The organism is Actinomadura fulvescens, from assembly GCF_039533225.1.
GTDB classification, from domain to species: Bacteria; Actinomycetota; Actinomycetes; order Streptosporangiales; family Streptosporangiaceae; genus Spirillospora; species Spirillospora fulvescens.
Window position 1 is genome coordinate 791873 of record NZ_BAAATD010000001.1, and the last position, 112801, is coordinate 904673.

Sequence of the window (112801 nt, forward strand, 5' to 3'; positions counted from 1 at the left end):
CTTGAGGAAACGGGTGGCGGTGGCCAGGCCGTCGGCGACGCCGGTCTGGTACGAGCCGAACGGCAGGTCCGCGACGACCATGGCGCGCTTGGAGCCGCGGACCACGGCGGCGGTCAGCGGGATCAGGTCGTCCACGGTGACGGGGATCGTCGAGTCGTAGCCGTACACCACCATCGCGGCGGAGTCGCCCACGAGCAGCACGGGAATCCCGGCCTCGTCGAAGACCCGGGCGGTGAGGGCGTCGTACGCGGTGAGCATCGGCCACTTCTCGCGCCGCTCCTTGGCGGCGGCGATGTCGCGTACGGTGACCCGTCGGTTGCTCTTGCCGCCGTACAGGGCGGTCGGCTGAGCCAGGGGTGCAGAAGAAGACACGCTGAACCTCCAGTCTCGAGGCGCCACGGTGGCGTACCCGGACGGAACCGATGATCCCACTGTCCCAACGATTCGGGAACCCTCCCGAATTCCCCGATAATATCGAAACGATACGGTTGCGTATCGCTAAGACCGGGAGTACTTTGATTCGAAACGCATCCGTATCGCTGGATCTTCCCGAAAGATCCGAGGGAGTGCAGTGGATCAAGAAAACATCCAGCGGCGCCGCTGGGCCGTCCTGGGCGTGCTGACGTTCAGCCTGCTCGTCGTCGTGCTCGACAACACGATCCTCAACGTGGCGCTCAAGACCATCGCCGATCCGGACCAGGGGCTCGGGGCGACGCAGAGCCAGCTCGAATGGTCGATCAACTCCTACACGCTGGTCTTCGCGGGGCTGCTGTTCACGTTCGGCGTCATCGGTGACCGGCTCGGCCGCAAGCGCGTCCTCATGGGCGGCATGGTCGTCTTCGCCCTCGCCTCGCTGGCGTCGGCGTACGCGCAGACGCCCGAGCAGCTGATCTGGGCCCGCGCCCTGATGGGCCTCGGCGGCGCCGCGATCATGCCGCAGACGCTGTCGATCATCACCAACGTCTTCGAGCCGCACGAGCGCGGCCGCGCGATCGGCATCTGGGCCGGCGCGGTCGGCCTGGCCGTGGCCATCGGCCCGGTCACCGGCGGCCTGCTGCTCGCCCACTTCTGGTGGGGCTCGGTGTTCCTCATCAACGTGCCGGTCGTGGTGGTCGGCCTGCTGCTGATGGCGTTCCTCGTGCCCGAGTCGCGCAACCCGCTGCCCGGCGGCCTCGACCCCGTCGGCGTGCTGCTGTCGATCATCGGTCTGGTGGCCGTCTCGTACGGCATCATCCAGGGCGGCGAGCGCGGCGAGTGGCTGACGCCCCCCGTGCTCGGCCCGATCGTGCTCGGCCTGGCCGTGCTCGGGCTGTTCGTCTGGCACGAGGCGCGTACCGAGCACCCGGCGTTCGACGTGCGGCTCTTCCGCGACCCGCGCCTGTCCGCCGCGGTCGCGTCCATCGCGCTGTGCTTCTTCGCCGCCGCCGGGGTGTTCTTCTTCACCAACTTCTACATGCAGTCGGTGCGCGGGCTGAGCCCGCTGCAGTCGGGCCTGATGGTGCTGCCGTTCGCGGCCGCGCAGCTGATCTTCTCGCCGCGCAGCTCGACCATGGTGCGCCGGTTCGGCGCCAAGGCGGTCTGCACCACCGGCCTCCTCATGGTCGCCGCGGCCCTGGCCGGCTACCAGTTCGTGGACGAGACCAGCCCGCTGTGGGTGCTCGGCGTGATCTTCTTCGTGCAGGGCGCGGGCATGGCCAACGTGATGCCGCCCGCGACCGAGTCGGTCATGTCGGCGCTGCCGAAGGAGAAGGCCGGAGCCGGATCGGCCATCAACAACACCGCCCGGCAGGTCGCGGTCGCCCTCGGCGTCGCCGTGCTCGGCTCGGTCGTCGCCTCGGTCTACCGCCAGGACCTGTCCGAACGCCTCGCGACGCTGCCGCCGGACGCGCGCGAGGTCGCGGGCGAGTCCGTCGAAGGCGCGGGCCACGTCGGCGCCGGAATGGGCGCCGCCGGCCAGGGCCTCATAGACTCGGCGCACCACGCGTTCATGCACGGTATGCATGTCGCCGCCGTCGCCGCGGCCGTGATCGCCTTCGCCGGCGCGATGGTCGTGCTCAAGTGGATGCCGGGTCGCGGCGCCGCGCTCACCCCCGAGGCAGGGCAGACTGGTGACGTGGAGCTCCAGGAGCGGGAGACCGCCGGAGTATGACCCGGCCAAGCGAGGCCGTCCGTTGAGAAGGGCGGCCCGCCGGGGCGTAGCGGGAGGCTGTAGTGGCAGGGACTGAGACCGTGCGGCAGCGCCCGGGGGCCGGCAGGCCGCCCGGGCGGCCGCGCAGCGAGCGCGCCGAGAAGGCGATCCTGGAGGCGACGCTCGACCTGCTCGCCGCGGAGTCCGGCGTGGCCGGCGTCTCCATCGAGGCGGTGGCCGCCCGGGCCGGCGTCGGCAAGACCACGATCTACCGGCGCTGGCCCAACAAGGAGGCGCTGATCGTGGACGCGCTGGCGTCGGCGAAGGGCACGATGCCCACGCCGTCCGGCGACTCCGCGCGCGACGACCTGCTGGCGATCGCCCTCGCCATGCATGGCGAGCGGCACCGCAAGCACGCCAAGTGCTTCTGGAACGTGGTCGGCAGCGCGGAGAAGCACCCGGAGCTGTACGCCCGCTACCGGCAGGACGTGATCGAGCCGCGCCGCGACGTCATCCGCGCGGTGCTGCGGCGCGGCGTCGGGACCGGCGAGCTGCGCGCCGACCTGGACGTCGAGGTCGCGCTCGCGATGCTCGTCGGCTCGCTCAGCCTCAAGACGCCGAAGGACGAGCTGCCCGAGGGGTTCCCCGAGGCCGTCGTGGAGACCCTCCTGGCGGGAATCGCCACCTCCGGTGCCTGAACCCGGTACCTTCCCATAGCGGCGAGACCGAAAGCGGACGCAGGTCGGCGCCTATTTCGCCGCGGTAAGCGTGATCTTCTCCCCGACATCCCCTGTAATGCTCCATACTGGCGCTGGGGAGTGGTAGGAGGACCGGCAGTCTGGAGCGCCTCAGGTGAGATCCGTGATTGCGCGGCATAGCGATGCGGCCGCCACCGATTCGGCGTCGCGGACGCTCGTGCTCGGCATCGACGGTGCACAGGGCATCGTGCAGTGCGGGCCGAACGCCGAAGCCGTGCTCGGCCGTCCACCGGCCGATCTGATCGGGCGGTCCGCGGCCGACCTGGTCGACGACGAGTCCAAGAGCGAGCTCGAGGGCCTGCTGGAGGCCATCACCGCGGGTCAGGAACGCCGGGCCGTGCTGATCGTCCGGCGCGGCGACGGCACCACGACCGAGTCGGTGGTGACCGCGCAGCCGCTGGTCGGCGGCGTGGCGCCCGGTTCGGCGGCGGGCCTGCTGTACGTCCGCGTGGCGCTGCCGCTGAGCGAGCGCTACCAGGACCCGGCCCTGATGCGGCGCGCCCTCATGGACGATCCGCTGGCGCGGTTCGGCGCCTCCCTCGACCTCGACCAGACCGCCAAGGGCCTGGTCGACGTCATCGTCCCGCACTTCTGCACGACCGCGTCGGTCCTCATCCTGGAGAGCCTGGTCGCCGCCGACGAGGTGCACAGCGAGTCCGGCTCGGCGGTGCTGCGGCGCATCGCGGTGACCTCCGACGACGGCAACCCCGCGTGGACCGCGACATTCCCCGTCGGCGAGGTGCTCATCTTCCCCGAGGGCACCCCCTACCGCGAGGTGCTCGACACCGCCCGGCCCGTCCACCTGCCGCACGTGGACGTCCAGCTCGCGGGCGACATCGCCGGCAAGTGGCGCCGCGGGCCGGTGGGCCGGCTCCTCACCGGCGTCTCCATGGTCCTGCTGCCCCTGATCGCGCGTGACACGCTGCTCGGCTTCATCGCCTGCACCCGGGTGCCGGGGTTCCGCAGGTTCGACGCCTACGACGTCGAGATCGGCATGGAGTTCGCGTCGCGTGCCGCCATCGTCATCGACAACGCCCGGCTGTTCAGCCGTGAGCGCGCGACCGCGCTCACGCTCCAGCGCAGCCTGCTGCCCAACCGGCTGTCCGCGCCGTCCTCGGTCGAGGTCCGGCACCGTTACCTGCCCGGCAGCAAGCTGGTCGAGGTCGGCGGCGACTGGTACGAGTCGATCGCGCTGCCCGGCGCCCGCGTCGCGCTCATCGTCGGCGACGTCGCCGGGCACGGCGTGCGCGCCGCCGTCACGATGGGTCGGCTGCGCACCGCGCTGCACACCCTCGCCAACCTCGAACTGCCGCCCGCCGACGCGCTGCACGTCATGCACGAGCTGATGATCGAGCTGGGCGAGCAGGAGCCGCACTTCGCCACCTGCGTCTACGCGGTGTACGACGCCACCACGGGCACGATCGAGGTCGCCTCGGCCGGGCACCTGCCGCCCCTGCTCGTCGCCCCCGGCAGCCCGGGCGACTTCCTGGAGGTCCCGCCCGCCCCGCCGCTCGGCGTCGCGGGCGGCGCGACGATCGAGAGCCGCGAGTTCACCGTCGAGGACGGCAGCGTCTTCGTCATCTACACCGACGGACTGGTCGAAAACCGCGGCACCGACATCGACGACGGGCTGGCCCGGCTCAAGGGCATCTTCGGTCCCGAGAGCACCGGCCTGCCGATGGAGCACCTGGCCAAGGCGACGCTCGACGGCGTCTACGCCGACCACCACCGCGACGACATCGCGGTGCTGATCGCGCGGCTGCACCGCCTCCCCGACGATCGCTGCGCCAGCTGGAGCCTGCCCGCCGACCCGGCGGCCGTGCGCCGCGCCCGGGGCCTGGTGCGCAGCAAGCTGGACGAGTGGGAGCTCGGCGATCTGTCCTACACGACCGAGCTGCTCGCCTCAGAGCTCGTGACCAACGCACTGCGTTACGCGCCGGGCGGCCCGATCGAGCTGCGGCTGCTGCTGGAGCGCACGGTCGTGTGCGAGGTGTTGGACCGCTCCGCCGCCCTGCCGCGGCTGCGGCACGCCACCGACGACGAGGAGAACGGCCGCGGCCTGCTGGTCGTCAGCCAGCTCGCCCACCGCTGGGGCACCCGGCGCACCGCCGCGGGCAAGGTCGTCTGGTGCGAGCAGATCGTCCCGGGCGTCGACCCCGACCCCTCCGAGCCCGTCCCCGCCTGGCCCGGTGAAAACCACCACCGCGAGTAGGCGGGGGGAGGCTACTCGGCCGAGGGCTCGCGCCACCGGTTGGTGATGGGGACGCGGCGGTCGCGGCCGAAGTTCTTGGCGGTGATCTTCGGACCGGGCGGGTACTGGCGGCGCTTGTACTCGGCCAGGTCGACGAGCCGGATGACGCGTTCGACCAGCGCGGGGTCGTGGCCCGCCGCCACGAGGGCGTCGCGGCCGAGGTCGCGCTCGACGTAGTCGACCAGCAGCGGGTCGAGGACGTCGTACGGCGGCAGCGAGTCGCGGTCCTTCTGGCCCGGACGGAGCTCGGCGGACGGTTCCTTCCCGATGATGACCTCGGGGATCGGCTCCTCCGCGAACGGGTGCAGGAACGGCAGATCAGAGCCCACCTGCGCGTTGCGCCAGCGGGCCAGCGCCCACACCATCGTCTTGGTCAGGTCCTTGATCGGGCCGAAGCCGCCCGCGGAGTCGCCGTAAAGGGTCGAGTAGCCGGTGGCCAGCTCGCTCTTGTTGCCGCCGGTCAGTACCAGGTGGCCGTACTCGTTCGACAGGCCCATCCAGACGTTGGCGCGGATGCGGGCCTGGAGGTTCTCGGCGGCCAGGCCGGTGAGGTCGAGCTGCTCCTCGAACGCCTCGACCATGCCCGCGATCGGCACCACGCGCGAGTGCAGCCCCTGCCGCTTGACCAGGTCCTCGGCGTCGGTGACCGAGCCCTCGGAGGAGTAGCGGCTCGGCAGCAGCACCGCGTGCACGTTGCCCGGGCCGATGGCGTCCGCGGCGATGGTGGCGACCAGGGCCGAGTCGATGCCGCCGGACAGGCCGAGGATGCCCGAGCGGAAGCCGTTCTTGCGGACGTAGTCGCCGGTGCCGAGCACCAGCGCCGCGTACACCTCGCCGAGGTCGTCGAGCGGCTCGGACACCGACTGCGGCTCGACGGGATAGGCGGGCAGCGGCTCGGCGGACAGGACGTGGCGCTCGATCGTGATCGTGGTGCCGTCCAGCGCGTCCACCGGCACCTTGCCGGGGGCCTGCGCGGGACCGGCGGCGGGCAGCGCCAGGTCGGCGACCAGGAGGTGCTCGGTGAACTGCGGCGCGCGTGCCAGCAGGGTGCCGTCCGGGCCGACGATGATGGAGTCGCCGTCGAAGACCAGTTCGTCCTGACCGCCGACCATGTTGACGTAGGCCAGCGCGCAGCCGGCCTCCCGGGCGCGCCGCGCGCACAGTTCGAGCCGGACGTCGTCCTTGTCGCGCTCGTACGGGGAGGCGTTGACGGCCAGCAGCAGCCCGGCGCCGGCGGTCTCGGTGACGCTGACCGGGCCGCCGTCCTGCCAGAGGTCCTCGCACACCACGGTCGCGACGTCCACGCCGTGCAGCCGGACCACGGGGAGGCGGTCGCCGCGCACGAAGACGCGGTACTCGTCGAAGACGCCGTAGTTGGGCAGGTGGTGCTTGGCCGACCGGACCAGGACCTCGCCCTCGTGCAGCCACGCGGCGGCGTCGAGCGGCGACCCGGCGGGCTGCCCGGCGCGCACCAGGCTGACCGGACGGCGATCGAGGTAGCCGGTGACGACCGGAACGTTCCCGAGCCCTTCGTCGGCCAGCCGGCGCGCGGTGCGTTCCAGCGCGCGCAGCGAGCCCTCGACGAAGGACGTGCGCAGTGCGAGGTCCTCCACCGGGTAGCCGGTCAGCATCATCTCGGGGAAGGCGACCAGGTGCGCGCCCGCGTCGGCGGCGCGCCGGGTCCATTCCACGATGGCATCGGCGTTGCCGTCGAGGTCGCCGACCGTCGAGTTCACCTGCGCGAGCGCGATCCGTAGCTGTGCCACGTCCACCAGCCTAAGCCGCCGTCGTCGATGATCCTAAGAGAGGTCTCGCCACTGTGACGAAAATCCGCGCGTCAAGTCCCGGCGAGCAGGGCCTGCGCGCGGCGCCGGCGGATCGCGGGCCCGAGACCGAGCTGGGCCACGGCGGACGCGACACCGAGCCCGAGACAGGTCAGCCACAACGCCGGCGCGCCGATCCCGAGCAGCTGGGTGCCGCCGAGCGGCGCCAGCAGGAACCCGCCCGACCACGCCATCCCGTACAGGCCGCTGTAGCGTCCGCGCAGATGGACGGGGGCGAGGTCGGCGACGACCGCCTGCAGCACCGACGCTGCGATGATCTCGCCCAGCGTCCACACGAGGACCGTGCCGATATAGCTCCAGAGCGACGAGGCCACCGCGGTCAGCCCGTAGCCGATCCCGACGAGCGCGAACCCGGCGGCGAGCACCCTGCTGTGGTCGCGGCGGCTCAGCCACGCGGCCACGAGCGGCTGCACAATAATGATCATGACCCCGTTGGCGGCGATCGCGATCCCGTACGCCTGCGGCCCGAGGCCGTCCTCCTTCATGGCCAGCGCCATCGTGGTCATGCCCTGGAGGAGCACGAACGTGTAGGCGATCCCGATCACCACGTACACGACCATGACCCGGTCGCGGAGCACGTCGAGGAAGCCGCCCTCGGTGCGGTCGGCGCGGGCGCGCCGGGGCCGCGAGTCCGGCACGGCCCGCCACACCAGCAGGCCGAAGCCGGCGCAGGTGATCGCGTCGATCCAGAACAGCCACAGGAAACCGCGCTGGGCCAGCGTGCCGCCGAGGATGGTCGCGACCGCCCACCCCAGGTTGATCGCCCAGAACAGCAGCGCGAACGCGCGCGGCCGTTCGGCGGGGGAGATGATGTCGGCGACCATCGCCTGGGACGCGGGCCGGTAGAGGTCCAGCACGAGCCCGAGGACGAGCACCGCCGCGACGATGGACACGATGCCCTGCGCGTAGCCGAGCGCGAGCATGGCCACCCCAGTGAGGACGGTGCCGAGCGTCAGGGTGATCTTGCGCCCGATGCGGTCGGTGAGGATGCCGCCGACCAGCTGGCTGACCAGCGACCCGGCGCCGAGCACCGCCATCACCAGACCCGCCTGGCCCAGCGACAGGCCGCGTGTGGTGGTCAGGTACAGCCCGAGGAACGGCTCGACCATCGTGCCGAGCCGGTTGAGCAGGGTGCCCGACCAGAGGATCCAGAACGTGCGGGGGAAACCCCCGATCCGGTCGTGCAGGAACGTGGGCAGCCTGCCCGGGCGGGAGCCGGAGCCGGGGGGTGCGGCGACGGCGGCGGGCTCTTCCAGTGCGGTCACATGATCGATCGTCGGGGTGGCGGCACGTTCACGAAAATCATTTAGCCTGGGCTAAATGATCGAGTTCGTCTTCCGCGCGGACGACGTGGCCCGGGTACGGTTCGCGTTCTCGCCGCTCTGGGAACTGGTGCACGGGCTGCGGGTGCTCGCCGACCCGTCGCGGCGCGCCCTGCATCTGCCGTGGCTGCGTGCGATACGGCCGCGGCTGCGCGGGCTCGACGTCGAACTCCTGCGCGGCGTCGTCTCCCCGGACGGTTACATCCCCGACTTCCTCACCCCGCCGCCCGAGACGCCGCTGCCGGACTTCGCGGCCGAGCTGGAGATCGTCCGGGCCACGCCGCCCGACGTCGTCGCCGGGGAACTCCGCTGGACCGAACACGGCGGCAGCGCCGGACCGGCGCGGCTGGCGATGGCGGCCGAGCCCGCCCGCTCCCTGGAGAGACTGTGCGAGCAGCTCGAACGGTTCTGGAGCGCCGCCGTCGAGCCGTACTGGGAGGGCATCCGGGACCTGCTGGAGGGCGACGTGCTGCGGCGGACCCGGGCTCTGGCGGCGAACGGCGCGGAGGGCGTCTTCGCCGACCTCGACCCCGCCGTCCGCTGGCACGGCGGCACGCTCTTCATCGACCGCCGGTGGGACTACCGGGGCGAGCTGGCCGGGCGCGGGCTGCTGCTGGTGCCCAGCGTCTTCGTCTGGCCGCGGGTCTCGGTGATGGCGCCGCCGTACCAGCCCATGCTCAGCTACCCGCCGTACGGCGTGGCGACCCTCTGGGAGTCGAGCCCGGCCGCGCCACCGGACGCCCTCGCCGCCCTGATCGGGCGGCGCCGCGCCGAACTGCTCATCGCGCTCGTCTCCCCGGCCTCGACCACCGAACTCTCCCGGCGCCTGAACGTGACGCCTGGAGCGGTGAGCCAGCACCTCGGCGTCCTCCGGGCGTGCGGGCTGGTCATCGGGCACCGCCTCGGACGCCGCGTTCTCTACACGCGTACTAGAGCAGGGGACGCCCTCGCCGAGTCGCCGTCAGCGCAGTGACGCGAACGCGTCGAGACGACGTCGGCGCTGGCCCAGCATCAGCGAGCCGACGTCCGCGCCGCCGGACTGGTTGTAGCGGCCCGATTCGGCGAGCCAGTCCAGATGGGCCCGGGGCGCGTCCATGAGGGTGCGGACGACCTGGGCCACGGCTCCGCGCTCCTCCTGCGGGATCCGCAACATGTCGAGCGCGTCGCCCATCGACCGGGCGGCCGACTGCACGTCCACCATGCGCTCGGCGATGTGCTCCTGTATCCACCCGGCGGCCCGTGCCGGGGCGAAGGCGTGGGCCGCCTCCAGCACCGTGATCTGGTTGTGCACGTCGCCGCGCGCCGCCTCCTTGGCGTACGAGGCGATGTCGTTGCACCACGCCAGCACGTCGGCGGTGGCCTCGATCAAGGTCGTCCAGGCCGGGGTGTAGAGCAGGCGGGGCGGCAGCTCCACGCCCAGCACCGGCTCGATCAGGTCGTACAGGAACGGCCCGGCGGCACGCCGCCGGAGGCTCGGATAGGTCTCCGGCCCGGGAGTGCCTCCCACCCGCCGGCCGACCGCCTCGTCCGCGCACCCGGTCCGGTGCTCCTCCATGTGCAGCAGGAACCGGCGGCGCCAGTCACGGCTCATGCCCGAGGTGGTGGCCTGCCACAGTTCCACGACCGTGGCCTCCAGCGGCCGGGCGCCCGGCCTGGCGTGGCCGCGGCGCATCGCCTTCAGCAGGTCGTCGTACAGCGAGTGGACGGCGGTGGCGCTGGAGCCCACCGGGGTGTCGTCGAACGTGTCGTCCACCGCGAAGGTCCAGGTCAGCCAGCGGGCGAACAGCTCCACCCGGTCCAGCTCCCCGGCCGGGAAGATCCGCGCCGCCAGCCGTTCGAACCGGCCGCGGCCCAGCGGCGAGGTGTCCGGATCGCCGAGCACCAGGCCACGGCTGCGCGCCCAGGCCGCCACCCGTTCGCCCAGCGGCCAGGCGTGCGGATGCATGACCGAGGGGGCGGCCAGAGCGGCGACCCGGTCGGTCAGCGAGAGCAGCAGGAAAGTGTCCACGACCGGACCCACGCTAATGATCGTCCCGGCCGCCTCTCGCGGAACGCCACGTCAAGACAGGGAAAATCGCGGTAAGGGCTCAGGATCGGGGTTGCTGCTGTGATCTGGTGTGGCAGAGTGCGGGGTGGCGGTATGTGCGGCTTCGTACCCGGCTGCGAAACGATCTCGGGCGTGTAACGTCGCGGAAACAGCGCCGAGGCATACTGCGAAGCAACCGGACCTGTCGGCACCTGCGGAAACTTCGTGTGACTGCGTCCGGTAGGGGCATACGTCGGTAGTGGCACGGCGATCGGTAGGGAGAAGGCTTTGGACCGTCAGCAGGAGTTCGTGCTCCGCACGCTGGAGGAGCGCGACATCCGCTTCATCCGGCTGTGGTTCACCGACGTGCTCGGGTTCCTGAAGTCCGTCGCGGTCGCGCCCGCCGAGCTCGAAGGTGCCTTCGCCGAGGGCATCGGCTTCGACGGGTCGGCGATCGAGGGCTTCGCCCGGGTCTACGAGGCGGACATGATCGCCAAGCCTGATCCGTCCACGTTCCAGGTGCTGCCGTGGCGGTCCGAGGGCCCCGGGGTGGCCCGGATCTTCTGCGACATCCTCATGCCCGACGGCACGCCGAGCTTCGCCGACCCGCGCTACGTGCTCAAGCGGGCGCTGGCCCGGGCGGCCGACCTCGGGTTCACCTTCTACACCCATCCCGAGGTGGAGTTCTTCCTGCTCAAGGACCGGCCGGAGGACGGGCGCGAGCCGGTCCCGGTCGACTCGGGCGGCTACTTCGACCACACCCCGCACAGCGCCGCGCACGACTTCCGGCGCAACGCGATCATGATGCTGGAGGCCATGGGGATCTCGGTGGAGTTCAGCCACCACGAGGGCGCCCCGGGCCAGCAGGAGATCGACCTGCGGTACGCCGACGCGCTCACCACCGCCGACAACATCATGACGTTCCGGCTGGTCATGAAGGAGGTGGCGCTGGAGCAGGGCGTGTTCGCCTCGTTCATGCCCAAGCCCTTCACCGACCATCCGGGCTCGGGCATGCACACCCACATGTCGCTGTTCGAGGGCGACCGCAACGCCTTCTACGAGCCGGGCGCCGAGTTCCAGCTCTCCAAGGTCGGCCGCGCGTTCATCGCCGGAGTCCTCCGCCACTCCGCCGAGATCACCGCCGTGTGCAACCAGTGGGTCAACTCCTACAAGCGCCTGTGGGGCAGCGTCGGCTCCACCGCCGGCGCGGGCGGCGAGGCCCCCTCCTACATCTGCTGGGGCCACAACAACCGGTCCGCCCTGGTGCGCGTCCCCATGTACAAGCCGCAGAAGGGCCACGCGACCCGCATCGAGTTCCGCTCCCTCGACACCGCCGCCAACCCCTACCTGGCGTTCGCGGCGATCCTCGGCGCCGGCCTCAAGGGCATCGAGGAGGGCTACGAGCTGCCGCAGGGCGCCGAGGACGACGTCTGGGCCCTGACGGCCGCCGAACGCCGCGCCCTCGGCATCGAGCCGCTCCCGCAGAGCCTGGACGAGGCGATCCACGCCATGGAGCGCAGCGAGCTGATGGCCGACGTCCTGGGCGAGCACGTCTTCGACTTCTTCCTGCGCAACAAGCGCCAGGAGTGGGAGGACTACCGCCGCCAGGTAACCGCCTACGAACGCCAGCGCCTCATCGCGGTCCTGTAAACGCCCAAAGCGGTCCCGCCCGATCGGATCGGGCGGGACCGCCTCATGTCAGGACGACTCGCGTCCACTGTCGCGTCAGGGCAGCAGCCTGCCGCCGAGCTGAGCGTTGCGGCCGCCGATCCCGAGGTTGGGCGGGCCGAAGTGCGTCAGCCCCTTGACCGTGATGCCGGTACGGGACCCGCGGAAGAGGTAGAGCCAGCCTTCGGGCGTGTTCTCACCGGGGGCGCCGACCGTCAGGTCGGCCTTGCCGTCGCGGTTCGCGTCGAAGGCCGACAGGCCGTTCCCGAACCCGTCGTGCTGCTCGGAGGCACCCGGCACGCCCGCCGTGTTCTGCGTGATCCACTTCGCGCCCCTGGTGGTGAGGCCGGACTTGGCCCCGTTCAGGATCGTCACGGAGCCGCCGAGTGTCGCTCCGTTGTCGCCGGTGGCGACGTCGGCCTTCCGGTCGCCGTTGAAGTCGCCGACCGCCAAGCTGTAGCCGAAGTCGCCGGTCCAGTGGTTCTTGCCGGGGACGCCCCGCGTGTCCCGGTTCAGAGTCTGGACCCTGCCGAGGCCGGTCTTGGTGCCGTAGTGGACGGCGAGGCCGGCCTTCTTCTTGTTCTTGGAGTATTTGAGGGCGACGAGGTCCGCCTTGCCGTCACCGTTGACGTCGCCCGTGGCGAGGTCATGAGCGTCCCAGCCCCGGCCGAGGATCTTCACGGCCCCGAGGCCCTTCCGGGAGCCGAGCCGTACCTGCAACTCGCCGTTGTAAGGGCCGTCCTTGTAGTGCCCGGCCGTCACCAGGCCCAGGTCGTGGTAGCCGTCTCCGTTGAAGTCCGCCGAGGCGAGCGTCTGGCTGGTGGCCGGGTGCCGCGGGATCTTCAACGTCGTACGGACACCCGGGACCGCCCGGGCGCCGACGTTGGCGAAGACCAGCTGACCGTCGTGCAGGCGGGCGTTGTTGTAGCGCACCGCGGCGACGAGGTCCGGGCTCTTGTTGCGGTCGAAGTCACCGACGGCGAGGTCCACGACACCGTAGTCGTTCGTCGCCAGGGTGACGGTACGGTCCGACAGGCCGCGCGGCCCACCGTAGATGATCACGACCGACGCGATCACGGCGCCCTGGGTGGGCGATGCCGGATCGGGGTCCTGGCTCGAAACGGCGAGGTCGGCGTAGCCGTCGCGGTCGAAGTCGGCGCTGGCGGTCGTCCAGCCCCAGTACCCTTCCTTCCGCACCGAGCCGGGGATTCCGGGGGAGTCCTGCGTCAGGACCTGGCGGGCCGACGGGCGCGGGCCCGCCGGGCCCCCGTAGACGACGGTGAGGAAGCCCGCTTTCTCCTTTCCGTCCCCGGTGCCCCAGGAGCTGCCCGCCACCAGGTCGATGTGACCGTCACCGTTGAAGTCGGACCGCTTGGCGGGCTTGACGAGCGGCGCGGCGGCCGCGGGCGCGGCCACGGCACCGAGACCGCCGAGCGCCACGCTGATCGCGGCCGCGGCGCTGAACGCGGTCAGGGATCTCTTCTTCATGTATCTCCTCGTCGCGCGGGGCAGGTCTTGTGTCAGGGCGGAGTCCGGAGCCGAGCCCGGATGCCGCCGCTGCGGCGCTGAACGCGCTGACGGCGGTAGGGAACCGTTCGGCAAGGGAGCTCCCCCGGGAGGCTGGGTCTTCCGTTAGGGGACGCGCCAAGATCGTTCGTGGTTTACCGAAGCTGCCAGGCTTCACTGACATGGACAGGGCGTCGGGCGTAGACGGAATCGAGATCTTTCGTGTGCGTGCTTCACCCTCCGCCGCGGGGTCGTCCGATTACGGTGGAGTCGTGCAGCAGCCGTGGACACCTGACCGTCGTCCTTCGCTGGCCGGTCGCCTGGCCAGGCTCGGCTTCACCGACGCGGGGCTCGCGGCGCGGCGGCTGATCGAGGAGGATCCGGACGGCGTCCTCGGCGACGGGCTGCTGGACGCGCTCGGCGCCACCGCCGACCCCGATCTCGCGCTGACAGGCGTCCTGCGGCTGCTCGCCGCGGCGGGCGCTGACGGCGCCGACCTGCGAGCCGTCCTGCACAAGGACCCGGCGACCCGGGAACGGCTGTTCACGGTGCTGGGGGTGAGCGCCGCCCTTGGTGATCACCTGGCCCGGCATCCCGCGGACTGGCAGGTGCTGGCCGGGGATGGAGCGCTCCAAACCCCGCCGCCCGCGGCCGTACGGGCCGCTCTGCTGCGCGCGGTGGGCGCCGACCCGGCCGGGCCCGGCCCGGTCGCGAGCGGCTCCGGACCCGAGACGCTGGCGGCGCTGCGCGTCGCGTACCGGCGGCATCTGCTCCAGCTCGCCGGCCGCGACCTCATCGGCGCGGCGGACGTCGCCCAGGTGGCGGCCGAGCTCGCCGACCTCGCGGCCGCCGCCCTGGAGGCGGGGCTGGCGGTGGCGCGGGCGGCGGTGCCGGAGCACGAGGCGTGCCGGCTGGCGGTCATCGGCATGGGCAAGTGCGGCGGCCGGGAGCTCAACTACGTCAGCGACGTCGATGTGATCTTTGTGGCGGAGGCGCGGGAGGGCCACCCGGAGGAGGCCGGCCTGCGTACCGCCACCCGGCTGGCGTCGGCGCTCATGCGCGCGTGCTCGGCCAGCACCGAGGAGGGCGCCCTGTGGGAGGTCGACGCGGCGCTGCGGCCGGAGGGGAAGGCGGGCCCGCTGGTACGGACGGTCGCCAGCCACCGGGCGTACTACGAGCGCTGGGCCAAGACCTGGGAGTTCCAGGCGCTCCTCAAGGCGCGGCCGGTCGCGGGCGACGCCGAGCTCGGCCGGCGCTACCTGGAGACGATCACGCCCATCGTCTGGGGGGCGGTGGGCCGCGACGGTGCCCGCGGGGCCGGAGAGGACTTCGTCGCGGACGTCCAGGCGATGCGGCGCCGCGTCGAGGCTCACCTGAGCGAACGGGGCGAGGACGCCGAACGCCAGCTGAAGCTCGGCCCCGGCGGGCTGCGCGACGTCGAGTTCGCCGTACAACTGCTGCAGCTCGTGCACGGGCGCGCGGACGCGACGCTGCGCGGCGCCGGCACGCTGGAGGCGCTGGCGGCGCTGTCGCACGGCGGCTACGTCGGACGTGACGACGCGGCCGCGCTGACCTCGGCCTACCGGTTCCTGCGGCGGGTCGAGCACCTGATCCAGCTCCACCGGCTGCGCCGTACCCATCTGGTGCCGGGCGATCCGGTCGACCTGCGCCGGCTGGGCCGCGCGCTCGGCCTGCGCACCGAGCCGGTGGGGGAGTTCACCGCGCTGTGGCGGCGGCACGCCCGCGAGGTACGCCGCATCCACGAGAAGCTGTTCTACCGGCCGCTGCTGCTGGCGGTCGCCCGGCTGCCCGGGGAGGAGTCCCGACTCACGCCCGAGGCCGCCCGCACCCGGCTGGAGGCGCTCGGGTTCAACGACCCGGCGGGCGCGCTCCGGCACATCGAGGCCCTCACGTCCGGGGTGTCGCGCCGCGCCGCCATCCAGCGCACGCTGCTGCCGGTGATGCTCGGATGGTTCGCCGACGCCCCCGATCCCGACGCGGGGCTTCTGGGGTTCCGGCAGGTGAGCGACGCACTCGGCACGACGCCGTGGTACCTGCGGCTGCTGCGGGACGAGGTGACCGTCGCCGAACGCATGGCCCGCGTCCTGGCGTCCAGCCGGTACGCCACCGACCTGCTGCTGCGTGCGCCGGAAGCGGTCGCGATGCTCGCCAGCGAAGCCGACCTCACGGCGCGGCCGTACGCGACGTTGCGCGCGGAGGCGATGGCGGCGGTGCGCCGTAGAGCCGAAGGCGATAGAAGTAGGCAGGGTGCCGAAGGCGATAAAGGTAAACACGGTGCCGAAGGCGATAGAAGTAAGCACGGTGGTGATGGGGGGCCGGACGGGGGCAGTGCCGAGGCGGCGGTCGCGGTGGTGCGCGGGCTGCGGCGCCGGGAGCTGTTCCGGGTGGCGGTCGCCGACCTGCTCGGCCTCGCCGACGTCCGCACGGTGGGCGAGGCGCTCACCGACATCGCGACCGTGACGATCGAGGCCGCGCTGCAGGCCGCCATCAACAAGATCGAGATCGAGCGGCGCGGGCCGTTGCCGACGCGGATGGCGGTCGTGGCGATGGGCCGGTTCGGTGGTCACGAACTCGGTTACGGCAGCGACGCCGACGTGATGTTCGTCCACGACCCGCTGCCGGACGCCGACGAACGTGACGCGAGCCGCGCCGCCCACGCGGTCGCCGAGGAGTTGCGCAGGCTCCTGGCCCTGCCCGCTCCCGACCCGGCGCTGCAGATCGATCCGAACCTGCGGCCAGAGGGGCGGCAGGGGCCGCTCGTGCGCACGCTCGCCTCGTACGCCGCGTACTACGCCCGCTGGTCGGAGCCCTGGGAGAGCCAGGCGCTGCTCCGTGCCGACCCGATCATCGGTGACCCGGGCCTGTGCGAACGTTTCCGTGCGCTCATCGATCCCGTGCGGTGGCCGGAGGACGGGATCAGCGACGACACCGTCCGCGAGATCCGGCGGTTGAAGGCCAGGATGGAGTCCGAGCGCCTGCCCCGCGGCATCGACCGCCGCCAGCACATCAAGCTCGGACCCGGCGGCCTGTCGGACGTGGAGTGGGTGGCCCAGCTCCTTCAGCTCCGGCACGCCCATGACGTGCCCGCCCTGCGGACGACCCGTACGCTCGCCACCCTGGACGCCGCGGTCGAGGCCGGCCTGCTCGACGCCGACGACGCGCGGGTGCTGTCGGAGGCGTGGCGGCTGGCGACCCGGTTCCGCGGTGTGATCATGCTGGTGCGCGGCCGGGCCTCCGACCTGCTCCCGACCGACCACCACCGCGAGCGCAGCGCGGTCACCCGCGTGCTCGGCTATCCCGGCACCGGGGATCTCATCGAGGACTACCGCCGCCACGCGCGCCGGGCCCGTGCCGTGGTGGAACGGGTGTTCTACGGCGCCGGCTAGACGAGGGGATTGCCGCGGCTCAGGAACGCGAGCGTAGTGGCCCGGAAGGCGCCGCGGCTGAGGGCGTAACCGAGGGCGAGGGCGACGACGCCGCCCACGGCGTCGAGGAGGTAGTGGTTGGCGGTTCCCATGATGACCACCATGGTCAGCGCGGGGTAGGCCACGGCGAGCGTCACCACCCAGCGCCGCCGGGCGATGGCGATGATCGCGGCGGCGGACCACAGTGCCCAGGCCATGTGCATCGACGGCATGGCGGCGTACTGGTTGGAGACCGCCGCGGTCGGCCCGGAGTCATAGATGCCCCACGTACCGAAGCTGATCACGGTGTCGGTGAAGCCCGGCAACATCCGCGGCGGGGCCAGCGGGAACAACCAGAACCCGGCCAGGCCGACGAGCGTGGTGGCGAAGAGCAGCGACCGGTACACCGGGTAGCGGCCCGGATGTCGTACGTACAGCCACACCATCACGCCGATCGTCACGACGAAGTGCATCGTGGAGTAGAAGTAGTTCGACGGGATCGCGATCCAGGTGTGCGCGGCGAAGAGCCGGTTGAGCGCGTACTCGACGTCCAGGTTGGCGGCGTACTCGAGGTCGAGGATCAGCCGGGCGCGGTGCGCGGCCATCGCGTGGTCGGTCGGCACGAGGTTGCGGACCACCTCGTACGCGCCATAGCAGATCAGCAGGAGCAGGAGCTCTGTTCGCAGCCGAGGACGGACCGCCGTCGCCCCAGAGCCGTTCGCGGGGCCTGGGCCGTTCGCGGGGCCGGGGTCGAAGCGGCGGCCGATGTCGGGACCGCCGGCCGGTCTGGCCATGATCCCAGCATGTCAAACGCCGGTCTCGCGCGCACCCCGGCCCCCGCCCGAATCGGCCGCGGCGGCGCCCGGCCGTGCCCGCAGCCTCTGTACCAGCAGAGACGTCGTCCGGTCTCGCATGGCGAGAACCGGTGCCGGGCACCGGTGGTAGAGGAGCCACGACACCGCCATCGCCCCGCCGATCAGGGCGATCCCGGCCACCGCGTCCAGGATGTAGTGGTTCGCGGTGGAAAGGATCACGAACACGGTGGTGGCCGGGTAGATCACGCCGAGCACCTTGGCCCATCGCCGCGCGGTCAGCCGCATCAGCAGGAAGCCGCACCACATCGCCCAGCCCGCGTGCATCGACGGCATCGCCGCGTACTGGTTGGTGAGGGTGCCCGAGGCGTCACTCGCGTACAGGCCCAGCGAGTGCAGCGCGGTGACCGGGTCGACGAACCCCTCGTCATGCAGGAAGCGCGGCGGCGCCAACGGGTAGAGCCAGAAGCCCAGCAACGCCACGCCCGTGGCGATCATGATCCCGGTGCGCGCCCAGCGGTAGTCCTCGGGTCTGCGGCGGTACAGCCACACCACGACCGCCAGCGTCACGCCGAAATGGGCGGTGGCGTAGAAGATGTTGGCGGTACGGGCGAGCCATGGCACCTGGAGCAGCATCTGGTTGAGGCCGAGCTCGACGTCGATCCCCAGGAACCGCTCCGTGGCGAGGATCTGGTCGGCGTTCGCGAACGCCGGCCCCGTCCCGTCCTGAACCAGCACGATGCGCGTCAGCGTATAGCCGGTGTAGAACAGCGCGATCAGCAGCAGCTCGCGCCACACCGGCGGCACGGAGATCCGCCTGACCCCCGGCACGCGGACGACCCGCCGCGCGGGGGCGGGGCGGGCCTCTCCGGTCTGGCCTCGAGGAGCGGGTGGGGCGATTTGGGCCATGCTCCCTATCTTTGCGGTGCGGCCACCTATTTGAGATCACCGCGACGAATGGTCTTCATCTCAGCCTTGAGTAGTACGACCCTGATGCGCCCTCCGGACCTTTGGGGGAGGGAGCGCCGGGGCCGGGGCCTTGATCAGGAGTCAGCATAGGAGGACGCGCGCAGGTCGGCACCGTTCACCGGCTGAGAGGGGGAGGGGACGAACGGGGTGGAGGTTATCGATACCCGACATGAGGGTCGTAAGCCTTACCCCCATGGCCGCTTTCGGCCTGGTGAACGCGGGGTGCACGCGGGGTGCACGCGCGGCCCACGAGGCACGCGGTACGGGCGGCACGCGCGGCTGGGCCGGCGTCAGGTGGAGACGATCTGCTCGACCTTCATCGGCTCCTTGAGGGCGTTGCCGACCGTGCAGTAACTGTCGTGGACGCGCTTGGCGACCTTGGCGAGAACCTCGGCCGCCTTGTCGTCGCCCTCGGGAAGCTCCACCTCGTAGCTGATGGTGATGGTGCCGAGCCGGCTCGTGGCCACCTTGTCGGCGGAGACGGTCGCCGCGAGCCTGACCATCCGGTGGCCGCGCTGGGCCGTCAGCGGTTCCACGGTGACGATCTCGCAGCCGCCCAGCGCCGCCAGCAGCAGTTCGACCGGCGTGAACGCGCCCTCGACATCGCTGGAGTCACCGATGGCGACGCGCGCTCCGCGGTCGTTGGTGGCCTGGTAGCCGTCGTCGGTCCGCTCCACCTTCACCGTGGCCATGGGACCCCCTTCAATCGTTGCGATGACGCCTGCGCTGACGCCCGTCGAAACACGAACGCCGCCCTGGATCTTCCCAGAGCCGGCGGGTCCTGGCGCCTCCGGGCCGGCCACGGCTCCGGCCACGTTCGGTGACCGGCGTGCGTTATCGCACGTCAGCCTGCCCTGTCCCGCTCGTCATATCGGTCCTGGTCGACGTCGGAGACAATCGAAGGGCCCGGTGCGTGAAGGCTCGTCGGACGGAGAGCGGATCGACATCTCCCCCCGCCGGACGCTGCGTAAGCAGGCCGTACCGCTCACTCCGTTTCCCCCTGGGCGGCACGTCCCGTCCACGTCCGGCGGGGGGTCCCGCACATTTCCGGAGCGGTGGAGGCGCCCGTCAGGCGGGGCGGGACGTTTCGAGGCGCAGCTGTTCCTCTTCGACGATCTGGCGGGCGAGTGCCTGTTCGGAGATGTCGACGGCCTCGGGGGAGGCTTCGGCGATGTCACTGCGGCGGGCGTAGGCGTCGAAGAGGGCGCTCTTGCCCTGCAGCAGGTCGAGCATGCGCTGGTCGACGCTGTCGGTGCTGAGGATCCGGTGCACCTGAACGGGGCGCACCTGGCCCATCCGGTGCGCCCGCGCGACCGCCTGGCTCTCCAGAGTCGGCTTGACCTGCGGCTCGCAGATGATGACGACCGAGGCGGCCTGGAGGTTGAGGCCGGTGCCGCCCGCCTGGATCTGGCTCAGCAGCACGGCGTGGCCCGGCTCGGCGGTGAACGCGTCGACCATGGCCTGACGACCGGCGGGCGGGACGGAACCGGAGATGGGGCCGTGCGCGCGTTCGCCGAGAGCGGCGTCGACGGTGGCGAGCACGTCGCGGAAGAACGAGAAGACGACGACCTTCAGCTCGTTGGCGGCGGCCTCCTCGACCAGTTCGACCACGCGCCTGAGCTTGGCCGACCTGCGCGGGACCGCGTACGCCGCGTTGCGCATGGCCATGAAGTTGCCGGAGGCGACGGCCCGGCGGTAGGCGGCGGCGTCGGCGGAGCTGAACTCCTCCCACTCGTCGACGTGCACGACGTCGGGCAACTCGACCAGCACGTCGTGCTGGTTACGGCGCAGGTAGGCGGGGGCGACGGCGGCACGGAACGCGCGCGGGCCCATCGCCGCGTCGCTGCGCCGGATGTCGGGGACCAGCGCGGGCTGCAGGTGGGCGACCAGGTTGCGGAACTCCTCGACGCGGTTTTCCATCGGGGTGCCGCTGAGGAAGAGCACCCGTTGGGTACGCGCGCACCAGGCGGCGACGGCCCGGGAACGGCGGGTGTCGGGATTCTTGACGAAGTGCGCCTCGTCCACGACCAGCATGCCGATCCGGACACCGTCCGGGACCCGCAGGGTGTGCAGCACGTCCAGGGTCGTCACCGCGATGCCGCCGTCGCGGACCCAGTCGGCGAGCGCGTCGGCGCGGTCAGGGCCGTGCACGGGGTGCGCGAGCAGGGCGCTGCGCGCGTCGATCTCGCGCAGCCAGTTGATGAGCACGCTGGCCGGGCACGCCACCAGGAAATGCGTCGCCTCCGTGACCGACAGATGCGCGATCGCCGCGATGGCCTGCACGGTCTTACCGAGGCCCATCTCGTCACCGAGGAGGACGCGCCGCTGCGCCAGCGCGAAGCGGGCACCGAACGACTGGTAGCCGCGGAGCGAGACGCGCAGGTGCCGCTCGTCCAGCGGCTGCTCCTTGACCCGTCTCGTGATGTCGTCCGGCAGGAAGCCCTCGCCCGGATCGCGCTCGGAATCGAGGGCGGCCAGCTCGGCGAGCAGGGCGTAGTAGTCGGACGCGCGCAGCTCGAAGTCGATCCACGCCTCGTCGGACGACACCCTCGGCCGCAGCAGATCGACCGAGGCCTGCGCCAGCAGCCCCGGTGTGCCCCGGGCGCGCTCCTCGCGGAGCAGCTCGGCGAGAGCGGCCAGCGCGTCCATCGCCTGCTCACGGCGGTGGCGTGTCGAGAACAGCCGCCGCCACCAGTTCACCGCCGGCGCCGCCATGTTGATCAGCGGTGACAGCCGTTCGTCCACCTCGACCGCGGCCTCGGCCGCCCGCGGCACGTCCGGCCCGGCGTCCACCAGCAGGTGCAGCGCCACGACCAGCGCGGTGGTCTCGGCGTCGGCCCGGTCGAGCCCGATGCGGATGCTCGCGACGCGTTCGGCCGCCTCGGCGATCTGACCGGCCGCGGCGTGGATCTGGTTGGCGGTCTGCGGCCCGATGCCGGGCAGGCATTGCAGCTCGTACGGGGTGGTGTCGAGGACCTGCAGCACCGTCTCGATCTCGGCCCGTTCCAGCGCGGGCAGCCGCAACCGTCCATCGGTCACGTCCTTGAGCCGCGCCACCGGCATCGAGGCCAGCTGCTCGCGCGCCGCGCGCCGCCGCAACGGCCCGAGCGCGTCCTGCACCGCCGCCTTGGCCCGCCGATGGTCGACGGTCAGGGCCCACGCCGCGTGCCGCAGGTCGTGCGCGCTCCGCAGGAGCTTCTTGGGCTCCTCAGGCAACCGCCGCCTGAGCAACTCCTGCGTCATCGTGCCCGCCACCTCCGTCCGGAGCACATGATGCCACCGGAGTACGACACCCTGCGCCCCTCGGACGGCAGAACGCCCCGTCGCGGGACGGGGCGTTCCACGAGCCGTTCGGACGGCCTAGATGTCGTAGTAGAGCTCGAACTCGTGCGGGTGCGGACGGAGCCGGATCGGGTCGATCTCGAACTCGCGCTTCATGGAGATCCACGTCTCGATGAGGTCGGGCGTGAACACGCCGCCTTCGAGCAGGTAGTCGTGGTCGGTCTCCAGCGCCGCGAGGACCGCCTCCAGCGAGCCGGGCACCGTCGGGATGGCGCGGGCCTCCTCGGGCGGGAGCTCGTAGAGGTCCTTGTCCACCGGCTCGGCGGGCTCGATCTTGTTCTTGATGCCGTCCAGACCTGCCATCAGCATCGCCGAGAAGGCCAGGTAGGGGTTGCAGGACGGGTCCGGCACCCGGAACTCCACGCGCTTGGCCTTGGGGTTGGAGCCCGTGATCGGGATGCGGATGCACGCCGAGCGGTTGCGCTGCGAGTAGACCAGGTTGACCGGGGCCTCGAAGCCCGGGACCAGCCGGTGGTAGGAGTTGACCGTCGGGTTGGTGAACGCCAGCAGCGACGGCGCGTGCTTGAGCAGCCCGCCGATGTAGTAACGCGCGTTGTCCGACAGTCCCGCGTAGCCGACCTCGTCGTAGAACAGCGGCGAGCCGTCCTTCCACAACGACTGGTGGCAGTGCATGCCCGAGCCGTTGTCGCCGAAGATGGGCTTCGGCATGAACGTGACGGTCTTGCCGGCGGCGCGCGCGACGTTCTTGACGATGTACTTGTAGAGCAGCAGGTTGTCGGCCGTCTTCAGCAGCGTGTCGAAGCGGAAGTCGATCTCGGCCTGGCCGGCGGTGCCGACCTCGTGGTGCTGCATCTCCACGTGGATGCCGGCTTCGAGCAGCTGCGACACCATCTCCGACCGCAGGTCGGTGTAGTGGTCCATCGGCGGTACGGGGAAGTAGCCGCCCTTGTAGGGGGGCTTGGCGCCGAGGTTGCCGCCCGGCTCCTCGCGCCCGGTGTTCCAGGCGCCCTCGACCGAGTCGAGGAAGTAGTAGCCGGTGTTCTCCTTGGTCTCGAACCGCACGTCGTCGAAGATGTAGAACTCGGCCTCGGGGCCGAAGTAGCACGTGTCGGCGATGTTGGTGCCGCGCAGGTAGTCCTGGGCCTTCTTGGCGACGTTGCGCGGGTCGCGGCTGTAGGGCTCGCCGGTCAGCGGGTCGTGCACGAAGAAGTTGAGGTTCAGCGTCTTGTGCTGGCGGAACGGGTCGACCACCGCCGTGCTCGGGTCCGGGAGCAGGAGCATGTCCGACTCGTGGATCTCCTGGAACCCGCGGACCGACGAGCCGTCGAACATGAGCCCCTCGGTGAAGACGCTCTCGCCGAAGCTCTCCACGGGGAACGTGAAGTGCTGCATCTTCCCGGGGAGGTCCACGAACCGACAGTCGACGAATCGCACACCTTCGTTCCTGATGAAGCTCAGGACCTCATCGGCGCTGCTGAACATCCAGCCTCCTTGGGGCGCTTTTGGCTTACGGAAGGCTATGGGCGTGCCGTTTCCCGGCGGTGTCCCATATGTTTCGCCTGTGTTACGCATCACATTGTGAAGGAGGTCGCGGCCCGGCGGGACGCAAGCCACGCCCCGAGTCCGAGTTGTCTTCGGCACCGGATAGCGTATGGCCATGAGCAGCGCCAAGGGCACCCGGTGGACGCAGACCTGGCTGGGCGGCGCCCGCGCGGCGGGAGCCGATCTCGGCTATCCGGGCGAACGCCTCGGATTCCCCGAAAAGGGCAGCGGCTCGGCCGCGAGCTACGGACGCCGGATCCTCGCCATCCTGCTCGACCTGCTGGTCGCCGCCCTCATCGGAGCGTTCCTCGCCAAGACCCTCGACTGGTCCCCGGGCACGCGTTCCCTGGCCAACACCGGGATCTTCGCCCTCCAGGCCTGGCTGCTCACCGCCACCCTGGGCATGACCATCGGCAAGCGCCTCACCGGCATCCGCGTCGTCCGCCTCGACGGCAGGCCCGTCGGCCCGGTCTGGTCCCTGGCCCGCACGTTCCTCCTCGTCCTGATCATCCCCGCCATGATCTGGGACCGCGACTACCGCGGCCTGCACGACCGCGCAGCCAACACCGCCGTCATCAACACCTGACATACAAAGGAGGAGCATGCCCTGGAACGGGCAGCTCCTCCTGGACGATCGATCGTGCTCAGCGCATCTTGGGCTTGGGCCCCTTCGGCATGCGAGAGCCCTTGGGCATGGGGCCCTTGGGCATCTGCATGGCGCGGGGGAGGGCCTGGAGGCGGTCGTTCAGCTCCGAGACCTGCGCCTTGGTGAGGTTGCGCGGCAGCTTCATCAGGTGGCGCTGGAGCTTGTCGACCGGGATCTGCCCCTCCTCGTCACCCACCTGGATGTCGTAGATGGGGACCTGCTGGGCGGCCCGGGAGATGCGCCTCTTCTCGGCGCCGAGGAGCTGGCCCACACGGTTGCCCGGCCCCTCCGACACCAGCACCACGCCGGGACGGCCCACCGCGCGGTGCACCATGTCGAGGTTGCGGTTGCCGCTGACGGCCTCGGTGATCGTCCAGCCGCCGCGCATGTTCTTGAGGATCGCGGCGGCGGCGCCGGGCTGGCCGGCGATCACCTTGTACTGGGCACGCTGCGCCATCTGACCGAAGACGATCATGCCGACGGCCACCGCGGCCAGGAGCCCGAGCGGAATGAAGAACCACAGCTGCCCGATGAGCCATCCGACGAGGATGACCAGGACCAGCGTGCCGATCGCGGAGGCGAAGACGATCGGGAGGGCCTTCGGGTCCGCCTGGCGGAGCACCTGGGCCACCATGCGGATCTGCTTGAGGCGGCCCGGACGCTCCTGGGCCCCGTCCGTGGCGTTTTTCGACATGGCCACAAGGATAGTCGTGTCGTACCCCTGTACAGACACCCCGACCCCGCACGCGAACGCGCTACCTGAGCCTAGGGCGAGCCGAAGGCGATGCCCTAGGCGAAGATCGCGAAGCGATGTCGCGTTCGCCGCTTCGGCGATTCGGTCCGAGCCGCTAGGCGAGGCCCGAGGTCGCGGGGGCCATCAAACACTGCGCGCCTCGATGGCTTGCTTGTAGAGGCGGCCGGCGCGGTAGCTGGAGCGGACCAGCGGGCCGGACATGACGCCGGCGAAGCCGATCTCCTCGGCCTCGGCGGCGAGCTCGACGAACTCCTCGGGCTTGACCCAGCGTTCGACCGGGTGGTGCCGGGGCGACGGGCGCAGGTACTGAGTGATCGTCACCAGCTCGGTGCCCGCGCCGTGCAGGTCGCGCAGGGCCTCGGAGACCTCCTCGCGGGTCTCGCCCATGCCGAGGATGAGGTTGGACTTGGTGACCAGCCCGGCGGCGCGGGCCCGGGTGATGACGTCGAGGGAACGCTCGTAGCGGAAGCCGGGACGGATCCGCTTGAAGATCCGCGGCACGGTCTCGACGTTGTGGGCCAGCACCTCGGGGCGGGAGCCGAAGACCTCGGCGAGGAGGTCCGGCTCGGCGTTGAAGTCGGGGATCAGCAGCTCGACGCCGCAGCCGGGGATCGCGGCGTGGATCTGGCGCACGGTCTCGGCGTACAGCCAGGCGCCGCCGTCCTCAAGGTCGTCACGCGCGACGCCGGTCACCGTGGCGTACCTGAGGCCCATCTGGGCGACCGACTCGGCGACGCGGCGCGGCTCGTCCCGGTCGAACTCGGCGGGCTTGCCGGTGTCGATCTGGCAGAAGTCGCAGCGGCGGGTGCACTGGTCGCCGCCGATGAGGAACGTGGCCTCGCGGTCTTCCCAGCACTCGTAGATGTTGGGGCAGCCGGCCTCCTGGCAGACGGTGTGCAGGCCCTCGGACTTCACCAGCCTGGTGAGCTCCCGGTATTGCGGCCCCATCTTCAGCCGGGTCTTGATCCAGTCGGGCTTGCGCTCGATGGGGGTCTCGGCGTTGCGGGCTTCAATGCGCAGGAGCTTGCGCCCCTCAGGTGTCACCGTCGTCACCCCCTCAGATTACGCGCCGGGCGAGCTTCTCGGCACACCAGGCCGGGTAGAGATCGTCCGGGGGGACGATCATGTTGATCAGCACGATGAACGATCTGCCGGGATACGAGGTCACCGAGGTGGTGGGCGAGGTCTTCGGGCTGACCGTGCGCAGCCGCCATCTCGGCTCACAGATCGGCGCCGGGCTCAAGGCGATGCTCGGCGGCGAGCTCAAGGGCATGACCAAGATGCTGGAGGAGACCCGGGTCGAGGCGCAGACCCGCCTGGTCGAGGCGGCCCGCGACCTCGGCGCGGACGCCGTTCTGGCGATGCGCTTCGACGCCAACGATCTCGGCGACATGGGCCAGGAGATGTGCGCCTACGGCACCGCCGTGAAGGTCCGGAAGCTGCCGTGAGGGCAAGGGCAAGGAAGATCATGAGGCCGGACATAGGCCGATTCCCGCGTTTCCACCCTCGGTAGCAGTTGATCTCTCTAGGGTGACTCCCTGTCGTCATGTCGTACGCAGGAGGAACCACCGTGGGCCTGGCAATGTCGTACCTCAGGGTGCCGCCGACGATGGAGGGGGAGCCGGACCCGGGCCGGATCGCCCGCCTGGTCTTCGGCACGCCCGACTGGCGGCGCCGCCAGCCCGCCGAGCAGCTGCTCGACCTGGGCGGCCACTGGCAGGCGCTGCACTACCTGATCACGGGCGACCCGTGGGACGGGCGCCAGCCGGAGGCCGACGTCGTGTGCGGCGGGCGGCTGCTGACCGAGGACGGCGCGGCCGAACTCGGCCTCGACGTCATCTTCCTGGCTCCCGACCGGGTACGGCCCGCCGCCGACCACCTGGCGGGCACCCCGTTCGACCAGATCGCCGCGCGCTACGACCCGGCCGCGATGGCCGCCGCCGAGGTGCAGGACGCCGCGGGCCTGGACGGCAAGTCCCGCGACCGCGTGCTCAGGCCCGCCTACGAGCGCCTCACGGAGTTCTTCGCCAAGGCCGCCGCCGACCGCCAGGCCGTCTTCAAGGTCATGACCCACTCGTGACCCGCCCGTCCCACTGACCGGCCCCAAATCACCACCCGGGCCGGCGCTCAGCGCTGCCCAAAAACCACCTACCGGCTTTGCTGTGACGTCGGGGTCAGACGGCCAGTTGGGCGGTGGTTCGGTGAAGGGGGGCGGTGGCGCCCAGGAGGTCGGTGAGGTGGCGTTCGACCAGGGGGGTGACCTCGGCGGCGGTGACGCGGCGGCCCAGTTCCTTCGACAGGGACGTGGAGCCGGCGTCGCTGATGCCGCAGGGGATGATCCGGTCGAACCATGACATGTCACAGTCGCAGTTGATCTGGAAGCCGTGCATCGTCACGCCGCGGCGGACGCGCAGGCCGATCGAGCCGAGCTTGCGGTCGGGGCTGCCGGGCACCCAGAGGCCGCTGCGGTCCTCGATGAACGTGGTCTCCAGGCCGAACTCCGCGCAGACGGCCATCATCATGTGTTCGAGCAGCCGGACGAACGCGACGCCGCCTCGGGAGTCGGGCAGCTTGACGATCGGGTAGCCGGTGAGCTGTCCCGGTCCGTGCCAGGTGATCTTCCCGCCGCGGTCGACCTCGATCACCGGTGCGCCCGGGTCGCCGACGGGCCGGTCCAGGGGGCCGGTGCGCTTGCCCGCCGTGTAGACGGGTTCGTGCTCCAGCAGCAGGACGGTGTCGGGGATCTCGTCGTCGATCCGTCGTTCCTGGGTGCGTCGTTGCAGGTCCCAGGCCTTCTCGTACGGGACCGCGGCGGTGCCGAAGCCCACGTGGACGAAGACCAGCTCCCGCGAGGTGGGGGGCGCGTCGTCGAGTACGTCCGTTTCGTTCACGTGGTTCAGCTTATGTCCCTCACATCGCGGCGAGCAGCCTCGGCTCGATCTTGCTCTCCTTGGCCGTGCCGCCGTCGGGCTCGACCCGGTAGGCGCCGGCGTCCCTGGAGTAGGAGACGGCTTGGACGAACTCGGTGCCCACGTAGTGCAGCGCCACCGTCTCGTCCGCGGCGTACCCGCCCGGCAGGGTGCCCTCGCCGATCAGCTGCTGGAGCAGCGGGCGGCGCTGAGGGTCGCTGTCGTAGTGGACGCCGCAGGAGTAGGGCAGGAAGCCGAGCCCGTCGGTCAGGGGCCGCAGCTGGGGCCCGTAGGAGTCGGTGTTGCCGCCGACGTGCCAGCACAGTGCCCCGGCGCTCTGGCCCGACAGCACCACGCCCTCGTTCCACGCCTCACGCATGAACTCGTCCACGCCGTGCAGCCGCCACAGCGCCAAGAGGTTGGCCACGCTGCCACCGAACACGTAGACGAGGTCCTGGCTCAGCAGGTGGGACCGGATGTCCTGCAGGTTGGGCATCGGGAACAGCGCCACGTGGCTGACCTCGGCGTCCAGCTGGGACAACGCGGCGTAGCCCTTGGCGATGTATTCGGCGCCGTCGCCCAGCGCCGTGGCCAGGAAGCAGATCCGTGGCCGGTCCTCCCCGGTCAGGTCGAGGGCGTAGCGCAGCAGCGGGCCGGGAGTCGTCCCGTACCGGCCGTCCGGCAGGAAGGACCCCCCGCCGATCGCGACGATGTGCGGCTGCCCTTCGGTGCTCATGGTCTCGCCTCCGGCTCGGCATTTCGTCTGAGAGTCACCGTACGTTCTCGCATCCGGACCGAACGTGACTTTGATGTTTCTTGGGGATTTTCTTCACCCGATCGCCGCCCGGACCGCCGCGTCCACGTCCGTGTGGGCGAAGGAGAACCCGGACGCCTCCAGCCGCCGGGGGAGCACGCGCTGGCTGATCAGCGGGCCCTCGTCCGCCAGCCCGCGCAGCGCCAGCCGCAGCGCGAACCTGGGCACGGTGAGCACCGCCGGCCGCCCGAGAGCCTGCCCGACGGCCCGCGTGTACGCCGCGTTCGTCACCGGCCGGGGCGCGGTCAGGTTGACCGGACCGGCCAGCTCACCGCCGAGCAGATGGCGAAGCGCGGCGAGCTGGTCGGTGAGCGAGATCCAGCTGACCCACTGCCGCCCATTGCCCAGCTTGCCGCCCAGCCCGAGCTTGAAGAGCGGCAGCGTCTTGCCGAGCATGCCGCCTTCCCGGGCCAGGACGACGCCCGTCCGCGCGTGTACGACCCGTACGCCCGCGTCGGCGGCCGGACCGGCGGCGGCCTCCCAGTCGCGGACCAGTTCGGCCAGGAACCCGCCGCCCATCGACGACTCCTCGTCGACCTCCCGGCCGCCGGTGTCGCCGTAGTATCCGATCGCCGATCCGGACACCAGCACCTTCGGCCTGTCGCTCATCCCCGCGATCGCCTCGGCCAGGACGCGGGTGCCGCGCACCCGGCTGTCCCGGATCTTCTGCTTGTACGCGCTGGTCCAAGGCCGATCGGCGACTCCGGCCCCGGCCAGGTGCACCACGGCGTCACACCCCTCCAGGGCGCTGGTGTCGACCGTGCCGTGCGGGTCCCAGCGGGCCTCGTCCTGCTTCGCGGGCTCCCGCCGTACGAGCCGCACGACGTCATGCCCGTCCCTGCGCAAGTCCTCGACCAGCGCCCCGCCGATGAGTCCGCTTGCCCCGGTGATGGCGACCTTCATGCCGACCACCCTAAAGCCCGCACATGAACGCCAAGACCCCGCCGCTCCCAAGGAACGGCGGGGACTCAACGCACCTTCAGCGAAGATCGCGAAGCGATGTCGCGTTCGTCGGCCGCGAAGGCTAGAGGCCCAACTCCGCTTCGAAGTTGCCCTCTTCGAGGCGGTGCTTGATCGTGCTGAGGAAGCGGGCGGCGTCGGCGCCGTCGATCAGGCGGTGGTCGTAGGTCAGGGCCAGGTAGACCATGGACCGGACGGCGATGACCTCGCCCAGGTCGGGGTCGTCGATGACGGCGGGGCGCTTGACGACGGCGCCGGTGCCGAGCATGCCGACCTGCGGCTGGTTGAGGATCGGGGTGTCGAACAGCGCGCCCCGGCTGCCGGTGTTGGTCAGCGTGAACGTGCCGCCGGCCAGCTCGTCCGGACTGACCTTGTTGGTGCGGGTGCGCTCGGCCACGTCGGCGATCCGCTGGGCGAGGCCGCCCAGGTTCAGCTGGCCGGCGTTGTGGATGACCGGGACCATCAGGCCGCGCTCGGGCACGTCCACCGCGATGCCGAGGTTCTCGACGTCGTGGTAGGTGACCTCGCTGGTCTCGCTGTTGATGACGGCGTTGACCTTCGGGTGGGTCTTGAGGGCCTCGATCGTCGCCAGCGCGAAGAACGGCAGGAACGACAGCTTGACGCCCTCGCGGGCCTGGAAGTCGGCCTTGGCGCGGTCGCGCAGCCGCGCGATCTTGGTGATGTCCACCTCGACCACGGTGGTGAGCTGCGCGGAGACCTGCAGCGAGTCGACCATGCGGCGGGCGATGGTCTGCCGGATGCGCGACATCTTCTCGGTCTTGCCGCGCAGCGCGGCGGCCTCGGCCGTCGGGGCGGCCGGAGCCGGTGCGGCGACGGGCGGCGGTGCGGGCGCGGCGGGCGCCTGCGCCGGGGCGGCCGGAGCCTGCGGCGCCGGGGCCTGCGCGGCCTGCGCGGCGCGGGCGGCCTCCAGCTCCTCCTGCTTGCGGATGCGGCCGCCGACGCCGGTGCCGTTGACCCGGGAGAGGTCGACGTTGTGCTCGGAGGCGAGCTTGCGCACCAGCGGCGTCACGTACGGGCCGTCACCGGACGGGCCCTCGGAGGCCGGGGCCGGCTGCGGCGTGGGCTGCTGCGCGGGCGGCTGCTGGGCCGGCTGCTGCGCGGGCGGTGCCTGCGGGGGCTGGGCGGCGGGCGGCGGCCACGCGGCGGGCGGCGGTGCCTGCTGGGCGGGGGCCTGCTGCGCCGGGGCCTGCGGCGCGGGTGCCTGCTGCGCCGGGGCCTCCTGGGCGGGCGCCTGCTCCTGGGCCGGGGCGGACTCGGCCTGCTGGGGTTCGGACGACGGGGCCGGGGCGTCGCCCTGGTCCCCGATGACCGCCAGTTCGGCGCCGACCTCGACGGTCTCGTCCTCGGCGACGGTGATGCTGGTCAGAATGCCCGACGCAGGAGAAGGGATCTCGGTGTCGACCTTGTCGGTCGACACCTCCAGGAGCGGCTCGTCCGTCTCGACGTGCTCACCCTCCTTCTTCAGCCAGCGGGTGACGGTGCCCTCGGTGACGCTCTCGCCGAGCTGGGGCATTGTGACGGAGACCGGCATGGCTCTCGCGACTCCTTCGAATTTCCTGTGCGGGCGTTCAGCCGTGCACGTGCAGTGGCTTGCCGGCGAGAGCGAGGTGTGCTTCGCCGACCGCTTCGGATTGGGTCGGGTGGGGATGGATCAGCTGGGCGACCTCCGCGGGAAGGGCCTCCCAGTTGTAGATGAGCTGACCCTCCGTGATGAGCTCGCCGACACGGGCACCGACCATGTGGATGCCGAGGACGGGACCGTCCACGGCCGCGATCACCTTGACCTCGCCCTGGGTCCCGAGGATCTTGCTCTTGGGGTTCCCGGCGAGGTCGTAGGTGACCTCGTGGATCTCGTATCCGCGCTCCGCGGCGACCTTGGTGGTGATCCCCACCGCGGCGACCTCGGGGTCGGAGTAGGTGATGCGCGGCACGCCGTCGTAGTCGATCGCGGGCGGGTTGAGCCCGCCGAGCCGCTCGGCGACGAGGATGCCCTCGGCGAAGCCGACATGGGCCAGCTGCGGGGTGGCGATCAGGTCGCCGACCGCCGAGATCGTGGGGACGTTCGTCCGGCAGAACTCGTCGACCTTGACGAAGCCCCGTTCGGTCTCCACGCCGGCCTCCGCCAGCCCGATGCCCTCGGAGACCGGACCGCGGCCGACCGCCACGAGCAGCAGCTCGGCGTCGATCGTCTTGCCGTTGTCGAGCGTCACCGAGACGCCGCCCTGGGTCGGCTTGACGCCCTGGAACCGCACGTCCAGCTCGTACTTGATGCCGCGCTTGCGGAACGCCCGCTCCAGCCGCTTGGAGCTGGACTCCTCCTCCAGCGGCAGCAGGTGCGGCAGCGCCTCGACGATGGTGACCTCCGCGCCGAACGAGCGCCACACGCTGGCGAACTCGACGCCGATGACGCCGCCGCCGAGCACGACCACCGAGGCCGGGACGTGCTCCAGCACCAGGGCGTGGTCGCTGGAGATCACGCGCTCGCCGTCGATCTCCAGGCCGGGCAGCGACCTCGGCACCGAGCCGGTGGCCAGCACGATGTGCCGTCCCTCCAGCGTGCTGACGTCGCCGCCGGGGCCGGTCACCTCGACGGTGGTCGGCCCGGTGAGCCTGCCGTCACCCTCGACGATCGTGATGCCCTTGGACTTGATCAGGCCGGTCAGGCCCTTGACCGTGGTCGAGACGACCTTGTCCTTGTACGCGTTGACGCCCGCGACGTCGATGCCCTCGAAGCTGGCCTTGATGCCGAACGTCGCGGCCTCGCGGGTCTGGTCGGCGACCTCCGCGGCGTGCAGGAGGGCCTTGGTCGGGATGCAGCCCCGGTTGAGGCACGTCCCGCCCAGCTTGTCTCGTTCGATGAGCGCCACGGACTTGCCGAGCTCGGCGGCTCGGAGTGCACACGCGTATCCGCCGCTGCCACCACCTAGGACGACGATGTCGAAGGGGCCGCTGTTGGCCACTGGACGCTCCCTATGTTCGCGCTGTGTCAGGCTCGCCGGCCCCGGCTCTGCCCGGGCCCGGCCCTCGCGACGGTACGGGGCGCACCTCAGGCGGGCCCCGTAGCCGTGAGGAAAACTATTCAATTCTGGTCCGGCCGGGTGTTACAGGTTTCCGGCCGCGAGGTCTTCGGCGATTTCCACCAACGTACGCGTAGCGGCGCCCGTGCCGCCCTTGGGGGTGTACCCATACGGCTCACCCTTGTTGAACGAGGGGCCCGCGATGTCGAGGTGCGCCCAGCGGACGCCGTCCGGGACGAACTCCTTGAGGAAGACGCCCGCGACCAGCATGCCGCCCCAGCGCTCGCCGCTGATGTTGGCGATGTCGGCCACCGCGGAGTCGAGGCCCTTGCGCAGCTCGGACGGCAGCGGCATGCCCCAGGAGGGCTCCCCTGCCCGGTCGGCCGCCGCGACGACCTTCTCGCGGACGTCGTCGTCGTTGGCCATGACCCCGGTGGTGCGCGTGCCGAGCGCGACCAGCTGCGCGCCGGTCAGCGTGGCGACGTCCACGAGCAGGTCGGGCTCGTCCTCGCCGGAACGCACGATGGCGTCGGCCATGACCAGGCGGCCTTCGGCGTCGGTGTTGAGGACCTCGACGGTCTTGCCGCCGTAGACGCGGAGCACGTCGGACGGACGCTGCGCCGTGCCGCTCGGCATGTTCTCGGCCAGCGCGAGGTAGCCGACCGCGTTGACCTTGGGACGCAGCGCCGCGAGGGCCTGGAGCGCGCCGAGCACCGCGGCGGCGCCGCCCATGTCGGACTTCATCCAGTCCATGGCCTCGGACGGCTTGAGGGACAGGCCGCCGGAGTCGAACGTGATGCCCTTGCCGACCAGGGCGAGGGTCTTGGTCGCCTCGGGGTGGCGGTAGGCCAGCCGGACGAGCCGGGGCGGGCTGGCCGACCCCTGGCCGACGCCCGCGATGCCGCCGTAGCCGCCCTCCACGAGGGCCTTCTCGTCGAGCACCTCGACGTCCAGCCCGGCCTCGCCCGCGACGCGCTCGGCGATCTCGGCGAAGGCCTCGGGGTCGAGGTCGGACGGCGGGGTGTTGACCAGGTCGCGCACCAGCGTGATGGAGTCGGCGAGCGTGCGGGCACGTTCGACGTCGCCCTCGCCCACGATCGTGATGTGCTCGACCGGGCCCTTCTGCTCGCCGGTCCGGTACGTGCCGAAGCTGTAGTTGCCGAGCAGCGCGGCGAGGGCCACCTCGCCGGTCTCGCCGGCCGACCGCGCGGGCAGCGCGACCGCGACCCTGCCGGTGCCCGCCAGCGTGCGGACCGCCGCGCCGGCGGCCCGCCGGAGCTCTTCGACGCCGGGGTCGTCGCCGAGCCCGACCGCCACGATCACCGACGCGCTCACGGCGCCGAGCGTCGGGACCTTGGTGACCTCGCCGGCCTTGCCGGTGGCGCCCAGCGCGCCGAGCGCGCTCGCGAGCCGGCCGTCCAGTGCCCGCTCGACCTCCTCGGCGCCCGGGGCCGGCCGCGGACCGGCGTCGGAGGGCGCGACCCCGATCACGATCGCGTCGGCGTCCAGGGCGGCGGTGGGTGCGCTGTCAAGGCTGATGCTCGTCACGTAGTCCGATGTTAGTCCTCCTGGTGACCGGTTTCGCCCTTTTGGATCAAGCCTTACCTCCCGCTCGCCGGCGAAGATCGGGCCCGCGCCGCCGCGTCGGCCCCGCTCTGGGTGGCGGAACGGCCGTGCCGACCTGCGCACGCGCAGGTCGGAGACGATTTCGGTGTCTCGGGGGTGGCGGAGCCGGACGGGTATTCCACTATTCCGACTGTTTTAGTAGGTTTATGCCCGTGACCAGCAGAGACGCCAGCAGTGGCGGAGCGAAGGCGCGGGCACTGACGCTGGGCGACGTCCGGCGGCTGCGCGCGGACCGGGCCCGGCAGATCGCCGACGTGCTGCGCCGGCAGGTGCTGCACGGCGCCTTCCCGTCGGGCGTGCTGCCCCCCGAGGCGGACCTGGTCCGTGACTTCGCCACCTCGCGCAACGCCGTCCGGGACGCGCTCGACCTGCTCCGCGCGGAGGGGCTGGTCGAACGCTGCCCGGGCGTCGGCACGACGGTGGCCACCGAGAAGTACCCGCACGGCCTGGAACGCCTGCTCGGCCTGGCCGAGACCCTTCGCGAGCACGGCGAGGTCACCAACGAGGTGCGCACGACCGGCCTGATCGCGCCGCCGCGCGAGATCACGGCCAGGCTGCGGCTGCCGCCGGGGGAGCCGGTGGTCTACATCGAACGGCTGCGCCGGCTCAACGGGCTGCCGCTCTCGCTCGACCTCACCTATGTCGCCCGCGACCTCGGCGAGCCGCTGCTCGCCGAAGACCTGGCGCACACCGACTTCTTCGTCCTGCTCGAACGCGTCTCCGGGCAGCCGCTCGGCCTCGGCGAGCTCACCGTGGAGGCGGTCAACGCCGACCCGCACTCCGCCGCGGTGCTCGACGCTCCGCGCGGCGCCGCCCTGCTCATGGTCGAGCGCCTGACCCACCTCGCCGACGGCCGTCCCGTCGATCTGGAGTACATCCGCTTCCGCGGCGACCGCATCACCATGAGCGGCACCCTGCGCCGGACCGCCGCCACGCTGCCCGTCCAGCCCCCCGATCCCCGCTGACTGGAGCATCGCCCATGTCCCTGGCCGAGAACCGCGCCGACGTCCCCGTCACGGTCGACGAGGCGCTCTGCATCGAAGGCTGCACCCTCTGCGTCGACGTCTGCCCCCTGGACGCCCTCGCCGTTCATCCGGAGACCGGCAAGGCCTACATGCACGTGGACGAGTGCTGGTACTGCGGCCCCTGCGCCGACCGCTGTCCCACCGGCGCCGTGACCGTGAACATGCCGTACCTCCTCCGCTGAAGCCGCTGAACCCGCTGAAGGACGCGCTCATGAGCCGCAAGATCGTCTTTGCCGCATGCCTGCCCCTCCTGGCCGGATGCACCGTCGCCGGGAACGCCTCCAGCGGGGACGGCTCCACCCGGGTCGTCGTCGGCTACCAGTCCAAGACCATCAACACCGTCACCGCGGGCACCCTGCTGCGCTCGCTCGGCCATTTCGAGAAGCGCTTGAACGAGCTGGGCAAGGCCGAGGGCAAGAAGTACTCCGTGGTCTGGCAGGACTACGACACCGGCGCGCCGATCACCGCCCAGATGCTCGCCGGGAAGATCGACATCGGCTCGATGGGCGACTACCCGCTGCTCATCAACGGCTCCCGCGCCCAGGTCCAGGGCGGTGACGCGCGGACGGAGCTGGTCTCGGTCACCGGCTACAACCTCAGGGGCGCGCTGAACGGCGTCGTGGTGGCCAAGGACTCCAAGGCGGCGACGCTGCGCGACCTCAAGGGCAGGACCGTCTCCACGAGCGTCGGCTCGGCGGGCCACGGCACGTTCGTCCAGGCCGCGAAGAAGTACGGCTTGGACGGCGCGAAGGACGTCACGATCGAGAACCAGCAGCCGTCGGTGGGCGCCACCTCGCTGGAGTCGGGCAAGGCCGCGGGTCTCTCGCAGTTCGTGGCGTGGCCGGGCGTCCTGGTCGCGCAGGGCCGGGCCCGCCTGCTCTACGACGGCGGTGACCTGGACGTGCCGACGTTCCACGGCGTCGTCGTCCGCAAGGCGTTCGCCGGCGGCAAGCCCAAGATCCTCCAGGAGTTCCTGAAGGCGCAGATCGACGCCACCCGCCACCTCAACGACAACCCAGTCAGGTCGGCCGAGTCGGTCGCGTCGGCCACCGGGCTCCCGGTCGAGGCCGTCTACCTCTACAACGGCGCGGGCGGCGTCTCCACGTTCGACGTGACGATCAAGAAGCGGCTGCGGGACGCGCTCGCGCACGACGTGCCGTTCCTGAAGTCGATCGGCGTCCTCCAGCAGTCCCTCGACCTCAGCCCGTTCGTCAACGACTCCTACATCAGGCAGGCGTACGGCTCGTCCTACGACGCCGACGCCGCCAAGACGTCCGCCCCGGACGCGGGCGAGATCTGGGTCGCGGGCGAAAAGACGACCCGGAGGTTCTCCGACCCGGTCGCCCTGCTGCGCGGCGTACGGGACGCACAGAAGCAGGGCGGGCAGATCAAGGCCGTCTACGTCGCCGACGGCACCACCGGCACGCGATGGTTCGCCGACAAGGACGTGTGGATCGAGAACCCTGAGGCCACCGCGGCCAAGCGCTTCCAGGCGTTCGCCACCGACGAGGTCGCGCGCCGGTACCTGGCCGCCCACCCGGGCAGCAAGATCGTCAGTTACGCCGACGCGGTGCGGCGCGCATGACGGCGAAACTGGTCAGGCCGGCGTCCCTGGCCGCCGCGCTGCTCGCCTGGCATCTGCTGACCGCCGCCGACGTCCGGCTGTGGGTGCGCTTCGACCGCTTCCCCGGCCCGCTGGACGTGGCGCGCGAACTCCAGCGCCAACTCCAGCACCCCCAGTTCTACGAGGACGTCGCGCAGAGCCTCGTCCGCATCCTGACCGGCTTCGCGCTGGCGGCGTTCCTCGGCATCGCGCTCGGCATCGCGGTGGCCCGGTCGAAGTGGGCGGGGAACGTGCTGCAGCCGCTGTTCGAGGTCGTCCGCCCGATCCCGGCGATCGCGCTGGTGCCGGTGGCGATCCTGCTCTTCCCGGCGAACGAGCAGGGGATCGTCTTCATCACGTTCGTCGCCGCGTTCTTCCCGATCCTGGTGAGCACGCGCCACGCCGTGCGGGCCCTCCCGCTGGTCTGGGAGGACGCGGTGCGCACGCTGGGCGGGAGCCGGGCGCGCGTGCTGGCCGCCGTGGTGCTGCCCGGCGTCCTCCCGGGAGTCTTCGGCGGCCTGTCGGTCGGCATGGGCGTCGCGTGGATCTGCGTGATCTCTGCCGAGATGATCTCCGGTGACTTCGGCGTCGGCTACCGCACCTGGCAGGCGTACACCATCGTCGACTACCCCGGCGTCCTCGTCGGGATGATCACCATCGGGCTGCTCGGCTGGCTCACCTCCGGCGCCGTCGAGCTGGCCGGTCGCCGCGCCACCCGGTGGCTGCCGAGGGAGCAGAGATGAGCGCACTGTCACTGCACGCGAGCGGCGTCACGCTCGCCTACGGCGGCACCCCCGTCGTCACCGGCCTCGACCTCCAGGTGCGAGCGGGGGAGGTGCTGGTCGTCGTCGGGCCGTCCGGCTGCGGCAAGTCGACCCTGCTCCGAGCGTTCGCCGGGCTGCTCCCGGTCGAGGCGGGCAGCGTCCGCGCCGGCGACACGCCGATCACCGGGCCGTCCCGTGACCGTGCGCTGGTCTTCCAGGACGACGCGCTGCTGCCGTGGCGCAGCGCCCGCCGCAACGTCGAGCTCGCGCTCGCCATGCGCGGCGTCCCGCGGGCCCGCCGCCGCGCCGAGGCGCTGCGCTGGCTGGACCGCGTCGGCCTGGACGGCACGGCGGACCGGCTGCCGCGCGAGCTCTCGGGCGGCATGCGGCAGCGGGTGCAGCTCGCCCGCACGCTCGCCGCGCAGCCACGCGCGATCCTGATGGACGAGCCGTTCGGCGCGCTGGACGCCCAGACCCGGGCCACCATGCAACGGCTCCTCGCCGACGTGCTGGCCGGCGCTCCGGCCACCGTCGTCTTCGTCACCCACGACGTGGACGAGGCGCTGCTGCTCGGTGACCGGATCGTGGTGCTCGGCCCCGCCGGTGTCGCCGCCGGGTTCCGCCGCGACGAACGTCCCGGCCTGCGCGATCTGATCCTCGCCGAACTCGGCGTCGCCGTCCTGAAGGAGGAAATGGCCTGATGGAGATCCCCTCCCCGGCCGAACGCCGCGAGCTGAGCTGCGACGTGCTGGTCATCGGCGGCGGCACCGCCGGGACGATGGCCGCCATCACGGCCGCCGAGCGGGGCGCCTCGGTGCTGCTCCTGGAGAAGGCGCACGTCCGCCATTCCGGCGCGCTGGCCATGGGCATGGACGGCGTCAACAACGCCGTCATCCCCGGCAAGGCGACCCCGGAGGCGTACGTCGCCGAGATCACGCGGGCCAATGACGGCATCGTGAACCAGCGGACGGTCCACCAGACGGCCACGCGCGGGTTCGCCATGGTGAAGCGGCTCGAACGCTACGGCGTGAAGTTCGAGAAGGACGAGCACGGCGAGTACGCGGTCCGCCGGGTGCACCGGTCGGGCTCGTACGTGCTGCCGATGCCCGAGGGCAAGGACGTCAAGAAGGTCCTCTACCGGGTGCTGCGGCAGCGTTCCATACGGGAGAAGGTCCGGATCGAGAACCGCGTCATGCCGGTGCGGGTGCTCACGTCGGGCGGCCGGGCCGTGGGCGCGGCCGGCTTCGACACCCGCAGCGGTGAGTTCGTGACGGTGTCGGCGGGCGCGGTCATCCTGGCCACGGGCGCCTGCGGACGGCTCGGCCTGCCCGCGAGCGGCTACCTGTACGGCACGTACGAGAACCCCACCAACGCCGGGGACGGCTACGCCATGGCCTACCACGCCGGGGCCGAGCTGAGCGGGATCGAGTGCTTCCAGATCAACCCGCTCATCAAGGACTACAACGGCCCGGCCTGCGCCTACGTAGCCAATCCGTTCGGCGGCTACCAGGTCAACGCGCAGGGCGACCGGTTCGTGGACTGCGACTACTGGTCCGGTGCGATGATGGCCGAGGTCAAGCGGGAGATCGACTCCGCCCGCGGGCCGATCTACCTCAAGCTCAGCCACCTGCCGGACGAGACGCTGACGACGCTCGAAGGCATCCTGCACACCACCGAACGCCCGACCCGCGGCACCTTCCACGCCGGCCGCGGCCACGACTACCGCACGCACGACGTCGAGATGCACATCTCCGAGATCGGCCTGTGCGGCGGCCACTCCGCCTCCGGGGTGTGGGTGGACGAGAACGCCCAGACGACCGTGCCGGGGTTGTACGCGGCGGGCGACCTGGCCTGCGTGCCGCACAACTACATGATCGGCGCGTTCGTCTTCGGAGATCTGGCCGGGGAGCACGCCGCCGCGCACGCGCCCGCACGGCCGGAGCCCGGCCTGCTCGACGAGGACCAGATCGCCGCCGCGCACGAGCTGATCTACCGCCCGCTGCGCAACCCCGACGGGCCGCCGCAGCCGCAGGTCGAGTACAAGCTGCGGCGCTTCGTGAACGACTACGTCGCGCCGCCCAAGACCGCGGCCCGGCTGGACATCGCCGTCGAGACGTTCACCCGGATGGAGTCCGAGATCGCGGCGATGGGCGCCCGCACGCCGCACGAGCTCATGCGCTGCGCCGAAGTCACGTTCATCCGCGACTGTGCCGAGATGGCCGCCCGTTCCTCGCTCACCCGCACCGAGAGCCGCTGGGGGCTCTACCACGACCGCGCGGACCTGCCCGAACGCGACGACGTCTCGTGGTTCTTCCACCTCAACCTCCGGCGCCGCGCGGACGGGGCGATGGAGTTCCTCAAGCGCCCGGTCGCGCCGTACCTCGTCCCGGTCGAGGGGATCACCGTTCCGGAGCACGACCCGGAGCCCGTCGTCCTCGCCGTCCGGTCCGGTCCGTCGGCGGGCGGCGGACGGGCCGCCGCCGCGCCCGCCAGCGCGCGCCCGATCGGCCGTTCGCCCCGCATCCTCGAACTCCTCGAACTCGCCGAGACCGAGCCGCCCATGGAGCGGCTCGTCCCCTATCTGGAAGACCCCGACCCCAAAGTGCGCCGGGCGGCCGTGGCCACCCTCACCGAGGTCGTGCCCTCCGGTGTCACGACCGCGCTCGCCCGGGCGCTCACCGACGAGCACGGTTCGGTGCGCCACGCCGCCGCGACCGCGTTGCGCGAGCTGGTCGAAGTACTGCCCGCCACCGCCGAGGTACGCGACGCGCTGCTTCCCGTTCTCGCCGAACGCGACGCCGTCGTACGGGCCGTGACGCTCGACGTCCTGCGCGCTCTGCGGCTCGGCGACGGCGCCCTCTTCACCGGCGCGCTGGCGGACGCGGATCATCGCGTCCGCCTCCAGGCGGTCCGGGGCCTGGTCTCGCTGGACGACGCGGCGGGCGTCGCCGTGGCCGCGGCCGACCCCAACCGGGAGGTACGCGTCGCGGCCGCCCACGGCCTCGGCACCATCGGCGCGGCCACCTCCGCCGAAGCCCTCGGCGCCCTCGTCCGCGATCCCGACGAGCTCGTCCGCGCCGCGGCGCTGGAGGCACTCGCCGGGATCGGCACCCCGCGGCCCCTCGCCGAGGCCGCCGTGGCGGCGCTGCACGATCCGGCCTGGCAGGTCCGGACCGGCGCGGCCCGGGGACTGGCGGGCGCGGACCCCGGGCTCGCCACGGGAGCGCTGATCAAGGCCCTCGCGGACCCGCATCTGGACGTCCGCAAGGCCGCTGTGATCACGCTGGGCCGGTGGGCGGCGAGCCCTGACGTCGCGGACGCCCTCCGCGCCGCTCAGGACGACACCGACGCCGACGTCCGCGCCCATGCCCGCCGCGCCCTGACCGGCTGATCAGAGCCGGGCGGCGAGCACGATCAGGGCGGCCGTGGTGGCGGTCTCGACCAGCGCGCCGAACACGTCTCCCGTCACGCCGCCCAGCCGGCGGGTGGCGTGACGGAGGAGCAGGAGCGCGGTCGCCAGACCCCCCAGCACCGCGACCACGGCGTACGGGGCGCGTCCGACGGCCAGGCCCGCGCCGAGCGCGGCGAGGAGGACGGCTCCGGTGACGGCCAGGGCGGCGCGGGTGGTGACGGTGCCGGAGACCAGGGCGCCCAGGCCGTTCGGACGGGCCGGCGGGACGCCGGTACGGCAGGCCCAGGGAAGCGCCAGCCGGCCGATCACGGCGGCGATCAGGACGGCGACGGGCGCGTCCGGGGCGGAGGCCAGCGCCGCGACCTGGACCATCAGGGTGAGCAGCACGGTCACCACGCCGAACGGGCCGATGTCCGAACGCTTCATGATCGCCAGGGCGTCCTCGGCGGGACGGCCGCTGCCGAGGCCGTCCGCCAGATCGGCCAGGCCGTCCAGGTGCAGCGCCCGCGTGACCACGGCCATGACCGCGACGCCCAGAGCCGCCCCGAGCAACGGCGCCAGGCCCAGAAGGTCGGCCAGGACGAGCACGAGCGCGGCGGCTCCGCCGACGACCAGGCCGACGGCCGGAGCGAGGATCATCGCCTGGCGGCCGGTCTCGCGGTCGACGCGCGGCGCCCGCACCGGGACGGCGGTCAGCAGCGAGACGGCCAGGCGAGGCCCGTTCACGGCGGCGAACCGGTCACGGCAGTTCGGTGACGCGCCCCGCCACCACGAGGGCCGCCTCCTCGGACTCGGCCGCCAGCCGCTGGTTGAGGTACCCGAGGACATCGCGGAACGCCCGTCCCGCCGGCGTCGTGGGCACCAGCGAGAACCCCACCTCGTCGCTCACCGCCACGACGCGGGCCGTCGTCGCGCGCCAGCCGGCGATCAGCTCGTCGATCCGCGGTGCCACCCGGGACGGGTCGTCCCAGGCGCCGGTCTCGTTCATGACCGCGGCCAGCCAGGTGCCGATGCCGTCCACCAGGACCGCCCCGGAGGTCGAGGTCAGCAGGTGCGCCAGGTCGCGGGTCGTCTCGACCGTCTGCCACCAGGCGGGACGGCGGCGCTGGTGCGCCTCGATCCGGGCCGCCCACTCGGGGTCGTCGCCGGGCACGGCGGCGGTGGCCACGTACGTCACGTACGGCTCGCCGGCCAGCCTCAGCTCCGCCTCCGCCGACTTCCCCGAACGGGAGCCGCCGACCAGCAGCGTGCGGTGCGGCCCCTCCCGCTGCGGCATCCAGAAGCCCAGGCGGCGCTCCAGCTCCGCCGGGGACGGGACGCGGTGGTCGACGTACACCGCGACGACCTCGGTCGCGGCGGTGACCGCACCGGCGTGGCGCAGCCGGCCGAGATGATCGGGGCAGCCCACCAGGTCCAGCAGGGCCGCGTCGTACACGGTCTCGGCGACCGGTTCCGGCCGGTCGCCGGGCCCGCCCGCCACCAGGATCCGCCTCCCGGACGCGGACCGTACGTCGTATCCGCCGGGCACCTGCCAGCGTGAACACTTTTCGAGCGGCACGTCGTCGATGAGGATCCGGATGGGCCCGTGGCTGATCCCGGCGGTGCGCAGGCGGCTGCAGGAGGCACAGTGGCAGTCGGGCTGTGGCCAGCCGTCCCGGCCGGCGGTGCTCTGGAGATCGATGTTCATCGATCGAAAACCTTACGGGCCGGGGGCGCGCGGCCCCGGTAACGACGCGGGGCACTGATCGAGAGGCTACTCTTCGCCGGGACGAGGGAGGGCGAGCGCGATGGCGTGGAGCTGGCGATTGGAAAAGTCCGACGGGAGCCCGGTCGGCATGTCGGAGGAGACGTTCACCACCCAGGCGGACGCGGAGACCTGGCTGGGTGAGAACTGGCGCGCCCTGCGTGAGGACGAGGTCGACCAGGTCACCCTCCTGGACGACGAGAACGTCGTCTACGGCCCGATGAGCCTGCACGACCCACAGTAAAAGTCCCCCTCGCCGTGCGCGCCCGGGCGGGCGGCACGGCACAGGGGGACGGAAACCCCGGCTCAGGGGCGCTGCGGGGGGCTGACCGTGCGGGCCGGGTCGCGTTCCACGATCGGGCCGAGAACGTCGTCGATGCGCTTGAGCACCTCGGCGTCCAGCTTCACCCCGGCGGCCTTCACGTTGTCGCGCACCTGCTCGGGACGGGAGGCGCCCACGATCGCGGCCGACACGTTCGGGTTCTGCAGCACCCAGGCGACGGCGAGCTGGGCCATGGTGAGCCCGAGCTCATCGGCGATCGGCTGCAGGTTCTGCACGCGGGTCAGCGTCTCGTCGTTCAGGTAGCGCCGGACCATGTCGGCGCCACCCTTCTCGTCGGTGGCGCGCGTGCCGGTGGGCAGCGGCTGACCCGGCTTGTACTTGCCGCTCAGCACGCCCTGCGCGATCGGCGACCAGACGAGCTGGCCGACGCCCTCCCGCTCGCACAGCGGCACGATCTCGCTCTCGATCACCCGCCACAGCATCGAGTACTGCGGCTGGTTGGAGATGATCCGGTCGAAGCCCATCCGGTCGGCGATCTCCAGCGCCCGGGCGATCTCCTCCGCGCGCCATTCCGAGACACCGACGTACAGCACCTTGCCCTGGCGGACCAGGTCCTCGAAGGCCCTGAGCGTCTCCTCCAACGGCGTCTCATAGTCGAACCGGTGCGCCTGGTAGAGGTCGATGTAGTCGGTCTGCAAGCGGCGCAGCGAGCCGTGGACCGACTCGAAGACGTGCTTGCGCGACAGGCCGCGGTCGTTCATCCCGGGACCGGTCGGCCAGTAGACCTTGGTGAAGATCTCCAGGCCCTCGCGACGCTGCCCCTTCAGTGCCCGGCCGAGCACCTCCTCGGCGCGGGTCGCGGCGTAGACGTCGGCGGTGTCGAACGTCGTGACGCCCTCGTCGAGCGCCGCCCGCACGCAGGCGGTCGCGGCGTCCTCCTCGACCTGCGAACCATGGGTGAGCCAGTTGCCGTAGGCGATTTCACTGATCTTCAGGCCGCTACGGCCCAGTCGTCGGAACTCCATGCTCCGAGCCTAGCGGCGCGAGATCAGCTGCTTCCGACCTTCTCACCGGGCTTGACCTGAGGACTCGGCACCCGCAGCCGGCGGATCTGCATGGCCCGCATCGCCGCGTACAGCCCGACGCCCTTGGTGTCCTCGCCCGGGTAGCGCTCGGCCGCCAGCTTCTTGATCTTCCGGCTGATGGCCAGGCCCTCGACGAAGACCGCGGCGAGCAGCAGCGGGGGCGCGAACAGCACCAGCAGCTTGGCCGCCGCGATCGGCAGGAGGCTGAGCGCGACGATCGCGAACATGCCGTACATGAGGTAGGAGCCGACCGTGCGGCGCCCGTCGACGTAGTCGCGGGCGAGGCGGCGGACCGGCCCCTTGTCGCGCTTCAGCAGGTACTTCTCGTCACCCTTGGCCATGCCCTGACGGGCCTTGGCCCGTTGCTCGGCCTGCTTTTCGCGCACCCTCTTGTAGGCCTCTTTGCGGGTGTTGGGTGCCGTGATCGGCTGGCGGCGGGCCTTCTGAGCCTCGGCGCGCTTGGGCGTGGGGCGCCCCTTGCCTCCTGGCTTTACTACCTGAGGAGGATCCGCGGGGGCTTCCTGGGTACGACGTCGGAACACACAGATCAGCCTACCGGCTGCGAACATCGTGGCTGCCTCGCGCGTTAACGCGTAGGGTGATATGAACCCCAGCAGTGGTTATAGAGCCCAGTTTGTGACTGAGCTACAGCACACGAAGGGACCGGCGCCGCGCGATGAGCGTGATGAAGCGAATGTCGATGATCTTCAAGTCCAAGGCCAACAGAGCCCTGGACCGCATGGAAGATCCTCGGGAGACCCTCGACTACTCCTACCAGCGTCAGCTGGAGATGCTGCAGAAGGTCCGTCGGGGCGTGGCCGACGTCGCCACTTCGCGCAAGCGTCTCGAGCTGCAGATCAACCAGCTTGAGGGCCAGCAGACCAAGCTGACCGACCAGGGCAAGAAGGCGCTGCAGGTGGGCCGGGAGGACCTGGCCCGCGAGGCGTTGACGCGCCGTGCCGGTCTGGACGGCCAGCTGAACGACCTGCGCGCGCAGTACCAGCAGCTCCAGGGCGAGGAGGAGAAGCTCACGCTCGCCTCGCAGCGGTTGCAGGCCAAGGTCGACTCCTTCCGCACCCGCAAGGAGACGATCAAGGCCACCTACACGGCGGCCGAGGCGCAGACCAAGATCAACGAGGCCTTCAGCGGCATCTCCGAGGAGATGGGCGACGTCGGCCTGGCGATCCAGCGCGCCGAGGAGAAGACCGAGACCATGAAGGCCCGGGCCGGGGCGATCGACGAGCTGCTGGCCTCCGGCGCCCTGGAGGACTTCTCCGGTCCCAAGGACGACATCCAGGCCGAGCTCGACCGCATGGGCTCCGGTCCCGGCGTCGACCTCGAACTGGAACGGCTGAAGGCGGAGCTCGGCCAGGGCCCCGCACCCAAGGAGCTGGGCCAGGGCACCCCCACCGCCGCGCCGCAGCAGCAGGACACCCCGCAGGAGGCCCCCCAGGCCCAGCAGTGGCCGCAGAAGCCCGGGAGCCAGCAGTGATCGTCCGGATCATGGGGGAGGGGCAGGTCGACGTGGCGCCCGGCGACCTGTCGGAGCTCAACGAGCTCGACGAGAAGGTCGAGCAGGCGATCGAGTCCGGGGACGAGGCCGCCTTCCGCACCGCGTTGCACGCCCTGCTCGACCAGGCCCGCAGGATCGGCAAGCCGGTCCCCGACGAGGACCTGGAGCCGTCCGAGCTGATCCTGCCGCCGTCCGACGCCACGATGGACGAGGTCAAGGCGATGCTGGGGGACGAGGGGCTGATCCCGGACTGAGCGTCTCCGGCATCCGCTCAACCGGACATGGGGGCACAAACCGGCAACTTTGAACGTTGTTCAGAGTGACCCGTCCAGCTGGACGAGGTCGTGCCGGACCGGAAGGGGGGAGGCATGGCGCGGACGCGGTATGCCTCGGATCGGGGGCTCACGTCACGCATGCTCGTGACGATGTTCCTGCTCGGGTTGGTGTACGTCGTCTTCGTGACGGCGTTCTTCGCCATCGCGCCCAGCTGGGGCGTGTTCGCGCTGATCGGCGCCACGGTCTTCCTGCTCGCCCAGTACTTCTTCTCCGACCGGATGACGCTCTTCGCCATGCACGGCAAGGAGGTCACGCCGCAGGAGGCGCCCGAGCTGCACGGGGTCATCGACCGGATCTGCGCGATGTCGGACGCGCCCAAGCCGCGGGTGGCGATCGCCGACACCGACGTGCCCAACGCCTTCGCGACCGGCCGCAACCAGAAGAAGGCCGTCGTCTGCGTCACCACCGGTCTGCTGCGCCGGCTCGACCCGGTGGAACTGGAGGGCGTGCTCGCGCACGAGATGGCGCACATCGCCCACAAGGACGTCGTGGTCATGACGATCGCCTCGTTCCTGGGCGTGTGCGCCGGGCTCATCACCCGGTTCGGCCTGGAGTGGGGGCTGTGGGGCGGCTTCAGCCGCCGCGACGGCGACCAGAACACCGGGCTCGTCCTGCTCGCCGTCGTCGCCGTGAGCGCGGTGGCCTACACGATCAGCTTCGTGCTCACCCGTGCCCTGTCCCGCTACCGGGAGCTGTCGGCCGACCGGGCCGCCGCGCTGCTGACCGGCCGGCCGTCGGCGCTGGCCGCCGCGCTGACCAAGGTCTCCGGCGAGATCGCCCGGATCCCCAGCAAGGACCTGCGGGCCGCCGAGCCGTTCAACGCCTTCTTCTTCGCCCCGGCGTTCACCAAGGGCTTCAGCGTCGCCTCGCTGTTCGCCACCCACCCGCCGCTGGACCGGCGGCTCGCCCAGCTGTCCAAGATCTCCGAATCGCTGAGCAGGGGAGTGTGACCGTGGGTTTCCTGGACACACTGCTCGGCCGGTCCAAGCCGGTCAAGCCGGACCTGGACCGGCTCTTCGCGCTGTCCACCGCAGCGCTGACGCTGGAGGCCGCCACGGGCTTCACCCCGACCGGTCTCGGCTCGGTGTGCTTCCGGGCGGCCGAGGGCGCGGCGTTCGCCCGCATGCAGAAGGACATCCAGGAACTGCTGGACGCCGGCGAGGGGCCGGAGGTGGAGCTCAGCACCGACTCCTACGGCTACACCTGGCTGCTGGCCAGGCAGCCCGCCGACGACCTGCCCGCGCTGGTCACCGACCTCCACGCCGTCAACGCGACCCTGGAGGCGGGCGGCTTCGGCCCGCACCTGCTGTGCTCCCTCGCGGGCTTCACGGGGGCCGACGGCCAACGCCTGGCGCTGGTCTACCTCTACAAGCGCGGCACGTTCTACCCGTTCGCCCCGCTCCCGGGAGACAAGCGGGACAACGCGCTGGAGCTGCAGGTACGCGGCGCGGTCGGCGCCGACCTGCCGTTCGAGGACGACCTGTCCCGCTGGTTCCCGGTCTGGGGCGCCCCGGGCCTGTGAACCGAAGGTTTGTGTCACACGGCACGTAATCGTCGCCGCACGCGTCCTATCGTCGTCCCGTAGCTGGAGAGCAGGGGGTCGACGGTGCCTGCGCGTTACGCACGCGAGCGAGGCCTCACCTGGCGGATGGTGCTGGCCATGGCCATGCTGGCGGTCCTGTACGGGCTGCTGGTGACGCCCTTCTTCCAGATCTCGGCGCTCTGGGGGCTCGTGGCGGCCGGGGCCGTCGTCCTCCTGCTCGTGGCCCAGATCGGCTATGCCGACCAGGTCGCGCTGTGGGCGATGGACGCCCGTGAGGTCACCGACGACGAAGAGCCGGAGCTGCACGCGCTGGTCGACCGCCTGTGCATGTCGTCGGGGCTCCCCAAGCCGCGCGTGGCCGTGGCCGACACCGACGTTCCCAACGCGTTCGCGGCGGGCTGCCGCCGGGACCGCACGGTGGTCTGCGTCACCACCGGTCTGCGCGACCGGCTGGAGACGGCCGAGCTCGAAGGCGTGCTGGCCCACGAGATGGCGCATCTCGCGCACCGGGACGTGGTGGTGGCCACGATCGCCGGGTTCCCCGCGTTCTGCGGCGGGTTGATCATCACGACCGTGAGCGGGCTGCTGCTCGGCGAGGGCCGTCCCGCCGCCCGGGTCGCCGGCGTGGTCCTGCTGCCCATGGTGCCGCTGGCCGCGCTGCTCTTCCCGGTCAGCCTGCTGCTGGACCTGGCGATCTCCCGGCACCGTGAGCTGTGCGCCGACCGCACCGGGGCCCTGCTGACCGGCCGTCCGGCCGCCGCCTCCGCCGCCCTCACCAAGATCTGCGCGGAGATCGAGTCCGCGCCCGCGGCCGAGCTGCGCGGACTGCGGCCGCTGAACGGCGTCCTCACGGTGCCCGCGCGGGCACGGGGCCGCGCGGCCCGCGAGCTGCTGTCCACCCATCCTCCGGTGGAGGAACGGGTCCGGCGGCTCACCGAGGTCTCCGAGCGGCTCGCGAGCGGAAGAAGGTGACCATGTCGTCGTTCGGAGACGTCGCGCTCGGCCGCGCGGGGACCGCCGCGCCGGACCTGGACGCGATCTTCGGCCTGGTGTCCGCCGCGGGCGTGCTGGCGGCCCTGACCGGGTTCGTCCCGACGGGGCTGGGCTCGGTGTGCTTCCGCACGGTCGACGGCGGGGTCTTCGGCGCGTTCGCCCAGGTCCAGCGGGACCTCCGGCGCCTGGTGGCGGCCGAGCCCGACGCCACCGCCGAACACAGCACCGACGCCTACGGCTGCGGCTGGGTGCTGACGCGGCATCCGCCGGGGGCGCTCGAACGCGTCGTCAACGACCTGCACGTCGTCAACGCGACATTCGAGGCCGGGGGCTTCGGGCCGTACCTGCTGTGCTCGCTGACCGGGTTCGCCCGGCCCGACGGACGCCGTCTCGCGCTGGTCTACACGCACGTGGCTGGAACGTTCTACCCGTTCGCCCCGGCGGCGGGCGGCGGCCGCGACGCCGCCCTGGAGGACCAGGCGAGAGAGGCCATCGGAGCCGACCTGCCGTTCGAGCGGGACCGCGCCAGATGGTTCCCGCTGTGGGACGCCCCCGCGATCTGACGCTCGGCGAATAAGGCCTTGGCCGGTCGCGCCGGGTGTGCCAGGCTCGGTCTCCCGGAGCCCTGGCGACGGAGCGTGGGAGGACCTGTGGGGGCACCCTGGAGCCATGAGCGGTACTGCGACGCGGCCGAGCTGGAGATCTCCCGGTTCGCCGACACCGCCCGGCAGGCCGGCCTCGACGCGCCGGTGCCGACATGCCCCGGCTGGGACGTGGCCGCCCTGGTCCGCCACCTCGGCAGCGTGCACCGCTGGGTCAGCGGCATGGTGACGACGAGATCGGAGCGCCCCCTCGGCCTCGGGGATCTGGACGTGACGTTCCCCGAGGAGCCCGCCGATCACCTGCCCTGGTTCACCGAGGGCGCGGCGGGGCTGCTGCGGGCGCTGCGCTCGACCGATCCGGATACGCCCGTGTGGACGTGGGTGGCCGGCCAGCACGCGGGGTTCTGGTCGCGGCGGATGGTGCAGGAGACGGCCGTGCACCGGTGCGACGCCGACTTCGCGCTCGGCCGCGAGCCGGTGATCGAGCCGGAGGTGGCGGCCGACGGCATCGACGAGTTCTTCGACAACCTCCCGTACGCCGCCGCCCTCATCCCCGCCATCAAGGAGCTGACGGGCCATGGCGAGACGCTGGCCTTCGGCACCACCGACACCGCAGGCCGCTGGTCGTACCGCCTGACCCCGGAGGGCTTCACCGCCGAGGCCGGCGGCGGGGACGGGCCCGCCGTCTCGGTGGACGCCGCCGCCGCCGACCTCTTCCTCTTCCTGTGGGGCCGCCGGAAGATCGGCGACCCCCGCCTGGCGATCTCCGGAGACGAGGCACCGCTCCGCCGCTGGGTGGAGCACACCGCCTTCTGACTAGGGGAGCGCGAGCATCTGGTCGAGGGCGACGCGGGCGTAGTGAGCGGTCTCGGCGTCCACCTCGATGCGGTTGACGACCTCGCCGCGCGCCAGTGCCTCCAGCGACCAGACCAGGTGCGGCAGGTCGATCCGGTTCATGGTCGAGCAGAAGCAGACCGTCTTGTCGAGGAACATGATGTTCTTGTCCGGGTGGGCGCCCGCCAGCCGCTTGACCAGGTTGAGCTCGGTGCCCACGGCCCAGGCCGAACCCGCCGGCGCCGCCTCGATGGTCTTGATGATGTACTCGGTCGAGCCGACCTGGTCGGCGCTCAGCACCACCTCGTGGCGGCATTCGGGGTGGACGAGGACGTTCACGCCGGGCACCCGGGCCCGCACGTCGTCCACCGACTCCTTGCTGAACCGGCCGTGGACCGAGCAGTGACCGCGCCAGAGCAGCATCTTGGCGTCGCGCAGTTGCCGGTGGGACAGCCCGCCGTCAGGGCGGTGCGGGTTGTAGACGACGCAGTCGTCCAGGGAGAGGCCCATCTCCAGCACGGCGGTGTTGCGTCCCAGGTGCTGGTCGGGCAGGAACAGCACCTTGGAACCCTTCGCGTAGGCCCAGTCCAGCGCCCGCTTGGCGTTGGAGGAGGTGCACACGACACCGCCGTGGCGGCCGACGAAGGCCTTGATGTCGGCGGAGGAGTTCATGTACGTGACGGGGACCACGTCACCGGCGATCCCGGCGTCCTCCAGGGCCTCCCAGCACTCCTCCACCTGGTCGAAGGTCGCCATGTCGGCCATGGAGCAGCCCGCGGCCAGGTCGGGCAGCACGACCTGCTGGTGCCCGGCGGTGAGGATGTCGGCCGACTCGGCCATGAAGTGCACGCCGCAGAACACGAGGTAGGGCGCGTCCGGCCGGGCCGCCGCCTGCCGGGCCAGCTTGAACGAGTCGCCGGTCACGTCCGCGAACTGGATGACCTCGTCACGCTGGTAGTGGTGCCCCAGGACGAAGACCTGGTCGCCGAGCGCCGCCTTGGCCGCCCTGGCGCGCTCCACCAGCCCCGGGTCGGAGGCGGCGGGAAGCTCGCCCGGACAGTCGACGCCGCGTTCGCTGGCCGGGTCGGAGCCGGTACCGAGGAAGAGCAAAGGAAGATCGCGCACTGGGGTGGTCACTGGAGTCTCCCTCCCCGAGAGTGGGGGGCTTATCGTCGCTTTGACGACTAATAATCGCACACGTAGCGGACAACTGAACCGTCCGGGACCCTCGCTGTGACATAGAACGCACCCGCGCCCTGCGTGACGCCGATCCGAGGTGAAACACTGGTGATACGAGGAATGGCCTAGGAGCGAGGTACGTTGTCCTGAGGAAGAAGGCGGCAACGCCCTCGTGGACATGCGACAGTTCGCCGCTTGAGCGGCGTAGCGAGACCCGGGAGCTGAACACATGACGGTTTCAGGCGAGACCAGCACGCAGGAGACCACGCAGCAGGGCGTCGTCCTCACCGACGCCGCCGCCGAGAAGGCCAAGGGCCTGCTCGAGCAGGAGGGCCGCGACGACCTGGCGCTGCGTGTCGCCGTGCAGCCGGGCGGCTGCTCGGGTCTGATCTACCAGCTCTTCTTCGACGAGCGGGAGATGGACGGCGACCAGATCCAGAACTTCGACGGCCTGAGCGTGCGCGTCGACCGCATGAGCGCCCCGTACCTCACCGGTGCCACGATCGACTTCGTCGACAGCATCGAGAAGCAGGGCTTCACGATCGACAACCCGAACGCCTCGGGCTCCTGCGCCTGCGGCGACTCGTTCAACTAGCGGCGCTCGCCTGGCGGCTCGGCCCTCAAGGCGAGCGCGGCATCGCTTCGCGATCTGCCCGGTGGAGCCCGCCTTCGGCATCGCTCCACCGGTGGTCAAGGCCACTTCAAGACAGGCTCTAGACAACGGACCGGCCGCGCAGGCCGTGTCCCGAAGCGGCCCGGATGTCCTTTATTTCCGGGCCGCTTCTTTCGTGTTCTCCGGGTAACCGTAAGCAGGCGGTGGATGCTGCCCCCGCCCCAAGGCCAAGTAGGCTTTGCAGTTCCCCAGCTGGGTTGTAGAGAAGCCGGACAAATAGCCGGACGACACCGACGAGGAGAGCGACCCGCCGTGCGCATCGCCGTGACTGGCTCCATCGCGACCGACCATCTGATGACCTTCCCGGGCAGGTTCACCGACAGCCTGCGCCCCGACCAGCTCGACACGGTCTCGTTGTCCTTCCTGGTCGACCAGCTCGACATCCGGCGCGGTGGCGTCGCCCCCAACATCTGCTTCGCCATGGGCTGCCTGGGCAAGGAGTCCATCCTGGTCGGGGCGGTGGGCGCCGACTTCGCCGATTACCGGTCCTGGCTTGAACGGCACCGGGTCGACACCGCGTCGGTGCACGTGTCCGAGCTGCACCACACCGCTCGGTTCCTGTGCACCACCGACCAGGACCAGAACCAGATCGCCTCGTTCTACGCCGGCGCGATGAGCGAGGCCCGCTCGATCGAGCTGGGTCCCGTGGCCGACCGGGTCGGCGGCCTCGACCTGGTGCTGATCAGCCCGAACGATCCCGAGGCGATGCTGCGCCACACCGACGAGTGCCGTGACCGCGGCATCCCGTTCGCCGCCGACCCCTCCCAGCAGCTGGCCCGGATGGACGGCGCCGACATCCGCCGCCTCATCGACGGCGCCGCGTACCTGTTCACCAACGAGTACGAGAAGGCCCTCACCGAGGAGAAGACCGGCTGGAGCGACGCCGAGATCCTCGACCGCACCGGGGTCCGCATCACCACCCTGGGCGCCAAGGGCGTGATCATCGACCGCAAGGGCGAGGAAGGGCTGCACGTGCCCGCCGTCCGCGTGGACGCCGTGGTCGACCCGACCGGCGGCGGCGACGCCTTCCGCGCCGGCTTCCTGACCGCGACCGCCTGGGGCCTGTCGCTGGAGCGGGCGGCCCAGGTCGGCAACCTCATCGCCGCGCACGTCCTAGAGGTCGCCGGCCCGCAGGAGTACCACCTGTCCAAGACCGCCTTCCTGGACCGCCTGTCCACCGCCTACGGCGCCGACGCAGCCGCCGAAGTCAGCCCCCACCTCGACACCCCGTACCCCTAACGCAAGAAGCCGTGCCCCGTCCCGCAAACGCGGAACGGGGCACGACTGCGCACGGCCCGGCCTCGAACGGCATGTCCGTCGCCTTGAATTCCCCTGGCGCGGCCCTCGGGGGGCCGGTGCGCTTCTTCCAGAGACTGCAACCGTCTCAGTGCAACAACCTCAACCGTCACGCGAGCGCGCGACCGGGTCGTGAAGCGAGCCGAAGGCGAAGCTTCACGAGAGATCGCGAAGCGATGTCGCGCTCGCCGCTTTTGCGGTTCGGCGGCCGAGCCGCCAGGCGAGGTCGTCGAGGCCGTAAAAGCCAGAAACACAGTGCGGTTCGGCGGCCGAGCCGCCAGGCGAGGTCGTCGAGGCCGTAAAAGAATCAATATGTACGACGAATATGGAAGCCCCAGCCGCCGTGGGGGAGGGTTTCCTCGCGGACGAAGTCCTGGGACTTCATCCGGCACCAGGCGGGGACGTCGGTACGGGCGGCGACGTCGTCGGCCAGGACCGCGATGACGTCGCCGACGGGCACCTCGCGGAGGCGTTCGGCCAGCATGATGATCGGGATGGGGCACTTGCGGCCCAGCGCGTCGATCACCAGGGCGGGCGACGGCTCGGACGGGTCGGGCATGGCGGGTGGCTGGGCGGCGCCGTCGGCACCGTCCCGCGAGCCGCTCCTGGTACGGCTTCGGAACCTCATGGGCGCACCCGCCTCCCTGTCGTCGGGTTCTGGGAGCTGGTCGTGGAGATCATGACGTGGTCACTCCGGCGGTCCGGCGGAGCCGGGTGACGGCCTCGGGGAGAACGGCGATGAAGCGGTCGACATCGGTCGCTTTTGCTCCACGCGGCAGCGATACCCGGACGTTGCCATGGGTAATCACTCCCATCGCCTCAAGGACATGACTGGGACGCAGCGTATCCGCCGTACATGAACTTCCCGACGAAACCGCGAATCCCAGCCTGTCCAATTCGGTGAGGAGTGCCTCCCCCTCGACGTACAGGCAGGAGAACGTCACGAGATGGGGCAGCCGCGCGACCGGGTCGCCGACCACCTGCACGTCGGGGATCAGGGTCGGCAGCCGGGTGCGGATCTGGTCGACCAGCGCCCAAAGCCGGGGCCCGTCGGCCGCCATCTCGGCCCGGTATGCCTCCAGCGCGGCGGCCGCCGCGACGATGCCCGGCACGTTCTCGAAGCCCGGGATCCGCCGTCCCTCGCGCTCGTCGCTGGGCAGCGGCGACCGCCAGCGGGTGTTCTTGCGGATGACCAGCACGCCGACGCCCGCCGGGCCGCCCCACTTGTGGGCGCTGGCGGCCAGGAACGACCAGCCGGCCGGGATGTCCGTCCGGCCCGCCGACTGGGCGGCGTCCACGAGCAGCGGCACACGGGCGGCGCGGCAGATCTCGGCGATCTCCTCCACGGGCTGCAGCGTGCCCACCTCGTGGTTGGCCGACTGCAGGCAGGCCAGCGCGGTGTCGGGGCGCAGCGCGGCGGCGAACGCGGCCACGTCGACCCGGCCCCGCTGGTCCACCGGGACCGTGGTCACCTTGCCGCCGTCGCGTTCGTGCAGCCCGGCGGCGTGCAGCACGCTGGAGTGCTCCACGGCGCTCACCACCAGGTGGCGGCCGACCCGCCGCCGCGCGTGCAGGGAGCCGAGCACCCCGAGGTGCACCGCCTGGGTGCCGGACGTGGTGAACGACACCTCGTCGGGCCGTGCCCCGAGGACGCCGGCGACGCGTTCGCGCGCCTGGTCGAGGAGCAGCCGGGCCCCGCGGGCCACGCCGTACAGGCGAGCGGGGTCGGCCCAGCCCGTCTCCAGGGCCCGGAGCAGGGCCTCGCGACCCGCCGGATGCAGGGGTTCGGTGGACGCGGCGTCGAAATACGCGGTCATCGGTGAAGCCCCGTGCGAGTTAGCCACGCCAGAACCCTAACCGGGCACCCGACACAGGGTGTGCGTGACCCGCGCGCTAATGTGTCCCCCAAACGTGTAACAACTGATCTCACTGCCCGGGAGTTCCCTGGGCTCTCATCCGTGGGGAAGGCATTCCGTGAGTCCGACCCGCTCTAGGGAGCGGCGCACGCCTGTGCGCGGTCGCCGTGCATTGAGGAGCGCCGCCGCGCTGGGCCTGCTGGCGATGACCGCCACCGCCTGCAGCGGCGAGGTGAAGCGCCTGGGCATGCCCGAGCCGATCAGTGACCAGGCCGAGCGCATGCTCACGCTCTGGCAGGGCTCCTGGATCGCGGCGTTCGCCGTGGGCGCCGTCGTCTGGGGACTGATCATCTGGGCGGTGCTGTTCCACCGCAAGCGCTCCGACGACCTGCCGCCGCAGGTGCGCTACAACATGCCGATCGAGATCCTCTATACGGCGGTCCCGTTCGTCATCATCGCGGTGCTCTTCTACTTCACCGCGCGCGACGAGAACTACGTCGAGAAGACCACCAAGAACCCGGCGGTCACGATCGACGTCACCGGCTTCCAGTGGAGCTGGCAGTTCGACCACAAGGAGAAGGACGCCTCCGGCAAGGAGAAGACCGTCGCCTCCGTAATCGGCACTCCGGTCGCGCCGAACGCCCCCGCGGGGGCCAAGCCGGTCATGATGGTCCCGGCGAACCAGACGGTCCGCGTGCGGCTGCACGCCAACGACGTCATCCACTCGTTCTGGGTGCCGGCACTCCTCTACAAGAAGGACGTCATGCCGGGCTACGTCAACGAGTTCGAGTTCACGGCGCGCAAGCTCGGCACCTACGAGGGCCGCTGTGCCGAGCTCTGCGGCGTCGACCACAGCCGGATGCTCTTCCAGCTCCAGGTCGTGCCGCCCGAGCAGTACGCCAAGTTCATCGCCGATTCCAAGGCCAAGGCAGCGGGGGGTGCCAAGTGACGACGGTGAGTCACGCACCGAGCGCGCAGATCACCGCGTCGCGGACGACCAAGGGGCGGCTCATCGCCAACTGGATGTCGTCCACCGACCACAAGGTGATCGGCTACCTCTATCTGATCACGTCGTTCTTCATGTTCCTGATCGGCGGCGTGATGGCGCTGCTGATGCGGGCCGAGCTGTACAAGCCGGGCCTGCAGGTGATGAGCAACGAGCAGTTCAACCAGCTGTTCACCATGCACGGCACGATCATGCTGCTGATGTTCGCGACGCCGCTGTTCGCCGGCTTCGCCAACGTCATCATGCCGCTGCAGATCGGCGCGCCCGACGTGGCGTTCCCGCGCATGAACATGCTGGCCTACTGGCTGTTCCTGTTCGGCAGCCTGATCGTGCTGGCGGGCTTCCTCACGCCGGGCGGCGCCGCCAGCTTCGGCTGGTTCGCCTACGCGCCGCTGTCGGACGCGGTGCGCTCGCCGGGCGTCGGCGGCGACATGTGGGTGATGGGCCTGGCGATGTCGGGCTTCGGCACCATCATGGGCGCGGTCAACTTCATCACCACGATCCTGTGCATGCGCGCGCCGGGCATGACGATGTTCCGGATGCCGATCTTCACCTGGAACATCCTGCTGACCTCGATCCTGGTCCTGCTGGCGTTCCCGGTGCTGGCCGCGGCGCTGCTGGCCCTGGAGGCCGACCGCAAGCTCGGCGCCCACGTCTTCGACGCGGCCCACGGCGGCGCGCTGCTCTGGCAACACCTGTTCTGGTTCTTCGGGCATCCGGAGGTCTACATCATCGCCTTGCCCTTCTTCGGCATCGTGACGGAGATCCTCCCGGTGTTCAGCCGCAAGCCGGTGTTCGGTTACATCGGCCTGGTGTTCGCGACGATCACCATCGCGGGGCTGTCCATCACCGTGTGGGCCCACCACATGTTCGTGACCGGCCAGGTGCTGCTGCCGTTCTTCTCGTTCATGACGTTCCTGATCGCGGTGCCCACGGGGGTGAAGTTCTTCAACTGGGTCGGGACGATCTGGCGAGGACAACTGACCTTCGAGTCGCCGATGCTCTGGTCGCTCGGCTTCCTGGTGACCTTCCTCTTCGGTGGTCTCACCGGCGTCATCCTGGCCTCGCCGCCGATGGACTTCCAGCTGTCGGACTCCTACTTCGTGGTGGCGCACTTCCACTACGTGGTGTTCGGCACCGTGGTGTTCGCGATGTTCGCCGGCTTCTACTTCTGGTGGCCCAAGTTCACCGGCAAGATGCTGAACGACACGCTCGGCAAGGTGCACTTCTGGCTGCTGTTCATCGGCTTCCACGGCACGTTCCTCATCCAGCACTGGCTGGGTGCCGCGGGCATGCCGCGCCGGTACTCCGACTACGCCAGCGAGTTCACCGGGATGAACCAGGTCTCGACGATCTTCTCGTTCATCCTCGGCTGCTCGCTGCTGCCCTTCTTCTACAACGTCTACATCACGGCGAAGAAGGGCAAGAAGGTCGAAGTGGACGACCCGTGGGGCTACGGCTCGTCGCTTGAATGGGCGACGTCCTGCCCGCCGCCGCGGCACAACTTCAACTCGATCCCGAAGATCCGTTCCGAGCGGCCGGCGTTCGACCTGCACCACCCGCACGTGGGTGCCAAGGGCGAGCTCGCGGGTGCCGGCGCGGGCGGCTCGGCGGCCGGCGTGCTGAAGGGGGAGGACTAGCCGATGCGCGTTCAGGCGTTCATGTTCTACGGGTGCGCGGTGTTCTTCCTCGCCACCGACGTCGTCTACTGGCTCTGGTCCAAGGACTGGACCGGCACCACGGCGATGGCCCTGGCCGTCGGCCTGGCCGGCCTGATCGGGTTCTACATCCACTTCACGGTCCGGCGGCTGGAGAGCGCCAACGGCGGCCCGCTGTACGAGGACGACCCCGAGGGTGACATCGCCGACGCCGCCGGCGAGCTGGGCTTCTTCAGCCCGCACAGCTGGTGGCCGCTGTTCCTGGCGCTGTCGGCGGCGCTGGTCACGCTCGGCGTGGTCTTCGGCTGGTGGCTGGTGATCCTGGGCAGCGCGGCGACGATCATGACCTCGATCGGTCTGGTCTTCGAGTACTACAGGGGTCATTTCTCCCACTGAGTGGCAAAGGTTTCCCAGAGGGGCCGGTGATCGCGCGCATGCGAGCACCGGCCCCTTCATAATGGAACGCGTCCGGCGTGTCACCGTACGGACACACAGCCATGCAGAGAGTGATGTCCGGGGGTTTGACGGTGCAGGTCGGCGTCTCAGTAACGGCAGGGCGCGAACGCCGTGCCACCGCCGCCGTGATCGCAATGACGATGGCGGCCGGGGTCGCCGGGTGCTCGGACGGCGGCCTGACCGACGGCAGGGATGCCGTGAAACTCTCGGTGAGCCCGGGTGACGGCACCGCCTCGCTGCGTCCGGACAGCGCGATCGGGATACAGGCGCAGAACGGGACGATCGAGAACGTTACCGTCAGCACCGGCGGCGAGGAGGTCGAGGGCGACCTCAACGCCGACCGGACCGGGTGGCGCTCGCGCTGGACGCTCGACCCCGCCAGCAAGTACAAGGTCACCGCCACCGCGCTCGGCCGGGACGGCAAGACCCAGACTGTGACGAGCCGGTTCACCACCGCCAAGCCCAAGAAGGCGATGGCGACCACGGTCGAGGCGCCCTCGCACAAGGAGACGGTCGGGGTCGGGATGCCGATCATCCTGAACTTCGACGAGGAGGTCGCCGACCGGGCCGCGGTGGAACGGGCGCTGGAGCTGCGTTCCTCCAAGGCCGTCGAGGGGGCCTGGCACTGGTTCGACGACCAGCGGGTGGTGTTCCGCACCAGGAAGTACTGGCCGCGGCACACGCAGGTGAGCTTCCGCGCCCACCTCAGCGGGGTGCGCTTCGCCGGCGGCCTGTACGGCACCGACGACAAGAACCTCGACTTCCGGGTCGGTGACGAGCACATCATCAAGGCGAGCGAGAACTCGCACCAGATGTGGGTCCGGGTGAACGGCAGGCTCAAGCGCACGATCCCGGTCAGCATGGGGATGGGCGGCGTCCGCAAGTACATCACCACCAACGGCGACCACCTGACCATGGACAAGGGCAGCCCCGTCATCATGGACTCGTCCACGGTCGGCTGCGGGCCGGGCTGCCCCGGCTACTACCGCCAGACGGTCTACTCGGCCGTGCGCATCTCCGACAGCGGCGAGTACGTCCACAGCGCGCCCTGGTCGGTCGGCAGCCAGGGCAACAGCAACGTCAGCCACGGCTGCGTCAACATCAGCCCGGGCAACGCCTCCTGGTTCTACGACCTGGTCTACCGGGGCGACCCGGTGAAGATCACGGGCACCGCGCGGGAGCTGGAGCCGGAGAACGGCTGGGGCTTCTGGCAGCTCGATTGGGCGGACTGGGCGAAGGGCAGCGCACTCAAGCAGACGCTGCACGTGGGCCCGCGCGGCGCGAACCCCGTGCCGCTCTCCCCGAAGACCTCTCCCGCGCCGAAGCCCACGACGTCGCCTTCGTCGTCCGGCGGCCCGCTGACCGACACCGCGCCGACCAGCACCGGCACGCGCCCGGCCCAGCCAGGCTGATCGCAGACCGGCACTCGCCTGCCCGAGCCAGGCTGATCGCAGACCGGCACTCGCCTGCCCGAGCCAGGGTGATCGCAGACCGGCACTCGCCTGCCCAGTCAGCGGCGGGTGAGCGGTGAAGGCTCCGGCATGTGGTTCTGCCTGGCCCAGGAGCGCGCCATCGCGATGCGTTCAGGGCCCGCCGGATGGGAGACCCAGAGCAGGTATTCGAGGGCGTCCGGCCGCAGGTCGGAGATGTTGCGCACGGACAGCTCGTGCTGCATCGTCACGAACGTCTCCGGGTCGCGGGTCAGGTCGAGGGCGTGCGCGTCGGCCCGGGCCTCGATGTGGCGGCTGATGAGGTTCTGCACGGGGCCGCCGAGCGTGGACGCCACGGTGACGAGGGCCAGCAGCAGCGCCACGGAACGAGGGTCGGCCAGGCTTTCCCCAGCCTGGGCGCGGCGCCGCAGGCCGGGCGAGGTCATGAGGAGCTGGAGCAGGCACACGGCGCCCGCCACGCCCAGAGCGCCGATCAGGGTCCCGTGGAGGACGTCCTTGTGCTTGGCGTGCCCCAGCTCGTGCGCCACGATCGACTCGATGCGTTCGGGCGGGGACTTCAGAAGCGTGTCGTACACGACGATGCGCCGCGTGGAGCCGAAGCCGGAGACATAGGCGTTGAGCGCGGTGGTACGCCGGGAGGCGTCCGCGACCAGCACGTCCTCCACCGGCACGCCGTCACGCTCGGCCATGGCCAGCAGGTCGGTCCGGAGCTTCCCCGCCGGCAGCGAGTGGAACTTGTTGAACACGGGCTCGACCACGACCGGGTAGGCGAACGACACCGCGAGCACGAGCGCGAAGCCGCCCGCCGCCGCTCCCGTCCACCAGTAACGGGGGAAGCGCCGCAGCAGCCCGTACAGCAGCACGAGCGCGATCGACCAGATCGCCCACGTGACGCCGAGCGACTTCGCCTGGTCCACGAGCCACTCCGGCCAGCTCTGCGTGGACAGGCCGTACCGCCGCAGCACCGACTCGCTCCAGATGGAGAACGGCAGCCGGGCCAGCCGGAGAACGGCCGTGAGGACCAGTGCCGCGCCGACCACCCGCAGCGGCCACCGGCGGACCCGCGCGGTCGTCCAGGCGATGAGCCGGGAACCCAGCGGGGTGAGGCCGAGGAGCAGGACCAGCGCGAGCCCGAGCACGAACCGCGCGTACGCGGGCGGGTTGAGGGCGGCGTCGAACGCGCGTGAACGCTCGATCTCGGCGGGCGTGAAGTCCAGCGCGGGATCGGCGGCCACCGAACCGCCCGGCACGTGCTCGGGAATCGGATGCCACGGCGTGGTCACGGCCAGGATCACCCCGACGGCCGCGAAGAGCACGGCGGCAGTGATCGCCGCGGCGATCCGCGACCGCCGCATGTCCCTCGTCCTACCACCCCGCCCCACCACCACTTCCGCCGCAGGCGGCTCTGGGGCGGGTTTGTGCTCCGGCTCGGTCAACGCAGCTCCTCGCGCAGGTAGTCGCGCCACATGGCGGTGAAGCGGGCGGTGGTGACGCCCAGCACCTCGCGCAGGGCGGCCGCCTCGGGCCGGCGCCCGGCGGCGCGGTAGAGCCGGACGAGTTCACGTTCACCGTACCGGTCGGCGATCATCCGGCAGGCGAGCCACGCCTCCTGGTAGGCCTGCGACAGCCGTGGGGAGGTGCCGTCGAACGCCGCGCGGCCGGGGAGGGCGGCGGGCGTGCGGCCCGCGGCGATCTCCCGGTGCAGTTCGCGCGCCGCCGACCGTACGCTCACCTTGGTGTCGCGGTAGCCGACGTAGTCGGCGAAACCCTCGATGAGCCACAGCGGCGTGCGGCCGTCGCGGGCGCCGCCGGTGGCCACATGGGTCAGTTCGTGGGTGAGGACGACGTTCTGGCCGAGGGCGTTCAGGCGGCCGAACGTGTCCGCCGAGACGACGATGCGGTCCTCGCCGCGCCCGCCGGTCGCCGAGGGCGCCACCGTGGCCAGGGCCGCGATGTCCTTGAGGTGCTGGGTGTCGCCGACCAGGGACGCCGCCAGGGCCGGATCGGCGGGGACGAGCGCCACCGCACGCCGGGGCCAGTCCGAGCCGACCACGCCGGTCACGACGGGCACGGCCGCGGCCAGGCGCCGGGCGATGCCGTCGAGGCCGGGGGCGTCCCCGATGACCAGCCCGCCGCGGCCGCGCCGGACGGTCAGCGGGCCGCCGTCCCAGATCTCGGCCTCGTCGCGCAGGCCACGGCCGGCGGCATCGCCGACGATCACCCAGCTGCCCGAGCGGGCGGCGAACGTGAGATACCGGGTACGTGCGACCGGGCCGCGGTCGAAGCCGCGCAGCTTGTAGTGGAGGCTGATCCGCACGGCGGGGGCGCCGGAGGGGCCCGGCGGCTCGATCGCCTCGTACCGTTCACGCCAGGACTCCAGCGGCAGCCTGGTGAGGTTGTCGAAGACCCTGGCCTGCGCCTCCTGGTAGGCCGCGGGGGCGGAGGCGACGGTGGCGAGGAAGCGCGCACGGTCGTGCTCGCGTACGGCCGCGGCGCGGTTGGCGAGGACGGTCTCGACCGCGCGGGTGTCGGGGACGCCCGCGACCGGGGCCGTCGCGGCGGCGTCACGCGGGGAGGCGTCCCCGCGGACGGTGACCCCGGCCGCCGCCAGGGCGCAGGCGGTCGCGGCCAGGACGATCAGCGCGACGGCCCGGCGGCGTGGCACGCCACCGGGCCGGTCGTCCGGCGGCGGGCCGGGCGGGTCGTCCGGGGCCGAGCCGGGCCGGTCGTCTTCCATGCGGCCGATCCTATTGACCCGGCCCCGCGGCCCGCGCCGAGCCGATCATTCCGCGTAGTCGGGGTAGCCGTAGCCCACGATCTGGTCGGCCGACCGCTCCTTGATCAGGACCGCGTCCGAGGTGTTGCCCTCCACGGTCTGCACGGTGCCGTCGCCGTTGTCCTTGATGACCATGCCGACGTGCTCGATGTCGTCGATGTTCTCCGAGCCGCCCCAGTTGAAGAAGACGATGGCGCCGGGCCTGGGCTCGTCGCCCCAGCGGTCCTGCTGTTCGAACCACTTGGCGTGCTCGACCGTCCAGGCGTCGCTGCCGATGCCGTGGCTGAAGCCGAGCCGTTCGCCGATCCAGGAGACGAACATGTCGCACCACTGGGCGTCGTTGTAGCCCTCAAGGTCACCGCCGTCGCGCGCCAGGGTCTCCTTGGCGCGGTCGGTGGTCATGTACCAGTCCTGGAACTTGGTCTCGCCGTTGCCGTTCTCGCTGATGCCGACCTGGGACTTGGCCAGTTCGATGGCGTCCTCGGCGGTGGGCTTCTTCGGCTCGGCCTTGACCGGCGCCTGCGTGGCCGTGGCGGCCTTGGGGGCGGTGGCGGACTTGCTCGCGTCGCCGGAGAGCTTCTCGGGAACGTTGTGCGAGGCGCGGGCCTTGCGCGACGGTTCGGCGCCGACCGAGGCCGCCGCGGCGGCGCTCGGCGGCTTGGCCACGGACGTCCCGGCGGGGGCCGCGTCGATGGCGGCCTGGGCGGTCACGGTGGCCGCGCCGATGACGGCCGCTCCGGCGACGATGCCGCCGGTGGTCCGCAGGGTGATGACCAGGGGGCTGGATTTGCGGTGCTTGCCTGCCACGAGGGGGTTCTCCTTGGCTTCCATGCCGCCTACCGGGTTAGCTGACGGGTTCGGGCGTGGAAGCTGCCCTACGGCCTGCGAAGAGGCCGATTCACCCCAAAGGGACTGCCGGGCGCAGCCCGTCCGGTGGAGGGTGGGGCTGCGCAACGGTCTGCCGGGCGCAGCCCGTCCGCTGATGGGCGGAGGGTGGGGGCTGCGGGATGGCATGTCGGGCGCGCTGCGTCCGTCCGTTGAGGAACGGAGGAACGCGGGCAGCCGCGACGGTGGGTCCCCGGTTCCGCTGATGCGGATTCGGCGGTGGCCGTCGAAGACGACCTGAGGGTTTCGGTGAGGGGAGGGGAGACCGGGCGCGGCCGCCGGGGGAGGACGGCCGCGCCCGTCAGGGGATGGTCCCGCTCAGACGCGGGACCGATTCGGGATCAGTAGGGACGGACCGCGCCCGAGAAGGTCTTCTTGCGGTAGCCGTTGAGCTTGACGACCTTCACGTGACTGCCGGAGTTGGGGGCGTGGATCATCCACACCTTGCTCCCCTTGCGCTTGGACACCATGCCCACGTGGCCCTTGCCGTGGAAGAAGACGAGGTCACCGGGAGCGAGCTTGCTCCAGGACACCTTGTTCTTCACGGCGCGGTACTGGGCGGTCGTGACGCGAGGGAGCTTGACGCCGGCCTTCCGGTAGGACCACTGGACCAGGCCGGAGCAGTCGAAGGCGTTCGGGCCCGCCGCGCCGTAGCGGTACGGCTTGCCCTTCTTCTTGTGGGCCGCCTTGAGGGCCTTCTGCGCCAGTTTCTGGCGTTCGGCCCACGACTTGTTCTTGGCCTGCTTGACGACCTTGGCCACGGGTACGGCCTTGGCCGCTTCGGCGGCGGGGGCCGGGACCGCCGCCACCAGGGGTGTGACCACCGCGGTGGCGATCACGAGACCACCGGCGAGGCGGACACGACGAATCGTGGGGCTGACAGCGTTGCTGGACAGGGGAATCTCCTTCTTCCAGACGCCTACCGGGTTAGCTGACGGGTTCGGGCGTGGAAGTTGCCCTACGGTGCGCCCGTTCGAGGGGATCGAAGGGAGGGCGCGCCGATTCACCCCGGTCGGGGCCGGTCCGGACAGGACGGGCCGCCGATGTGTGGGTCCCCGGCTCCGCGCGATGGCGGACTCGGCGCTGCCGCGGCGATCCTTGGGCGTGATGAGGCCCGTGCGCGGGACCCTGTGTCCCGCGTGCGAAAGCGCGGCGCTGATTTGGTTGGGACGAGCGGCCTCGAAGGGGCGTTCGCTCGGTGGCCGGAGCCCGTTGGACTGAACCGCCGTGACGCGCTCGCTGGCGCCATGCACGCCATGCTCGTCGAGCCTGCTGAGCGTGCGCACGGTGCGGTCGGGCCGGCCGGTCTCCGTTCGGCGGAGACCAGGTGCGGCGCGTGGAGGGCGTCGCACCGGCGGCGGCACCTGGAAGGTGCCGCGCGGGGGAGCGGCACCTGGGGGGTGCCGTGCCTCCTGTGACGCCCGGGGGCGTCGGGGGCCTTGCGGCGCCTGGTAGGCACCGAAGGTGGGCTCAAAGTATCAAAAGGTCATGCGAATGCAAATCCCCGACAAAACAGAACGGACCAGGTCAGACCTGGTCCGCTCCTCGTGTGGGCTTGCTCACGGGCCCGTCAGGGCCGCCCAGCGCCGTAGTAAGTCGAGGCGTAGTAGCCCGACGTGATGCTGACGATCTCGACGTTCTTGCCCGTACGCGGCGAGTGGATCATCTGGCCGTTGCCCACGTACAGGCCGACGTGGCCGAGGCTGCGGAAGAACAGCAGGTCCCCGGGCTGGATGTCGCTCTTGGCGACCCGCTTGGTGGCCGCGTACTGCGAGTTGGTCGTCCGGGTGATGCTGACCCCGGCGGCCTCCCAGGCCCTCATGGTGAGGCCGGAGCAGTCGTACCTCGGCCCGGTGCCGCCGTACTGGTAGGGCGTGCCGAGCTTGCTGTAGGCGAAGTTGAGAGCGACGCGCGCCGAGCCGCTCGCCGGGCCCTTGTAGCTGCCGCCGGAGCCGCCACCGCCGGTGCCGGGCTTGTCGGGCCGCACGCCGAGTTTCTTCAGCAGCTTCTTCTGCTGGTTGATCGACTTCTCGACGGTCGCCTTCCGCGTCCTCAGCTCCTTGGCCTTGGCGGCGACCTCGTCGTAGGCGCGCTGGGCCTGGGCCTTCTCGCGGCGGACCCGCTGCGCGGCGGCCAGGAACTGGCCCAGCTCGGAGTTGCGGTTGCGGGACAGGTGGGAGAACACCGCGGCCTGGTCGAGCACGGCCTGCGGGTCGCCGCTGCCGATGAAGCCCGCGACGTCGCCGGTCTCGCCGTTCTTGTACGCGGTGGCCGCCATCTGCGCGATCTTGGTGCGCAGCGTCTCGAACGCGGTCTCCTCGTCGCGGCTGGCCTTCTGCGTCGCCTGGAGCTTCTTCTTGGCGCGCTTGAGGTCCTCAGCGACCTGGTTGTACTTCTCGACCAGCTGCTCGACCTGCTCGTTGAGCTTTTCCAGCTTCTTCTGGACCTGGCTCGCACTCGGTTTGGGCTCGGCATAGGCGGCCGGCGTGGGCAGAGCCACAGGCAGCGCCATGGAGGTCGTCACGGCGAGGCATGCGGTCGCCATCAGCCGCCGGGAGCTGCGTTCACTGGCCACGGTCGGAATTGCCCCTCTCGTCCGCTATTCAGCGGATGACATTAGCGAGGGGCCACAGGAGTCACAACCGAATCGTCAGTATTCATCAAGCTCGGTCGGCTATTCGTGCGTATGGTGACCGTGTGATCACGAAGCGCGGTCGCGGGCGTGGGTATGGGTACGGATAAGGGCCAGCCGCAGCGGTGGCACCATGTCCAGATCGGCCAGCACCTGCAGCGCGCGCCGTTCGTCGACGTCGAGGTCCACCATGTCGCCCGCGCCGGGCTGGGCCGGGGCCGCCAGCAGGGTCGTGATCACGCAGTCGCCGCACCCCGTGCCGCGCACCTGGCAGCCGTCGCACTCGATCAGCATGTCGTCCTCCGTACCTCGGTTGTCACGGAAGGTACGCGGCGGGTGTGACAGAACGCGGATGCGCTACGGCCTGGAGAGAGGCGCTACGGCCTGGAGAGGCGGCGAAGGAGCAAAGTGGACACCGCGGGGCGGGCTCCGGCGCGGCGGGCGGCGTCGGCCACCTCACGGTCGGAGGAGACCACCACCACCGCGCGGCCGGAGGGCTCGGCGCGGACCAGCTCGCCGATGAGCTCGTCGGCGGTCTGGCCCGGACGGCTGAACAGCACCCGGACGCCGCGCGGCGCGGCGATCGCCACCGGCGCGTCCAGCTCGGCCCCGTCGAAGACGCAGGTGACCTCGGCGCGGGTCTGCGCGGCCAGCCCGCCGAGGCCGGACAGCAGGCGGCTGCGCTGGTCGGCGAGCGGCAGCTCGCCGTAGCCCGTCTTGGTGACGTTGTAGCCGTCCACGATCAGATGGACCCGGGGCAGCGTCAGGAGCCGGTCGAGCAGCTGCGGGTCGTCGTCGGAGAGCGCCCGGCCGGGCAGGTTGCGGTGGACGAGCTTGTCCGGCTCGATCCCGGCGACGGCGTCCGCCGGACGTTCGATCATGGTGGGCAGGGCCAGCTCCCGCCGCACGCCCTGCGCGGCGTCCACCAGCGTGTCGAGCAGCATCCGCAGCCGGACGTCCTCGACGTTGCGGCCCTCCCGGGCGGCGCGGCGTGCGTGCTCGGCGGCGCTCTCGGCCTGTTCGAGCCGGGCGCGCAGCTTGCGCAGCTCCTTCTCGGCGGCGGCGGTGGTCTCGCGGGAGGTGGCCAGCTCGCGGGCGGTCTCGGTGGCCAGCGCGGCGGCGCGTTCCTCGGCGGCCCTGGCCTTCTGCCGGGCGTCGTGCAGCTTGCGGCGCAGCTCGGCGACCTCGGCCTTGCTCTCGCGCAGCTCGCCGCGCAGCTTGTCGAGCTCGGCCGAACGAGACGCGCGGATGGCCGCCAGCTCGTCCCGAAGAGCGGTGATCTTGCGTTCCGCCGCCTCGCCCTCGGAGGCGCTCGCGGATCGTTCCAGCTCGGCGCGGGCGGCCTCGGCCAGCTCCGTCCAGCCGGCCGACCGCAGCAGGTAGGCGACGGTCGCGGCCCGCACCGGATCGGCCGCGGGCGGCACCCGGCCCTCCTCGATGGCGGCCACCAGCTCGGGCTCGGCGTCCCGCAGATGCTCGGCGACCTTGACCCGGAAGTCGGCGTCCTTCTCCAGCAGCGCCGCGATGTGCTGCCCGGCGAGCTTGGCGCGCTTGCGGCGCTCGAACTGGGCGAACCGGCGGAGCGGCGGCGGAACCTCGGTGGCGGGGAGGGTGCCGATCAGCTCGGCGGCGGCCTCCAGCACGCTCTGGCGGACCGCCTCGGGAAGAGGACGGGCCAGGCGCTCGGCTTCCGCTCCGGGGCCGCTGTCGATGATCCGCTCCTCCCCGTGCCCGTATCGACGCCGTTCGCCTAGTATTTCCGGACGCCGGACACCTTAACCAGCACAAATGCCATCTCGCAGCCCCGGCCCTCCGCTGGACGGGCCGCGCCTGACGAGCCGATGCGCCGGACACCGGCCGGTGTCCGGACGGGTCGCCCCCGGCCCGTGCCCCAACCCTAGCGGCCGGTGAACTGTCGGTGGCCCCCTCTACCGTCGCGGTCATGACCCACCCGGCCCGCCCCGCCAGCCGCGACGCGACCCCTGGCGGCCCCGGCGGCCCTGGCGTCCAGAGCCGCGACCGAACGCCCGGCGGCCCCGGCGTCCAGGGCACCTTGGACGATCTCGGCACCCCCCTGGCCGACGTCACCTTCGTGGTCGTCGACCTGGAGACGACCGGCGGCTCGCCCGCCGAGTCGGCCATCACCGAGATCGGGGCCGTCAAGGTGCGCGGGGGAGTGGAGCTCGGCGACTTCGGCACGCTGGTCGATCCCGGCGGCGAGATCCCGCCGTTCATCACCGCGCTGACCGGCATCACCCAGCAGATGGTCTACGCCGCGCCCAAGATGGAGCAGGTGCTGCCGGCGTTCCTGGAGTTCGCCCGCGGCTGCGTGCTCGTCGCGCACAACGCCTCGTTCGACACCGGGTTCCTCAAGGCGGCCTGCGCCGCGCAGGGCTACGCGTGGCCCGCGTTCACCGTCATCGACACCGTCGACCTCGCGCGCCGCGTGCTCAGCAAGGACGAGGTGCCCAACTGCAAGCTGGGCACGCTGGCCCGCTTCTTCCGTTCCGCCACCGAGCCGATCCACCGCGCGCTGGCCGACGCCCGCGCCACCGTCGACGTGCTGCACGGCCTGATCGAACGGCTCGGCTCGTTCAACGTCACCTCGCTGGAGGAGCTCAAGTCCTTCGCCAAGGCGCCCACGCCCGAGCAGCGCCGCAAGCGTTACCTCGCCGACGACGTGCCCAGCGCCCCCGGCGTCTACCTGTTCGAGGACGAGCGCGGCGAGGTGCTCTACGTGGGCAAGAGCGGCGACCTGCGGGCGCGGGTGCGCAGCTACTTCACCGGCTCGGAGACCCGGCACCGGGTGCGCGAGATGGTCGGCCTCGCCGAAAAGGTCCGCACCATCGTCTGCGCCACCGGCCTGGAGGCCGAGGTCCGCGAGCTGCGCCTGATCGCCGAGCACAAACCCCGCTACAACCGGCGGTCGAAGTTCCCCGAGCGGGCGATGTGGCTGAAGCTCACCGTCGAGCCGTTCCCCCGGCTGTCGATCGTCCGCGAGTGCAAGGACGACGGCGCCGTCTACCTGGGGCCGCTGTCGTCGCGGCGGCAGGCCGAGGAGGCGCAGGCCGCGCTGCACGAGGCCGTGCCGCTGCGGCAGTGCACCCAGCGGCTGACGATCCGCCTCATCGAACGCGGCGCGGCCCGCACCTGCCTGCTCGGCGAGATCGGCCGGTGCGGCGCGCCGTGCGAGGGCCGCGAGCCCGCCGACGCCTACGCCGTGCACGCCGACCAGGCCCGGTCGGTCATGCGGGGCGACGTGCGGCCGGTGGTGGCGGCCGCGCAGGTGCGCATCGACCGGCTCACGGCCGAGCTGCGGTACGAGGAGGCCGCCGCCCAGCGCGACCGGCTCGCCGCGTTCATCCGGGCGGCGGCGCGCGGCCAGCGGCTGACCGCGCTGTCGCGCATCGCCCAGCTCGTGGCGGCCCGCCCGGCCTTCGACGGCGGCTGGGAGGTGGCCGTGGTCCGCCATGGCCGGCTCGTCGCCGCGGGCACGATCCCGTCCCAGGCCCATCCACGGCCCTACCTCGACGCGCTCGTCGCGACGGCCGAGACGGTCATCCCGGGGCCGGGCCCCTCGGGCAGCGCCACCGCCGAGGAGATGGAGTGCGTCCTGCGCTGGCTCGACACCCCCGGAGCCCGTCTCGCCGAGGTGGACGGCGAGTGGAGCTGCCCCGCGTACGGCGCCGAGGGCCTGCGCCAGTGGATCAACAACGCCTACGCCCCCACCGAGCCGGCGGACCGCGGCTTCGGCCGCCCACTAAGGTGAGGGAGGACGAAACCCGGGCAAACGGAGAGGATCGTGCGTGGCCCTACCTCTCTATGACAGCCAGCCCGCTCGGCGCGTCCCCTGGGTGACCTATCTGCTGGTGGCGGCCAACGTGGTGGTCTTCCTGCTGACCCCGATGGCCAACTTCGCCACCTGGTACGGGGACGACCGGGTCCGCGAGTGCAACGCCGTCGAGTTCACGCTGCAGCACGGTGCCATCCCCAAGGAGCTCACGTCCGGCGACCAGCAGCCCGTGCCGCCCCAGATCGCGCGCGAATGCGGCGAGGCCACCTATGACAAGGCCCCCTTCCTCTCCGCGTTCACCTCGATGTTCCTGCACTCGAACTGGCTGCACCTGCTCGGCAACCTGGTGGCGCTGTTCGTGATCGGCATGGGAGTCGAAGACAGGCTCGGCCGCCTGCGCTACCTGCTCAGCTACCTGTTCTTCGGGCTGGTCGCCGTCTACGGGTTCGCCTACACCTCGCCCGACTCGACCGTGCCCCTCATCGGCGCCTCCGGCGCCATCGCCGGAGTACTGGGCGCCTACCTGATCCTCAACCCGCGCGGCCGCGTCGTGAGCTTCGTGCCGCCGATCATCGTGATCCGGCTGCCGGTCTGGGTCGTCCTCGGCTACTGGTTCGTCCTGCAGTGGCTCTCCCTGGGCGACAAGGAGAGCAACGTCGCGTACGTGGCGCACATCTACGGTTTCGTGGCCGGTGTGGCGTTCGCCGTCCTGGCCCGCAGGGCAGGACCCGCCCGTCGCGTCGCCGCCCTGTCCAGGGGATAGGCTCGGCTAGAGCATCCGAGGAGGAGTCAGTGCATACCGCGATCGTGCTGGTCAAGACCGATGTCGCCCGCATCCGCGAGGTCGCCGAGACGATCGCCGCCCTCGACGGCGTCAGCGAGGTCTACTCGATCACGGGCAAGTACGACCTGATCGCGATGGTCCGGGTCCACCGGCACGAGGAGTTCAACGACGTGATCCCCGGCCGCCTCAACAAGATCCCGGGCATCCTGGAGACCGAGACCCACATCGCCTTCGAGACCTACTCCAAGCACGACCTGGACGCCGCCTTCTCCCTAGGCCTCCCAGACGCCGACTAAACCCCGCGCCCCGCGCAGAACAAGGCCCTCGCTGACGCTCGGACAGCCCCATTGGGGCTCCCGCCCCAAGCCGGGGGCAAGCCCCCACCCCTTCAGTGGCGCATCCCTTCCACGGCGGGATTCCCGGGTAGTTTTCGTGGCTGTGGATTTTGAGGGTTCTGTCTTGAGCGTTGCTAGACCTGTGGCATATGGGCAGCGACAGCTGCACGTGGGCAACACAGAGAGCACACGTGGAGGGACGCCGAATGGCGCAAATCCAGCTTCGGTCCTGATTGGGATGACTGTGTCATCGCTTGGGGCACGAGCCTCTGCACGGCGGTTTCGTTCCGCATGGATACACAAGTGCCGCTCTCTCTTGACCGTGCAGCGGTGCGGGGGGAGGCTTCCCCAGAGGCGTAGTGAGCATCATCGAGCATCCTCCGGACTGGAGACAGATCATGGCTCTACGGTTGGTCGGCGGAGACGACGAGAGCGAAGGCGGCGGCTCTCCCGCCGTGTGGGTGGACACCGAGACCTACGAGATCGTTGTGCAGGGGCTGACCGGGGATGACCCGACCAGGGCCGCGGCACGAGCGACGGGGAAGCTGACACCCGATCACGAGTCGATCATCCGGTTCCCTGATCGGCTGTACCGCTTGCTCGTGGAGGCGCATGATGTCATCGCAGAACTTCGAGGAGATATTCGCGGAGATGCTCCGCGGAGCGAATCATGAGGCCCTGCATCTTGAGTTGAGGGACTTCTATGGCCCTCCGTCCAAGACGTTCGCGGACTGGAAAGCCGGCGTCGAGTACGACCCTGCGGACAGGTTCGCGCCCTGGGTGTCACTGGTCAGGGAAACCGCCGCACGTGGGGTCACGGTCCGCCGTGCCCGCATCGTCGGAACTCCAGTCAGTGAGTACACGCGATATCTCCACTGGACGACGAGCATGAACATCGGAGCCGGCGAACGGGTCCGATGGTTGGCCCGTCGTGACGCGGCTGATCTGTGCCTCACCGGCGCCGACTTTTGGGTAATTGACGGAGCCGTCGTCTACTGGAACCACTTCTCCGGCGATAGCGTCCTCACCGAGGTCGAACGAGACGACCGGGAGGCATCGGCCAAGCTCGCGCGTTCAGCCTTTGAAGCCGCTTGGGCAAGGGCTATCGATCATTCCGAGTTCAAGCCCTGAAGGTGGTCCACTCTCCGACACCGGCAGTTCGGGAGGCGCGGCACGCCATTGCGGTGCGCCTGCGCGACATCCGCCGGGATGCGAACCTCAGCGGGACCGCCCTGGCGCAAGCGGCGAATTGGGATCGCACGAAGGTCTACAAGATTGAGGCGACCACAACCGCGCCGTCCGAGTTGGACATCCGCATTTGGTGCGCTGCGTGTGACGCTGAGGAGCAGATCCCTGATCTGATAGCGATGACCCGCGCTGTCGAAACGATGTACGTCGAATGGCGGCGAGCCGCCCGTTCCGGGTTGAAGGCGGTGCAGCGCGGAGCGATCCCTCTCTATGAGAAGACTACGACCTTCCAGATCTATGAGCCTGGAGTGATCCCCGGACTGTTTCAGACCAAAGACTACGCGACGGCCCGCATGGGGCGATTCAACGAGTTCCATGGATTCCCTGGTGACTTCGCGGACGCGGTCGAGGCTCGTATGGAAAAGCAACGAGTCGTTCGGTCAGGAAAGCGGACGTTCGCCGTCATCCTGGAGGAATCGGCGTTGTGGTTCCGGGTCGGTTCACGCGAGATGATGCGAGAGCAGCTTGATCACTTGCGGCACGTCGCCACATGGCCGCAGGTCTCGCTCGGGATCATCCCCCGTGACCAGGATCGCCGTATCTGGTCAGTGCCCAACTTCTGGATCTTTGACGGACGGCGTGTGATCACAGAGACACCCACAGCCGAGCTGAATATCACCGCGCCGGGCGAGGTTGAGATCTATCGGCGCATCTTCGCCGAACTCTCCACCATGACCCTCGTCGGCGCGGGCGCTGAGCGGCTGATCTCTGAGCCGTACGCGCAGTTCTGAGCCACAGCGAGCATCATCGAGCATCTTTGTGGAACCCCACAGAGCGGGGATCTAGCGTCCTTGTCATGAGCTTCGACACGCCCCGCAGCGACGCCGCTGACGCCGAGATCCCGGTGCGCAACGGTGAGCGTCGGAGGTTCCTGTCTGTTCTGGACGAGGCGGTTCGAGCGCATGGCGGTATGTCGTGCGGGGTGGTCAGGCGGGCCGGTACGCCGGTGCTGCATGTGATCAATTCCGAGCGTGCTTGTCGTCGTACCGAGGTCGGGGCCGAGTTTGCTGGTTCGGGCTGGTGGTTCACCTGGGCTGAGACCGGCGGCACGATCGGGCCGGTCGAGGGCCCTGCGGGTGTCGCCGAGGCCGTTGGCCGCTATCTGGGTGTCCACGTTCGAGGCATGCGATGACCGCCACGGCTGGGACGCAGCGCTGCCGTCATTGCCGCAAACCCATCACCTACGGCCCCGGCTGGTGGGAGCACCTCGGCGGAACGGTGGCCTGCAACCCTCACCAGGCGACATGGCCACCCCGAGGGACAAACGCCGCCCCGCTCATCGAAGCCATCACAGACCAGACGCCGGAGGCGCCGAGCCATGATCCCCAGCCGGCCACTCGCACCGATAGCGCGGCGCGGTCGGCCGGTTCCACATCCTCGACAACCCAGGGAGGCCGTGTGTTCACCAGGTCCAGCCAGTGCGATGGACAGCAGGAGACGTGTGGCTGTGTGCACGTCGCGATCGTGCGTGACGCGGTCGTCGTCACCGATGAAGCGGGCAACGTTTCCACGTTCGATCACTTTGAGTGGCGCGACTTCATCGCCGGAGCCAAAGCGGGCGAGTTCGACCTGCCGGACGACTCCCCGGCCCTGGCCCCCGCCCCGGTCTAGCCACTCCCATCGCATGAGCAGGTCCCGCCCTGGAGATAGCAAGGCGGGGCCTGCCCTACTTCGAAGGGCGCTGTTCGATGGCCTTTCACTGCTACCTGTGGCACGGAGATACGGCCACAGCCCAAGGCCCCAAGCGCGACACGCTGTGTGGGGACCTCAGCATGGCCACGCCTCCGGTCCTGACGCGGGACTGGTTGCGGAAGCCCCAGAGCATGCTGCGACGAAAGGCCAGTACACCTGAGGAAGCCGTCAACTGGCTGGGAGAGGTCTTCGACCAGCACGCGGAGAAGATGACTCACTCACAGGTCACCGGCATCAGGCGGCAAGACCGGTTCGGCTCCGCGCTGACCGACCTCCAGGCTGGAAACGACCTGTCCTGGGGCTTCCCACTGGTGGGGAGCAAGTACCTGGCCTTAGCCGTCATTGTTGTTCGTTAAGCGCCAGGAAGCGGAGATCAGCGGCATGGCCATTCGCTGCTCGCCTGCCGCGAGGCTGTGAAATGTGTCAGTACTCGCTCTGATTGCGTCGTAGGCGGCCGGGCTCGATCGCCTTGCGGAAGGGACGCACCACTGAAGGGGTGGAGGTCTGAGGGCTTGCACCTAGATTGGGGGCGGGAGCCCCTCTGAATACTGTCCGAGCGCAGCGAGGGCCTATTTGTGGTGCGCTGCGGGGTCCGGCTATTTGAGGGACTGGGTGGTTTGGATCCAGCGGTCTAGGAGGGCGGTGGAGGCGCCGGAGTCGATGGCGTCGCCTGTGCGCTCGTAGGCCTTGGCCAGGGTTTCGGTGAGCTTGTCGGCGGGTGGGGTGCCTTCGGCGGCGACGATCAGGGCGGCGGCGTTGAGGCGGACCATGTCGCGGACCGCGCCAGGGGCTCCAGCGAAGGTCTCGCGGGCTACGCGGCTGTTGTAGGCGGCGTCGGCGCCTCGGAGGTCTTCGGGTTTGGCGGGCGGGATGCCCAGGTCGGCGGGGTTGAACGTCGTTTCGGTGGACGTGCCCTCGCGGACCGCCCAGACCGTCGAGGTGCCCGTGGTGGTGAGCTCGTCCAGGCCGTCGTCGCCACGGAAGACCAGGGACGAGCAGCCGCGTTCGGCGAAGACGCCCGCGACGATGCCCGCCATCCGGGGGTGGAAGACGCCCACGGCTTGGGCCTTGGGGCGGGCCGGGTTGGTCAGGGGGCCTAGGAAGTTGAAGACGGTGGGGGTGCCTAGTTCGCGGCGGGTTTTGGCCGCGTAGCGGAGGGCCGGGTGGAAGAGCGGGGCGAAGCAGAATGTGATGCCGACCTCTTCGGCTACCTGGGCGGTGCGCTCGGGGGATAGGTCGATGGCGACGCCCAGGGCCTCCAGGAGGTCGGCGGCGCCGCAGGAGGAGGAGGCGGCGCGGTTGCCGTGTTTGACCACTTTGATGCCCGAGGCGGCCGCCACGACGGCCGCCATCGTGGAGATGTTGACCGTGTGAGCCCGGTCGCCGCCGGTGCCGACCAGGTCGGCGATCTGGCCCGGGATCTCGATCGGGGTGGCGTTGGCGTACATGCCCTCGGCCAGCCCGGAAACCTCGGCGACGGTCTCGCCCTTGGCGCGCATGGCCACGGCGAAGCCCGCGATCTGCGCGTCGGTGGCCTCCCCGGCCATGATCTGCTTCATGGCCCAGGCGGTCTCGTCGCTCGACAGCGACTCGCCGTCGAGGAGGGCGTTGAGCAGTGCCGGCCAGGTCGTGCGCGCGTCCATGCTTCCCCCAGGGTGGGTCGGTGCGGGGGATGCGCCGGGGGCGCACCCCGGCGATGGGCGGTCTAGAGTGCCGGGAGGCGGCTGTCCGCGCGCCGGCGCATGAGGTCGGCGACGGAGTTGGCCAGGGCCATCGGGTCCAGCGGGAGGCTCAGCACGGCGTCGGCGCGGGACCAGGTCGCGAGCCAGCCGTCGTCGCGCCGGGCGATGATCGCGAGCATCGGCGGGCAGTCGTACACCTCGTCCTTGGCCTGGCGGCACACCCCGAGCCCGCCCGCGGGCTGCGCCTCGCCGTCCACGATCGCGACGTCGATGTCGCCCTCGTCGAGCCGCGCCACCACGGCGGGCTGGGTCGCGACCTCGACGTACTCGACCAGCGGCAGGTCGGCGGCCGGCCGTCGGCCGAGCGCGAGCCGGATCTGGCTGCGGGTGCCGGCGTCGTCGCTGTAGACGAGAACCTTCATCGGACTCTCCGGGGCGGTGCTCATGGCAGAGAAGGCTACCGGTTCACCCGCGCGCGCACGAGATGCGCCCGGCCGAACGTGCTCTATGGGCCTCAAAGCCCTTGTCAGACGGGCTTTTCGGCCGTTCGGGCAGGGCCTGGCGGGGCACCGCCGGGACACGCTCGGGAACTCCAGGAGGGGGGTCATGCGTCAGTGTTGGATCGGGTGACGTAATAATGCTGCCCGTGGCAACAGCATCCGCGATAGAGACAACACCCCACGCTCGGGCAAACCGGCCCAATCTGGTCAGCGTGGGGACGATCGTCTGGTTGTCGTCTGAGCTCATGTTCTTCGCGGCGTTGTTCGCGATGTACTTCACGATCCGCTCCGTGACCATCGGTCAGGAAGGCCACGACGCGTGGCCGGGCGCCGAGCTCGACCTGCCGCTGTCCGCCTTCAACACCACCATCCTGGTGCTGTCCTCCGTGACGTGCCAGATGGGCGTGTTCAAGGCCGAGGCGGGCAAGGTCGGCCGCGACGGCGGCCTGCTGAACTTCCGGCGCTGGGGCCTGCGCGAGTGGTACGTGCTCTCGTTCCTCATGGGCGCGTACTTCGTCGCCGGTCAGGCCTACGAGTACTACCAGCTGGTCAACCACGACGGCCTCACGCTGTCGTCCTCGGCGTACGGCTCGGTCTTCTACCTGACCACGGGCTTCCACGGCCTGCACGTCACGGGCGGCCTGATCGCGTTCCTCTTCGTGCTGGGACGCACGTACGCCGCCAAGCGCTGGACCCATGAGCAGGCGACGAGCGCGATCGTCGTTTCGTACTACTGGCACTTCGTCGACGTGGTGTGGATCGGGCTCTTCGCGACGATCTACCTGCTCGACCTCTGAGCAGCTCAACTTCAACCGACGACATGACCCGAACGGGGATATCCGTGAAAAGGATCACCGCATGGCGACGGCGCCCCTGGGCGGGCTACGCCGTCGTGCTGGCGGCCCTGGCGGCGATCGCCGGCATCTACGCCGGATTCTCGCCGCAGACCGACCGCGCTGAGGCGGCGAACGCTACGCAGGCCGCCGCGGACCTCAAGAACGGGCAGCAGCTGTTCAACAAGAACTGCGCGAGCTGCCACGGTCTGAACGGCGAGGGCACCAAGGACGCCAAGGGCAACCCGGTCGCGCCCAGCCTGCTGGGCGTCGGCGCCGCATCGGTCGATTTCCAGGTCAGCACGGGCCGCATGCCCGCGATGAACCCTGGCGCCCAGATGCCGCGCAAGGAGCCGATCCCCGATTTCAACACCCAGATCAAGACCGACTACCACGACCCGGAGAAGCGGGCGCAGGCCGAGAAGCAGAAGGCCACCGCCCAGAAGAACCTCTCCGACCTCAACGAGTACGTCGCGTCGCTGGGTGGCGGCCCGCCCATTCCGACCAAGGAGCAGGTCGGCGACCCGCAGAAGGGCGACGCGGCCCTCGGCGGCAAGCTGTTCCGCACCAACTGCGCCCAGTGCCACAACTTCACCGGCCAGGGCGGCGCGCTCACCGGTGGCAAGTACGCTCCGCCGCTCAGCAAGAGCGACGTCACGCCGACCCAGATCTACGAGGCCATGCTGACGGGCCCGCAGGCGATGCCGGTCTTCAACGACACCACCCTCACCGAGAAGGACAAGCAGGCGATCATCGCCTACATCGTCCAGTCGCGTGAGGAGCCGAACCCGGGCGGCCACGGCCTGGGCCGCATCGGCCCGGTGTCGGAGGGGCTGGCCGGCTGGCTGATCGGAATGGGCCTGCTGGTGCTCTCCGCCATGTGGATCACCGCCAAGAAGCCGAAGAAGCTGAAGAAGTCATGAGCGAGAACAAGGGACCAGGCGGCACGCCTGAGCCGCAGGAGGAACGCGGCACGCACGACCGGGTGATCGGCACACCGTCACCGGCGGCGGACAAGCAGCTGCTGGCCGTCGACGAGGACCCCGCGCCCGCCGGCGCCGGAGCGCAGCTGGACGAGAAGGAGGCCAAGCGGGCCGAACGGATCGTCGCGCTGTTCTTCCTGCTCGCCTTCGCCGGCAGCGTGGCGTTCATCGCCTACTACATCGGCTGGAGCGGCCGCGACGGCGGCATGCACGGCATCTTCCGGGCACGGGAGTCCAACTTCTGGCTCGGCGGCACGATGGCGCTGTCGTTCCTGGCGCTGGCCGTCGGCGTGACGATCTGGGTGCGACGCCTGATGACCAGCGCGCCGATCGTCCAGGAGCGGCACGAGCTGGTGTCGGACCCCGAGGCCCGCGCCGCGTTCACCCGGGACTTCCTGGAGGGCGCCGAGGACAGCGGCATCACCAAGCGGCCGCTGCTGCGCCGCACGCTGCTGCTGGCCGCGGCGCCGCTGGGCCTGGCCCCGCTGGTGCTGCTGCGCGACCTCGGCCCGCTGCCGGAGAAGCGCCTGCGCCACACCTTCTGGGGTGAGGCGGTCAAGAAGGCGCAGGCCGAGGGCAAGAAGGGCGTCCGGCTGGTCGTCGACGGCACCAACAAGCCGCTGAAGGTGAGCGACTTCGCCACCCCCGGCGGCATGATCACGGTGCTGCCGGAGGGCGTCGAGGAGAGCCACCACGCGCTCAACGAGATCGCCAAGTCGGTGACCATCCTGATCAACGTGCCCGCCGACCAGTTCAAGCCGGCAAAGGGCCGGGAGAACTGGCACGTCAACGGCATCGTCGCGTACTCCAAGATCTGCACGCACGTCGGCTGCCCGGCGGCCCTGTACGAGCAGACCACGCACCACATCCTGTGCCCGTGCCACCAGTCGACCTTCGACGCGACCGACGCGGCCAAGGTCGTGTTCGGCCCGGCGGCCCGGGCGCTGCCGCAGCTGCCGCTCGCCGTGGAGAACGGCTATCTCGTGGCCACCGCCGACTTCCCCGAACCGATCGGGCCGAGCTTCTGGGAGCGCGGATGAGCGAGGCAACCGTTCCGACGGCGACCGCGCCGAAGGCAGTGGACGGCACGCTGACCTTCATTGACGAGCGCCTCGGTTCCACCACCTTCTTCAAGCGCAACGTGAAGAAGGTCTTTCCGGACCACTGGTCGTTCATGCTGGGCGAGATCGCGCTGTACTCGTTCATCATCCTGCTGCTGACCGGGACGTTCCTCACGCTCTGGTTCCAGCCGAGCATGCACGAGACGGTGTACGAGGGGTCGTACGAGCCGCTGCGCGGCGTGAAGATGTCCCAGGCGTACGCGTCGGCGCTGCACATCAGCTTCGATGTCCGCGGTGGCCTGCTCATGCGGCAGATCCACCACTGGGCCGCGATCCTGTTCATGGCGTCGATCATGGCGCACATGCTGCGGGTGTTCTTCACCGGTGCCTACCGCAAGCCGCGTGAGATCAACTGGCTCATCGGCATCGTGATGTTCACGCTGGGCATGCTGGAGGGGCTGTTCGGCTACTCGCTGCCGGACGACCTGCTGTCCGGCACGGGTCTGCGGATCACCCAGGGCGTGCTGGAGTCGATTCCGCTGGTCGGAACGTACGGCTACATGTTCCTGTTCGGGGGCGAGTTCCCCGAAGGCCTGAACGGCGAGCTGATCCCGCGGCTGTTCACGCTGCACATCCTGCTGATCCCGGGCATCTTCCTGGCGCTGATCACCGCGCACATGATGATCATGTGGCACCAGAAGCACACCGCGATGCCGACCAAGAACCAGAGCAACGAGCAGGTCTACGGCTACCCGTTCTACCCGGTCTTCATGGCCAAGACGGGTGCCTACTTCCTGTTCACCTTCGGGGTGCTGGCGCTGCTCGGCGCGTTCGCCCAGATCAACCCGATCTGGCAGTTCGGGCCATACGACCCGGGTGCCATCTCGTCGGGCTCGCAGCCCGACTTCTACATGGGCATCCTCGAAGGCTCGCTGCGCATCATGCCCAACTGGGAGACCACCGCCTTCGGTCACACGGTCAGCTGGAACGTGCTGATCCCGGCGCTCGGCCCGCTCGGCATCATCTTCACCGGCGCGGCGCTCTGGCCGTTCCTCGAACGCTGGGTGACCGGCGACAACCGCAGCCACCACGTGAACGACCGGCCGCGCAACGCCCCGGTCCGCACCGGCGTGGGCATGGCGGCGGTGGCCTTCTACGGGCTGCTGTGGCTCGCCGGCGCGAACGACGTGATCGCCGAGAAGTTCCACGTCTCGCTGTTCGCGACGACCTGGTTCTTCCGGTTCGCGGTCTTCATCGGCCCGGTCCTGGCGTACATCATCACCAAGCGCATCTGCCTGGGGTTGCAGCGCAAGGACGCCGACACGATCGGCCACGGCGTGGAGAGCGGCATCATCGTCGCATCGCCGGACGGCATGTTCAGCGAGCGGCACGAGCCGGCGCGCGAGGAGGACCGGATCAAGATCCTCTCCAAGGAGAACGCGCGGCCCGGTGCGCCCGAGACCGACGCCAACGGCATTCCCGCCCCGGGCACCAAGGGCCCGCTGGGACTGCTCCGGGCACGGCTGCAGCGCGCCTGGACCATGGACGACGTCCCCGTCGAGGAACACGGCCACGGTCACAACGGCCACGAAGTCGAAGAAGGCAAGACCAAGAAGGAACTGAGCCACTGAGTTTATTGGCTTTCGCGGCCTCGGGGTTCTCGCCTGGCGGCTCGAACCCCGAACCGCAAAAGCGGCGAGCGCGACATCGCTTCGCGATCTTCGCGGGGAGCTTCGCCTTCGGCTCGCTCCCCGCTCAGCGCCGCGCGCTCGCGGTGCGGATGCGGGCTTGTGTGTGAGTTTGAATGCGGTGCCGGTGCCGGTGCCGGTGCCGGTGCGGGCGCAGAGTCGGATGCGACCCGGCCCCGGCCCCGGCCCCGGCCCGGTCCGGCCTGGCCTGGCTCAGGGCAGTGCGGCTCGGCTCGGCTCGCGGTGTGGATGTGGGTTGCAGAACGGGGCATGGGATCCTGGGGGTGAGATGACCAGGACTCTTGTCGTTACCAACGACTTTCCGCCGAGGCCGGGCGGCATCCAGACGTTCGTCCAGGGGCTGGTGGCGCGGCGTCCGGTGGGTTCGGTCGTGGTGTACGCGCCGGCCTGGGACGGAGCGGCCCGGTTCGACGCTGAGCAGCCGTATCCGGTCGTTCGCCATCCGACATCGCTGATGTTGCCCGAGCCGCGCGTGCTGCGCCGGGCCGGGGAGATCATCCGTTCTGAGGGCTGTGACTCGGTGCTCTTCGGGGCGGCGGCGCCGCTCGGGTTGCTGGCGCGAGGGCTTCGGCGGTACGGGGCGGAGCGGCTGGTCGGCATCACGCACGGGCACGAGGCCGGGTGGGCGTCGCTGCCGGTGGCGCGGCGTCTGCTGCGCCGGATCGGCGAGGACGTCGACGTGCTGACGTACCTGGGGGAGTACACCCGGTCGCGGATGGCACGGGCACTGTCACCGGCGGCACGGTTGGCGCGGCTGGCGCCCGGCGTCGACGAGACCGTGTACTTCCGGGGTGCGGGTGGTGCCGAGGTACGTGCGCGGCACCGGCTGACGGGCCGTCCGGTGGTCGTGTGCGTGTCGCGGCTCGTTCCACGCAAGGGGCAGGACGCGCTGCTGCACGCTTGGCCGCACGTCCGGAAGGCGGTGCCGGACGCCGCACTGCTGCTGGTCGGAGGCGGCCCCTACCGCGCGGAGCTGGAGAGGCTGGCGGCGACCACGGGAGCCGGGGACTCGGTGGTCTTCACAGGGAGCGTGCCCTGGGAGGAACTGCCCGCCCACTACGACGCGGGTGACGTGTTCGCGATGCCCTGCCGGACGCGCAACCACGGGCTCGACGTCGAAGGCCTGGGGATCGTCTACCTGGAGGCGTCCGCCAGCGGTCTGCCCGTCGTGGCGGGAGACTCCGGCGGGGCGCCCGACGCGGTGCTGGACGGCGAGACGGGCGTGGTCGTCTCCGGCCGTTCGGTGCGCGCCGTCGCGGAGGCCCTGATCGACCTTCTCCTGGACCCGGAGCGGGCCCGCAAGATGGGCGAGCAGGGCCGCGCCTGGATCGAACGCGAGTGGCGCTGGAAGATCCAGGCCGCCCGCCTCGACGCCCTGCTCGCCTACTGAGCTCTGGAACGCAGCGCCAGCGCGGCCAGCCGCAGTGGAGCGGCACCCTTGGCCGTCTGGCGCATCTGCTTGCCCCAGTGGTGGGAGTAGCGGTACCGCCAGCGCGCGCCTTTGGCGAAGTAACGCACGTTGGAGTGCGTCACGCGCTGCCCGCGCAGGTAGACGACCTTGTGCCGGGCCTTGGTGCCGAGAGCCGACCGCGGGCCCACCCGGGTGTCGTCGTGCGCGCCGACGAGCGTCCAGTCCGTTGCGCCGCGGCCCTGGGGGTTCTGGTGGGACGCGAGCCACCGCAGGAACGGGCTCCCGGCTCGCAGGTCGTGGCATTGGATCCGTATCTGTACGCAGGCCACGCCCTGGAACGGCGTGCTGAGCGCGACCACGTCGGTGACCCGCAGGTACGGCGGCCAGGTCCGCGTTTTGCCGCCGTACTTCTGCACGCCTGCCAGGGCGGCGGCCGCGACCAGGCCGCCCATCGAGTGGCCGACGAGTCCGGCGGGCCGCCCGTGCCGGGAATGCCGGTTGTAGATCTCCCAGGCGAGCCTGCGGCCGAGCTCCATGATCCTGGTGTCGAGGTCGCCCGGGTAGGTGACCGAGCATCGCCGGTCGCCGCGGTAGTAGCCCCAGGTGATCAGCGGCCCGCGGAACCCCTGGCGCCGGAGGGCGGCCTTGGCGTTCTGCCACGACGCCTCGCAGTCGGTGCCGCCGTCCCACTGGACCCCGTGCAGCAGATACACCGGCCGATCGATCGGCGCCGGCCGGACGCCGCGCTCCGCAGCTTCCTGGGCGGGCTGTGCGGATGCTGCCGGGGGTCCGGCCTGCGCGGGGTGTGCCGGCGCGGCGGCTACGGCCAGAACGAGTCCGGGCACGAGGACATGCCTGAATCGACGACGCACGATGAGAGCTCCCCTGGCACGGTCTCTCGCCGTCCCCCGTCGGATCGGCGGTCCGAGCCAGGGAGATCATACGGAGGCCGGGACCGGCTTCGGCCGCGAATCGCCTGCCGGTGTCCGGATCGTCATCTTCCGGTCATGTCCCCGTCGCCTGGCCGGAGAGTGTCGAGCCGCCGCCGCCACGAGACCCGCAGCAGCGTCACGCGGACACGGTCGGCCGGACCCACCGGGATGGGCATCGAGAGCGGCTTGAGCCCGGTCAGCGCCGCCGCGCCGGAACGCAGGCCGGTGAGCGTCCCGCCGGAACGCAGGCCGAGGAGGTGCGGGCCGATGAGGCCGCCGGGACGGAGGGCCGCCAGGACCTGGGGGCCCACGGCCGTCACCAGGACGGGGGCGACCGTGACCAGTCCGATCACGGCTCCGACGCGGGCGATGCGGCCGAGGTCGGTCGTCCGGCGCTCGGAGGGGCGCGAGGTGCTCATGAGCCAACGATCTCGCGCCGCGGCGCCGGCGCCATGAGTACAGGTACTCAACCGTTCGTGGGGAGTTCGCGAGGTGAGCGCCCGCGCCGCCGCACCGCCGGCGCGGAGCCCACCTCCGCTCGGTTGGGGTCGTGCCCGAGTTCCCGGAGACCAGTTCCACGCGACGCCCCTGTCGAGGTGGGGTCGTGATCCGTGCGAACCGGCCCGGCGCCCTTATTAAGGGGGAGAACCTGGAGGTAGGCGCGCCGTGCAGGATTGCCGGTCCCGTGGGACCGCGGATGCGTGGACGGGAGTGCCGGGCACGACCCCGGCATGCGGCCGCGACGTCCCGGGGAGGGGTGGGCCGCCCCTGCTCGTCCGTTCCTCATCGGGGCCACCTCCTCCGTCGTGCCGTCGACCGGATGACTCTCCCGAAGCTAGGCGGCCGGAAGCCCGATGTCTGCACTGTTAGGGCGGGCTTAAGGCACCTCTGAGACGCCGCTAAGCATGACAACTCCACCAAAACGTGAGCATCAGGACGCTATCTCGTTGTCAGGAATCGCTGTAATGATCCCTGCAGCCGTCGAACGGGGAGACTCCGATGCGCTCACGTGGCCTTGTCGTGCTGGCAGGGGTGGTCGTCCTGGTGCTCGCCGTCGGGGTCGGCGCCGCGCTGGTGCTCCCGGGGCGGGGAGGCGGCGGGCCGGGGCCGGAGAAGGTCGCGGCCGACTACTTCGCGGCCTGGCGGGACGGCTCGTTCACGCGGATGGAGAAGCTGGTGGCGGGCGCGCCCGCGAACTTCGCCGACCAGCACCGGGCGCTGTCCCGCGGCCTCGCGGTGACCTCGATCGACCTGCGGCCCGGACGGCTGGTGCACCCCCGGCCGCGCCACGCGCAGCAGGACTTCACGGTGAGCCGGGAGCTGTCCGGCCGCGGGACCTGGTCGCTGCGTTCGGTGCTGCGGCTCGGCGAGGTCGACGGGCGATGGCGGGTGCTGTGGTCGCCCTCCACCTTGTATCCGGGGCTGAAGGGCATGGGCTCATGGCGGATGCGCGAGATCGACGTGCCCCTCCTCGCGCTGACCGACCGCGACGGCCGGGCGCTGCCCGAGGGAGGCCCGCTGGAGCCGTACGTCGGTGAGCTCACCGACCGGCTCGCCACCGACGGGGACGAGGCGGAGGCGGAGGACGACGCGTCACCCTGGGCCATCGAGCTGCAGGACGGCGGCGGTCCCGCGCAGCGGGTCAAGGTCTTCGGCGACCGGACGGGCCGGAAGATCCGGACGACCCTGGACCGGCGGGTGCAGGCGGCGGCCGAGAAGGCCGTCCAGGACGCGCCCGGCGAGGCCGCGATCGTGGCGATGCGGCCGTCCACCGGTGAGATCCTCGCCGTGGCCGACGGCCTGGGCGGGCGCGGCGCGTTCCTCGGCCTGTATCCGCCCGGCTCCACGTTCAAGCTGGTGACCGCGGCGGCGTTGCTGGGCGACGGCATGAGCGCGGGAAGCGGAGCCGACTGCCCCGCGACGGTGGTCACCGCGCAGCGCACCATCCGCAACCACGACGGCCGGTCGCTCGGCCGGGCCTCGCTGCGCGACGCGTTCGCCCAGTCCTGCAACACCACGTTCGCGCGCCTGGCCGTCGAACGGGTGAAGGCGGCCAAGCTGGCGGCGAGTGCGCGGGCCTTCGGTTTCGAGGGGCCCGTCACGCCCGGCGTGCCCGCGTCCCGCGGACGCTTCCCCGAGCCGGAGAGCGGCGCCGAGCTGGCCGAGGCCGCCATCGGGCAGGGGCGGGTCCAGGCGAGCCCGCTGACGATGGCGATGGTCGCCGGGGCGGTCGCGGACGGTACGTGGCGTTCGCCCAGGATGGTGGCGACCCGGCTCGTCCGCGCCACCGGCGATCCGGTCCGCCCGTCGCACGCGGTGCCGGACGCGGCCGCGCTCCGGTCCATGATGCGCGCGGTCGTGACCGAGGGCACCGCCGCCGGTGCCGGTCTGCCGTCCGGTACGGGTGGCAAGACCGGCACCGCCGAGGTGGGGTCGGGGGAGCCGTCGCACGCGTGGTTCGTGGGTTACCGCGGGGACCTGGCGTTCTCGGTGCTGGTGCAGGGCGGCGGCTCCGGTCCCAAGGTCGCCGTGCCCGTGGCCGCCGCGTTCCTCGGCCAGGTGCGCTGACCCTCACGAGCTGCGGATGCCTAACGTCAGGAGCGGCGGGCGGCGACCGTCAGGACCGAGCCGGCCGCGAGCATGACGGTCAGGGCGAAGGCGAGCGGGGCGATGCCGTGATCCGCGAGAAGCCCGGCGATCTGCGGCCCGAGGCTCGCCCCGGCGAACAGCAGCGCGGTGAACAGCGAGATCGCCGGGCCGCGCGCCGCCCCGGCGCGGGAGCCGATGGTGTCGATCAGGCTGGGCGCGGCGACCGCGATCCCGGCGGTGACCAGCATGAGCAGCAGTGCGAGCACCGCGGTGCCGGGCGTCAGCAGGCCGATGAGGCCGGTGCCGGCGGCCGCCGCCGCCAGAGCGAGGGCGGCGCGGCGCGGTCCGGGGACCCGGGCCAGCCGCGGCGTGAGGAACGGGATCGCGAGGATGACGGGGAGGGCGCTGGCGCGCAGGCCCAGCAGGCCGGTGGTGCCGGTGAGCTGCAGCCCGGTGTAGATCGCGACGAACGCGGTGAGCACCGTGGGCACCGCCGCGTACAGCAGGCGCAGGTCGGGTGAGCGCAGCAGCGACGGCATGACGCGGTACGCGTCGAGCGGCGAGGCGCCGGAGGCGGGCGCGTCGGGCAGCATCGCCCAGCGCAGCGCGACCGCCGCGACCGCGAACGCGGCGGCACCGGCGACGAAGAACACCCGCCATCCGAACGTGGCCAGCCACTGGGCGGCGAGCTGGCCGACGACGGCGGCGGCAAGGAAGCCGGTCGTCATCGTGGTCACCGTGACCAGCCGGCGCCGGGGTTCGATCCGTTCGCCGACGTAGGCCATCGCGACCGGCGGGAACGCCCCCATGGTCATGCCCTGCACGATCCGGAGCGCCACGCCGAGGCCGAGGCCGGGCGCGGCGGCGACCGCCAGCGTGGCGACCGCGGTGGCGGCGACGCCGGTGACGATCACCCGGCGGCGGCCGTAGCGGTCCGACAGCGGGCCGAAGAGCAGGAAACCGGCCGCGTAGCCGAGCCCGTACACCGTCATCAGCCAGGTCACCGCGGTGGGAGACGTGTGCCAGTCGGCGGCGATCGTGTTCACCAGCGGGATCAGCCCGTAGAGCTGGGCGGTCGCCAGCAGCGCGGTGATCGAGAAGACCACGAGGGTGCGGGCGAACGGCGCGTACCCGGCGGCGGGCGTTGCGGGGACCGGCGGGGCGGCGGTGGTCGGGGCGGTGGTCATGCGGGAGAACGTAGCCAACCAACTGGTTGGATGTCAACCAACCAGTTGGTCGCGAGGGGTTATGCTGTGGACCATGCCGAAGAGGGACAGCCCGACGACCAAGGACGCCCTGCTCGCCGCCGCCCGCGAGGAGTTCGCCGAGCACGGCGTGGCCGGTGCCCGCGTCGACCGCATCGCGCAGCGGGCCGGCGTCAACAAGGAGCGCATCTACGGCTACTTCGGCAACAAGGAGAAGCTCTTCGACGCGGTGATCCAGGTCGCCCTGGACGAGTTCGCGGCGATCACGCCGCAGCCCGGCGACGACCCGGTCGAGTACGTCGGGCATCTCTTCGACTACTACCAGGAGCACCCGGAGCTGCTGCGGCTTCTCACCTGGGAGGGCCTGCACTCCCGGCCTGGCGCGCTGCCCGAGCAGCAGGGGCGCGCCGAGCGCTGCCGCAAGGCTCTGGGGTCGCTCGCCGCCCGCATGGACCGCGAACCCTCACCCGAGGTCGGCCGCACCCTGCTGACGCTGAAGGGCCTGGCCATGATGCCGATGGTCATGCCCCAGCTCGCCGAGCTGCTCGTCGGCGGCAGGATGGACGATCCCGCCTCCCTGGCGGCGATGCGCGACCATGTCATGGCGTTCGCGCGCGCGGCTCTGCGGGACACGGCCTCCGAGGACGCGAGCCGGGCACGGTGACCTGCCCGGCGACGGCGAACGGACCCCTGGACGCGGAGCTTCCGGCGGCTTTTTTGCCGCCATCTCTCATCAAAGTGGCCCCTGAGGCGTATGCTCCGGTGAAGTCGGGGCGGCCCAGCCGCCCACGGGCACTGGAGCGGAGCGGGCTCCAACGATAGTGTCCACGACGTCTCAGGGAGCACGTACGCCCGGGTCGAGCGGACCCGGAGCGCACCGCACGGGATCATGCCGTCGTTCGCCGTACCTCCGCCTCCTCCACAGGAGAGGGCATGGTGCGACGCGACAACTGGGATCGCCCCCTGCCATGGGAGCGTCCCGACCTGGAGTGGCAGCCGCCGCGAGGGCAGCGGTCGTCACGGGACCAGCGGTCCCGGCGGCGTAAGCAGGCCCGGCAACCACGGCAGCGGCTCGACCGGCGACCACAGCCGCCGCCCGCGCCCGCGCCGCCACGTCCCGATTTCGTGACCGACCGGCCGCAGGCGCCACCGCGACCGGCCCCTCAGCCCGTACCGCCGCGACCGGTCGTACCCCCGGAGCAGATCGCACCCTCGCAGCCATCCGTACCTCCGCCGCGAGGCGTACCCCCGCGGCCGGCCGTGCCCCCGCAGCGGGCGGTGCCTTCCGCGGGCGAGCAGGTGATGTCGCCGACCTGGCGGCGGGCGATGCCGGAAATGGACCGGCAGGCGGCCCCCCAGCCCGGACGGCGGGCGACGTCCCGCCGCCGTGCCGCCTCCGACCGGCGGCGCGGCACACCCCAGCGAGGCCGCCGCCCCGCACCCGAACCCGAACGGTGGGACGGACGGCAGGCGACGCCCGGGACCGGACGGCCCGTCGCGCCGCAGCCGGAGCGGGCGGCGGCACCGGCACCGGAGCCGGGGCGACGCCGCGAGTCCCGGCGCCAGGCCGCGCCCCGGCGGGTGGCAGCTGAGGCGGAGTTCTGGGCGACGACCCAGTCCGGACGGCGAGCCAGGTCCGAACGGAGGGCCAAGCCAGAGCGGCGGGCCAAGTCCGAGCGGCGGGCCAGGTCCGAGCGGCGGCCACGGCAGGCGGGTACCGCCGGACGGCGGCCGGGCCGCGAGCCGGTGGGACGGCCACGGCGGCCCGCGCCGGCACGCCGGTCGTTCGGGATGGACCGGCTGAACGCGGGGGCCGTCATCTTCTCGATCGTGACCGGCCTCGCTCTGCTGGCGATCGTCGAACGCAGCGTGCTCGAAGGCGGGCCGATCGGCGACTCCGGCCAGGCCGGGGCCGACCGCCCGCTCAACAAGCCCGGCGCGAGGGCCGCGCTTCCGGACCGGGGCCCGCAGAAGCCCGCGCCGTCCCGGCCGGACGGCGGCGCCACCGGCGGCGGTGGTGCCGCGGTGCCCGACCTCCAGGTGCTGACCTCGCAGGTCCGCGACCTCACGGTGGCCCAGCGCGGCGCGGCGGCGCGGCAGGAGTACGGGGTGGCCGCGGACCGGCCGCCGCTGGTGCTGGTCAGCCGCGTGAGCCGCGACCGGACCTGGGCGTTCGGCACCACGGCGGTGCCCGTCCCTGCCGGCGGGTCCGCGATTCCGCACGTCGCGTTGTTCGCCGCGCACTGGACGGCCGGCCGGTGGCAGCCCGCGCTGTCGGGCACCACCGCGTTCGCGGGGCTCGTCGGCCGGATGCCGCCCGCGCTGATGTCGCCCAGCGAGGCGAGCCTGCTCCGGCGGCACAGCGCGACCACCGCCGGGCAGGGCACGTCCACCACCAACGGCACCCGTGTCGGCGACGGCCTGATGTTGCCGTGGCGGGTCGGCGCGGCCTGGACGCTCGGCACCGGCGACACGGCGGGTGCCCGGCCGCTGTCGGCCCTGGCCTTCTGGGGCGGTGACGGACGGGTGGCGGCCGCCGCCGACGGGCGGCTGTACCGGTTCTGCGCGGAGGGGACCCGCGGGTTCGTGATGGTCATCCATCCGAGCGGTCTCGCCAGCGCCTACTACCGCATGCGCGACGTCGTGCAGCTCCGGGACGGAAGCGTGGTCAAGCAGGGCGATCCGCTCGGCCGTACCGGCGCCGAGCTGCCGTGCGGCGGCGCTCCGGCGCCCCGCGACGAGGTGCGGTTCGCGCTCCGCGGGGCGACCGAGGCCGTGCCGCTGGACGGGGCGCAGATCGGAGGGTGGATCTTCCGCGAACGGGCCCGTCCCCTTCTCGGATATGCCGAACGAGGTCTTCTCCAGGTGCTCCCCGGCGGACGGCTGGCCAACTTCGGGCCGGTGCCCCCGACGGAGCCGCCGGGCACGGACGAAGAGCCGTCGCCCGGCGCCCGGCCCGGCACTCCGCCGGCCGGTGGTACGCAGAAGAGGAGTTCGAAGAGTGCAGACGAAGAGCAGTGACGATCCGGCGCTGCCGAACTGGGCACTGCGCGTCGTGGTGATCGGTTCCATCGCGGTCCTGGTCGGTGCGGCGACCCCGCCCGGCGCCGCCGTGGCGGGAGACGTGCAGCGCTTCCTCTCGTACTACGCGGGAGTCTTCGCCCTGCTCGCGATGACCGTCTCGGTCGTCAGCGGGCTGCTGGCCACCGAGCGCCTCATCCTGGCCATCCGGCACCGCGTCCTGGCCCAGGGACTGCACCGCGCCGCCTCGCTGCTGGCGGTGACGTTCCTGGTCGCGCACGTCCTGGTGAAGGTGCTCGGCGGGCTCGCCGCGCCGGCCCAGATCGTCGTCCCCTCGACCGGGCCGGTCGGGCTCGGCGCCGTCGCCCTCGACCTGATGGTCGTGGTCGTGCTGACCGGCCTGATGCGCCGCCGATTCGCGTTCGGCTCCCGGCCGTGGGTGTGGCGCTCGATGCACGCGGTCGCCTACCTCAGCTGGCCGGTCGCCATCATGCACGGGCTGACGGCGGGACGGCAGGCGGCGAGCTGGGTGACGCTCAGCTACGTGCTCTGCGCGGGCGCCGTGGCGCTCGGGCTGGTCACCCGGATGATCGTGGTGGTCCGGCCGCGGGACGTGCGGCACGTCGGCGACAGCGCGGGCGCGCCTCTCGCGCAGGCGATCCGCGAGCGGAACCTGGGACGCGCGGACGCCACGCCCGCCGCGGCATCCTCCCCGGCATCCGCCGCTTCGTCTTCGCCTGCGCCGGGCCCCGCGCCCGGCGGCGGACGTGAGACCGAGGTGCTCGGATGACGTCGACCGTCACCGTCACCAATATCGGCGGCCCCCGCCTGACGCTGGGTTTCGACCGGTTCGAACGGCTCGACCTCGACCGGCATCTCGCGGTGCACGGCAAGCTCTACGCGCCCGTGCTCGACGACCTGGTCAAGCTGGCCGAGCAGGTGGACCTGCGCGGCCGCGGCGGCGCGGGCTTCCCGTTCGCGCGCAAGCTGATGGCCGTCGCCGCGCAGATCACCTCCCCGGACGGCGCGCGGTCCGAGCTCCTGCCGGGAGAGGCCGCGGACCGGCGGCGGCCGCACGAGGACGCGGTCGTGGTGGTGAACGGGGCGGAGGGCGAACCCGGCAGCGCCAAGGACAAGGTGCTGCTCCGCCGTGCCCCGCACCTGGTGCTGGACGGCGCGGTCATCGCCGCCAACGCGCTCGGCACGCAGCGGGTGATCGTGGCGGTCGAGAACGACGAGGCGGCCCGGTCGGTCCGCTCCGCCATCGCCGAACGGCACATGCCCGCCCGCGTGGTGCGGCTGGCCGAACGTTTCATCTCCGGCGAGAGCGGCGCGGTGATCCGGGCCATCAACGGGGAGATCCCGATCCCACCGGGCGTGAAGGTCCGGGCGTCGGAGTCGGGCGTGGACGGCTGCCCGACGCTGCTGTCCAACACCGAGACGTTCGCCCAGCTCGCCGTGCTGACCTCGCTCGGCCCCGACCTGTACGCGTCGGCCGGCACCGAGGACGAGCCCGGCACCACGCTGCTGACCGTGGGCGGTACCAGGGTCGTCGAGGCGCCGCTCGGCACGTCGCTGCGGGCGGTGCTCGACCACTGCGACGTCCCGCCGGCCCAGGGCGTCCTGGTCGGCGGCTACCACGGCATATGGCTCGACCCGCGCGCCGTCTCCGTCGCGGTGCTGTCGCGGTCGGGGATGAGGGCGGTCGGCGGCACGGTCGGCGCGGGCATCATCCTGCCGCTCGGCCAGGGCTCCTGCCCGCTCGGCGAGGTCACCCGGATCGCCTCGTACCTCGCGGCCCAGTCCGCCGGGCAGTGCGGCCCCTGCCGCCTCGGCCTTCCCGACGTGGTCCGCGCGCTGACCGCGCTGGCCGACGGTTCGGGCAGCGTCGACGACGTGCGCCGCGCGGCCGGCATCGGCCGTGGCCGCGGCGCCTGCGGCCATCCGGACGGGACGGCGATGTTCGTGTTGTCGGCCGTGGACGCCTTCGGCGCCGACATCGAGCTGCACCGGTACGGGGGCTCGTGCGGGATGCCGGTGTTCGGCGTGCTGCCGCTGCCGGTCCCGACCGGCGCCGAGGGCCGGGTGGCGATCGACTGGAGCCGGTGCGACGGCCACGGCCTGTGCGCCTACCTCGTGCCCGAACTGATCCAGCTGGACCGGTACGGGTTCCCGGTCGTCCTCGGCACCGATGTCCCGCCCTGGATGGAACGCGACGTCCAGCGGGCCGTGGCCATGTGCCCCGCCCTGGCCCTGCGCGTCACGAGCAGCATGCCGGGGGCCGCGGAACGCCGTTCCTGACCACATCTCGAAATGGGCGGCGGGGCTTCTTCGGCATGCCTGAAAATGGCTTGAAAAATGTCGAGAAAAAGTCTCGTTCGGCTGAACCCCACGCTATCTGGATGCGTATCCCATGACGACCCCCTGTTGGGTCGATCGGTGCATTCCCGGAAAGGAGCATGGTCGCCTTGAGGAAGTCGTACGGCATCGCGGAAATGCGTACCATGCGGCGGCTGGGACGCGGTCAGCTCCTCCTGGTGGCCGCCGCGGCCGCCGCCGTCCTGGCGGCGCTCGTCGTCGTCCTCAGCCCGCCCCGCGTGCCCGCGGACGGCGAGACCCGAGGTGGTGTGACCGAGACGCGCTGGGGCCGGCTCTCGGAGGGAGACCGCGCGTTGCTGGCCGCCGTCCGGCGGGCCGGTCTCTGGGAGATGCCCGCGGGGCAACAGGCCCAGCAGCGGGCCTCCAGCGCCAGGGTGAAGGAGGTGGGCGACATGATCATGGAGCAGCACGCGCAGCTCGACGAGGACGTGCGCGCCACCGCGGCCCGGCTCGGCGTGATCCTGCCCAGCGAGCCGAACGCCGACCAGAAGCGCTGGCTGGCCGAGCTGTCGGGCAAGTTCGGGGCGGACTACGACCAGACCTTCGTGCTCCGGCTGCGCGCCGCGCACGGAAAGGTCTTCGGCGTCATCGCCCAGGTGCGGGCGCAGACCGAGAACTCCGAGATCCGGGCGTTCTCCGAGCGTTCTCTCAAATACGTCAACACGCATATGACGTTGCTGGAGAGCACGGGTCTGGCCACCAGGGAGGCTCTTTCCTCCTGACGGGATCGACACCCAGCTTCCAAGGAGAGCGAAATGGGCAGAAAGAAAGGCATCGCGGTCGTCATCCCGGCGCTGTTGCTGGTCGCCTCGGCGACGGAGGCGCCGGCGGGTGCGATGGCGCAAGCGCGGCTGGGCGCCGTGGTCGCGGCGGATCCCACCGATCCACCCGATCAGGGCGGTCAGAACGGCGGCCAGAACGACCCGGGCGACGGCCAGAACAACGGCGGCCAGGACGGCCAAGGCGGCCAGGCCGATCCCACCGCTCCGGGCAACGGCGGCCAGAACGGAGACGGCCAGAACGGCGATCAGAACGGTGGCCAAGGCGGTGACGGCCAGAACGGCGACCAGAACGGCGGCCAAGGCGGTGACGGCCAGGGCGGCGATCAGAACGGAGACGGCCAGAACGGCGACCAGAACAACGGCAACGACCAGAACAACGGCGACCAGAACAACGGAGACCAGGGCAACGGAGACCAGGGCAACGGCAACCAGGGAAACGGCAACCAGCAGGCGGTGAAGGAAGGGCCGGTCGCGTCCGACTTCGTCAACATCAGGCAGGCGCCGCCCAAGGCCCGCGTCCGCCCGGGCCGCAACGCCTCCCGCGGCTCGTTCACCTCGCGCTGCGGCCGGAACGAGAACCAGCACCACAACCCCGACAACTTCATCGTGGCGCCCGGGGTCCAGAACGGCGCGCACCACATCCACGACTACGTGGGCAACCTGTCCACCGACGGCTTCTCGACCGACGAGAGCCTCGCCGCGGCCGGCACCACGTGCGCGCGCGGCGACAGGTCCACGTACTTCTGGCCCGTGATGCGCGTACGCAACCAGCAGGACAATTCCGACCAGGCACAGCAGAGCACCGCCGACGGCAACGTCGGCCGCATCGTCACGCCCGCCTCGGCGAGCATGACCTTCGTCGGCAACCCGCGGACGCGGGTCACGGCGATGCCGCGGTTCCTGCGGATCATCACCGGTGACGCCAAGTCCGCGACGAACGGCACGGCCAACGCCCGCGCCCAGTGGACGTGCACCGGCTTCCAGAACCGCGTGCTCACCGACAAGTATCCGCTCTGCCCGGGCGGGAGCCGGGTGACCCGCGTGCTGGAGTTCCCCAGCTGCTGGGACGGGCGCAACACCGACAGCGCCAACCACCGGACGCACGTGCTCTTCGCCGACCAGCAGGGCAACTGCCCGCAGGGCACCCGGGCGGTCCCGCAGCTGCGGATGACGCTCACCTACAACCTGCCCAACCGGCCGGTCGCGTTCGCCGTCGACTCGTTCCCCGAACAGGGGCACGCGCCGGTCACCGACCACGCCGACTTCGAGAACGTCATGCCCGACCGGCTGATGAGGCAGGCCGTCACCTGCATCAACAGCGGCCGTAACTGCTGATCCCGCATCGACGACGGCCGCCCGCCCCCGCCGCCTCACCCGAGGCCGCGGGGGCGGGCCTTCGTATGATCGATCCATGAGGATTGTGATCGCGGGAGGGCACGGTCAGATCGCGCTGCGGCTGGCCCGGCTCTTGACCGCACGGGGGGACGACGTCGTGAGCCTGATCCGGAATCCGGACCACGCGGGCGACGTGCGGGCGACGGGCGCGGAGCCGGTCGTGTGCGACCTGGAGAGCGCGACCGCCGACGAGGTGGCCGGCCGGCTGACCGGCGCGGACGCCGCCGTCTTCGCGGCGGGCGCCGGGCCGGGCAGCGGCACCGCGCGCAAGGACACCGTGGACCGGGGGGCCTCGGTGCTGCTGGCCGACGCGGCGGAACGGGCGGGCGTGCGCACGTTCGTCCAGATCTCGGCGATGGGGGCGGGGGAGCCGCCACGCGAGGGGTCCGACGACGTCTGGGCCGCCTACATCAAGGCCAAGGGGGAGGCCGAGGACGACCTGCGGGCGCGCGACCTCGACTGGATCGTGCTGCGTCCCGGCCTGCTCACCGACGACGAGGGCACCGGCAGGGTGACGCTCGCCGAGCCGGTCGTGGGCCGCGGCGCCGTGACGCGCGAGGACGTGGCCGCGGTGATCGTGGCGCTGCTGCACGCGTCCGGAGTGGAACGCCGCACGCTGGAACTGGTGAACGGTGAGACGCCGATCGAGGCCGCGGTCGCCTCCCTCTGAGACCGTCAGCAGGCCGTCAGGAGGAGTACATCGCGTCGATCTCGGCGGCGAAGTCCCTCATGACCACGTTGCGCTTCACCTTGAGGCTCGGGGTCATGTGACCCGCCTCCTCGGTGAAGTCCACGCCGAGGATCTCGTACTTCTTGATCGCCTCGGCGTGCGAGACCGACGTGTTGGCCTCGGCGACGGCGGCGTCGATCTCGGCGATGATCTCCGGGTCGCGGCGCAGGTCCTCGACGGTCATGGCGGCGGGCTTGCCGTGCTGGTCCTTCCAGGGGGCCAGCGCCTCCTCGTCCAGCGTGATCAGGGCGCCGATGAACTTGCGCCCGTCGCCGACGACCAGGCACTGGCTGATCAGCGGGTGCGCGCGCAGCCGGTCCTCCAGCGGCGCGGGCGCCACGTTCTTGCCCGCCGCGGTGACGAGGATCTCCTTCTTGCGGCCGGTGATGCTGAGGTAGCCCTCGGAGTCCAGGGACCCGAGGTCGCCGGTGTGGAACCAGCCGTCCTCCAGGGCCTCCTTGGACGCGGTCTCGTTGTTCCAGTAGCCGGTCAGGATGTTGACGCCCTGGATCAGGACCTCGCCGTCCTCGGCGATGCGGATCGTCACGCCGGGGATCGGCCGCCCGACGGTGCCGATCTTGATGGCGGTGGGCCGGTTGACGGTCGCGGGGGCGGTGGTCTCGGTGAGCCCGTAGCCCTCCAGGATCGTGATGCCGACGCCCCGGAAGAAGTGGCCGAGCCGCTCGCCGAGCGCCGCACCGCCCGACACCGCGTACTGCACCTTGCCACCGACCGCGGCGCGCAGCTTGCCGTACACCAGCACGTCGAAGACCTTGTGCTTGAGCTTGAGGCCGAGTCCGGGGCCGCCGCCGTCCTGCATGGCCCGGCTGTAAGCGATCGCGGTGTCCGCGGCGGCGGCGAAGATCTTGCCCTTGCCGTCGGCCGCGGCCTTCTGCTCGGCGCCGTTGTAGACCTTCTCGAAGACCCTCGGCACCGCGAGCAGGAAGGTCGGCTGGAACGAGGCGAGGTCGGGCAGCAGGCCGGCGATGTCGCTGTGCCCCAGCACGATCCCGCCCTCGATACAGGCGACCTGGATCAGCCGGGCGAACACGTGCGCCAGCGGCAGGAACAGCAGCGTCGAGCTGCCGTCGACCGCGACCTCGGAGATCGCGCCCTGGACGGCGTTGCGGGCGGTCAGGACGAAGTTGGCGTGCGTGAGCTCGCAGCCCTTCGGGCGGCCGGTGGTGCCGGAGGTGTAGACGAGGGTGGCCAGGTCCTCGCCGGTGCGGCTGCGGCGCCGTTCCTCGGCCGTCTCGTCGGTGACGTCCTTGCCCCCGGCCACCACGGCGTCGAGGTCGCCCGCGTCGATGCCCCAGACGTGCGCGAGGCCCGGGAGCTCGTCCCGGACCTCGGCGATCGTGGCCAGGTGCGCGCCGGTCTCGGCGAACACGGCCTTGGCGCCGGAGTCCCCGATGATCCACCGCACCTGCTCGGCGGAGGACGTCTCGTAGATCGGCACGGCCACGGCGCCGGCGGCCCATACGGCGTAGTCGAGAACGGTCCACTCGTACCGCGTCTTGGACATGATCGCGACCCGGTCACCGGGCTCGACGCCCGCGGCGACGAGCCCCTTGGCGATGCCCCTGACCTCGGCGGCGAACTCGCCCGCGGTGACGGCCCGCCAGGCGCTGCCGTTCTTGCGGCGGAGCACGATCTGGCCGGGCTGCCGGGCGGCTCGGTCGAAGGGCGCGTCGGTCAGATTGGTGGAGCCGGGCACCTCCACCATGGCGGGGACGCTGAACTCGCGCACGGCCTACTCCTTGCTTGAACGCTGCAAACGGCGGGCAAGACGGTACAGGGTTTCCTTAACGCAGAGGATACCCATGGGTAGGAAAGCATCCGTTCGCCGCAAGGCGGGGTTTGCATTCCTGTTAACGGTGAGGCAAAGTCCGGCACCGGCCACCCGGACGCGGCCGCCCCGTAGCCTACGCTTGAGCAGGAACGACGCGGGGAGTCGGACGGATCTGAGCCGGGGAGGGCCATGTCGCTGCTCGAGGTGATCGCGCTGGACGCCGCCGACGCGCGCGCGGCGCAGGAGGGCGGCGCGGACCGGATCGAGGTCGTCGCCGACATGGCCGCAGACGGGCTCACGCCCGATCCGGACGTCGTGGCGAAGATGAGAGATGTCACATCGCTGCCGCTGCGGGTGATGCTGCGCGCCAACGCCGGTTTCCGCACCTCCTCCCATGAGCTCGACCGGCTCCACGCCGCCGCCGAGACCCTCAGGCGGGCCGGGGCGGACGGCTTCGTGCTGGGCTTCCTCGACTCGTTCGGCCAGATCGACGTCAGCGCGACCGGCAAGCTCGCGGGCGCCGTCGCGCCGCTGCCCTGGACGTTCCACCGCGCGCTCGACCACGCTCTGGACCCGGCGCCCGCCTGGAAGACGGTCAAGGAGCTGGGCGGCACGCTCGACACCGTGCTCACCGCGGGCTCGGCCCGGGGCGTCGACGCCGGGCTGGACCTGCTGGTCCGCCGCGCCGCCGAGGGCCCGGCGGCCGCCGGGATGATCATGGCCGGGGGCGGGCTGCGCCGCAAGCACGTGGCGGCGCTGGGCGCGGCCGGCGTCGCCAAGTTCCACGTCGGCACGGCCGTGCGCCCCGACGGAGCGTGGGAGGCCCCGGTCGACGCGGATCTCGTTCGCGAGTGGCGTGCCCTGGTCTCCGCCGCCACCGGCGACTAGGGCTTATGAAGCTCGCCCCAGCGGATCCGGCAGGACTCGCGTCGCTGACAACCCGCAAGGGCGGGGGTCATTAATTCGGGCCCGTCCTATTAGAGTCGGTTCATGCGGATCCATGTGGTGAGCGACGTCCACGGCCGCGCGGAGGCCCTCAAACGCGCGGGCGACGGCGCCGACGCGTTCATCTGCCTGGGCGACCTGATCCTGTTCATCGACTACTCCGACCATGGGCAGGGCATCTTCGCCGACCTGTTCGGGCAGGAGAACGCCGATCGTTTCATCGAGCTGCGGACCCAGAAGCGCTTCGACGAGGCCCGGGACTTCTCCCGGCGCATGTGGGAGTCGCTCGACGGGGACGCCTGGCCGCACATCGAACGCGCCGTGCACAGGCAGTACGAAGAGCTCTTCGAGGCGATGCCCGTCCCGGCCTACCTCACCTACGGCAACGTCGACGTACCGCGCATGTGGCCGGAGCACGTCAAGGACGGCCACACGGTCCTGGACGGCGAGGTCATCGAGCTGGGCGGGTTGCGCTTCGGGTTCGTCGGCGGCGGGCTGCGGACCGAGTACCGCACGCCGTACGAGCTGGACGACGACGTCTACGCCGCCAAGGTCGCCGCGGTGGGCGAGGTCGACGTGCTGTGCTGCCACATCCCGCCCGCCGTGCCCGAACTGCTGTACGACACGGTCGCGCGGCGGTTCGAGCGCGGCAGCGAGGCCGTCCTGGAGGCCATCCACACGACACAGCCGAAATACGTGCTCTTCGGGCACGTGCACCAGCCGCTCGCCCGGCGCATGCGCATCGGACGCACCGAATGCGTGAATGTGGGTCATTTCCGGGCCAGCGGGGTGCCGTACGTCTTGTCGGTGTGAAAAATACTTTCTGAAAACGACGGGCCTGTTCGCGGGCGCGCGCATGCGGAGCCGGAGGAAGGGAACGCAGATGGCGGACCGGACGAGTTCTTCGACCACGATCAAGGCGGGCAAGGCCGAGATCATGGCGGTGATCGCCGACCTGGAGTCCTATCCGGACTGGGCGAGCGGCATCCGCGAGTTCACCGTCCAGGAGACCGGCGCGGACGGCCGGGCGGCGCGGGCCAGGCTGACCTTCGACGGCGGCCCGTTCAGCGACACGGTCGGCCTCTCCTACCACTGGGAGGGTGACGACTCGGTCCGGTGGGAACTGGTGGAGAAGGGAAACGTCGTGACCGGCCTGCACGGCACGTACTCCCTGGTCGAGGGAGACGCGGAGACCGAGGTGACCTACGAGCTGGCGGTGGACGTGCGGGTCCCGACGATCGGCATGGTCAAGCGCAAGGCCGAGAAGCGCATCATCGACTCGGCGCTCAAGGGCCTGAAGCGACACGTCGAGCGCTGAGCAATAACCTCGTTACCGGGCCCGGGGCGGTACGGTTTCTCGCCGACAACAGATGGAAAATGTTCTCATGACCGAGCAGCCAGGCGATGTCCTCGACGAGGCCGTCAAGCTCTTCGACTCCCTGTGGCGCAGGATCGGCGGAGACGACGCGCGTGACCGCGGCGCCGCGAGCGCAGGCGACGACGTGTGGAGCCGGGCCACGGCCGGTGATCCGCGCATCGCGACCGGGGCCCCCGAATGCCGCGACTGCCCCATCTGCCGCGCCATCGCCCTGGCGCGCGAGTCCGGCCCGGACGTCACGGCGCATGTCCGCCAGGCGGGCCGCTCGCTGATGGCGGCGGCGTTCGACGTGCTGGCGGCCTACGAACGCACCCGCGAACCCCGGACGCCGGACCGATCCCGGCGGTCGGCGCACTCCCGGACGCCGGACCGATCCCGGCAGCCGGCACAGTCCCGGCCGCCGGGCGCGTCTCGTCCCGCGGACGGGCCGCGGCCCGCGGGCGGGCCTTCCTCGGACCCCTGGGCCGAGGCGGCACGCGACGAACCCATGGACATCGGGTAGAGCACGACGGGCCCCCGACCGGGGCGCGTGAAGAGGAGGAAGCGTAGTGGCCCTGACCATCGGCGTGGATGTGGGGGGTACGAAGGTCGCCGCGGGGGTGGTGGACGACCACGGCATGATTCTGGAGAAGGTGCGGCGTCCCACACCCTCCACCAACCCCAAGGAGACCGCCGAGGTCATCGCCGAGGTCGTCGACCTGCTCAAGGGCAAGTTCGAAGAGGTTTCCGCGGTCGGGCTCGGCACCGCCGGGTTCGTCGACGAGACCCGCTCCACCGTGCTCTTCGCGCCCAACCTCGCCTGGCGCGACGAACCCATCAAGCAGAAGGTCGAGGAGCAGGTCGGGCTGCCGGTCGTCGTGGAGAACGACGCCAACGCCACGGCCTGGGGCGAGGCGCGGTTCGGCGCCGGGCGGGGCGAGGACTTCCTCGTCCTGATCACGCTGGGCACCGGCATCGGCTGCGGCATCATCATCAACGGCGAGCTCTACCGCGGCCGGTTCGGCATCGGCGCGGAGGCCGGGCACTTCCGGGTCGTGCCGAACGGCCGCCGCTGCGGCTGCGGCAACCGGGGCTGCTGGGAGCAGTACGCCAGCGGCAACGCCCTCGTGCACGAGGCCCGCGAGCTGGCCCGGGTGTCCCCGGCGATGGCGGGACGGCTCCTGGAGCTCGGCGACGGCTCCCCGGAGGGCATCAGCGGGCCGGAGATCACCGAGGCCGCCAGGGAGGGCGACAAGGCCGCCCTGGAGTGCTTCCGCACCGTCGCCCAGTGGACCGGTCAGGGGCTCGCCGATCTGGCCGCCATCCTCGATCCCGGGGCGTTCATCATCGGCGGCGGCCTGTCGGATGCGGGCGACCTGCTGCTCGACCCCGTGCGCGCCGCGTTCGGGGACGCCCTCACCGGCCGGGGACACCGCCCGGTGGCCGACATCAGGATCGCCGAGCTCGGCTCGGCGGCCGGCATCGTCGGCGCCGCCGACCTCGCCCGGACCTGATCCTTTCCTGGACGATCACCTGATCGGGAACGGCGCGTGGCGCCCGGTGGGAAGGTGGGGTGGGTGACCACCGTCCGTGTCGTCAGCTACAACATCCGCTCACTGCGCGACGATCCCGCCGCGGTGGCGCGGGTCGTGCGCGCCCTGGAGCCGGACGTGCTGTGCCTGCAAGAGGTGCCGCGGTTCGGGCTCTGGCGCCTGCGACGACGGCGCCTGGCACGGGCCTGCGGCCTCAGGATCGCCGCAGGGCGGCGCGCCTGCGGCCTCGCCGTGTTCACCGCGCCGGGCGTCCGCCGGGTGGGCCGGGAGTTCCATCTGCTGGCCCGCGTCCCCGGCATCCACCGGCGCGCCCTGGCCCTGGCCGTGCTGGAGGTCGGCCAGGGCGACGAGGCGCGCCGGCTGATCGCGGCGAGCACACATCTCGATCTCTACGACGAGCCGCGCCGGGCCCATACCGGCGAGCTGATCGCGCACCTCGACCGCGCACGCCACCGCTACGCGGCGCCCGTGGTGGTGACCGGCGACATCAACGAGGAGCCCGGGGGCGCCTGCTGGACGATGCTGGGCGCGGGCCTCCAGGACGGCTGGACAGCGGCGCCGTCGGGAGAGGAGCTGACGTTCTCGGCCCGCGACCCGCAGCGGCGCATCGACGGGGTGTTCGCCGACCGCGGCGTCGAAGTGATCGGCTGCGGCGTCCCGGCCGACCCGGCGATCGCCGCCGACTATCCGCTGGCCACCGATCACCGGCCGGTGCTGGCCGAGCTGCGGCTGCCCGCCGAGACGCCTCCCGGAGGGGCCGCGTAACCGGGTCGAGCGGCGTTCAGACGACCGCGCCGTCGTCGGGATCGCGGGGCTCGTCGCCCATCCGCAGCACCAGCGTGACGAACCCGCCGATGAACGCGGCGACCGCCAGGAACGCGGCCCAGCCGGGCACCTCCCAGTTGAGCACCACGGTGATCAGCAGGTAGACCGGCCCGCCGACCAGCGCGATCCAGGCGCCCTTGGTGAGCGGGTCGGCGCTGGGCAGCGGGGGAGGCGGCGGCGGTACGAAGTGGCCGTCGTCGTCGGGCTCGGGAAAGTCGTCCTCGTACTCGTCCGCCGACTTGATCACGCGGGCGCGGGGGAGGCGGCCGGTGCGGTCGTCGCCCTCGTCGGCCGGCTCCCGCTCGTCCCGCAGGTTCTCCTGGTCGGGCCAGGGCACGCGGTCGCCCTCGTGCGTGGCGTCGAAACCGGCGACGATCTCGGCCCAGATGGCCTCCTCGTCGCGTTCGGCCGGAGCGGACCGGGGCGCCTCGTCCGGCGACGAACCGGCCTGGTGACCGGCGGCGGGCTGGTCGGCGCCGTCCGCGCCGTCCGGGTCGCGCGGGTCGCCCGAGCCGCGCGAGTCGAGGTCCAGGTGATCGTCCAGGTGATCGTCGAGGCGGTCGTCGGGACGTTCGTCGAGCAGGTCGGAGTCGGCGCCCCGGGCGTCGCGCAGCCTCGTCAGGTGGGCCCGCAGGATGCCCTCGGCGGTCGGCTTCATGTCGACGTCGACGTACAGCCGGTCGAGCACGTCGTCGCCCGCGGGCTCACGGGCCGGCTCGGCGGGCTCGGCGAGCCCGTCCGGCGCCGTCGCGTACGCCGCGACGCCCGCTTCGCGCAACGCCGTCAGCATGGCGTCGGCCAGATGCGGGGCGAGGTCGACCAGCGGAGCGTAGGTGTCCGCTGAGAGTCCATTGCCACGGCGATTCACGGGGCCGGCTCCTTCGTCGACTCCGGCGTGACCGGCAGCACCGGCATGGCGGTCTCCGCCCCCCTATGACCTGTGTGCCCGGGTGGGCCTGCCCGCGACGCGCGCGCCGACCACTCCCGGACACCCCGAAACGTGTGTCCCACGGTATTCGCTGCGCCGCGCGGGACAAGCCCTCGGACGCACCCAGTTGTGATTTCCTCCGCAGAGCCTACGTTCCCCGGAGGCGTATCGGGCACCGCGGGGCGAGCCCGCCGGGACTCCGGGTGTGGGCACCATGGCGACGAGATGGGAAGATGTGCCATCATCCCCGGTCCGGCGGAGACCCGCTGTCTGAGTGAGGGCTCGCGCGTCGCATGCACACGCGGGCGAGGAAGGTGTCGGCATGCTCTGGTTCTGGATCCTGCTCAGGATCGTTCTTTCGCCGATCATGTACATCGTGTGGCGGCCGCAGAACTCGGGCATGAAGAACGTCCCGAAGAGGGGCCCGGCGCTGCTGGTGGGCAACCACCTGTCGTTCGCCGACCACTTCTTCGGGCCCCTGCCCCTGTTCCGCCCGATCTTCTTCATCGGCAAGGACGACTACTTCACCGGCAAGGGGATCAAGGGACTGCTCAGCAGGGCGTTCTTCACCGGGGTGGGGGTCGTGCCCGTCGACCGCACCGGTGGCAGCGCGGCCGAGGCGGCGCTGCAGACCGGCCTGCGGATTTTGAACGAGGGCAAGCTGCTCGGGATCTACCCGGAGGGCACCCGCGCCCCCGACAACCGGCTCTACCGGGGCAAGACCGGCGTCGCGCGGCTGGCCCTGAAGTCGCGCGTGCCCGTGATCCCGATGGCGATGGTCAACACGTTCGAGCTGATGCCGCCCGGCCAGCCCTATCCCAAGCTCGGTATCCGGCCCGGCGTGCGGTTCGGGGAGCCGATGGACTTCTCGCGCTACTACGGCAGCGAGGAGGACCACGAGGTGCTGCGCAAGATCACTGACGAGATCATGCAGACCATCCGCGAGCTGTCCGGCCAGGAGTACGTCGACCGCTACGCCGCCGACGTCAAGGCCGAGCTGGCGGGCCGGGAGCCGCGCCCGTCCGAAGACGACGACTGAGCCGCGCACGGCATGGGGCTCGAAACCGCGCTCTGGCGGGCCGTCGCGGTCTACCGCTTCGTCTCGCTGCTCTATGCCGGCGTGATGATCTTCAAGAACTTCGACAAGTACGAGCATCCCCTCGGCGGCTGGGCCGTGCTGGGCGTCATGACCGTCTGGACCGGCTACGCAACGTACGCCTACTCCGACGAGCGCCGGCGGGGCTGGCCGCTCCTGGCCGTCGATCTCACGGTCGCCACCGGCTGCCTCCTGGCGACCGCCTGGGTGGAGGACAGCGAGAGGCTGCGGGCGGGCGAGCCCACACTGCCGGTCTCCTGGGTGGCGGCGGCCGTCCTTGCCTGGGCCGTCGTCGGCGGCAAACGCCTCGGGATGACCGCCGCGCTGGTGCTCGGCTCGGCGGGCATCGGAGTGCACGTCCTGGTGGGAACGGAGAACATCACGTCGGGCAACACGCTCAACGGCATCGTGCTGCTGTTCATGGCCGGCCTGGTGGTCGGGCACGTGGTCAAGCTGGCCCGGGACGCCGAGGCCAGGCTGGCCCGGGCCGTCGAGCTGGAGTCGGCGACCCGCGAGCGTGAACGGCTGGCCCGCCAGATCCACGACTCGGTGCTCCAGGTGCTGGCCATGGTGCAGAAACGCGGCGGCGAGCTGGGCGGCGAGGCCGCCGAGCTGGGCCGGCTGGCGGGCCAGCAGGAGGCCGCGCTCCGTGCCCTGATCGGTACCGGCCTCGGCGCGCCGCCTCCCGTCCGGACACGTTCGGCTGCCGCGGCGGGTGAGCCGGTCGATCTGCGGCCGGTGCTCGCCGGCCACTCGTCCACCACCGTGACCGTGTCGACCCCGGCCACCCCCGTCCTGCTGTCCGAGCACGCCGCGGGCGAGCTCGGCTCGGCGGTGGCCGCGGCGCTCGACAACGTGCGGCGGCACGGCGGGGAGGGCACGCGGGCCTGGGTGTTCCTGGAGGACGGGCCCGGCCCGGGCGAGGTCACGGTGAGCGTGCGCGACGACGGCCCCGGCATGGAACCCGGACGGCTCGCGCAGGCCGCCGCCGACGGCCGGCTCGGAGTCGCCCAGTCCATCCAGGGCCGCGTCCGTGACCTCGGCGGCACCGTGTCGATCGTCTCGGCGCCGGGCGAGGGCACCGAGATCGAGATGACCGTCCCCTCGTCGAGCTGAGCCCGGGACGCCGGGTCTCGTTTTGATCACGTGGGGTTCGGTGGCGGAGCCTGGCCTAAAGTGGCGCCGTGAGCAATGTTCCCCTCAAGGTGATGGTCGTCGACGACCACCCGATGTGGCGCGAGTCGGTGGCGCGCGACCTGACCGAGGCCGGGCACGAGGTGGTGGCCACCGCGGGGGAGGGCCGGACCGCGGTGCGCATCGCGGCCGCCGCCCGCCCCCAGGTCGCCGTCGTCGACCTTCAGCTGCCCGACATCAGCGGCGTCGAGGTGACCCGCCATCTGGCCGCCGCCGACCCGCCCGTACGGGTCCTGGTGCTGTCGGCGAGCGGCGAGCAGCAGGACGTGCTCGACGCGGTCAAGGCGGGCGCCACCGGCTACCTGCTCAAGTCGGCGGCGCGGGAGGAGTTCCTCGAGGCGGTCCAGCGCACCGGGGCCGGGGACGCGGTGTTCACGCCGGGCCTGGCCGGGCTGGTGCTGGGCGAGTACCGCAGGCTGGCGGCGGCACCGCGGCGCGAGGAGGACGACGCCCCCCGGCTCACCGAACGCGAGACCGAGGTGCTGCGCCTGGTCGCCAAGGGACTCACGTACAAGCAGATCGCCCAGCGTCTGGTGCTCTCCCACCGCACCGTGCAGAACCACGTCCAGAACACCCTCAACAAGCTCCAGCTCCACAACCGCGTCGAGCTCGTCCGCTACGCCATCGAAAAGGGCCTCGACCAGGAGTGAGCGCCCCGGCTCGGCCGGCCTTTCCGATCACCCTGCGTCAGGTGACGCGAAACCGATCAGGCTTTCCCCGCATCTATGAGGTAGGAGGAACCGGGGGAACCGGGACCAACGGCGACAGGGAGAGCGAGATGCCACTTGCCGCGGCAGGGGACACGTGGGGAATCGCGGGACCGGTCTTCCTCTGGGGGATCTTCGTTCCGGCCGCCCTCGTGCTGATCGTCATCGTCGTGCTGATCCGCAGGTCGATCTCCGCGGGCCGGGAGACCAAGCGTGAGCTCCACCCGTACGAGGCCGCCCATCTGACCGGCGGACGCATCCGCGTCGTCGGGACCGCGCTCGCGGCGCTGCGCGCCCACGGGGCGGTCGAGCCCGCCGGAGGCGGCCGCATCCGCGTCACCGAGACCCCGATCCCGGACGCCGCGCCCGTCGAGGCCGCCGTGCACGCGGTCATCCGCGAGGCGGGCGAGATCAAGGCCAAGGACGTGCCGGACGACCTGCGGGTGCGAAACGAGCTGGAGGGCCTGCGGGCGTCCCTCGAACGCGAGGGCCTGGTGCTGAGCGGCGGCGACAAGACCGGCCAGCGGCTCGCCTCGCTCCTGCTCTGGGGCCTGCTGGCCGTCGGGGCCGCCCGGCTCGTGTCGGGCCTGTCCAACGACCGGCCGGTCGGCTTCCTCATCGCCGCGCTGGCCCTCTTCACGATCGTCTGCCTGGGCTTCCTGATGGTCGGCGAGCAGACCCGCGCGGGGCGGGCGGCGCTGAAGGCCACGCGCGAACGGTTCAGCCACCTCGCCCCGTCCGCCAACCCGGCGTGGGCGACCTACGGCGCCGCCGGCGCGGCCTTCGGCGTCGCGATCTTCGGCACCAGTGCCCTGATGAGCTTCGACCCCGCGTTCGCCGAAGAGGCCGAGCTCAGGAACTACATGAGCGCGTCCGGTAGTGGCTCCGGCGGCGACGGCGGCGGTGGCGGCGGTAGTGGCGACGGTGGCGGCGGCGGTGGTTGCGGCGGCGGCTGCGGAGGCGGGTGCGGCGGATGAGCGCGACTCCTCACCTGCTCTACTTCGGCGGCAGCGCCGCCCTCCTCCTCGCAGCGCACCTCACCACCTCGTGGCTGCGCCGCGGGCGGGGTGCGGGCCGCGCGCCCGACCGTCCGCTCCACCCGTACGAGGTGGCGTACATCAACGGCGGGCCGCGCCGCGCGGTCGGCGCCGCGCTGGCCGGGCTGCGGATGGACGGCGTGGTCGCGGGCGCGGGCGGAGGGCTCCACGCGGTGGCGCCGCCGCGTACGCTCCGCACTCCGCTCGACCTCGCGATCCACCACGCCGTCGCGTCCGGCGGGGCACGGCGCGCCCGCGACCTGCCGGCACACCCGGCGGTACAGGCGGAGGTCGAAGGGCTGCGCGCCGGGCTGGAGCGGCAGGGACTGGCTCTCGACGCCGGCGAACGGCTGAGGATGCGCTTGGCCGTCTGGCCCTACGCGGCGGCTCTCCTGGTCATCGCGGTGCTGGCGATGACCGTGGGGAGCGTCGAGGGCTTCTACGTGATCCCCGCGTTCGCCGCGGCCGTCCTCGCCGTCGGGAGGTTCAAGGACGTGCCGCGGGCCACCCGTTCTGGCCGGGGAGCCGTCGCCGACACGCTCCAGCGCAACTCCCATCTGGACCCGGCTAACTCTCCCGCTTGGACGACGTACGGGACGGAGGGCGCCGCCCTCGGCGCCGCGCTGTTCGGCGCGGCGGTCCTGGTGAGCATCGATCCGGTGTTCGCGAGCGACTCGGGGGCGAGCGAGTTCATGGGCTCGGGTTCGGGCGACGGCGGGTCCGGGGGATGCGGCGCGAGCTGTGGCAGTTCGTGCGGCGGCTCTTCCGGCGGCTCCAGCTGCGGTGGCGGCGGGGGCGGCGGCGGCTGCGGCGGCGGGGGTGGCGGGGGATGATCGAAGACCTGGGCGTGGGCATCGGCTGGCGGCCTGAGATCGCCGGTTTCGTGAAGGACCTGCCCGGCCTGCGCTTCACCGAGGTGATCGCGGAGTCCGTGCACGACGGGCATCCACAGACCGGCCTGCTCGCGCTCCGCGACCGGGGTGTGCGAGTCGTGCCGCACGGCGTGCGGCTGTCGCTGGGCGGCGCGGAACCGGTCGCGGCGGAACGGGTCGCCCACCTCGCGTGGTGCGCCGAGCAGCTGAACGCGCCGCTGGTCAGCGAGCACGTGGCGTTCGTCCGGGCCGGCGGCATCGAGGCCGGGCACCTGCTGCCGGTGCCGCGCACCCGGGCCTCGCTCGACGCGCTCACCGCCAACATCCGCCGGACGCAGGCGGAGCTGCCGGTGCCGCTCGCCGTGGAACCCATCGCCGCGCTTTTCGACTGGCCGGACGCCGAGTACGAGGAGGGCGACTTCCTCACCGAACTGGTGGAACGCACCGGCGCGCTGTTGCTGCTCGACGTCGCCAACGTCTACGCCAACGCGCGCAACCGCGGCGAGGACCCGGCGGCCCTGCTGGACCGGCTGCCGCTGGAACGCGTCGCGTACTGCCATGTCGCCGGAGGAGACGAGCACGGCGGGCGCTATCACGACACCCACACCGCATCCGTCCCCGGCGACGTTCTCTCGTTGGTGAAGGAGCTGTGCGCACGGCATCGGCCGCCGGGGTTCCTGCTGGAACGCGACGGCCGCTACCCGCCCGCCGCCGAGTTGCGAGCCGAACTGGACGCCATCGCCGGCGCCGCCGGAATGGACCCCGTTACATGAACGCCGAACTCGCGGCGGCACAGGAGGCACTCGTCCGGGCGATGACGGCGGGCGGGCCGCTGCCGCCCGGCTTCGACGAGGGCGGCGTACGCGCCGCGGCCCGCGGCATCCTGCGCAAGCGTGCCGGAGAGGTGGCGCGGGCCTGGCCGGCGCTGGCCGCCTCGTACGGCTCCGAGTGGCCCGAGACGTTCGCCGAGTGGGCGGCCGAACGCCCGACCAACGGCTCGATGCGCGACGCCTGGGATTTCGCCCGCGCCCACAAGGATTCCCTCGACCGCGCCGCCGTTCTAGAACTCGCTTTGGCCGAGAGCCGCTTCTCCTACGACGGCCAATCGGCTCCACGTCCCCGCCGACTGGCTATTCGGCGCGTACCCGGCGGCCTGGCGTTCCAGCTGAAAGGCAGGACGCGCGTAATCGGACGCTAACCGGAACCTGGCCGCTGGCCGGGCGGCAGGGCGCATGCGGGCGTGCCGCCCGGGAGCCGGTAGCGGTTGTTGGCCACCAGCCGGTAGAGGCCGTGCGCCAGCCAGCGGAACGGCGGCACCATGGCGACCATCCCGAGGGGCCGCCACAGCTTGCCCGCGTCGACGAGAAGCCGCGCGATCCCCTGGGCGCCGCCGTACGTCCGGCCATCCCGGGCGACCCACACCACCTCGTACGAGGCCTGCTCAGCGTCGATGCCCAGGGAGCCGAGGTCGGCGAACTGGAACGCCACCACCTCCGCCGAGGTCGGGACGCGGCGTTCGAGAAACCGCACCGACGCCGTGCAGAACCCGCAGTCGCCGTCGTACACCAGAACGGGCCGTTCCCGGAAGCTCATGATCCCCATCATGCCGACCAGGTATGGTCTAGACCAATGCGGGCCACCGACACGGCACGGCGAATGCCGTGTGCCGTCATGCCCGCGCGACTAGGCTGGAATGCCGAACCACCAGGGAGGGCCTGTTGACCGAGCAAGAGGGCATGCGCGTCGGAGTGCTGACCGGCGGAGGTGACTGTCCCGGCCTGAACGCCGTGATCCGCGCGGTGGTGCGCAAGGGCGTCCAGGTCTTCGGCTACGAGTTCGTGGGCTTCCGGGCCGGCTGGCGCGGCCCGCTCGAGGGCGACACGGTCGCGCTCGACGTCCAGGCGGTGCGCGGCATCCTGCCCCGCGGCGGGACGATCCTCGGCTCCTCGCGGACCAACCCGATCAAGGTCGAGGGCGGCATCGAGAAGATCAAGGACAACCTCGCCGGCCTCGGCGTGGACGCTTTGATCGCCATCGGCGGCGAGGACACCCTGGGCGTCGCCCGCGAGCTCTACGACAACGGCGTCAACGTCGTCGGCGTGCCCAAGACCATCGACAACGACCTCAACGCCACCGACTACACGTTCGGCTTCGACACCGCGGTCAACATCGCGATGGAGGCCGTCGACCGCCTGCACACCACGGCCGAGAGCCACCACCGCGCGCTGATCTGCGAGGTCATGGGCCGTCACGCGGGCTGGATCGCGCTGCACGCCGGCATGGCCGCGGGCGCCAACGTCATCCTCATCCCCGAGCGGCCCTTCGACATCGACAAGGTCGTCGAGTACGTGGAGAGCCGCTTCAAGACCCGCTACGCGCCGATCATCGTGGTGTCCGAGGGCGCGCACCCGATCGACGGCCAGATGCAGATCCAGACCGGCGAGCTCGACGCGTTCGGCCACGTCCGCCTCGGCGGCATCGGCCAGCGCCTCGCCGACGAGATCGAGAAGCGCACCGGCAAGGAGGCCCGCGCGACCGTCCTCGGCCACATCCAGCGCGGCGGCACGCCGAGCGCGTTCGACCGCGTCCTCGCCACCCGCTTCGGTCTGCAGGCCATCGACGCCGTCCGAGACGGCGACTACGGCAAGATGGTCGCACTCCAGGGCACCGACATCGTCCGCGTCGACCTCTCCGAAGCCACAGCCGAGCTCAAAACCGTCCCCGTAGAGCGCTACACCGAAGCCGAAGTCTTCTTCGGCTGACAGCCCAAAAGAAAAGGGGCGCCTCCAGGCGCCCCTTTTTCCATGCTGCAAATCCCCAGCCCGCTGCCCACAAACAAGGGCCTTCGCTGCGCTCGGACAGCCTCATCGGGACTCCGCCCCGAGCCCCAAGCTGAGGGCAAGCCCCCAGACCCCCACCCCTTCAGTGGTGCATCCCTTCCGCAAGGCGTCCGAGCCCGGTCGCCTACGGCGCAAGTGGAGCGAGTACTGACACATTTCGCAGCCGCGCGGGCAGGCTAGCTCCGACCCTCCAGTGCGCTCCTCGTTCGTCCTTAGAGCTTAGGCTCGAAGGCGAATGGCCGTGCCGCTGATCTCCGGTTCCCGGTCTTCAGTGAACCGCGATGACGGCTAGTGCCAGGTACTTGCTGCCCAGCAGGGGGAAGCCCCAGGACAGGTCGTTGCCGCTGTGTAGGTCGGCCAGTGCAGAGCCGAACCGGTCCTCTGGGCTGATGCTCGTAGCCTGCGTGTGGGCCATCTTCGGAGCGTGCTGGTCAAAGTTCTCCTTGAGCCAGTTCACGGCCTCCTCGGGCGTGCTGGCCTTGCGCTGCAACATGCTCTGTGGCTTTCGCAGCCAGTCGCGCGTCAGGACTGGAGGTGTGGCCAGGCTGAGGTCGCCGCATAGAGAGTCGCGTTTGGGGCCTTGGGCTGTGGCGGTGTCGCCGTGCCACAGGTAGCAGTGAAAGGCCATCGAGAGGCGTCCTTTGACAAAGAGCAGGTCCCGCTCGCTGTCGTCGACAGGGCGGGGACCTGCTCATGGGGATGGAGTGTTACTGGACCGCGATGGTGGTCTTGGCCGGGGAGCTGTGGGGCAGGTCGAATTCGCCTGCCTTGACTCCGGCGATGAAGTCACGCCACTCGAAGTGGTCGAACGTGGAGACGTTGCCTCCTTCGTCGGTGACGATGACCGCGTCACGCACGATGGCGACGTTCACGCAGCCACACGTGTCCTGCTGCCCGTCGCACCTGCTGGATTTGATGAACACATGACTTCCTGGGGCCGTTGGGTGTTGGAACCGGCCAACCGCGCCGCGCTATCTGTGGGGAGCGGCCAGCCGGGGATCATGGGAGACAAGCTGATGCCCGCGTCATAGACCGGCGGTCCGGGACGGCGGTTGCCGTGGTTGGGGTGGCTGGTCCTCGATGGATTCGGTCATCGGACTGGCGTTGGTCCCTCGGGGCGGCCATGTCGCCTGGTGGGGGTTGCAGGCCACCGTTCCGCCGATGTGCTCCCACCAGCCGGGACCGTAGGCGATGGGTCTTCGGCAGTGGCGGCAGATCGGTTGTTCAGCCATGAGTCGGGGTGTCAGTGGCGCCGAGCGTGACGCGGATCAGCTTTCCGCCCTCGATCAGGCTCTCGACGGTCCAGTCGTCCACCAGGTGGTCGACGATGAAGATGCCGCGTCCGCTCTCAGAGTTGGAATCGGCCGCCTTCAGGACGATCGGCTCTGGAGACTCGTCCCACACCTCGACGACCGGGCACCCACCGACACCCAGGTAGCAGCGGAAGGCAATGAGCTGATCTTCTCTCGACGCCTTCACCGCATTGGTGACCAGTTCCGAGACGACCAGCCGCACGATGTAGTCGTCGCCGAGCTTCCAGTGCGACCACGCGAACGCCGCGATGTCGCGCGCTTCCTTGATCGCTGTATTCACCGGCTTCAGGACCACGGTGAAGACAAATGGATCTTCATCGGACCGCGGTGATCGTGTGGCAGACATTTCTGCTCCCGCCTTTCTCGTCATCTGCTGACGAGAATGGCGCTCTCCGGTTAAGTTCGGAAGGTTCGCACACCAAACGCAACACCGGAGAGTCACGTATGAGCAGGCGAGAGTCACTCAACCCTGAAGGCTCCCTGTGGGACCTAACGGCCGTTCAGCTGCGGAGACATCGCGAAGAACGCAAGATCTCGGGTTCTGCGCTCGGAGTCCTCCTTGGGGTCGATCGATCCACTGTTTCGCGGCTTGAGTCCGGGGAGATCAAGTTGCTGGAAAAACATGCCCGCACAATCGATCGCGAATGGGGCACAGCCGGACTATTCGGCGGACTCCTTCGCTTCGCCAAAGAAGGTCACGATCGCGAGTGGTTCGCCACTCACCTGAGCATGGAAGCACGGGCATCCGAGTTGCGGATCTGGGAGGCACTCTGGATCCCAGGCCTGCTCCAGACAGAGACCTATATCCGCGCAGCCGTAGAAGCGGCCCGGCTCCCCGGCATTGAAGACCGGGTCGCCGTCCGGCTGAATCGACAAGAGTGCCTGACCCGGACCCCGCCGCCGATCCTTCGAGTGATGCTCGACGAAGGCGTGATCAAGCAACCGGTGGGCTCCCCCGAGGTCATGAGGGAGCAGCTGGCTCAACTCCTCGAACTCGGCAGGCAACCCCACATCTCCATACGCATCGTCCCCACGAGCGTGGGCGCACACGTCGGGCGGGACGGATCCTTCAAGATCCTCACCGTCGACGGGATCGACTCGGCCTATATCGAAGCGAGCAAAGAAGGGCGGCTTGTCCAAGACGCAACGGATGTACGCTCGTTTCGACTGAAATTCGACAACATCAGTGACCACGCACTCCCTGTGGGAGCATCCGCTGAGGTCATAGCGCAGGCGATGGAGGCCCACCGATGACACCGGCATGGCGAAAGTCCAGTCACAGCGGAAGCGACGCCGGGCAGAGCGACTGCGTAGAAGTTGCGAAGCTCTCACGCAACATAGGCGTCCGGGACAGCAAGATCCCCGACGCTGG

General features: G+C 71.1%; 110 protein-coding genes, 1 pseudogene and 2 riboswitches (2 of these 113 cut by a window edge). Of the genes and pseudogenes, 68 read left to right on the forward strand and 43 right to left on the reverse strand.

Annotation, left to right across the window (positions count from 1 at the left end; all coding sequences use genetic code 11):
* Positions 1-372: the start of a 3-methyl-2-oxobutanoate hydroxymethyltransferase gene (gene panB / locus ABD333_RS03720; protein ID WP_344537655.1), read on the reverse strand. The gene continues 477 nt to the left of window position 1, outside the view; the window shows 372 of its 849 coding nt (coding positions 1-372); its start codon is at positions 370-372; its stop codon lies beyond the left edge, outside the window.
* 199 nt (positions 373-571) lie between these two features.
* Between panB and ABD333_RS03725 the strand changes: the two genes are divergently transcribed.
* The 3 genes from ABD333_RS03725 (at position 572) to ABD333_RS03735 (ending at position 5098) form a co-directional block, all read left to right on the forward strand.
* Complete coding sequence (locus ABD333_RS03725; RefSeq protein WP_344537657.1) at positions 572-2149, forward strand: MFS transporter; 1578 nt, start codon at positions 572-574, stop codon at positions 2147-2149.
* Positions 2150-2211: 62 nt separating this feature from the next.
* On the forward strand, positions 2212-2826 hold the full coding sequence (locus tag ABD333_RS03730) for a TetR/AcrR family transcriptional regulator (protein WP_344537659.1): 615 nt from the start codon (positions 2212-2214) through the stop codon (positions 2824-2826).
* Positions 2827-2989: 163 nt separating this feature from the next.
* Positions 2990-5098 carry a SpoIIE family protein phosphatase gene (locus tag ABD333_RS03735; protein WP_344537660.1) on the forward strand — a complete coding sequence of 703 codons (2109 nt, stop codon included), beginning with the start codon at positions 2990-2992 and terminating at the stop codon, positions 5096-5098.
* An 11-nt stretch (positions 5099-5109) separates the two neighbouring features.
* On the opposite strand, the gene ABD333_RS03740 is transcribed toward ABD333_RS03735, so the two are convergent.
* Positions 5110-6903, reverse strand: a complete 1794-nt coding sequence (locus ABD333_RS03740; RefSeq protein ID WP_344537662.1) for an NAD+ synthase — start codon at positions 6901-6903, stop codon at positions 5110-5112.
* 71 nt (positions 6904-6974) lie between these two features.
* On the reverse strand, positions 6975-8246 hold the full coding sequence (locus ABD333_RS03745; RefSeq protein ID WP_344537664.1) for an MDR family MFS transporter: 1272 nt from the start codon (positions 8244-8246) through the stop codon (positions 6975-6977).
* 55 nt (positions 8247-8301) lie between these two features.
* On the opposite strand from ABD333_RS03745, the gene ABD333_RS03750 reads away from it, so the two are divergent.
* Positions 8302-9276 (forward strand): DUF5937 family protein, encoded by a 975-nt coding sequence (locus ABD333_RS03750; RefSeq protein WP_344537666.1) that lies wholly within the window; start codon positions 8302-8304, stop codon positions 9274-9276.
* Here the strand turns inward: ABD333_RS03750 and ABD333_RS03755 are convergent.
* Positions 9265-10323, reverse strand: coding sequence for a terpene synthase family protein (locus tag ABD333_RS03755; protein ID WP_344537668.1), 1059 nt, complete (start codon positions 10321-10323; stop codon positions 9265-9267). The two genes, ABD333_RS03750 and ABD333_RS03755, sit on opposite strands and share 12 nt — an antisense overlap.
* 294 nt (positions 10324-10617) lie before the next feature.
* On the opposite strand from ABD333_RS03755, the gene glnA (ABD333_RS03760) reads away from it, so the two are divergent.
* Positions 10618-11979 (forward strand): type I glutamate--ammonia ligase, encoded by a 1362-nt coding sequence (gene glnA, locus ABD333_RS03760; RefSeq protein ID WP_344537670.1) that lies wholly within the window; start codon positions 10618-10620, stop codon positions 11977-11979.
* 75 nt (positions 11980-12054) lie between these two features.
* Here the strand turns inward: glnA (ABD333_RS03760) and ABD333_RS03765 are convergent, their stop codons facing one another.
* Positions 12055-13485: an FG-GAP and VCBS repeat-containing protein gene (locus ABD333_RS03765; protein ID WP_344537672.1), complete on the reverse strand. Its 1431-nt coding sequence runs from the start codon at positions 13483-13485 to the stop codon at positions 12055-12057.
* Between the two features lie 290 nt (positions 13486-13775).
* Between ABD333_RS03765 and ABD333_RS03770 the strand changes: the two genes are divergently transcribed.
* On the forward strand, positions 13776-16910 hold the full coding sequence (locus ABD333_RS03770; protein WP_344537673.1) for a bifunctional [glutamine synthetase] adenylyltransferase/[glutamine synthetase]-adenylyl-L-tyrosine phosphorylase: 3135 nt from the start codon (positions 13776-13778) through the stop codon (positions 16908-16910).
* On the opposite strand, the gene ABD333_RS03775 is transcribed toward ABD333_RS03770, so the two are convergent.
* The 5 genes from ABD333_RS03775 to glnA (ABD333_RS03795) form a co-directional block, all read right to left on the reverse strand.
* Complete coding sequence (locus ABD333_RS03775) at positions 16907-17722, reverse strand: phosphatase PAP2 family protein (protein ID WP_344537674.1); 816 nt, start codon at positions 17720-17722, stop codon at positions 16907-16909. The two genes, ABD333_RS03770 and ABD333_RS03775, sit on opposite strands and share 4 nt — an antisense overlap.
* 12 nt (positions 17723-17734) lie before the next feature.
* A complete protein-coding gene (locus tag ABD333_RS03780) occupies positions 17735-18649 on the reverse strand; it encodes a phosphatase PAP2 family protein (RefSeq protein WP_344537676.1) in 915 nt (304 codons plus the stop codon).
* 350 nt (positions 18650-18999) lie between these two features.
* Positions 19000-19401: an OsmC family protein gene (locus ABD333_RS03785; RefSeq protein ID WP_344537678.1), complete on the reverse strand. Its 402-nt coding sequence runs from the start codon at positions 19399-19401 to the stop codon at positions 19000-19002.
* Between the two features lie 376 nt (positions 19402-19777).
* Positions 19778-21952 carry a DEAD/DEAH box helicase gene (locus ABD333_RS03790; protein WP_344537680.1) on the reverse strand — a complete coding sequence of 725 codons (2175 nt, stop codon included), beginning with the start codon at positions 21950-21952 and terminating at the stop codon, positions 19778-19780.
* Positions 21953-22069: 117 nt separating this feature from the next.
* A complete protein-coding gene (gene glnA, locus ABD333_RS03795; protein ID WP_344537682.1) occupies positions 22070-23494 on the reverse strand; it encodes a type I glutamate--ammonia ligase in 1425 nt (474 codons plus the stop codon).
* A gap of 175 nt (positions 23495-23669) precedes the next feature.
* On the opposite strand from glnA (ABD333_RS03795), the gene ABD333_RS03800 reads away from it, so the two are divergent.
* Positions 23670-24140, forward strand: a complete 471-nt coding sequence (locus tag ABD333_RS03800; protein ID WP_344537684.1) for an RDD family protein — start codon at positions 23670-23672, stop codon at positions 24138-24140.
* A gap of 58 nt (positions 24141-24198) precedes the next feature.
* Here ABD333_RS03800 and ABD333_RS03805 read toward each other — a convergent pair whose 3' ends face one another.
* Together ABD333_RS03805 and lipA are read right to left on the reverse strand one after the other, a co-directional pair.
* Positions 24199-24894: a DUF4191 domain-containing protein gene (locus ABD333_RS03805; RefSeq protein ID WP_344537686.1), complete on the reverse strand. Its 696-nt coding sequence runs from the start codon at positions 24892-24894 to the stop codon at positions 24199-24201.
* Between the two features lie 183 nt (positions 24895-25077).
* On the reverse strand, positions 25078-26007 hold the full coding sequence (gene lipA, locus ABD333_RS03810) for a lipoyl synthase (protein ID WP_344537688.1): 930 nt from the start codon (positions 26005-26007) through the stop codon (positions 25078-25080).
* 71 nt (positions 26008-26078) lie between these two features.
* Here lipA and ABD333_RS03815 point away from each other — a divergent pair, with 71 nt between their 5' ends.
* Positions 26079-26402 carry a YbjQ family protein gene (locus ABD333_RS03815; protein WP_344537690.1) on the forward strand — a complete coding sequence of 108 codons (324 nt, stop codon included), beginning with the start codon at positions 26079-26081 and terminating at the stop codon, positions 26400-26402.
* A gap of 122 nt (positions 26403-26524) precedes the next feature.
* Positions 26525-27034: a YfbM family protein gene (locus ABD333_RS03820; protein WP_344537691.1), complete on the forward strand. Its 510-nt coding sequence runs from the start codon at positions 26525-26527 to the stop codon at positions 27032-27034.
* Positions 27035-27128: 94 nt separating this feature from the next.
* On the opposite strand, the gene lipB is transcribed toward ABD333_RS03820, so the two are convergent.
* The 6 genes from lipB to ABD333_RS03850 all read right to left on the reverse strand — a co-directional run bounded on the left by lipB (position 27129) and on the right by ABD333_RS03850 (position 34223).
* Positions 27129-27845 (reverse strand): lipoyl(octanoyl) transferase LipB, encoded by a 717-nt coding sequence (gene lipB / locus ABD333_RS03825; RefSeq protein WP_410558581.1) that lies wholly within the window; start codon positions 27843-27845, stop codon positions 27129-27131.
* Positions 27846-27864: 19 nt separating this feature from the next.
* Positions 27865-28599 carry a Type 1 glutamine amidotransferase-like domain-containing protein gene (locus ABD333_RS03830; protein ID WP_344537693.1) on the reverse strand — a complete coding sequence of 245 codons (735 nt, stop codon included), beginning with the start codon at positions 28597-28599 and terminating at the stop codon, positions 27865-27867.
* 93 nt (positions 28600-28692) lie between these two features.
* Entirely contained in the window at positions 28693-29580 is an 888-nt protein-coding gene (locus ABD333_RS03835) for a TIGR01777 family oxidoreductase (RefSeq protein ID WP_344537695.1), read from the reverse strand.
* A gap of 121 nt (positions 29581-29701) precedes the next feature.
* A complete protein-coding gene (gene sucB, locus ABD333_RS03840) occupies positions 29702-31189 on the reverse strand; it encodes a 2-oxoglutarate dehydrogenase, E2 component, dihydrolipoamide succinyltransferase (protein WP_344537697.1) in 1488 nt (495 codons plus the stop codon).
* A gap of 37 nt (positions 31190-31226) precedes the next feature.
* Positions 31227-32618, reverse strand: a complete 1392-nt coding sequence (gene lpdA, locus ABD333_RS03845; protein WP_344537699.1) for a dihydrolipoyl dehydrogenase — start codon at positions 32616-32618, stop codon at positions 31227-31229.
* A gap of 141 nt (positions 32619-32759) precedes the next feature.
* Entirely contained in the window at positions 32760-34223 is a 1464-nt protein-coding gene (locus ABD333_RS03850) for a leucyl aminopeptidase (RefSeq protein ID WP_344537701.1), read from the reverse strand.
* 230 nt (positions 34224-34453) lie between these two features.
* Between ABD333_RS03850 and ABD333_RS03855 the strand changes: the two genes are divergently transcribed.
* The 6 genes from ABD333_RS03855 to ABD333_RS03880 are packed head-to-tail and all read left to right on the forward strand — an operon-like array spanning position 34454 to position 41084.
* Positions 34454-35266: a GntR family transcriptional regulator gene (locus ABD333_RS03855; RefSeq protein WP_344537702.1), complete on the forward strand. Its 813-nt coding sequence runs from the start codon at positions 34454-34456 to the stop codon at positions 35264-35266.
* A gap of 14 nt (positions 35267-35280) precedes the next feature.
* Complete coding sequence (locus tag ABD333_RS03860; RefSeq protein ID WP_344537704.1) at positions 35281-35508, forward strand: 4Fe-4S dicluster domain-containing protein; 228 nt, start codon at positions 35281-35283, stop codon at positions 35506-35508.
* A gap of 29 nt (positions 35509-35537) precedes the next feature.
* Complete coding sequence (locus ABD333_RS03865) at positions 35538-36911, forward strand: ABC transporter substrate-binding protein (protein WP_344537706.1); 1374 nt, start codon at positions 35538-35540, stop codon at positions 36909-36911.
* Complete coding sequence (locus ABD333_RS03870; protein WP_344537707.1) at positions 36908-37672, forward strand: ABC transporter permease; 765 nt, start codon at positions 36908-36910, stop codon at positions 37670-37672. The genes ABD333_RS03865 and ABD333_RS03870 overlap by 4 nt, the downstream gene beginning before the upstream one ends.
* Positions 37669-38394, forward strand: coding sequence for an ABC transporter ATP-binding protein (locus tag ABD333_RS03875; RefSeq protein WP_344537708.1), 726 nt, complete (start codon positions 37669-37671; stop codon positions 38392-38394). Before ABD333_RS03870 ends, ABD333_RS03875 begins: the two co-directional genes overlap by 4 nt.
* Complete coding sequence (locus ABD333_RS03880) at positions 38394-41084, forward strand: fumarate reductase/succinate dehydrogenase flavoprotein subunit (protein WP_344537709.1); 2691 nt, start codon at positions 38394-38396, stop codon at positions 41082-41084. The genes ABD333_RS03875 and ABD333_RS03880 overlap by 1 nt, the downstream gene beginning before the upstream one ends.
* Here ABD333_RS03880 and ABD333_RS03885 read toward each other — a convergent pair whose 3' ends face one another.
* Both ABD333_RS03885 and ABD333_RS03890 read right to left on the reverse strand, forming a co-directional pair.
* The gene (locus ABD333_RS03885; protein ID WP_344537710.1) at positions 41085-41831 is read right to left on the reverse strand and encodes an adenosylcobinamide-GDP ribazoletransferase; all 747 of its coding nucleotides are present in this window, start codon (positions 41829-41831) and stop codon (positions 41085-41087) included.
* Between the two features lie 13 nt (positions 41832-41844).
* Positions 41845-42792: a bifunctional adenosylcobinamide kinase/adenosylcobinamide-phosphate guanylyltransferase gene (locus tag ABD333_RS03890; protein WP_344537712.1), complete on the reverse strand. Its 948-nt coding sequence runs from the start codon at positions 42790-42792 to the stop codon at positions 41845-41847.
* Positions 42793-42910: 118 nt separating this feature from the next.
* On the opposite strand from ABD333_RS03890, the gene ABD333_RS03895 reads away from it, so the two are divergent.
* Positions 42911-43093 (forward strand): hypothetical protein, encoded by a 183-nt coding sequence (locus ABD333_RS03895; protein ID WP_344537714.1) that lies wholly within the window; start codon positions 42911-42913, stop codon positions 43091-43093.
* A 62-nt stretch (positions 43094-43155) separates the two neighbouring features.
* Here ABD333_RS03895 and ABD333_RS03900 read toward each other — a convergent pair whose 3' ends face one another.
* Both ABD333_RS03900 and ABD333_RS03905 read right to left on the reverse strand, forming a co-directional pair.
* Positions 43156-44157 (reverse strand): aldo/keto reductase family protein, encoded by a 1002-nt coding sequence (locus tag ABD333_RS03900; RefSeq protein WP_344537715.1) that lies wholly within the window; start codon positions 44155-44157, stop codon positions 43156-43158.
* Between the two features lie 23 nt (positions 44158-44180).
* Positions 44181-44759 (reverse strand): DUF3043 domain-containing protein, encoded by a 579-nt coding sequence (locus tag ABD333_RS03905; protein ID WP_344537717.1) that lies wholly within the window; start codon positions 44757-44759, stop codon positions 44181-44183.
* A gap of 134 nt (positions 44760-44893) precedes the next feature.
* On the opposite strand from ABD333_RS03905, the gene ABD333_RS03910 reads away from it, so the two are divergent.
* From ABD333_RS03910 to ABD333_RS03940, 7 genes are all read left to right on the forward strand, one after another.
* On the forward strand, positions 44894-45709 hold the full coding sequence (locus tag ABD333_RS03910) for a PspA/IM30 family protein (RefSeq protein WP_344537719.1): 816 nt from the start codon (positions 44894-44896) through the stop codon (positions 45707-45709).
* Positions 45706-45984: a PspA-associated protein PspAA gene (gene pspAA, locus ABD333_RS03915; RefSeq protein WP_344537721.1), complete on the forward strand. Its 279-nt coding sequence runs from the start codon at positions 45706-45708 to the stop codon at positions 45982-45984. Before ABD333_RS03910 ends, pspAA begins: the two co-directional genes overlap by 4 nt.
* Positions 45985-46098: 114 nt before the next feature.
* The gene (gene htpX / locus ABD333_RS03920) at positions 46099-47016 is read left to right on the forward strand and encodes a zinc metalloprotease HtpX (protein WP_344537723.1); all 918 of its coding nucleotides are present in this window, start codon (positions 46099-46101) and stop codon (positions 47014-47016) included.
* 2 nt (positions 47017-47018) lie between these two features.
* On the forward strand, positions 47019-47588 hold the full coding sequence (gene pspAB / locus ABD333_RS03925) for a PspA-associated protein PspAB (RefSeq protein WP_344537724.1): 570 nt from the start codon (positions 47019-47021) through the stop codon (positions 47586-47588).
* A gap of 84 nt (positions 47589-47672) precedes the next feature.
* Entirely contained in the window at positions 47673-48581 is a 909-nt protein-coding gene (locus ABD333_RS03930) for a M48 family metalloprotease (RefSeq protein ID WP_344537726.1), read from the forward strand.
* 2 nt (positions 48582-48583) lie between these two features.
* Positions 48584-49165, forward strand: a complete 582-nt coding sequence (gene pspAB, locus ABD333_RS03935) for a PspA-associated protein PspAB (protein WP_344537727.1) — start codon at positions 48584-48586, stop codon at positions 49163-49165.
* 87 nt (positions 49166-49252) lie between these two features.
* Entirely contained in the window at positions 49253-50020 is a 768-nt protein-coding gene (locus ABD333_RS03940; protein ID WP_344537729.1) for a maleylpyruvate isomerase family mycothiol-dependent enzyme, read from the forward strand.
* On the opposite strand, the gene nadA is transcribed toward ABD333_RS03940, so the two are convergent.
* The gene (gene nadA, locus ABD333_RS03945) at positions 50021-51175 is read right to left on the reverse strand and encodes a quinolinate synthase NadA (protein ID WP_344537731.1); all 1155 of its coding nucleotides are present in this window, start codon (positions 51173-51175) and stop codon (positions 50021-50023) included.
* 271 nt (positions 51176-51446) lie between these two features.
* Here nadA and ABD333_RS03950 point away from each other — a divergent pair, with 271 nt between their 5' ends.
* Both ABD333_RS03950 and ABD333_RS03955 read left to right on the forward strand, forming a co-directional pair.
* Positions 51447-51812, forward strand: a complete 366-nt coding sequence (locus ABD333_RS03950; RefSeq protein ID WP_344537733.1) for a HesB/IscA family protein — start codon at positions 51447-51449, stop codon at positions 51810-51812.
* 330 nt (positions 51813-52142) lie between these two features.
* Positions 52143-53129, forward strand: coding sequence for a carbohydrate kinase family protein (locus ABD333_RS03955; protein ID WP_344537735.1), 987 nt, complete (start codon positions 52143-52145; stop codon positions 53127-53129).
* A gap of 364 nt (positions 53130-53493) precedes the next feature.
* Here the strand turns inward: ABD333_RS03955 and ABD333_RS03960 are convergent, their stop codons facing one another.
* Positions 53494-53814, reverse strand: coding sequence for a sulfurtransferase TusA family protein (locus tag ABD333_RS03960; RefSeq protein ID WP_344537736.1), 321 nt, complete (start codon positions 53812-53814; stop codon positions 53494-53496).
* Between the two features lie 49 nt (positions 53815-53863).
* The gene (locus ABD333_RS03965; RefSeq protein WP_344537737.1) at positions 53864-55003 is read right to left on the reverse strand and encodes a cysteine desulfurase family protein; all 1140 of its coding nucleotides are present in this window, start codon (positions 55001-55003) and stop codon (positions 53864-53866) included.
* A gap of 193 nt (positions 55004-55196) precedes the next feature.
* On the opposite strand from ABD333_RS03965, the gene ctaC reads away from it, so the two are divergent.
* The 4 genes from ctaC to ABD333_RS03985 all read left to right on the forward strand — a co-directional run bounded on the left by ctaC (position 55197) and on the right by ABD333_RS03985 (position 59574).
* Positions 55197-55991: an aa3-type cytochrome oxidase subunit II gene (gene ctaC / locus ABD333_RS03970; protein ID WP_344537738.1), complete on the forward strand. Its 795-nt coding sequence runs from the start codon at positions 55197-55199 to the stop codon at positions 55989-55991.
* Positions 55992-56065: 74 nt separating this feature from the next.
* Positions 56066-57688 (forward strand): aa3-type cytochrome oxidase subunit I, encoded by a 1623-nt coding sequence (gene ctaD, locus ABD333_RS03975; protein WP_344538832.1) that lies wholly within the window; start codon positions 56066-56068, stop codon positions 57686-57688.
* A gap of 3 nt (positions 57689-57691) precedes the next feature.
* On the forward strand, positions 57692-58102 hold the full coding sequence (locus ABD333_RS03980) for a cytochrome c oxidase subunit 4 (protein ID WP_344537739.1): 411 nt from the start codon (positions 57692-57694) through the stop codon (positions 58100-58102).
* Between the two features lie 113 nt (positions 58103-58215).
* A complete protein-coding gene (locus ABD333_RS03985; RefSeq protein WP_344537740.1) occupies positions 58216-59574 on the forward strand; it encodes a L,D-transpeptidase in 1359 nt (452 codons plus the stop codon).
* 98 nt (positions 59575-59672) lie between these two features.
* On the opposite strand, the gene ABD333_RS03990 is transcribed toward ABD333_RS03985, so the two are convergent.
* The 7 genes from ABD333_RS03990 to ABD333_RS04020 all read right to left on the reverse strand — a co-directional run bounded on the left by ABD333_RS03990 (position 59673) and on the right by ABD333_RS04020 (position 67549).
* Positions 59673-60968 carry a M48 family metallopeptidase gene (locus ABD333_RS03990; protein ID WP_344537742.1) on the reverse strand — a complete coding sequence of 432 codons (1296 nt, stop codon included), beginning with the start codon at positions 60966-60968 and terminating at the stop codon, positions 59673-59675.
* Positions 60969-61045: 77 nt separating this feature from the next.
* Positions 61046-62350: a hypothetical protein gene (locus ABD333_RS03995; RefSeq protein WP_344537744.1), complete on the reverse strand. Its 1305-nt coding sequence runs from the start codon at positions 62348-62350 to the stop codon at positions 61046-61048.
* 45 nt (positions 62351-62395) lie between these two features.
* Positions 62396-63196 (reverse strand): CHAP domain-containing protein, encoded by an 801-nt coding sequence (locus ABD333_RS04000; RefSeq protein WP_344537746.1) that lies wholly within the window; start codon positions 63194-63196, stop codon positions 62396-62398.
* An 11-nt stretch (positions 63197-63207) separates the two neighbouring features.
* A riboswitch (cyclic di-AMP (ydaO/yuaA leader) is annotated at positions 63208-63335 on the reverse strand.
* A gap of 280 nt (positions 63336-63615) precedes the next feature.
* Entirely contained in the window at positions 63616-64113 is a 498-nt protein-coding gene (locus ABD333_RS04005; RefSeq protein ID WP_344537748.1) for a C40 family peptidase, read from the reverse strand.
* Positions 64114-64174: 61 nt separating this feature from the next.
* Positions 64175-64367, reverse strand: a riboswitch (cyclic di-AMP (ydaO/yuaA leader).
* A gap of 477 nt (positions 64368-64844) precedes the next feature.
* Positions 64845-65849, reverse strand: coding sequence for a C40 family peptidase (locus ABD333_RS04010; protein ID WP_344537750.1), 1005 nt, complete (start codon positions 65847-65849; stop codon positions 64845-64847).
* A gap of 126 nt (positions 65850-65975) precedes the next feature.
* Entirely contained in the window at positions 65976-66200 is a 225-nt protein-coding gene (locus ABD333_RS04015; RefSeq protein ID WP_344537752.1) for a hypothetical protein, read from the reverse strand.
* An 83-nt stretch (positions 66201-66283) separates the two neighbouring features.
* Positions 66284-67549 (reverse strand): NYN domain-containing protein, encoded by a 1266-nt coding sequence (locus ABD333_RS04020; RefSeq protein WP_344537754.1) that lies wholly within the window; start codon positions 67547-67549, stop codon positions 66284-66286.
* 299 nt (positions 67550-67848) lie between these two features.
* On the opposite strand from ABD333_RS04020, the gene ABD333_RS04025 reads away from it, so the two are divergent.
* The 9 genes from ABD333_RS04025 to ABD333_RS04065 all read left to right on the forward strand — a co-directional run bounded on the left by ABD333_RS04025 (position 67849) and on the right by ABD333_RS04065 (position 74114).
* The gene (locus ABD333_RS04025) at positions 67849-69675 is read left to right on the forward strand and encodes a DEDD exonuclease domain-containing protein (protein ID WP_344537756.1); all 1827 of its coding nucleotides are present in this window, start codon (positions 67849-67851) and stop codon (positions 69673-69675) included.
* Positions 69676-69712: 37 nt separating this feature from the next.
* Positions 69713-70462, forward strand: a complete 750-nt coding sequence (locus ABD333_RS04030) for a rhomboid family intramembrane serine protease (RefSeq protein WP_344537757.1) — start codon at positions 69713-69715, stop codon at positions 70460-70462.
* A 29-nt stretch (positions 70463-70491) separates the two neighbouring features.
* A complete protein-coding gene (locus tag ABD333_RS04035; protein WP_344537758.1) occupies positions 70492-70779 on the forward strand; it encodes an Lrp/AsnC family transcriptional regulator in 288 nt (95 codons plus the stop codon).
* A 398-nt stretch (positions 70780-71177) separates the two neighbouring features.
* A complete protein-coding gene (locus ABD333_RS04040; RefSeq protein WP_344537759.1) occupies positions 71178-71492 on the forward strand; it encodes a hypothetical protein in 315 nt (104 codons plus the stop codon).
* Complete coding sequence (locus tag ABD333_RS04045; RefSeq protein ID WP_344537760.1) at positions 71431-71949, forward strand: DUF6879 family protein; 519 nt, start codon at positions 71431-71433, stop codon at positions 71947-71949. The genes ABD333_RS04040 and ABD333_RS04045 overlap by 62 nt, the downstream gene beginning before the upstream one ends.
* Positions 71910-72797, forward strand: coding sequence for a helix-turn-helix domain-containing protein (locus ABD333_RS04050; protein WP_344537761.1), 888 nt, complete (start codon positions 71910-71912; stop codon positions 72795-72797). The genes ABD333_RS04045 and ABD333_RS04050 overlap by 40 nt, the downstream gene beginning before the upstream one ends.
* Positions 72798-72862: 65 nt before the next feature.
* A complete protein-coding gene (locus ABD333_RS04055) occupies positions 72863-73198 on the forward strand; it encodes a hypothetical protein (RefSeq protein WP_344537762.1) in 336 nt (111 codons plus the stop codon).
* Between the two features lie 317 nt (positions 73199-73515).
* Positions 73516-73677, forward strand: coding sequence for a hypothetical protein (locus tag ABD333_RS04060; RefSeq protein ID WP_344537763.1), 162 nt, complete (start codon positions 73516-73518; stop codon positions 73675-73677).
* Positions 73678-73838: 161 nt separating this feature from the next.
* Entirely contained in the window at positions 73839-74114 is a 276-nt protein-coding gene (locus tag ABD333_RS04065) for a hypothetical protein (protein WP_344537765.1), read from the forward strand.
* 240 nt (positions 74115-74354) lie between these two features.
* Here ABD333_RS04065 and trpD read toward each other — a convergent pair whose 3' ends face one another.
* Both trpD and ABD333_RS04075 read right to left on the reverse strand, forming a co-directional pair.
* Positions 74355-75401, reverse strand: coding sequence for an anthranilate phosphoribosyltransferase (trpD, locus tag ABD333_RS04070; RefSeq protein ID WP_344537767.1), 1047 nt, complete (start codon positions 75399-75401; stop codon positions 74355-74357).
* Positions 75402-75463: 62 nt separating this feature from the next.
* Positions 75464-75886, reverse strand: a complete 423-nt coding sequence (locus ABD333_RS04075) for a hypothetical protein (protein ID WP_344537769.1) — start codon at positions 75884-75886, stop codon at positions 75464-75466.
* 191 nt (positions 75887-76077) lie between these two features.
* On the opposite strand from ABD333_RS04075, the gene ctaE reads away from it, so the two are divergent.
* The 5 genes from ctaE to ABD333_RS04100 all read left to right on the forward strand — a co-directional run bounded on the left by ctaE (position 76078) and on the right by ABD333_RS04100 (position 81916).
* Positions 76078-76737: an aa3-type cytochrome oxidase subunit III gene (gene ctaE / locus ABD333_RS04080; RefSeq protein ID WP_344537771.1), complete on the forward strand. Its 660-nt coding sequence runs from the start codon at positions 76078-76080 to the stop codon at positions 76735-76737.
* 44 nt (positions 76738-76781) lie between these two features.
* Complete coding sequence (gene qcrC, locus ABD333_RS04085) at positions 76782-77696, forward strand: cytochrome bc1 complex diheme cytochrome c subunit (protein WP_344537773.1); 915 nt, start codon at positions 76782-76784, stop codon at positions 77694-77696.
* Complete coding sequence (gene qcrA / locus ABD333_RS04090) at positions 77693-78796, forward strand: cytochrome bc1 complex Rieske iron-sulfur subunit (protein WP_344537774.1); 1104 nt, start codon at positions 77693-77695, stop codon at positions 78794-78796. Before qcrC ends, qcrA begins: the two co-directional genes overlap by 4 nt.
* Complete coding sequence (gene qcrB / locus ABD333_RS04095) at positions 78793-80448, forward strand: cytochrome bc1 complex cytochrome b subunit (RefSeq protein ID WP_344537776.1); 1656 nt, start codon at positions 78793-78795, stop codon at positions 80446-80448. The genes qcrA and qcrB overlap by 4 nt, the downstream gene beginning before the upstream one ends.
* A gap of 346 nt (positions 80449-80794) precedes the next feature.
* Positions 80795-81916, forward strand: a complete 1122-nt coding sequence (locus tag ABD333_RS04100) for a glycosyltransferase family 4 protein (RefSeq protein WP_344537778.1) — start codon at positions 80795-80797, stop codon at positions 81914-81916.
* Here the strand turns inward: ABD333_RS04100 and ABD333_RS04105 are convergent.
* Together ABD333_RS04105 and ABD333_RS04110 are read right to left on the reverse strand one after the other, a co-directional pair.
* A complete protein-coding gene (locus ABD333_RS04105; protein WP_344537780.1) occupies positions 81910-82809 on the reverse strand; it encodes an alpha/beta hydrolase in 900 nt (299 codons plus the stop codon). The two genes, ABD333_RS04100 and ABD333_RS04105, sit on opposite strands and share 7 nt — an antisense overlap.
* Positions 82810-82931: 122 nt before the next feature.
* Positions 82932-83288 carry a hypothetical protein gene (locus ABD333_RS04110; RefSeq protein WP_344537781.1) on the reverse strand — a complete coding sequence of 119 codons (357 nt, stop codon included), beginning with the start codon at positions 83286-83288 and terminating at the stop codon, positions 82932-82934.
* 580 nt (positions 83289-83868) lie between these two features.
* On the opposite strand from ABD333_RS04110, the gene ABD333_RS04115 reads away from it, so the two are divergent.
* Entirely contained in the window at positions 83869-85437 is a 1569-nt protein-coding gene (locus ABD333_RS04115) for a penicillin-binding transpeptidase domain-containing protein (RefSeq protein ID WP_344537783.1), read from the forward strand.
* A gap of 26 nt (positions 85438-85463) precedes the next feature.
* On the opposite strand, the gene ABD333_RS04120 is transcribed toward ABD333_RS04115, so the two are convergent.
* On the reverse strand, positions 85464-86645 hold the full coding sequence (locus ABD333_RS04120) for an MFS transporter (RefSeq protein WP_344537785.1): 1182 nt from the start codon (positions 86643-86645) through the stop codon (positions 85464-85466).
* A gap of 73 nt (positions 86646-86718) precedes the next feature.
* Here ABD333_RS04120 and ABD333_RS04125 point away from each other — a divergent pair, with 73 nt between their 5' ends.
* From ABD333_RS04125 to ABD333_RS04155, 7 genes are all read left to right on the forward strand, one after another.
* On the forward strand, positions 86719-87327 hold the full coding sequence (locus tag ABD333_RS04125; RefSeq protein ID WP_344537787.1) for a TetR/AcrR family transcriptional regulator: 609 nt from the start codon (positions 86719-86721) through the stop codon (positions 87325-87327).
* Positions 87328-87596: 269 nt separating this feature from the next.
* Positions 87597-89684: a hypothetical protein gene (locus ABD333_RS04130; RefSeq protein ID WP_344537788.1), complete on the forward strand. Its 2088-nt coding sequence runs from the start codon at positions 87597-87599 to the stop codon at positions 89682-89684.
* Positions 89665-90474 (forward strand): ferric reductase-like transmembrane domain-containing protein, encoded by an 810-nt coding sequence (locus tag ABD333_RS04135; protein WP_344537790.1) that lies wholly within the window; start codon positions 89665-89667, stop codon positions 90472-90474. Before ABD333_RS04130 ends, ABD333_RS04135 begins: the two co-directional genes overlap by 20 nt.
* Positions 90471-91985 (forward strand): NADH-quinone oxidoreductase subunit NuoF family protein, encoded by a 1515-nt coding sequence (locus ABD333_RS04140; RefSeq protein ID WP_344537792.1) that lies wholly within the window; start codon positions 90471-90473, stop codon positions 91983-91985. The genes ABD333_RS04135 and ABD333_RS04140 overlap by 4 nt, the downstream gene beginning before the upstream one ends.
* Positions 91986-92143: 158 nt before the next feature.
* Positions 92144-92785, forward strand: a complete 642-nt coding sequence (locus ABD333_RS04145) for a DUF4142 domain-containing protein (RefSeq protein WP_344537794.1) — start codon at positions 92144-92146, stop codon at positions 92783-92785.
* Between the two features lie 33 nt (positions 92786-92818).
* Positions 92819-94180, forward strand: coding sequence for a DUF1996 domain-containing protein (locus ABD333_RS04150; protein ID WP_344537796.1), 1362 nt, complete (start codon positions 92819-92821; stop codon positions 94178-94180).
* Between the two features lie 76 nt (positions 94181-94256).
* Positions 94257-94910 carry an NAD(P)H-binding protein gene (locus ABD333_RS04155; protein ID WP_344537797.1) on the forward strand — a complete coding sequence of 218 codons (654 nt, stop codon included), beginning with the start codon at positions 94257-94259 and terminating at the stop codon, positions 94908-94910.
* Between the two features lie 16 nt (positions 94911-94926).
* On the opposite strand, the gene ABD333_RS04160 is transcribed toward ABD333_RS04155, so the two are convergent.
* Positions 94927-96720, reverse strand: a complete 1794-nt coding sequence (locus ABD333_RS04160) for an AMP-dependent synthetase/ligase (RefSeq protein WP_344537799.1) — start codon at positions 96718-96720, stop codon at positions 94927-94929.
* Positions 96721-96951: 231 nt separating this feature from the next.
* Here ABD333_RS04160 and ABD333_RS04165 point away from each other — a divergent pair, with 231 nt between their 5' ends.
* The 6 genes from ABD333_RS04165 (at position 96952) to ABD333_RS04190 (ending at position 101382) form a co-directional block, all read left to right on the forward strand.
* Positions 96952-97650, forward strand: coding sequence for a copper homeostasis protein CutC (locus ABD333_RS04165; protein WP_344537801.1), 699 nt, complete (start codon positions 96952-96954; stop codon positions 97648-97650).
* A 102-nt stretch (positions 97651-97752) separates the two neighbouring features.
* A complete protein-coding gene (locus tag ABD333_RS04170; RefSeq protein WP_344537803.1) occupies positions 97753-98520 on the forward strand; it encodes a metallophosphoesterase family protein in 768 nt (255 codons plus the stop codon).
* 70 nt (positions 98521-98590) lie between these two features.
* Positions 98591-99025, forward strand: coding sequence for an SRPBCC family protein (locus ABD333_RS04175; RefSeq protein WP_344537805.1), 435 nt, complete (start codon positions 98591-98593; stop codon positions 99023-99025).
* A gap of 67 nt (positions 99026-99092) precedes the next feature.
* Entirely contained in the window at positions 99093-99587 is a 495-nt protein-coding gene (locus ABD333_RS04180) for a hypothetical protein (protein WP_344537806.1), read from the forward strand.
* A 46-nt stretch (positions 99588-99633) separates the two neighbouring features.
* Positions 99634-100578 carry an ROK family glucokinase gene (locus tag ABD333_RS04185; RefSeq protein WP_344537808.1) on the forward strand — a complete coding sequence of 315 codons (945 nt, stop codon included), beginning with the start codon at positions 99634-99636 and terminating at the stop codon, positions 100576-100578.
* Between the two features lie 63 nt (positions 100579-100641).
* Entirely contained in the window at positions 100642-101382 is a 741-nt protein-coding gene (locus tag ABD333_RS04190; RefSeq protein WP_344537810.1) for an endonuclease/exonuclease/phosphatase family protein, read from the forward strand.
* Between the two features lie 16 nt (positions 101383-101398).
* Here the strand turns inward: ABD333_RS04190 and ABD333_RS04195 are convergent, their stop codons facing one another.
* Positions 101399-102310, reverse strand: coding sequence for a hypothetical protein (locus ABD333_RS04195; RefSeq protein WP_344537812.1), 912 nt, complete (start codon positions 102308-102310; stop codon positions 101399-101401).
* Positions 102311-102692: 382 nt separating this feature from the next.
* On the opposite strand from ABD333_RS04195, the gene ABD333_RS04200 reads away from it, so the two are divergent.
* The 7 genes from ABD333_RS04200 to ABD333_RS04230 all read left to right on the forward strand — a co-directional run bounded on the left by ABD333_RS04200 (position 102693) and on the right by ABD333_RS04230 (position 108474).
* Complete coding sequence (locus ABD333_RS04200) at positions 102693-103409, forward strand: lysophospholipid acyltransferase family protein (protein ID WP_344537813.1); 717 nt, start codon at positions 102693-102695, stop codon at positions 103407-103409.
* 12 nt (positions 103410-103421) lie between these two features.
* Entirely contained in the window at positions 103422-104582 is a 1161-nt protein-coding gene (gene macS / locus ABD333_RS04205; RefSeq protein ID WP_344537815.1) for a MacS family sensor histidine kinase, read from the forward strand.
* Positions 104583-104674: 92 nt separating this feature from the next.
* Positions 104675-105310 (forward strand): response regulator, encoded by a 636-nt coding sequence (locus tag ABD333_RS04210; protein ID WP_344538834.1) that lies wholly within the window; start codon positions 104675-104677, stop codon positions 105308-105310.
* 128 nt (positions 105311-105438) lie between these two features.
* A complete protein-coding gene (locus ABD333_RS04215; protein WP_344537817.1) occupies positions 105439-106344 on the forward strand; it encodes a TIGR04222 domain-containing membrane protein in 906 nt (301 codons plus the stop codon).
* Positions 106341-107237 (forward strand): TIGR04222 domain-containing membrane protein, encoded by an 897-nt coding sequence (locus tag ABD333_RS04220; protein ID WP_344537819.1) that lies wholly within the window; start codon positions 106341-106343, stop codon positions 107235-107237. The genes ABD333_RS04215 and ABD333_RS04220 overlap by 4 nt, the downstream gene beginning before the upstream one ends.
* Positions 107132-108049 carry an MbnB/TglH/ChrH family RiPP precursor modification enzyme gene (locus tag ABD333_RS04225; protein ID WP_344537821.1) on the forward strand — a complete coding sequence of 306 codons (918 nt, stop codon included), beginning with the start codon at positions 107132-107134 and terminating at the stop codon, positions 108047-108049. Before ABD333_RS04220 ends, ABD333_RS04225 begins: the two co-directional genes overlap by 106 nt.
* Positions 108046-108474, forward strand: a complete 429-nt coding sequence (locus ABD333_RS04230) for an SCO6045 C-terminal-like domain-containing protein (RefSeq protein WP_344537823.1) — start codon at positions 108046-108048, stop codon at positions 108472-108474. Before ABD333_RS04225 ends, ABD333_RS04230 begins: the two co-directional genes overlap by 4 nt.
* Here ABD333_RS04230 and ABD333_RS04235 read toward each other — a convergent pair.
* Entirely contained in the window at positions 108471-108869 is a 399-nt protein-coding gene (locus tag ABD333_RS04235) for a thiol-disulfide oxidoreductase DCC family protein (RefSeq protein WP_344537824.1), read from the reverse strand. The two genes, ABD333_RS04230 and ABD333_RS04235, sit on opposite strands and share 4 nt — an antisense overlap.
* A gap of 143 nt (positions 108870-109012) precedes the next feature.
* Here ABD333_RS04235 and ABD333_RS04240 point away from each other — a divergent pair, with 143 nt between their 5' ends.
* On the forward strand, positions 109013-110038 hold the full coding sequence (locus ABD333_RS04240; protein ID WP_344538836.1) for a 6-phosphofructokinase: 1026 nt from the start codon (positions 109013-109015) through the stop codon (positions 110036-110038).
* Between the two features lie 346 nt (positions 110039-110384).
* Here the strand turns inward: ABD333_RS04240 and ABD333_RS04245 are convergent, their stop codons facing one another.
* The 3 genes from ABD333_RS04245 to ABD333_RS04255 form a co-directional block, all read right to left on the reverse strand.
* Complete coding sequence (locus tag ABD333_RS04245; RefSeq protein WP_344537826.1) at positions 110385-110744, reverse strand: hypothetical protein; 360 nt, start codon at positions 110742-110744, stop codon at positions 110385-110387.
* Positions 110745-110823: 79 nt separating this feature from the next.
* Entirely contained in the window at positions 110824-111039 is a 216-nt protein-coding gene (locus ABD333_RS04250) for a DUF397 domain-containing protein (RefSeq protein WP_344537828.1), read from the reverse strand.
* 301 nt (positions 111040-111340) lie between these two features.
* A complete protein-coding gene (locus ABD333_RS04255) occupies positions 111341-111775 on the reverse strand; it encodes an ATP-binding protein (RefSeq protein WP_344537830.1) in 435 nt (144 codons plus the stop codon).
* Positions 111776-111873: 98 nt separating this feature from the next.
* Between ABD333_RS04255 and ABD333_RS47445 the strand changes: the two are divergent.
* The 3 genes and pseudogenes from ABD333_RS47445 to ABD333_RS04265 all read left to right on the forward strand — a co-directional run.
* A pseudogene (locus tag ABD333_RS47445) lies at positions 111874-112026 on the forward strand (helix-turn-helix domain-containing protein); the annotation flags it as partial.
* Positions 112027-112038: 12 nt separating this feature from the next.
* On the forward strand, positions 112039-112683 hold the full coding sequence (locus ABD333_RS04260; protein WP_344537832.1) for a DUF5753 domain-containing protein: 645 nt from the start codon (positions 112039-112041) through the stop codon (positions 112681-112683).
* On the forward strand, positions 112680-112801 hold the 5' portion of the coding sequence (locus ABD333_RS04265; RefSeq protein ID WP_344537833.1) for a DUF397 domain-containing protein. Its footprint extends 73 nt past the window's final position; the window shows 122 of its 195 coding nt (coding positions 1-122); it begins with the start codon at positions 112680-112682; its stop codon lies beyond the right edge, outside the window. Before ABD333_RS04260 ends, ABD333_RS04265 begins: the two co-directional genes overlap by 4 nt.

Coding starts and splice junctions, on each gene's coding strand:
- ABD333_RS04230 (WP_344537823.1), top strand. CDS start 108,046: ATGAACGCCGAACTCGCGGCGGCACAGGAGGCACTCGTCCGGGCGATG.
- ABD333_RS04130 (WP_344537788.1), top strand. CDS start 87,597: ATGGTGCGACGCGACAACTGGGATCGCCCCCTGCCATGGGAGCGTCCC.
- ABD333_RS03765 (WP_344537672.1), bottom strand. CDS start 13,485: ATGAAGAAGAGATCCCTGACCGCGTTCAGCGCCGCGGCCGCGATCAGC.
- glnA (WP_344537682.1), bottom strand. CDS start 23,494: ATGTTCAGCAGCGCCGATGAGGTCCTGAGCTTCATCAGGAACGAAGGT.
- ABD333_RS04100 (WP_344537778.1), top strand. CDS start 80,795: ATGACCAGGACTCTTGTCGTTACCAACGACTTTCCGCCGAGGCCGGGC.
- ABD333_RS04235 (WP_344537824.1), bottom strand. CDS start 108,869: ATGAGCTTCCGGGAACGGCCCGTTCTGGTGTACGACGGCGACTGCGGG.
- ABD333_RS04245 (WP_344537826.1), bottom strand. CDS start 110,744: ATGGCCTTTCACTGCTACCTGTGGCACGGCGACACCGCCACAGCCCAA.
- ABD333_RS03965 (WP_344537737.1), bottom strand. CDS start 55,003: ATGACCGCGTATTTCGACGCCGCGTCCACCGAACCCCTGCATCCGGCG.
- macS (WP_344537815.1), top strand. CDS start 103,422: ATGGGGCTCGAAACCGCGCTCTGGCGGGCCGTCGCGGTCTACCGCTTC.
- ABD333_RS04120 (WP_344537785.1), bottom strand. CDS start 86,645: ATGACCACCGCCCCGACCACCGCCGCCCCGCCGGTCCCCGCAACGCCC.
- ABD333_RS03785 (WP_344537678.1), bottom strand. CDS start 19,401: ATGGCCACGGTGAAGGTGGAGCGGACCGACGACGGCTACCAGGCCACC.
- ABD333_RS04115 (WP_344537783.1), top strand. CDS start 83,869: ATGCGCTCACGTGGCCTTGTCGTGCTGGCAGGGGTGGTCGTCCTGGTG.
- ABD333_RS03830 (WP_344537693.1), bottom strand. CDS start 28,599: ATGAGCACCGAAGGGCAGCCGCACATCGTCGCGATCGGCGGGGGGTCC.
- ABD333_RS04150 (WP_344537796.1), top strand. CDS start 92,819: ATGGGCAGAAAGAAAGGCATCGCGGTCGTCATCCCGGCGCTGTTGCTG.
- ABD333_RS04145 (WP_344537794.1), top strand. CDS start 92,144: ATGGTCGCCTTGAGGAAGTCGTACGGCATCGCGGAAATGCGTACCATG.
- ABD333_RS03990 (WP_344537742.1), bottom strand. CDS start 60,968: ATGCGGCGGTCGCGGATCGCCGCGGCGATCACTGCCGCCGTGCTCTTC.
- ABD333_RS03985 (WP_344537740.1), top strand. CDS start 58,216: ATGTCCGGGGGTTTGACGGTGCAGGTCGGCGTCTCAGTAACGGCAGGG.
- ABD333_RS03980 (WP_344537739.1), top strand. CDS start 57,692: ATGCGCGTTCAGGCGTTCATGTTCTACGGGTGCGCGGTGTTCTTCCTC.
- ABD333_RS04255 (WP_344537830.1), bottom strand. CDS start 111,775: ATGTCTGCCACACGATCACCGCGGTCCGATGAAGATCCATTTGTCTTC.
- ABD333_RS04125 (WP_344537787.1), top strand. CDS start 86,719: ATGCCGAAGAGGGACAGCCCGACGACCAAGGACGCCCTGCTCGCCGCC.
- ABD333_RS04055 (WP_344537762.1), top strand. CDS start 72,863: ATGAGCTTCGACACGCCCCGCAGCGACGCCGCTGACGCCGAGATCCCG.
- ABD333_RS04215 (WP_344537817.1), top strand. CDS start 105,439: ATGCCACTTGCCGCGGCAGGGGACACGTGGGGAATCGCGGGACCGGTC.
- ABD333_RS03900 (WP_344537715.1), bottom strand. CDS start 44,157: ATGGAGTTCCGACGACTGGGCCGTAGCGGCCTGAAGATCAGTGAAATC.
- ABD333_RS04210 (WP_344538834.1), top strand. CDS start 104,675: ATGGTCGTCGACGACCACCCGATGTGGCGCGAGTCGGTGGCGCGCGAC.
- ABD333_RS03790 (WP_344537680.1), bottom strand. CDS start 21,952: ATGACGCAGGAGTTGCTCAGGCGGCGGTTGCCTGAGGAGCCCAAGAAG.
- ABD333_RS03880 (WP_344537709.1), top strand. CDS start 38,394: ATGGAGATCCCCTCCCCGGCCGAACGCCGCGAGCTGAGCTGCGACGTG.
- sucB (WP_344537697.1), bottom strand. CDS start 31,189: ATGCCGGTCTCCGTCACAATGCCCCAGCTCGGCGAGAGCGTCACCGAG.
- ABD333_RS04045 (WP_344537760.1), top strand. CDS start 71,431: ATGATGTCATCGCAGAACTTCGAGGAGATATTCGCGGAGATGCTCCGC.
- ABD333_RS03890 (WP_344537712.1), bottom strand. CDS start 42,792: ATGAACATCGATCTCCAGAGCACCGCCGGCCGGGACGGCTGGCCACAG.
- ABD333_RS03995 (WP_344537744.1), bottom strand. CDS start 62,350: ATGGAAGACGACCGGCCCGGCTCGGCCCCGGACGACCCGCCCGGCCCG.
- ABD333_RS03950 (WP_344537733.1), top strand. CDS start 51,447: ATGACGGTTTCAGGCGAGACCAGCACGCAGGAGACCACGCAGCAGGGC.
- ABD333_RS03815 (WP_344537690.1), top strand. CDS start 26,079: ATGTTGATCAGCACGATGAACGATCTGCCGGGATACGAGGTCACCGAG.
- ABD333_RS03780 (WP_344537676.1), bottom strand. CDS start 18,649: ATGGCCCAAATCGCCCCACCCGCTCCTCGAGGCCAGACCGGAGAGGCC.
- ABD333_RS04155 (WP_344537797.1), top strand. CDS start 94,257: ATGAGGATTGTGATCGCGGGAGGGCACGGTCAGATCGCGCTGCGGCTG.
- ABD333_RS03860 (WP_344537704.1), top strand. CDS start 35,281: ATGTCCCTGGCCGAGAACCGCGCCGACGTCCCCGTCACGGTCGACGAG.
- ABD333_RS03750 (WP_344537666.1), top strand. CDS start 8,302: ATGATCGAGTTCGTCTTCCGCGCGGACGACGTGGCCCGGGTACGGTTC.
- ABD333_RS04225 (WP_344537821.1), top strand. CDS start 107,132: ATGCGGCGCGAGCTGTGGCAGTTCGTGCGGCGGCTCTTCCGGCGGCTC.
- ABD333_RS03865 (WP_344537706.1), top strand. CDS start 35,538: ATGAGCCGCAAGATCGTCTTTGCCGCATGCCTGCCCCTCCTGGCCGGA.
- ABD333_RS03775 (WP_344537674.1), bottom strand. CDS start 17,722: ATGGCCAGACCGGCCGGCGGTCCCGACATCGGCCGCCGCTTCGACCCC.
- qcrA (WP_344537774.1), top strand. CDS start 77,693: ATGAGCGAGAACAAGGGACCAGGCGGCACGCCTGAGCCGCAGGAGGAA.
- ABD333_RS04220 (WP_344537819.1), top strand. CDS start 106,341: ATGAGCGCGACTCCTCACCTGCTCTACTTCGGCGGCAGCGCCGCCCTC.
- qcrB (WP_344537776.1), top strand. CDS start 78,793: ATGAGCGAGGCAACCGTTCCGACGGCGACCGCGCCGAAGGCAGTGGAC.
- ABD333_RS04200 (WP_344537813.1), top strand. CDS start 102,693: ATGCTCTGGTTCTGGATCCTGCTCAGGATCGTTCTTTCGCCGATCATG.
- ABD333_RS04140 (WP_344537792.1), top strand. CDS start 90,471: ATGACGTCGACCGTCACCGTCACCAATATCGGCGGCCCCCGCCTGACG.
- ctaD (WP_344538832.1), top strand. CDS start 56,066: ATGTCGTCCACCGACCACAAGGTGATCGGCTACCTCTATCTGATCACG.
- ABD333_RS04110 (WP_344537781.1), bottom strand. CDS start 83,288: ATGAGCACCTCGCGCCCCTCCGAGCGCCGGACGACCGACCTCGGCCGC.
- ABD333_RS04170 (WP_344537803.1), top strand. CDS start 97,753: ATGCGGATCCATGTGGTGAGCGACGTCCACGGCCGCGCGGAGGCCCTC.
- ABD333_RS03910 (WP_344537719.1), top strand. CDS start 44,894: ATGAGCGTGATGAAGCGAATGTCGATGATCTTCAAGTCCAAGGCCAAC.
- ABD333_RS04025 (WP_344537756.1), top strand. CDS start 67,849: ATGACCCACCCGGCCCGCCCCGCCAGCCGCGACGCGACCCCTGGCGGC.
- ABD333_RS04175 (WP_344537805.1), top strand. CDS start 98,591: ATGGCGGACCGGACGAGTTCTTCGACCACGATCAAGGCGGGCAAGGCC.
- ABD333_RS04180 (WP_344537806.1), top strand. CDS start 99,093: ATGACCGAGCAGCCAGGCGATGTCCTCGACGAGGCCGTCAAGCTCTTC.
- ABD333_RS04065 (WP_344537765.1), top strand. CDS start 73,839: ATGGCCACGCCTCCGGTCCTGACGCGGGACTGGTTGCGGAAGCCCCAG.
- ABD333_RS03805 (WP_344537686.1), bottom strand. CDS start 24,894: ATGTCGAAAAACGCCACGGACGGGGCCCAGGAGCGTCCGGGCCGCCTC.
- ABD333_RS03875 (WP_344537708.1), top strand. CDS start 37,669: ATGAGCGCACTGTCACTGCACGCGAGCGGCGTCACGCTCGCCTACGGC.
- ABD333_RS03800 (WP_344537684.1), top strand. CDS start 23,670: ATGAGCAGCGCCAAGGGCACCCGGTGGACGCAGACCTGGCTGGGCGGC.
- ABD333_RS03870 (WP_344537707.1), top strand. CDS start 36,908: ATGACGGCGAAACTGGTCAGGCCGGCGTCCCTGGCCGCCGCGCTGCTC.
- ABD333_RS04075 (WP_344537769.1), bottom strand. CDS start 75,886: ATGAGCACCGCCCCGGAGAGTCCGATGAAGGTTCTCGTCTACAGCGAC.
- ctaE (WP_344537771.1), top strand. CDS start 76,078: ATGCTGCCCGTGGCAACAGCATCCGCGATAGAGACAACACCCCACGCT.
- htpX (WP_344537723.1), top strand. CDS start 46,099: ATGGCGCGGACGCGGTATGCCTCGGATCGGGGGCTCACGTCACGCATG.
- ABD333_RS04240 (WP_344538836.1), top strand. CDS start 109,013: ATGCGCGTCGGAGTGCTGACCGGCGGAGGTGACTGTCCCGGCCTGAAC.
- ABD333_RS03835 (WP_344537695.1), bottom strand. CDS start 29,580: ATGAAGGTCGCCATCACCGGGGCAAGCGGACTCATCGGCGGGGCGCTG.
- ABD333_RS04165 (WP_344537801.1), top strand. CDS start 96,952: ATGTCGCTGCTCGAGGTGATCGCGCTGGACGCCGCCGACGCGCGCGCG.
- pspAB (WP_344537727.1), top strand. CDS start 48,584: ATGTCGTCGTTCGGAGACGTCGCGCTCGGCCGCGCGGGGACCGCCGCG.
- ABD333_RS04015 (WP_344537752.1), bottom strand. CDS start 66,200: ATGCTGATCGAGTGCGACGGCTGCCAGGTGCGCGGCACGGGGTGCGGC.
- trpD (WP_344537767.1), bottom strand. CDS start 75,401: ATGGACGCGCGCACGACCTGGCCGGCACTGCTCAACGCCCTCCTCGAC.
- ABD333_RS03960 (WP_344537736.1), bottom strand. CDS start 53,814: ATGAGGTTCCGAAGCCGTACCAGGAGCGGCTCGCGGGACGGTGCCGAC.